The 112,566-nt window shown below is 61.1% G+C and carries 123 protein-coding genes, 1 tRNA gene, 2 pseudogenes and 1 riboswitch (1 of these 127 cut by a window edge); of the genes and pseudogenes, 66 read left to right on the top strand and 60 right to left on the bottom strand.

Features of this window, described 5'->3' with window-relative positions; genetic code table 11:
• The first annotated feature begins 489 nt into the window (after positions 1–489).
• From GN300_RS17420 to GN300_RS17410, 3 genes are all read left to right on the top strand, one after another.
• Entirely contained in the window at positions 490–1,959 is a 1,470-nt protein-coding gene (locus GN300_RS17420; protein ID WP_232330000.1) for a hypothetical protein, read from the top strand.
• Complete coding sequence (locus GN300_RS17415; RefSeq protein WP_081305432.1) at positions 1,953–3,425, top strand: glycosyltransferase; 1,473 nt, start codon at positions 1,953–1,955, stop codon at positions 3,423–3,425. Before GN300_RS17420 ends, GN300_RS17415 begins: the two co-directional genes overlap by 7 nt.
• Positions 3,426–3,686: 261 nt before the next feature.
• Complete coding sequence (locus GN300_RS17410; RefSeq protein ID WP_228232489.1) at positions 3,687–4,013, top strand: helix-turn-helix transcriptional regulator; 327 nt, start codon at positions 3,687–3,689, stop codon at positions 4,011–4,013.
• Here the strand turns inward: GN300_RS17410 and GN300_RS17405 are convergent.
• From GN300_RS17405 to GN300_RS17390, 4 genes are all read right to left on the bottom strand, one after another.
• A complete protein-coding gene (locus GN300_RS17405; RefSeq protein ID WP_007726597.1) occupies positions 4,007–4,930 on the bottom strand; it encodes a UTP--glucose-1-phosphate uridylyltransferase in 924 nt (307 codons plus the stop codon). The two genes, GN300_RS17410 and GN300_RS17405, sit on opposite strands and share 7 nt — an antisense overlap.
• Before the next feature lie 571 nt (positions 4,931–5,501).
• Positions 5,502–6,650, bottom strand: coding sequence for a cellulase family glycosylhydrolase (locus tag GN300_RS17400; protein WP_063314880.1), 1,149 nt, complete (start codon positions 6,648–6,650; stop codon positions 5,502–5,504).
• A 46-nt stretch (positions 6,651–6,696) separates the two neighbouring features.
• Positions 6,697–8,430 (bottom strand): glycosyltransferase family 39 protein, encoded by a 1,734-nt coding sequence (locus tag GN300_RS17395; protein ID WP_003943618.1) that lies wholly within the window; start codon positions 8,428–8,430, stop codon positions 6,697–6,699.
• Entirely contained in the window at positions 8,427–10,388 is a 1,962-nt protein-coding gene (locus GN300_RS17390; RefSeq protein ID WP_063314881.1) for a hypothetical protein, read from the bottom strand. Before GN300_RS17390 ends, GN300_RS17395 begins: the two co-directional genes overlap by 4 nt.
• Before the next feature lie 306 nt (positions 10,389–10,694).
• Here GN300_RS17390 and GN300_RS17385 point away from each other — a divergent pair, with 306 nt between their 5' ends.
• On the top strand, positions 10,695–11,417 hold the full coding sequence (locus tag GN300_RS17385) for a hypothetical protein (protein ID WP_063314882.1): 723 nt from the start codon (positions 10,695–10,697) through the stop codon (positions 11,415–11,417).
• A gap of 33 nt (positions 11,418–11,450) precedes the next feature.
• Here GN300_RS17385 and GN300_RS17380 read toward each other — a convergent pair whose 3' ends face one another.
• From GN300_RS17380 to GN300_RS17340, 9 genes are all read right to left on the bottom strand, one after another.
• Positions 11,451–11,648 (bottom strand): CsbD family protein, encoded by a 198-nt coding sequence (locus GN300_RS17380; RefSeq protein ID WP_007726588.1) that lies wholly within the window; start codon positions 11,646–11,648, stop codon positions 11,451–11,453.
• Positions 11,649–11,747: 99 nt separating this feature from the next.
• Entirely contained in the window at positions 11,748–12,011 is a 264-nt protein-coding gene (locus GN300_RS17375; protein ID WP_047890188.1) for a GlsB/YeaQ/YmgE family stress response membrane protein, read from the bottom strand.
• A gap of 406 nt (positions 12,012–12,417) precedes the next feature.
• Positions 12,418–13,002, bottom strand: a complete 585-nt coding sequence (locus GN300_RS17370; RefSeq protein ID WP_063314883.1) for a hypothetical protein — start codon at positions 13,000–13,002, stop codon at positions 12,418–12,420.
• Entirely contained in the window at positions 12,999–13,568 is a 570-nt protein-coding gene (locus GN300_RS17365; RefSeq protein WP_019747451.1) for a DUF6286 domain-containing protein, read from the bottom strand. Before GN300_RS17365 ends, GN300_RS17370 begins: the two co-directional genes overlap by 4 nt.
• Positions 13,565–13,957 carry an Asp23/Gls24 family envelope stress response protein gene (locus GN300_RS17360; protein ID WP_063314884.1) on the bottom strand — a complete coding sequence of 131 codons (393 nt, stop codon included), beginning with the start codon at positions 13,955–13,957 and terminating at the stop codon, positions 13,565–13,567. Before GN300_RS17360 ends, GN300_RS17365 begins: the two co-directional genes overlap by 4 nt.
• Entirely contained in the window at positions 13,950–14,129 is a 180-nt protein-coding gene (locus GN300_RS17355; RefSeq protein ID WP_003943629.1) for a hypothetical protein, read from the bottom strand. Before GN300_RS17355 ends, GN300_RS17360 begins: the two co-directional genes overlap by 8 nt.
• Before the next feature lie 38 nt (positions 14,130–14,167).
• Positions 14,168–14,356 carry a hypothetical protein gene (locus GN300_RS17350; RefSeq protein WP_007726577.1) on the bottom strand — a complete coding sequence of 63 codons (189 nt, stop codon included), beginning with the start codon at positions 14,354–14,356 and terminating at the stop codon, positions 14,168–14,170.
• A gap of 70 nt (positions 14,357–14,426) precedes the next feature.
• Complete coding sequence (locus tag GN300_RS17345; RefSeq protein ID WP_063314886.1) at positions 14,427–14,711, bottom strand: hypothetical protein; 285 nt, start codon at positions 14,709–14,711, stop codon at positions 14,427–14,429.
• Complete coding sequence (locus tag GN300_RS17340; protein ID WP_003943699.1) at positions 14,708–15,172, bottom strand: Asp23/Gls24 family envelope stress response protein; 465 nt, start codon at positions 15,170–15,172, stop codon at positions 14,708–14,710. The genes GN300_RS17345 and GN300_RS17340 overlap by 4 nt, the downstream gene beginning before the upstream one ends.
• A gap of 186 nt (positions 15,173–15,358) precedes the next feature.
• On the opposite strand from GN300_RS17340, the gene GN300_RS17335 reads away from it, so the two are divergent.
• Together GN300_RS17335 and GN300_RS17330 are read left to right on the top strand one after the other, a co-directional pair.
• On the top strand, positions 15,359–15,937 hold the full coding sequence (locus tag GN300_RS17335; RefSeq protein WP_007726571.1) for an RNA polymerase sigma factor: 579 nt from the start codon (positions 15,359–15,361) through the stop codon (positions 15,935–15,937).
• A complete protein-coding gene (locus GN300_RS17330) occupies positions 15,934–16,425 on the top strand; it encodes a hypothetical protein (RefSeq protein ID WP_233405663.1) in 492 nt (163 codons plus the stop codon). Before GN300_RS17335 ends, GN300_RS17330 begins: the two co-directional genes overlap by 4 nt.
• A 220-nt stretch (positions 16,426–16,645) precedes the next feature.
• Here GN300_RS17330 and GN300_RS17325 read toward each other — a convergent pair whose 3' ends face one another.
• Complete coding sequence (locus GN300_RS17325) at positions 16,646–16,894, bottom strand: hypothetical protein (RefSeq protein WP_054781913.1); 249 nt, start codon at positions 16,892–16,894, stop codon at positions 16,646–16,648.
• A 167-nt stretch (positions 16,895–17,061) separates the two neighbouring features.
• Between GN300_RS17325 and GN300_RS17320 the strand changes: the two genes are divergently transcribed.
• The 4 genes from GN300_RS17320 to GN300_RS17305 all read left to right on the top strand — a co-directional run bounded on the left by GN300_RS17320 (position 17,062) and on the right by GN300_RS17305 (position 19,927).
• On the top strand, positions 17,062–17,250 hold the full coding sequence (locus GN300_RS17320; protein WP_233405662.1) for a PI-type proteinase: 189 nt from the start codon (positions 17,062–17,064) through the stop codon (positions 17,248–17,250).
• A 259-nt stretch (positions 17,251–17,509) separates the two neighbouring features.
• On the top strand, positions 17,510–17,929 hold the full coding sequence (locus tag GN300_RS17315) for an STAS domain-containing protein (protein WP_007726563.1): 420 nt from the start codon (positions 17,510–17,512) through the stop codon (positions 17,927–17,929).
• Positions 17,926–19,413, top strand: coding sequence for a trehalose-6-phosphate synthase (locus tag GN300_RS17310; protein ID WP_063314888.1), 1,488 nt, complete (start codon positions 17,926–17,928; stop codon positions 19,411–19,413). Before GN300_RS17315 ends, GN300_RS17310 begins: the two co-directional genes overlap by 4 nt.
• Positions 19,414–19,549: 136 nt before the next feature.
• Entirely contained in the window at positions 19,550–19,927 is a 378-nt protein-coding gene (locus GN300_RS17305; protein WP_007726560.1) for a hypothetical protein, read from the top strand.
• A gap of 24 nt (positions 19,928–19,951) precedes the next feature.
• Here GN300_RS17305 and GN300_RS17300 read toward each other — a convergent pair whose 3' ends face one another.
• Positions 19,952–20,254: a MerR family transcriptional regulator gene (locus GN300_RS17300; RefSeq protein WP_003943719.1), complete on the bottom strand. Its 303-nt coding sequence runs from the start codon at positions 20,252–20,254 to the stop codon at positions 19,952–19,954.
• A 358-nt stretch (positions 20,255–20,612) separates the two neighbouring features.
• Here GN300_RS17300 and GN300_RS17295 point away from each other — a divergent pair, with 358 nt between their 5' ends.
• The 5 genes from GN300_RS17295 to GN300_RS17280 all read left to right on the top strand — a co-directional run bounded on the left by GN300_RS17295 (position 20,613) and on the right by GN300_RS17280 (position 22,844).
• Positions 20,613–20,771, top strand: coding sequence for a hypothetical protein (locus GN300_RS17295; RefSeq protein ID WP_003943664.1), 159 nt, complete (start codon positions 20,613–20,615; stop codon positions 20,769–20,771).
• An 84-nt stretch (positions 20,772–20,855) separates the two neighbouring features.
• Positions 20,856–21,401 (top strand): Dps family protein, encoded by a 546-nt coding sequence (locus GN300_RS17290; protein WP_003943731.1) that lies wholly within the window; start codon positions 20,856–20,858, stop codon positions 21,399–21,401.
• Between the two features lie 73 nt (positions 21,402–21,474).
• Positions 21,475–21,609, top strand: a complete 135-nt coding sequence (locus GN300_RS29750) for a hypothetical protein (protein WP_256082897.1) — start codon at positions 21,475–21,477, stop codon at positions 21,607–21,609.
• A 60-nt stretch (positions 21,610–21,669) separates the two neighbouring features.
• Entirely contained in the window at positions 21,670–22,341 is a 672-nt protein-coding gene (locus tag GN300_RS17285; protein ID WP_042452311.1) for an ANTAR domain-containing response regulator, read from the top strand.
• 191 nt (positions 22,342–22,532) lie between these two features.
• Positions 22,533–22,844 (top strand): WhiB family transcriptional regulator, encoded by a 312-nt coding sequence (locus tag GN300_RS17280; RefSeq protein ID WP_277921635.1) that lies wholly within the window; start codon positions 22,533–22,535, stop codon positions 22,842–22,844.
• Positions 22,845–22,853: 9 nt separating this feature from the next.
• On the opposite strand, the gene GN300_RS17275 is transcribed toward GN300_RS17280, so the two are convergent.
• Complete coding sequence (locus GN300_RS17275; protein WP_039972685.1) at positions 22,854–23,291, bottom strand: hypothetical protein; 438 nt, start codon at positions 23,289–23,291, stop codon at positions 22,854–22,856.
• A gap of 237 nt (positions 23,292–23,528) precedes the next feature.
• Here GN300_RS17275 and GN300_RS17270 point away from each other — a divergent pair, with 237 nt between their 5' ends.
• Positions 23,529–23,963, top strand: a complete 435-nt coding sequence (locus GN300_RS17270) for an anti-sigma factor (protein WP_003943620.1) — start codon at positions 23,529–23,531, stop codon at positions 23,961–23,963.
• On the top strand, positions 23,960–24,742 hold the full coding sequence (locus GN300_RS17265; protein WP_003943639.1) for a SigB/SigF/SigG family RNA polymerase sigma factor: 783 nt from the start codon (positions 23,960–23,962) through the stop codon (positions 24,740–24,742). The genes GN300_RS17270 and GN300_RS17265 overlap by 4 nt, the downstream gene beginning before the upstream one ends.
• Before the next feature lie 16 nt (positions 24,743–24,758).
• Here GN300_RS17265 and GN300_RS17260 read toward each other — a convergent pair whose 3' ends face one another.
• Entirely contained in the window at positions 24,759–25,007 is a 249-nt protein-coding gene (locus tag GN300_RS17260) for a hypothetical protein (protein ID WP_003943680.1), read from the bottom strand.
• A gap of 330 nt (positions 25,008–25,337) precedes the next feature.
• On the opposite strand from GN300_RS17260, the gene GN300_RS17255 reads away from it, so the two are divergent.
• The 3 genes from GN300_RS17255 (at position 25,338) to GN300_RS17245 (ending at position 27,359) form a co-directional block, all read left to right on the top strand.
• Complete coding sequence (locus GN300_RS17255; RefSeq protein ID WP_007726553.1) at positions 25,338–25,775, top strand: STAS domain-containing protein; 438 nt, start codon at positions 25,338–25,340, stop codon at positions 25,773–25,775.
• 86 nt (positions 25,776–25,861) lie between these two features.
• On the top strand, positions 25,862–26,839 hold the full coding sequence (locus GN300_RS17250) for a YihY/virulence factor BrkB family protein (RefSeq protein ID WP_003943713.1): 978 nt from the start codon (positions 25,862–25,864) through the stop codon (positions 26,837–26,839).
• A gap of 316 nt (positions 26,840–27,155) precedes the next feature.
• A complete protein-coding gene (locus tag GN300_RS17245; protein WP_003943666.1) occupies positions 27,156–27,359 on the top strand; it encodes a cold-shock protein in 204 nt (67 codons plus the stop codon).
• Between the two features lie 130 nt (positions 27,360–27,489).
• Here GN300_RS17245 and GN300_RS17240 read toward each other — a convergent pair whose 3' ends face one another.
• The gene (locus tag GN300_RS17240; protein WP_003943717.1) at positions 27,490–27,729 is read right to left on the bottom strand and encodes a CDGSH iron-sulfur domain-containing protein; all 240 of its coding nucleotides are present in this window, start codon (positions 27,727–27,729) and stop codon (positions 27,490–27,492) included.
• Between GN300_RS17240 and GN300_RS17235 the strand changes: the two genes are divergently transcribed.
• The gene (locus GN300_RS17235; protein WP_063314889.1) at positions 27,730–28,779 is read left to right on the top strand and encodes an iron-containing redox enzyme family protein; all 1,050 of its coding nucleotides are present in this window, start codon (positions 27,730–27,732) and stop codon (positions 28,777–28,779) included.
• Here the strand turns inward: GN300_RS17235 and GN300_RS17230 are convergent.
• Positions 28,736–29,434, bottom strand: coding sequence for a HemK2/MTQ2 family protein methyltransferase (locus tag GN300_RS17230; RefSeq protein WP_037131016.1), 699 nt, complete (start codon positions 29,432–29,434; stop codon positions 28,736–28,738). The genes GN300_RS17235 and GN300_RS17230 overlap by 44 nt on opposite strands.
• Before the next feature lie 109 nt (positions 29,435–29,543).
• On the opposite strand from GN300_RS17230, the gene GN300_RS17225 reads away from it, so the two are divergent.
• From GN300_RS17225 to GN300_RS17205, 5 genes are all read left to right on the top strand, one after another.
• Positions 29,544–30,311: a GAF and ANTAR domain-containing protein gene (locus GN300_RS17225; RefSeq protein WP_063314890.1), complete on the top strand. Its 768-nt coding sequence runs from the start codon at positions 29,544–29,546 to the stop codon at positions 30,309–30,311.
• A gap of 233 nt (positions 30,312–30,544) precedes the next feature.
• The gene (locus tag GN300_RS17220; RefSeq protein ID WP_042452319.1) at positions 30,545–31,249 is read left to right on the top strand and encodes a glycosyltransferase family 2 protein; all 705 of its coding nucleotides are present in this window, start codon (positions 30,545–30,547) and stop codon (positions 31,247–31,249) included.
• Entirely contained in the window at positions 31,246–32,184 is a 939-nt protein-coding gene (locus tag GN300_RS17215; RefSeq protein ID WP_063314891.1) for a hypothetical protein, read from the top strand. The genes GN300_RS17220 and GN300_RS17215 overlap by 4 nt, the downstream gene beginning before the upstream one ends.
• Positions 32,178–32,936 (top strand): PIG-L deacetylase family protein, encoded by a 759-nt coding sequence (locus GN300_RS17210; protein WP_003943643.1) that lies wholly within the window; start codon positions 32,178–32,180, stop codon positions 32,934–32,936. Before GN300_RS17215 ends, GN300_RS17210 begins: the two co-directional genes overlap by 7 nt.
• Positions 32,933–33,547 (top strand): class I SAM-dependent methyltransferase, encoded by a 615-nt coding sequence (locus GN300_RS17205; protein WP_042926398.1) that lies wholly within the window; start codon positions 32,933–32,935, stop codon positions 33,545–33,547. The genes GN300_RS17210 and GN300_RS17205 overlap by 4 nt, the downstream gene beginning before the upstream one ends.
• Before the next feature lie 52 nt (positions 33,548–33,599).
• Here the strand turns inward: GN300_RS17205 and tatA are convergent, their stop codons facing one another.
• The 3 genes from tatA to GN300_RS17190 are packed head-to-tail and all read right to left on the bottom strand — an operon-like array spanning position 33,600 to position 36,067.
• Positions 33,600–33,776 carry a Sec-independent protein translocase subunit TatA gene (gene tatA / locus GN300_RS17200; RefSeq protein ID WP_003943732.1) on the bottom strand — a complete coding sequence of 59 codons (177 nt, stop codon included), beginning with the start codon at positions 33,774–33,776 and terminating at the stop codon, positions 33,600–33,602.
• Entirely contained in the window at positions 33,776–34,447 is a 672-nt protein-coding gene (locus GN300_RS17195; protein ID WP_054780853.1) for a Rid family hydrolase, read from the bottom strand. Before GN300_RS17195 ends, tatA begins: the two co-directional genes overlap by 1 nt.
• 39 nt (positions 34,448–34,486) lie before the next feature.
• Positions 34,487–36,067 carry an FAD-dependent oxidoreductase gene (locus GN300_RS17190; RefSeq protein ID WP_063314892.1) on the bottom strand — a complete coding sequence of 527 codons (1,581 nt, stop codon included), beginning with the start codon at positions 36,065–36,067 and terminating at the stop codon, positions 34,487–34,489.
• 238 nt (positions 36,068–36,305) lie between these two features.
• Between GN300_RS17190 and GN300_RS17185 the strand changes: the two genes are divergently transcribed.
• Entirely contained in the window at positions 36,306–37,817 is a 1,512-nt protein-coding gene (locus GN300_RS17185; protein WP_063314893.1) for an APC family permease, read from the top strand.
• Complete coding sequence (locus GN300_RS17180; protein WP_007726535.1) at positions 37,817–38,569, top strand: IclR family transcriptional regulator; 753 nt, start codon at positions 37,817–37,819, stop codon at positions 38,567–38,569. Before GN300_RS17185 ends, GN300_RS17180 begins: the two co-directional genes overlap by 1 nt.
• Positions 38,570–38,572: 3 nt before the next feature.
• Here GN300_RS17180 and GN300_RS17175 read toward each other — a convergent pair whose 3' ends face one another.
• The 4 genes from GN300_RS17175 to GN300_RS29745 form a co-directional block, all read right to left on the bottom strand.
• On the bottom strand, positions 38,573–40,096 hold the full coding sequence (locus GN300_RS17175; protein ID WP_063314894.1) for a hypothetical protein: 1,524 nt from the start codon (positions 40,094–40,096) through the stop codon (positions 38,573–38,575).
• Between the two features lie 328 nt (positions 40,097–40,424).
• A complete protein-coding gene (locus tag GN300_RS17170) occupies positions 40,425–40,709 on the bottom strand; it encodes a hypothetical protein (RefSeq protein WP_042452329.1) in 285 nt (94 codons plus the stop codon).
• A 25-nt stretch (positions 40,710–40,734) separates the two neighbouring features.
• A complete protein-coding gene (gene dcd / locus GN300_RS17165) occupies positions 40,735–41,304 on the bottom strand; it encodes a dCTP deaminase (RefSeq protein WP_003943702.1) in 570 nt (189 codons plus the stop codon).
• A 9-nt stretch (positions 41,305–41,313) separates the two neighbouring features.
• Positions 41,314–41,436: a hypothetical protein gene (locus tag GN300_RS29745; RefSeq protein ID WP_256261805.1), complete on the bottom strand. Its 123-nt coding sequence runs from the start codon at positions 41,434–41,436 to the stop codon at positions 41,314–41,316.
• Positions 41,437–41,609: 173 nt separating this feature from the next.
• Between GN300_RS29745 and GN300_RS17160 the strand changes: the two genes are divergently transcribed.
• The 4 genes from GN300_RS17160 to GN300_RS17145 all read left to right on the top strand — a co-directional run bounded on the left by GN300_RS17160 (position 41,610) and on the right by GN300_RS17145 (position 46,144).
• Positions 41,610–41,683: transfer RNA gene (locus tag GN300_RS17160), tRNA-Gly, on the top strand.
• 2,435 nt (positions 41,684–44,118) lie between these two features.
• A complete protein-coding gene (locus GN300_RS17155; RefSeq protein ID WP_058038928.1) occupies positions 44,119–44,478 on the top strand; it encodes a GntR family transcriptional regulator in 360 nt (119 codons plus the stop codon).
• Positions 44,478–45,407, top strand: coding sequence for an ATP-binding cassette domain-containing protein (locus tag GN300_RS17150; protein ID WP_063314895.1), 930 nt, complete (start codon positions 44,478–44,480; stop codon positions 45,405–45,407). Before GN300_RS17155 ends, GN300_RS17150 begins: the two co-directional genes overlap by 1 nt.
• Positions 45,404–46,144 (top strand): hypothetical protein, encoded by a 741-nt coding sequence (locus GN300_RS17145; protein ID WP_063314896.1) that lies wholly within the window; start codon positions 45,404–45,406, stop codon positions 46,142–46,144. Before GN300_RS17150 ends, GN300_RS17145 begins: the two co-directional genes overlap by 4 nt.
• Positions 46,145–46,293: 149 nt before the next feature.
• On the opposite strand, the gene GN300_RS17140 is transcribed toward GN300_RS17145, so the two are convergent.
• Together GN300_RS17140 and GN300_RS17135 are read right to left on the bottom strand one after the other, a co-directional pair.
• Positions 46,294–46,785 (bottom strand): FBP domain-containing protein, encoded by a 492-nt coding sequence (locus GN300_RS17140; RefSeq protein WP_063314897.1) that lies wholly within the window; start codon positions 46,783–46,785, stop codon positions 46,294–46,296.
• Between the two features lie 200 nt (positions 46,786–46,985).
• Positions 46,986–47,603, bottom strand: coding sequence for a hypothetical protein (locus GN300_RS17135; RefSeq protein WP_007726510.1), 618 nt, complete (start codon positions 47,601–47,603; stop codon positions 46,986–46,988).
• Between the two features lie 550 nt (positions 47,604–48,153).
• On the opposite strand from GN300_RS17135, the gene GN300_RS17130 reads away from it, so the two are divergent.
• The 5 genes from GN300_RS17130 (at position 48,154) to GN300_RS17110 (ending at position 52,621) form a co-directional block, all read left to right on the top strand.
• Positions 48,154–49,449, top strand: a complete 1,296-nt coding sequence (locus GN300_RS17130; protein WP_197487701.1) for a hypothetical protein — start codon at positions 48,154–48,156, stop codon at positions 49,447–49,449.
• Positions 49,450–49,495: 46 nt separating this feature from the next.
• On the top strand, positions 49,496–50,749 hold the full coding sequence (locus tag GN300_RS17125) for a wax ester/triacylglycerol synthase domain-containing protein (protein ID WP_063314899.1): 1,254 nt from the start codon (positions 49,496–49,498) through the stop codon (positions 50,747–50,749).
• A 137-nt stretch (positions 50,750–50,886) separates the two neighbouring features.
• Positions 50,887–51,771 (top strand): MBL fold metallo-hydrolase, encoded by an 885-nt coding sequence (locus GN300_RS17120; RefSeq protein ID WP_042452347.1) that lies wholly within the window; start codon positions 50,887–50,889, stop codon positions 51,769–51,771.
• 186 nt (positions 51,772–51,957) lie between these two features.
• Positions 51,958–52,419: an Hsp20/alpha crystallin family protein gene (locus tag GN300_RS17115; RefSeq protein ID WP_007726499.1), complete on the top strand. Its 462-nt coding sequence runs from the start codon at positions 51,958–51,960 to the stop codon at positions 52,417–52,419.
• 58 nt (positions 52,420–52,477) lie between these two features.
• A complete protein-coding gene (locus GN300_RS17110; protein WP_165639161.1) occupies positions 52,478–52,621 on the top strand; it encodes a hypothetical protein in 144 nt (47 codons plus the stop codon).
• 356 nt (positions 52,622–52,977) lie between these two features.
• On the opposite strand, the gene GN300_RS17105 is transcribed toward GN300_RS17110, so the two are convergent.
• Positions 52,978–53,694, bottom strand: a complete 717-nt coding sequence (locus tag GN300_RS17105) for a TetR/AcrR family transcriptional regulator C-terminal domain-containing protein (RefSeq protein ID WP_058038923.1) — start codon at positions 53,692–53,694, stop codon at positions 52,978–52,980.
• A gap of 223 nt (positions 53,695–53,917) precedes the next feature.
• On the opposite strand from GN300_RS17105, the gene GN300_RS17100 reads away from it, so the two are divergent.
• The 4 genes from GN300_RS17100 (at position 53,918) to GN300_RS17085 (ending at position 57,488) form a co-directional block, all read left to right on the top strand.
• Positions 53,918–55,249 carry an ice-binding family protein gene (locus GN300_RS17100; protein WP_063314900.1) on the top strand — a complete coding sequence of 444 codons (1,332 nt, stop codon included), beginning with the start codon at positions 53,918–53,920 and terminating at the stop codon, positions 55,247–55,249.
• Entirely contained in the window at positions 55,250–55,903 is a 654-nt protein-coding gene (locus GN300_RS17095; RefSeq protein WP_058038921.1) for a class F sortase, read from the top strand. It abuts the gene before it with no gap.
• A 95-nt stretch (positions 55,904–55,998) separates the two neighbouring features.
• Complete coding sequence (locus GN300_RS17090) at positions 55,999–57,150, top strand: alkane 1-monooxygenase (RefSeq protein WP_063315140.1); 1,152 nt, start codon at positions 55,999–56,001, stop codon at positions 57,148–57,150.
• Positions 57,147–57,488, top strand: a complete 342-nt coding sequence (locus GN300_RS17085) for a hypothetical protein (protein ID WP_063314901.1) — start codon at positions 57,147–57,149, stop codon at positions 57,486–57,488. Before GN300_RS17090 ends, GN300_RS17085 begins: the two co-directional genes overlap by 4 nt.
• 78 nt (positions 57,489–57,566) lie before the next feature.
• Here the strand turns inward: GN300_RS17085 and GN300_RS17080 are convergent, their stop codons facing one another.
• The 4 genes from GN300_RS17080 to GN300_RS17065 form a co-directional block, all read right to left on the bottom strand.
• Complete coding sequence (locus tag GN300_RS17080) at positions 57,567–57,878, bottom strand: hypothetical protein (RefSeq protein WP_232329997.1); 312 nt, start codon at positions 57,876–57,878, stop codon at positions 57,567–57,569.
• A gap of 119 nt (positions 57,879–57,997) precedes the next feature.
• On the bottom strand, positions 57,998–58,828 hold the full coding sequence (locus GN300_RS17075; protein ID WP_233405661.1) for a pentapeptide repeat-containing protein: 831 nt from the start codon (positions 58,826–58,828) through the stop codon (positions 57,998–58,000).
• Between the two features lie 174 nt (positions 58,829–59,002).
• Entirely contained in the window at positions 59,003–59,803 is an 801-nt protein-coding gene (locus GN300_RS17070; protein WP_231917217.1) for a peptidoglycan DD-metalloendopeptidase family protein, read from the bottom strand.
• 689 nt (positions 59,804–60,492) lie between these two features.
• On the bottom strand, positions 60,493–62,208 hold the full coding sequence (locus GN300_RS17065) for a 3-ketosteroid-delta-1-dehydrogenase (protein ID WP_003943733.1): 1,716 nt from the start codon (positions 62,206–62,208) through the stop codon (positions 60,493–60,495).
• Between the two features lie 67 nt (positions 62,209–62,275).
• Between GN300_RS17065 and GN300_RS17060 the strand changes: the two genes are divergently transcribed.
• The 4 genes from GN300_RS17060 (at position 62,276) to GN300_RS17040 (ending at position 65,485) form a co-directional block, all read left to right on the top strand.
• Positions 62,276–62,536, top strand: a complete 261-nt coding sequence (locus tag GN300_RS17060) for a hypothetical protein (protein WP_042452363.1) — start codon at positions 62,276–62,278, stop codon at positions 62,534–62,536.
• Between the two features lie 159 nt (positions 62,537–62,695).
• Positions 62,696–63,244, top strand: a complete 549-nt coding sequence (locus GN300_RS17055; protein WP_003943619.1) for a hypothetical protein — start codon at positions 62,696–62,698, stop codon at positions 63,242–63,244.
• A 469-nt stretch (positions 63,245–63,713) separates the two neighbouring features.
• Positions 63,714–64,136: a hypothetical protein gene (locus tag GN300_RS17045; RefSeq protein ID WP_063315141.1), complete on the top strand. Its 423-nt coding sequence runs from the start codon at positions 63,714–63,716 to the stop codon at positions 64,134–64,136.
• 98 nt (positions 64,137–64,234) lie between these two features.
• Positions 64,235–65,485, top strand: coding sequence for an amidohydrolase (locus GN300_RS17040; RefSeq protein ID WP_063314902.1), 1,251 nt, complete (start codon positions 64,235–64,237; stop codon positions 65,483–65,485).
• A gap of 69 nt (positions 65,486–65,554) precedes the next feature.
• On the opposite strand, the pseudogene GN300_RS17035 reads toward GN300_RS17040, so the two are convergent.
• A pseudogene (locus tag GN300_RS17035) lies at positions 65,555–66,649 on the bottom strand (MFS transporter); the annotation flags it as partial.
• Positions 66,650–66,776: 127 nt separating this feature from the next.
• Between GN300_RS17035 and GN300_RS17030 the strand changes: the two are divergent.
• Both GN300_RS17030 and GN300_RS17025 read left to right on the top strand, forming a co-directional pair.
• Entirely contained in the window at positions 66,777–67,226 is a 450-nt protein-coding gene (locus tag GN300_RS17030) for a helix-turn-helix domain-containing protein (protein ID WP_007726458.1), read from the top strand.
• A 23-nt stretch (positions 67,227–67,249) separates the two neighbouring features.
• Positions 67,250–67,852 carry a hypothetical protein gene (locus GN300_RS17025; protein ID WP_082845672.1) on the top strand — a complete coding sequence of 201 codons (603 nt, stop codon included), beginning with the start codon at positions 67,250–67,252 and terminating at the stop codon, positions 67,850–67,852.
• Positions 67,853–67,959: 107 nt separating this feature from the next.
• Here GN300_RS17025 and GN300_RS17020 read toward each other — a convergent pair whose 3' ends face one another.
• On the bottom strand, positions 67,960–68,181 hold the full coding sequence (locus tag GN300_RS17020; protein WP_075832430.1) for an RGCVC family protein: 222 nt from the start codon (positions 68,179–68,181) through the stop codon (positions 67,960–67,962).
• 238 nt (positions 68,182–68,419) lie between these two features.
• Between GN300_RS17020 and GN300_RS17015 the strand changes: the two genes are divergently transcribed.
• The 3 genes from GN300_RS17015 to GN300_RS17005 all read left to right on the top strand — a co-directional run bounded on the left by GN300_RS17015 (position 68,420) and on the right by GN300_RS17005 (position 71,420).
• A complete protein-coding gene (locus GN300_RS17015; protein ID WP_037129595.1) occupies positions 68,420–68,764 on the top strand; it encodes a nitroreductase/quinone reductase family protein in 345 nt (114 codons plus the stop codon).
• Between the two features lie 234 nt (positions 68,765–68,998).
• Positions 68,999–69,730 carry a response regulator transcription factor gene (locus GN300_RS17010; protein ID WP_039972719.1) on the top strand — a complete coding sequence of 244 codons (732 nt, stop codon included), beginning with the start codon at positions 68,999–69,001 and terminating at the stop codon, positions 69,728–69,730.
• Complete coding sequence (locus tag GN300_RS17005) at positions 69,720–71,420, top strand: GAF domain-containing sensor histidine kinase (RefSeq protein ID WP_063314904.1); 1,701 nt, start codon at positions 69,720–69,722, stop codon at positions 71,418–71,420. Before GN300_RS17010 ends, GN300_RS17005 begins: the two co-directional genes overlap by 11 nt.
• 3 nt (positions 71,421–71,423) lie before the next feature.
• On the opposite strand, the gene GN300_RS17000 is transcribed toward GN300_RS17005, so the two are convergent.
• On the bottom strand, positions 71,424–71,804 hold the full coding sequence (locus GN300_RS17000) for a VOC family protein (RefSeq protein ID WP_007726436.1): 381 nt from the start codon (positions 71,802–71,804) through the stop codon (positions 71,424–71,426).
• A 199-nt stretch (positions 71,805–72,003) separates the two neighbouring features.
• On the opposite strand from GN300_RS17000, the gene ctaD reads away from it, so the two are divergent.
• A complete protein-coding gene (ctaD, locus tag GN300_RS16995) occupies positions 72,004–73,746 on the top strand; it encodes a cytochrome c oxidase subunit I (protein ID WP_007726434.1) in 1,743 nt (580 codons plus the stop codon).
• A gap of 221 nt (positions 73,747–73,967) precedes the next feature.
• Positions 73,968–74,786: a universal stress protein gene (locus GN300_RS16990; protein ID WP_063314905.1), complete on the top strand. Its 819-nt coding sequence runs from the start codon at positions 73,968–73,970 to the stop codon at positions 74,784–74,786.
• A gap of 17 nt (positions 74,787–74,803) precedes the next feature.
• Here GN300_RS16990 and GN300_RS16985 read toward each other — a convergent pair whose 3' ends face one another.
• The 3 genes from GN300_RS16985 to GN300_RS16975 form a co-directional block, all read right to left on the bottom strand.
• Complete coding sequence (locus GN300_RS16985) at positions 74,804–75,277, bottom strand: NUDIX domain-containing protein (protein WP_007726430.1); 474 nt, start codon at positions 75,275–75,277, stop codon at positions 74,804–74,806.
• 79 nt (positions 75,278–75,356) lie between these two features.
• Entirely contained in the window at positions 75,357–77,579 is a 2,223-nt protein-coding gene (gene katG / locus GN300_RS16980) for a catalase/peroxidase HPI (protein ID WP_003941458.1), read from the bottom strand.
• A 36-nt stretch (positions 77,580–77,615) separates the two neighbouring features.
• Positions 77,616–78,059: a Fur family transcriptional regulator gene (locus tag GN300_RS16975; protein ID WP_037129600.1), complete on the bottom strand. Its 444-nt coding sequence runs from the start codon at positions 78,057–78,059 to the stop codon at positions 77,616–77,618.
• Between the two features lie 249 nt (positions 78,060–78,308).
• On the opposite strand from GN300_RS16975, the gene GN300_RS16970 reads away from it, so the two are divergent.
• Positions 78,309–78,617, top strand: a complete 309-nt coding sequence (locus tag GN300_RS16970) for an amphi-Trp domain-containing protein (protein WP_037129603.1) — start codon at positions 78,309–78,311, stop codon at positions 78,615–78,617.
• Between the two features lie 27 nt (positions 78,618–78,644).
• Here GN300_RS16970 and GN300_RS16965 read toward each other — a convergent pair whose 3' ends face one another.
• From GN300_RS16965 to GN300_RS16920, 10 genes are all read right to left on the bottom strand, one after another.
• Positions 78,645–80,942, bottom strand: a complete 2,298-nt coding sequence (locus GN300_RS16965; protein WP_063314906.1) for a serine/threonine-protein kinase — start codon at positions 80,940–80,942, stop codon at positions 78,645–78,647.
• An 86-nt stretch (positions 80,943–81,028) separates the two neighbouring features.
• Complete coding sequence (locus GN300_RS16960) at positions 81,029–82,444, bottom strand: FAD-dependent oxidoreductase (RefSeq protein ID WP_063314907.1); 1,416 nt, start codon at positions 82,442–82,444, stop codon at positions 81,029–81,031.
• A 60-nt stretch (positions 82,445–82,504) separates the two neighbouring features.
• On the bottom strand, positions 82,505–83,284 hold the full coding sequence (nagB, locus tag GN300_RS16955) for a glucosamine-6-phosphate deaminase (protein WP_003941456.1): 780 nt from the start codon (positions 83,282–83,284) through the stop codon (positions 82,505–82,507).
• Positions 83,285–84,202: an N-acetylmuramic acid 6-phosphate etherase gene (murQ, locus tag GN300_RS16950; RefSeq protein WP_039972677.1), complete on the bottom strand. Its 918-nt coding sequence runs from the start codon at positions 84,200–84,202 to the stop codon at positions 83,285–83,287. It lies immediately after the preceding gene.
• Between the two features lie 71 nt (positions 84,203–84,273).
• Positions 84,274–85,149 carry a MurR/RpiR family transcriptional regulator gene (locus GN300_RS16945; RefSeq protein WP_003941452.1) on the bottom strand — a complete coding sequence of 292 codons (876 nt, stop codon included), beginning with the start codon at positions 85,147–85,149 and terminating at the stop codon, positions 84,274–84,276.
• Positions 85,146–86,342: an anhydro-N-acetylmuramic acid kinase gene (locus GN300_RS16940; RefSeq protein ID WP_054780860.1), complete on the bottom strand. Its 1,197-nt coding sequence runs from the start codon at positions 86,340–86,342 to the stop codon at positions 85,146–85,148. Before GN300_RS16940 ends, GN300_RS16945 begins: the two co-directional genes overlap by 4 nt.
• Before the next feature lie 46 nt (positions 86,343–86,388).
• Entirely contained in the window at positions 86,389–87,720 is a 1,332-nt protein-coding gene (locus tag GN300_RS16935) for an MFS transporter (protein ID WP_054780861.1), read from the bottom strand.
• A gap of 104 nt (positions 87,721–87,824) precedes the next feature.
• A complete protein-coding gene (locus tag GN300_RS16930; protein WP_003941447.1) occupies positions 87,825–88,805 on the bottom strand; it encodes a linear amide C-N hydrolase in 981 nt (326 codons plus the stop codon).
• A gap of 17 nt (positions 88,806–88,822) precedes the next feature.
• Positions 88,823–90,730, bottom strand: coding sequence for an alkyl/aryl-sulfatase (locus GN300_RS16925; RefSeq protein ID WP_063314908.1), 1,908 nt, complete (start codon positions 90,728–90,730; stop codon positions 88,823–88,825).
• 109 nt (positions 90,731–90,839) lie between these two features.
• On the bottom strand, positions 90,840–92,243 hold the full coding sequence (locus tag GN300_RS16920) for an MFS transporter (protein ID WP_063314909.1): 1,404 nt from the start codon (positions 92,241–92,243) through the stop codon (positions 90,840–90,842).
• A gap of 112 nt (positions 92,244–92,355) precedes the next feature.
• Between GN300_RS16920 and GN300_RS16915 the strand changes: the two genes are divergently transcribed.
• Positions 92,356–92,937 (top strand): helix-turn-helix domain-containing protein, encoded by a 582-nt coding sequence (locus tag GN300_RS16915; RefSeq protein ID WP_042453490.1) that lies wholly within the window; start codon positions 92,356–92,358, stop codon positions 92,935–92,937.
• Positions 92,938–92,954: 17 nt separating this feature from the next.
• Here GN300_RS16915 and GN300_RS16910 read toward each other — a convergent pair whose 3' ends face one another.
• Positions 92,955–93,734, bottom strand: a complete 780-nt coding sequence (locus tag GN300_RS16910; protein ID WP_063314910.1) for an IclR family transcriptional regulator — start codon at positions 93,732–93,734, stop codon at positions 92,955–92,957.
• Between the two features lie 167 nt (positions 93,735–93,901).
• On the opposite strand from GN300_RS16910, the gene GN300_RS16905 reads away from it, so the two are divergent.
• Genes GN300_RS16905 through GN300_RS16895 form a run of 3 tightly spaced genes read left to right on the top strand, consistent with a single transcriptional unit; the run spans position 93,902 to position 96,524 of the window.
• Positions 93,902–94,669 carry a CoA transferase subunit A gene (locus GN300_RS16905; protein WP_007726398.1) on the top strand — a complete coding sequence of 256 codons (768 nt, stop codon included), beginning with the start codon at positions 93,902–93,904 and terminating at the stop codon, positions 94,667–94,669.
• Positions 94,666–95,328: a 3-oxoacid CoA-transferase subunit B gene (locus GN300_RS16900; protein WP_007726396.1), complete on the top strand. Its 663-nt coding sequence runs from the start codon at positions 94,666–94,668 to the stop codon at positions 95,326–95,328. The genes GN300_RS16905 and GN300_RS16900 overlap by 4 nt, the downstream gene beginning before the upstream one ends.
• Complete coding sequence (locus tag GN300_RS16895; protein ID WP_063314911.1) at positions 95,325–96,524, top strand: acetyl-CoA C-acetyltransferase; 1,200 nt, start codon at positions 95,325–95,327, stop codon at positions 96,522–96,524. Before GN300_RS16900 ends, GN300_RS16895 begins: the two co-directional genes overlap by 4 nt.
• Before the next feature lie 72 nt (positions 96,525–96,596).
• Here the strand turns inward: GN300_RS16895 and GN300_RS16890 are convergent, their stop codons facing one another.
• Complete coding sequence (locus GN300_RS16890) at positions 96,597–96,812, bottom strand: BldC family transcriptional regulator (protein ID WP_003945782.1); 216 nt, start codon at positions 96,810–96,812, stop codon at positions 96,597–96,599.
• Positions 96,813–96,923: 111 nt separating this feature from the next.
• Here GN300_RS16890 and GN300_RS16885 point away from each other — a divergent pair, with 111 nt between their 5' ends.
• Complete coding sequence (locus GN300_RS16885; protein ID WP_007734708.1) at positions 96,924–97,331, top strand: RidA family protein; 408 nt, start codon at positions 96,924–96,926, stop codon at positions 97,329–97,331.
• Positions 97,332–97,353: 22 nt separating this feature from the next.
• Here GN300_RS16885 and GN300_RS16880 read toward each other — a convergent pair whose 3' ends face one another.
• The gene (locus tag GN300_RS16880; protein ID WP_007734706.1) at positions 97,354–97,623 is read right to left on the bottom strand and encodes a DUF4235 domain-containing protein; all 270 of its coding nucleotides are present in this window, start codon (positions 97,621–97,623) and stop codon (positions 97,354–97,356) included.
• Between the two features lie 1,418 nt (positions 97,624–99,041).
• On the opposite strand from GN300_RS16880, the pseudogene GN300_RS30000 reads away from it, so the two are divergent.
• Positions 99,042–99,719, top strand: a pseudogene (locus GN300_RS30000) (RCC1 domain-containing protein); the annotation flags it as partial.
• Between the two features lie 246 nt (positions 99,720–99,965).
• Positions 99,966–101,510: a cutinase family protein gene (locus GN300_RS16875; RefSeq protein WP_233405660.1), complete on the top strand. Its 1,545-nt coding sequence runs from the start codon at positions 99,966–99,968 to the stop codon at positions 101,508–101,510.
• 332 nt (positions 101,511–101,842) lie between these two features.
• On the opposite strand, the gene GN300_RS16870 is transcribed toward GN300_RS16875, so the two are convergent.
• Entirely contained in the window at positions 101,843–102,454 is a 612-nt protein-coding gene (locus GN300_RS16870; RefSeq protein ID WP_197487694.1) for a CPBP family intramembrane glutamic endopeptidase, read from the bottom strand.
• Positions 102,455–102,825: 371 nt separating this feature from the next.
• Complete coding sequence (locus GN300_RS16865; RefSeq protein WP_063314914.1) at positions 102,826–103,359, bottom strand: hypothetical protein; 534 nt, start codon at positions 103,357–103,359, stop codon at positions 102,826–102,828.
• A gap of 59 nt (positions 103,360–103,418) precedes the next feature.
• Here GN300_RS16865 and GN300_RS16860 point away from each other — a divergent pair, with 59 nt between their 5' ends.
• Positions 103,419–103,634: a hypothetical protein gene (locus GN300_RS16860; protein ID WP_003945874.1), complete on the top strand. Its 216-nt coding sequence runs from the start codon at positions 103,419–103,421 to the stop codon at positions 103,632–103,634.
• 7 nt (positions 103,635–103,641) lie between these two features.
• Here GN300_RS16860 and GN300_RS16855 read toward each other — a convergent pair whose 3' ends face one another.
• The 4 genes from GN300_RS16855 to GN300_RS16840 form a co-directional block, all read right to left on the bottom strand.
• On the bottom strand, positions 103,642–104,799 hold the full coding sequence (locus GN300_RS16855; protein WP_042453495.1) for an AI-2E family transporter: 1,158 nt from the start codon (positions 104,797–104,799) through the stop codon (positions 103,642–103,644).
• 64 nt (positions 104,800–104,863) lie between these two features.
• Positions 104,864–105,340, bottom strand: coding sequence for a hypothetical protein (locus GN300_RS16850; protein ID WP_003945539.1), 477 nt, complete (start codon positions 105,338–105,340; stop codon positions 104,864–104,866).
• 135 nt (positions 105,341–105,475) lie between these two features.
• A complete protein-coding gene (locus tag GN300_RS16845) occupies positions 105,476–105,631 on the bottom strand; it encodes a DUF6131 family protein (protein WP_003945564.1) in 156 nt (51 codons plus the stop codon).
• A gap of 164 nt (positions 105,632–105,795) precedes the next feature.
• Positions 105,796–106,197 (bottom strand): nuclear transport factor 2 family protein, encoded by a 402-nt coding sequence (locus GN300_RS16840; protein WP_007734703.1) that lies wholly within the window; start codon positions 106,195–106,197, stop codon positions 105,796–105,798.
• Positions 106,198–106,298: 101 nt separating this feature from the next.
• Between GN300_RS16840 and GN300_RS16835 the strand changes: the two genes are divergently transcribed.
• Entirely contained in the window at positions 106,299–107,654 is a 1,356-nt protein-coding gene (locus GN300_RS16835; RefSeq protein WP_063314915.1) for a DUF1254 domain-containing protein, read from the top strand.
• A 50-nt stretch (positions 107,655–107,704) separates the two neighbouring features.
• On the opposite strand, the gene GN300_RS16830 is transcribed toward GN300_RS16835, so the two are convergent.
• Entirely contained in the window at positions 107,705–108,496 is a 792-nt protein-coding gene (locus GN300_RS16830) for an SDR family NAD(P)-dependent oxidoreductase (protein ID WP_063314916.1), read from the bottom strand.
• Between the two features lie 166 nt (positions 108,497–108,662).
• A complete protein-coding gene (locus GN300_RS16825) occupies positions 108,663–108,821 on the bottom strand; it encodes a hypothetical protein (RefSeq protein WP_156511691.1) in 159 nt (52 codons plus the stop codon).
• Between the two features lie 157 nt (positions 108,822–108,978).
• Here GN300_RS16825 and GN300_RS16820 point away from each other — a divergent pair, with 157 nt between their 5' ends.
• From GN300_RS16820 to GN300_RS16805, 4 genes are all read left to right on the top strand, one after another.
• Positions 108,979–109,836, top strand: coding sequence for a siderophore-interacting protein (locus GN300_RS16820; protein ID WP_003945614.1), 858 nt, complete (start codon positions 108,979–108,981; stop codon positions 109,834–109,836).
• A 41-nt stretch (positions 109,837–109,877) separates the two neighbouring features.
• Positions 109,878–110,059: riboswitch (cobalamin riboswitch) on the top strand.
• Positions 110,060–110,116: 57 nt separating this feature from the next.
• On the top strand, positions 110,117–111,130 hold the full coding sequence (locus GN300_RS16815) for an ABC transporter substrate-binding protein (protein WP_054831556.1): 1,014 nt from the start codon (positions 110,117–110,119) through the stop codon (positions 111,128–111,130).
• Entirely contained in the window at positions 111,131–111,883 is a 753-nt protein-coding gene (locus tag GN300_RS16810) for a trans-aconitate 2-methyltransferase (RefSeq protein ID WP_063314917.1), read from the top strand.
• Positions 111,880–112,566 carry the 5' portion of an iron ABC transporter permease gene (locus GN300_RS16805; RefSeq protein WP_063314918.1) on the top strand. It continues 354 nt past the right edge of the window, so 687 of the gene's 1,041 nt are visible here — the first part of the coding sequence; it begins with the start codon at positions 111,880–111,882; its stop codon lies off the right edge, out of view. The genes GN300_RS16810 and GN300_RS16805 overlap by 4 nt, the downstream gene beginning before the upstream one ends.

Genomic DNA, 112,566 nt, shown 5'->3' with positions numbered 1-112,566 from the left:
CTTAGGTCCCGACGACCGCAATAGCTCACAAAGCGGACATTGCCTCTCACTGCTGACCACAGTTCTTTCGCATGGGTAACTGGACCCGAATCCACGCAACCGAGAACCGTCCCTGCACGCCGGGGACCTATGTCCCCGTAGGTCGAATCCGCCGGACCTGATTGAACTTTCTGCAATTCGCAAGTGAATTGCCCTTCGATATGGAGTAATTCGGCAGACCCGAAATCCCGCCATGCCATCCGGCCAACCCAGACCCGCACTGGGTACCGAAAAAAGGATTTCAAAATTCCCACTATGTGAGATGTGAGCACGTGAAACCTTCCGGCCGGACTGCTCGGAGATTGGCGCTTCGACATGGCGAGGGCGATATGTCTCGATCAAGTAATGTCTGCATATGGCGCCGGACCGATGGCGATGGTCGTCAGTCCCTAGCGGTGCGCAGCCTCGAATCGCACGCAGATGTCGGGTAGCAAGCGAATGGAACTGGAAATGTTGAAGATTCGTGAGATCCGCTCCGAGTCCGGGATCATTCCTCGACTCGCAGTGCGGTGGTTGATGATCGCGCTCGCCACGATCTTTGCATTTTGGCCCACCTGGACCAAGCTTTGGCAGAGCACGGCCAGCGGAACTGCCATCGGCTACGTCTTCGCTCTACCGCTCTTGTGCCTGGTTGCAGCCGTCGGAACAGACTTGAGGCGCGGCCCGGAGCTTCCGATTCACGATCGTGAGACCGACAAGATAGTCGGCTGCATCGGTCTCTTCGTCGCGTTGGGACTTCAAGCGCTCCTGCTACCGCGTTTCGCCGAGACCTACGAACTGATGCATATCGACGTCATCGCAGCCTGGGTATTCGTCTGGAGCGCAGCGGTTCTGATGTTCGGCCTCCGTCCGGTCAATCGGTACTGGGCAATCTGGGTGGTCCCGATCATCTTGGCGCCGCTGCATTACCGCGCCATCGCGACCGAAATGGGCGGGACTCGTTTCGACTACAGCGTCCTCATGGTGCTTGTCGCGTCTGCCGCGACCACGATCGCCGTCAGTAGAACGTGGAGGCGAGGGGCGATCGCCTTCGTCGCCGCAACGGTGCTCGGTGTGGTGATTCTCTACTTCACGATTCAGAAGTATCCCACTGCTCCGCTTTTCGCCGTGCAGTTGTTTCCGGCACTCGGAACCGCAATCGTCGTCGGCGGCGCCTTCTATCTGTACGAACGCCGGGGTAAGTCGCTCAAACCGTTCGACCGACCACTCCGAAAGCCTTCGACAGCCACAAGCAACTGGACCATCCTCGCGGTGTTTGCCGCCGCAGTGCTGATGTTCTTCACGCCGCTGCCATCGACAAGTTTGACCGTCAACGTCGGTCCGCCCCCGGCTACTGCGGATCCTCGACTTGTCGTTCCGCTGGGCTGGCATCAGATTGGAGCATCCGAATACGACTGGCCCCGTCGCTACTTCGGCAGCACCGCCGAACTGAGTCGTCAGACCATTCGGGCCGACACTCCGAATCCCGCTTGGGACTCACAGATGCGGCCTCGCACGGTACAGATTGACGTCGTCCAGGTCCGTCGACCCTCCACGCTCGCCGTGTATCCCAGCAAGACCACCTACGACCTGGAGAACGCGAGAGTCAGCCCGACGGTCACGCTGGAGCTGCCGCACGGGATCGTCGCCGAGATGTACACGATCGTCGACGACGCTCTCCTTCTCACATGGAGCAATCTCAATTTCGTCTGGACGCGGGGCGACGGAGCAGCGCAACGAGTCAGCCTGATCAGCGTCGACAATCACGAACCCGACGCCTACTTCCCCGAACCGAAGCCGTCGATGGCGTCCAACGGTAGCAATACCCTCGCCGTTCTACTGCGTGGTGAAACCTCGACCGAAGACACCGAATCCGAGTACAAGGACCTGGACATGCTCGAAGCACTCGCTCGACTACTCGTGGAGGCTCAGACGTGGTGAACGCAAACCGAAGCCAGTCCAACAGTGTCGTGGTCAGCGGTGACCCGGATACAGCGGAGTACCGCGAGGCCGCCCTGCACGATGCAGTGAACGGTCTACGCGAGCGCCATCCGATCTCATCCGCCTCCGTGGCCTTCTATCCGTGGCAGCGAAATACGTTGTTGGCAGGCTTTGCGCTGGTCGTCGTCAGCCTCGTGTTCTTCCTCGTCCCGACTCTCATCGCGCTGACATTGATCTGCACCATTGGATACATCTGGGCGATGGTCGACCGTCTGATCTTGTTCACGAGGGGTCTCGATGCGTCCTCGATCATGACGATCAGTGACGAAGAGGCACTTGCTCTTTCATACGACGACCTTCCCACCTATACCATTCTGGTCCCCGCATACAACGAGCCTGAAGTCGTCGGCGACCTCATCGCAGCCATGCGAGCGATCGAGTATCCGGCAGACAAGATGCAAGTCCTTCTCCTACTGGAGGAAGACGACGCCGTCACTATCGAAGCTGCACTTGCCGCCGGTGTGGACGAGGTCGTCAGCATTCTGAAGGTGCCCGCGGCCGATCCACGAACCAAACCGAAAGCATGCAACTACGGTCTGCATTTCTCGACGGGCGAGATCGTGACGATCTACGACGCCGAGGATTCCCCCGACCCACTCCAATTACGTCGAGTAGTCGCAACTTTCGCGAAACTTCCCGAGAACACTGCTTGTGTTCAGGCCAAACTTGCATTCCACAACGGAACTCAGAACCTGTTGACCGCGTGGTTCACCGCCGATTACGCGCTGTGGTTCAGCTTCATCCTTCCTGGATTGATGCGGAGCAATTCACCGATTCCTCTCGGCGGCACTTCGAATCACCTACGCCGTAGCGTCCTCGACGAGATCGGGGCGTGGGATCCTTTCAATGTCACGGAGGATGCGGACCTCGGCGTGCGGATTGCAGAGAGCGGATATCGCACCGCGGTCTTGAATTCCACCACGCTCGAAGAAGCCAACAGTGACACGATCAACTGGATCAGACAGCGCTCGCGTTGGTACAAGGGCTATTTGCAGACGTGGCTCGTCCACATGCGCCAACCCGTCAAATTATGGCGAGGATTGGGTCCGATCGGCTTTCTCCGATTCACGATTCTCATGGCCGGCACACCTTTGGTCGCCACTTTGAACATGGTGTTCTGGCTCATCAGTCTGGACTGGATTCTCGGACAACCTGAAGTGATCCACCAGGTCTTCCCCAACTATGTCTATTTCCCCGCGTTGATCTCTCTGGCATTCGGTAATGCCGCTGTTCTCTACATGAACCTCGTGGCGTGCCGAGAAACGCGAAACGCGATGCTCCTCCTCGCCTGTCTGACTGCTCCGTTGTATTGGGTGCTGATGAGCATCGCGGCGATCAAGGGGACCTACCAATTGATTCGCAACCCGTCCTACTGGGAAAAAACCTTCCACGGTCTGAACACGTGACAACGCAACCCTCACGTTCTACACAGGTGTGAGTTATGTCTACTGATCCGCCTCACCCACAATTTCACCCGATTTCGGGTTTCACCGGAAAACGCACAGCTAGATGGTTGCGGTAAACACACAATCCAGTCACAAAACTTAACTACCGGTACGCGAGAACTGCGGTGATTGGTTGCCGAATGATCACAGATCAGCCGTCGAGCGCCTTACGTGTCGAGACGGCGCTGGCTTACCGCGCAGCACTCAGGCACTATGACCGGTATGAGCGGTTTTTCGGAATGGGTGAAGCATCAACTGGAACTTCGCCAAGAAACTGACGTAGCCGATGCTGCGCGTGCGCTGGGAATACGCCCCTCCGAGCTCGGTCGGTGGCTGTCCGCGAAACGCCCTCCCACGCAGGACACGATCAGAACTGCTTGCCGCGTCTTCGACGTCCACGTCCAGGAAATTCTTGTCGCGGCGGGCTACATGACACCTGACGAGTCGGGTCTGGACGACAAGCCGATTTCGCTGTCGTCGCTCAGCACGCAAGATCTCCTCGATGAGCTGGCGAGACGCTCCGCGTCGCATAGCCTTGCAAGTCAGTAGGTCAGCTGCGGATCCGGCTGATCCAATCGTTCCTTGAGCCAGACTCGCAACTCCGGTCCGTACTCGGTGCGACTGAGCGCATGGTCGAGAGATGCTCGCAGAAAGCCTCCCGGGTTACCAAGATCGTGGCGGGTTCCGTGATGGACGACGACGTGAACCGGATGCCCCTCCGCGATCAACAGCGCTATCGCATCCGTCAGTTGTAGTTCGCCACCCTGCCCGGGTGAGATTCGTCTGAGCGCGTCGAACACGGCGCGATCGAGAAGGTATCGTCCGGCCGCGGCGAGAGTGGACGGAGCATCCTCAGGAGCCGGCTTCTCAACCATGCCGATGACGGCAAGTACATCGGGATCGCTGCCCTCCACAGGTGTTTGGACGTCGAATACTCCGTAGGCCCCAACACGATCGGGCGCGACGTCGAACGCGCACAGCACAGAACCACCACGCTCGGCACGTACCTTCGCCATCGCGTCGAGAATGCCGCAGGGGTGGACCAGATCGTCGGGAAGCAGCACCGCGAACGAGTCCTCGTCCGCATCCAGCACCGATTCGACCAGACCGACAGCGTGTCCCAATCCCAGCGGAGACTCTTGCACAACCGGCTCCACCGAGATCAGGCCCGGAGCCCGACGCACACGTTCGAGTAGATGGTGCTTCCCGCTGGCGGCGAGCTTGCCCTCGAGCACCAGGTCCTCGACGAAATGCCCGACGACCGATGCCTTGCCCGGCGCAGTGACGATCACCAGACGTTCCGCGCCTGCTTGCGCCGCTTCGCTGGCGACCAGCTCGATCCCGGGTGTATCGACCACGGGGAGCAACTCTTTCGGAACCGTCTTGGTGGCCGGGAGGAAACGAGTCCCCATTCCGGCAGCCGGAACCACAGCAGTCTTGAAAGGCCGTTCAGCGCACCCAGTCATCGTTCACCTCTCCGCTCACGCGATGTTTCACACACTTACCGTTACGCGCATGCAGCGGTCGTCCCCTCATTTCGACGACCGAAGCTCACACCGCATGTACAGCCTGCGCACAAGGTCTACCGGGCGGCCGATGCCGCCGCAAGTTGACTCGAACTCGGAATTCGTTGCGCGCGAGAGCTACACACCACCCCTCGATGTCACTTCCACGAGGGGCGCGCCGCACTCCGCGCACTACCCGTTACCGCGGCGAACGGTTGTGATCGTATTTCGACGTTGACCACGGCGGGACGTAGCAACTGACCAAAGAGACAGGTACGACACAACTTCCGAACTCAGCGCCTCAACCGGACCGTCCCCAGCCGACCCGGACGTAGGTCCTGGAGGCGTCGCATCGATGGTCCCGTGCGACTTCACCAGCCTTCAAGTTCGGTTATCCACAGGTGAATGCCACTGAATACCATTGAATACGAACGAAATACGATCATCACGCCGCAACACCAGGTTCAGGTTGTTATCAAATCGTGACCATACTCCCACTGGGCGGAACTCCCAGTGGACTACTCGCAGTGTCCTAACTTGCCAGTGAAGCAATTACGTCGAAGAGTGGATCGTCAGGCCCGATATCCATCGTGCATTCGTTCGGCCGTGGATCCGGCACGAATGCCCACAGGAGAGCTCCAGCAGTACCGGCCACCTTCTGCCCCGTCAGCTTCGTCTCGATATTCGTGGCTCTGGTCGCCAGTGATTCACAACTGCCTGCCAATTCGCCTGTCTCGGCGACCAACAACGGCTTCCCGACGTTCGCGGCCTGTTCGATGCGACGCGCCAGTCCGTTCCACTGGTCGCCCGGAAGCGGAACCCCGTCTGCTCCGTAGTCGTGATACTGCAGAACGTCGACGAAGTCGGACTCGCTCACGTACTGGTAGTCGTCACCCGCAGTGCCGCACTGACCGCCCCCGACGTATCCGGCCGTGATCAGGGTGTTCGGATCGATCGCCCGAAGTTCGGCGCCTGCCGTGTCGAAGAACTCCCGCAACACCTGCGCGGAATCAGACGGGCACGTTCTTGTCCACCAATTGCAGGCGGCATCGGTACACAGGCTCGGTTCCGGCTCCCCCACCAATTCCCACGCCGCGACGGAAGGCTCGTTCTTCCAACGGTCGACGGCGGTGTGCATCCAGTCCTGGAAGCTCATGGTGGCTCGACCTGGGATCAGGTTCGCGACCTTCCACTCGTCGGTGTACCAGTCCCTGGATTTGAACAGCCCGTCATCACACCCGCTGTCCTGGGGTGAGAGCACCGGAATCGTGAACTGATTGTGTCGCGCCGCAGCGTCGAACACCGCGTCCATCGGGCCGAAATCCATCTCCCCGGACACCTTGTTCACCGCGAGCGCCTGGAACGCGTTGAAACGCGTGACGGAGTTCGGTGGCAGAGAACCGAAGTAGGCATCGAGATCGACCATGGCGCCACAGCCGAAGTTCACCGACCAATCAGTGGCCAGTTGATAAGCATTCAGCCCGGTAGGCCACCATGGCTGTCCGTCGAGCGTCAGTCCGCTCGACGACGCTCCCACCCGAACCGTCTTGGGCGAATCGGCAACCACCGGCGTCATGAACATTCCTGTCACCACCGCGACGGTTGCAAAGCTGACTACAGCGGCAGCGATACGGCGACGCACTGTGCCAGGCACACGCGGACGCACTTCTTCAGAAGACATCTACAACCATCCACGTCATACGGACAATCCTCCCACACGAATTGCCTCATCGACCCGTTTGCCGTTCACCGGTGACGCGATACAAACGCCAGGCCGAAGGGTCCATGCCGCCGTCGTTGGGAACCTCGAGTACCAGCGCCCCCACACCGCCGGCCCCGGTGTCGTACATCGTCGGATAGCGCCGATTGACCGCGTCCGACACACCGCGACCGGTGTTCGGCACCGACAGGATGTATTCGACGTGATGTTCGGCGGGGTTGTTCAGTACGCGCACGAAATCCGCATCGGAAGGCACGACGAATTGCCGAGGGTTGTTCGACGACGCCACGACGGCATAGCTCTGCACGGTGTCGAGCAGAACCGACCCCTCCGGCAAAGCCAAGTCGTCCAGGTACCTGGCGATGCGACGCTCGGCCGCAAACGTGCGCAGATTCGTCTGCTCCTCCAGGTTCTGCCGACCCGGAATGATCGCACTGGCAATGGAATGCTCGAGCACTGCGATCCGCGCATTGCCCATCGCGACAAACGTGACCAGCGTCGACCCGACCAGCAAGCACAGAGAGATCACAAGGGGCAGAGAGGGTCCCGACTGCTCGGGGTACGTCGATACCGAGCGTGACGCAGCAGCCCCCGGTCGACGCGTGACGACCGGCGCACCGCGAGGTGCGATCAGGACGACCAACACGAAACACAGCGGAATGATCGAAATGTAGAAGCGCAGAAGGGGAAACGTCGATCCCATCACGTAGAGCAAGGTTTGGGCACCGAGGATGGCGCCGAACAACACAAGAGGCACGACCACTTCGGTGTCGCGCCGCCGAAGTGCGTAGATGATTGCAAGGACCGCGAGCACCGGGAGCGCCGGGCCGAGTACGGCCATTTCGGTAATCGAGAACGCAAGACGGGCGATCGGTGAGTCGGTTCCGGCACCAGCCTGCTCCAGGATGGAACTGTTCCCGTAGACCGACGAGAACTGTTGGAACGCTTGACCTGTGATGAGCCAACTGGCAAACGACCACAAGGCGAAGGCAAGGAATCCCGGCATCAGCACTACGGCACCGTCGAGGGCTGCTGCCCAGAGCCGCAAGCCAGGCCCCGCGCCCTCGCCGCGCTCCTCAGCAGTCGGGCGGAAACGAAGCCAACTCACCACGGTCACCAGCACCACCGCGACGAACAGCGGGGCCAATGCGTCGTATCTGGTGAGGTACGCCAGAGCGAAAGCGAGGCCGGCACCGATGAGGTCGTGTACGTCGTCGCTTCGCATCCACCGAATCAACCGACGTGTCGCCCACAGAACGAAGAAGAGGAACGGAGCTTCGCTCATTCCGCTCGCCGCGTACATGACGATCATCGGGTTGACAGCGAACAGCACGGTCAGGACGACGGTGACCCATCGCGCACACCCACGGTCGCGGCTGATCCCACGTACCTGAATCACAGCACCGGCCATGAAGGCCGCGGACATCACGACCGCAGTGATGTTCCACCGCAGCAGATCCGGCCACCAATGACCCATCAGGCCCATCGGAATCTGGACTGCCGCCGTCAACGGGGTGAACACGAACCCGATCGCCGCGAAGTGCGGATCACGGCTGAGCAGCATCGCCGACACCGCGGCGACGCGGCTGAGCGAATCGGTGAAGATGAACCCGATACCCGCGTTCATCCACACGCCCAACGCGGTGTAGATCGCGAAGAGCGCGACGAACATCCGCCATGGCTTGCGGCCCGGTAGATCGTGGACCGCGACGGACAGGGCCGGGCGATCGGTGACGGTCACTGTCCGCGACGCCGAGCCACGAGCACACCACCGACGGCAACAGCAATCAGAACCACGGTCCCGAATCCGATCCAGCCGATCGTGACCGCGCTCAGTCCGGTCTCCTCTTCGGCCGAGGTCGCGGTGCCCAACGGGGCGACGTTGACTCCGACATCGAAGGGCTCACCTCCCCGAGGCGCGACCAGGAGATCGCCGGTCAGTTCTGCGAACCGGTCCTTCCCACCTTCCAACCAGTTGAGCAGACCGTCGGCATCGGCCGCATCACCCTCAGAGGTCAGCGCCACCACTTCGTTGTGCGAACCCGAAACCACCTGCAAGGCACCGTATTGTCCACCGAATTCCAGACCCTGCAAGCGCAGGAGCCCTTGATCTGCTGTGTCCATGGGTAGAGCCACCGGAGTGGGAAGCGTCCCGTCCGCCGCGATCAACAACGCCGGCAGCGAACTGGTCGCCGCGTCGCCGAACGGGAGCACACGCGGTTGCAGCGGCAGATAGCTCAACCGCTGCATCGCGACAACGAGGCGCTGCGCGCGAACGAGATCTGCGAAATCACCGTGACTCAAACCGACATCGAGTGTGGGCAGCATCGACTGCGGTAATGCCTGGAATCCTCCAGGCGTCGGCGGGAATCCGGTAGTGGACGTAATGGTGCTTGCCGGATCGACAGTGAGCGAAGACGGGCTACTGGTGCCGCATTGGAAGTCGCCGGTCACATCCATCGAGACCTCGAAGGTCAGGTCACGACGCAGGAGTTCGTTCGGAACATCGACGCCGATGTCGAAGCGCCCTGTCTCGTTCACCGTCTGCGAAGCAAGCCGTGAGTCCCCCAGCGAAATCGACAGTTCTCCGTTGCGTGAATTCGGCAGCGGTACATAGGAACCGATCATTCGGATCGACACGTCCTTCATCGGACGCCCCAGTTGCGACTGGCTGAACGGGACGTCGACCTCGATGTGATTGAGACCGGAAGCCGTCAACGTTCCGAGCTTCAGCTCACCGACGGTGATGGCGTCCTGGGAAATCTGGGCAACTGTGTTGTCCGGTGACGCGAGCGCCCTGCTCGCCGCCCAGTAACCGTCGAAGTTCGCCGCCAACAGACTGACCTGAGGAACGAGGGTCTTGTCGTCCCCTGAAATTCGCAGCACTGGTGCAGCACTCGGAGCAGCCGCGAGATCGATGCCGGCGTCCCCACTGTTGCCGAGCACTACAGCTCTCTCGAAAAGTCCCGGCTCAGCGGACGGCAGACTCTGGCCGTTCGGCAGTTGCTCCACCACCACGGCGTCAGGCTGACTTCCGTACTTGTTGACAATCGCTGCACTCAGCTGCAGAGCCGCACTCTGCTGTGACCGTGACGAACCATCCGTGACGTAGATGGTTGCCTTCCTCAAAATCGGCGGAAAGAAGGTTGCAACAGTCGTGGGCTGCTGCTCGGCACCGTCGTAGGCGACAAAGGCATCCCGGAGCGCAAGGGGCTGGTATCTCGTTCGGTCGTAGCAGCGGTCGTCGACGGGAACGAGGTGAGCGATCATCGACACGGTCACGCTCCGGTCGACCACTTCGAGACCTTGCAACGGAACCGAAATCGGTAGGCCGGTTCCGGCCTGCCCGGCGTCGAAGTCGACGCGGCTCACCAATCTGCCGTCCGCAGTCACTTCGAGCCAACCCCTACTGAAGTCGGTCGGGGCGGTCAGGATTCCGGTCACGGCTGTTGCGGTGAGTCCGTCCGGCACCGGCACGGTCACCAAGACGGGTGCGTCATCGGAGGAGAACACGATGTCTGTTCCTCGTCCGAGTTCGGTGAAGGAGATCGGAGTTGTGGCTGCGGCGGCCACCGAAGTATCTGCGTCGTCCTCGAAATCCTGGGCGGAGGCGACACTGCCGAGCGGAAGCAACAAAGTGACCGCGACAGCCACCGGCATTGCCAGCGCGCGCGTCAGCCAGGTTCGAGAGTGGCCCATCAGCGTGTCTCCTCGACATTTCTTGTTTCCGCGCAATCACCAAACACAAATCACGAGTAGCAATCTCGCCAGTTCGCGACGGTCGCAGGTCCGATCGCACCGTTACGGACAAACAAACCATAACGACCAATTTATGCGTTTGGCTAATTATCCCGGCGGGCGAGACTTTTGTTACGGCATGTCACATGATTAGCAATCACCACCACCGGGAAGTCGAAAGACGCCACTGAAAAGCCCGTCAATACGCCTGAACGTCCGTCCAGTCCGGGCGCTTCACGGGCGGAGAATTCTCAGATAAAGGAAGCTGTGACGATCAATTCGATCATCCCCGCCGGCAAGAGTGCGATCGGAAAGCTAGTCGGTGCGCCGTTCCACTTCGCATCATCGCTGCGCATGGCCAGGGTTTTTCACCCTCACGGGATCGAACTGAAGGGAACATTGAAGCCGGCCACCCCATGGTGGCCGGTATCGGAGTCGTCGACGATTACCGTCACCGCTCGAATGTCGAAAGCCCTCGGAACACCCGGAGACCTACCCGACGTACTCGGCCTGGCGCTTCGGTTGCACGATGTCGGCGCAGATGAAAACCCGTGGGACATTCTTCTCGCAACATCAGGACTTTCTACCTTCTCGAAAATGTTTCCAGCTCCGGCTTTCTCGTGGAACGGCGCGAGATACAGCACACTGGTTCCTTACTCACGCGCGGGCGGTGCCGCGGCGTGGCTGATCGTGACACCGCGCGGTGTCCATCCGGCCGGCACTTCTTTGTCTGCATTGAAAGCTGCGGTCGATCATTCCCCGCTGCACTTCTCCGTGTACCTCGCGAGAATTCAACTTCAGTTGATACCGATCGGGCATCTCTGTCTCGACGAGGTCGAGGACCACCCGGATTGCCTCCAGCCGTCCTTCGATCCGATTCTGAACAGGCCGGCCCACATGCGCATGCTTCCGGAGTGGCTCGCAGAAACGCGCAAGTTCGCGTATCGCGGTAGCCGCAACGGCCGAGGAGACACACAAAAGCGCGGTTGACCGGACTTGCCGATCAACCGCGCCGAAGCTCACTCAGCTTGTGAACTTGTCCTTGATATCCGAGACCTTGTCACTGACAGTGTCTCCGGCCTTCTTGACCTTCGCCTCGCCCTGATCGGCAACACCCTCGGCAGCCAGATCATCGTTGCCCGTGGCGTTTCCGAACTTTTCCTTCGCTTCGCCGATGAGATCCTCAGCGCGGTGCTTTGCCTTGTCGATGAAGTCAGACATGTATTTCTCCTTCTTGAATTCGGTGTGGATTCGGTCGTGCGTTCGGCCGTGGGATTCGGCCGTGGATTCAGTCGAACTCGAACTGCGTGGACAAATGTGTCAGCGTTTTCCGGTGACTGCCTTGACCAGGAACAGCAAGATGACAGCGCCGAGGAGGCAAGTGAGGAAGCTGAAGATCCAGCCCGCGCCCTCGACATCGACGCCGAAGACTCGAAGCAGGAAACCACCGATCAGGCCGCCGATCACACCGACAACGATGTTGAGGAAGATCCCCTGCTGCGCATCGGTTTTCATGATCTTGCTGCCGATCCAACCCGCTAGTCCACCGATGATGATCCAGGCGATGATTCCGAGTGAGAGCATTGTGACTCCTTGAGGTAAGGGACGGCGCAATGAGAGACTGCCGGTGAAGGGAGAGTTCCGAGCGATCGGCCCGCGCAACTAGACCGTGATCGCGGGTTGTGTTTGCACACAACCGGACTCTCCGCCGCACGACGCGGGGGATCGTGCACTCAGTAGCAGCCACATTGTCTGCTTACCTTTCTATCAGGTGTTCACGACAGAACCAAAATGACTGGCGATTCACCACATACGAGAAACGACACTCACCGACGCGCACATGATCAGCGTCACTACGATCGCGATCGCCATAGAGGTCACGGTCGCAAGGAGCAACGTGACACACAGTGCCACAGCAACATCCATGACTCTGTGCACGATCGGGAGGTCTACCAATACCCGGTCACCGGGAGGCTCAAACCTCGATTGATCAGAGAGTTCTCGGCTCATCGCGTTTCGCGCTTTCCACGGCGATGTGAGTTCTGGTCGCGACGGATGGATCACCGACCACCGCAGCGACTTGATCCCCCGTGTCGGTGACGCGAGAAATCAGCTCGGACAACGTTTCCGATCCGGATACGACGCTACGTCTCAATGTCACTCGCAAATCGATCGTGCGAACTCCACGATCGAGCAACGCTTTTCCTCGGACACGCGACACTTCGTCGAAGTCCTCCAGTGATGCGCTCGCCCCTTCCGCCACCGCACCCAGATCCGCGGTGATGGAATTGTGTGAGTTCGACCCATGGACGGCGATCTCCTTCACCCGACGCAGCGGCACATGCGCGATCAACCACCGCAACGCGAGGAGGACTAGCAGTACTCCCCCAGCTCCGACAGCCCATGGCCACCACGAGTGATCGACAAGATCTTCAGCCCACGGGATCTCGATACGCGCCGGGAAATCCTTGATCACGTCGCGATTCCACAGGATCGCTGCAACTCCCACCGCTATCGCGAGCATCCCCACGACGCATGTCGCCACGCGATCCATCGCCGTCGCCGTCCGAGTCATGACAGCGATCCCGTCTGGATACGAACCTTGATTCGCGGCGATGGTGACAGCGACCCGGCCAAGTCCCCCAGCACCGCACGGATTTCCGATTCAGCGGTGGCGGCTCCATCGGGCGTGACCGAGGCCTTCACTTCCAGCTTGCGCCGGGTCGCGTGTGACGAAGCGGATCGAACCTGGGCCAGTGACTCGACGCGAACAGACGCTATCGCCGCTACATCGGCGGGATCGATCCACGTATTCGCGACTCCGACCAAGGCATTGGCAGTCTTTCGTCGCGGTTTGAGTCCGAGGATGACGAACCACAGGCCGAGAACGACGGCTGCGATCCCCGCCGGCAACATCCAACCCTGGTACGCGAGCCCGTCCACATATGCGGCAGCACTTGGTATCCACTGCGACCCGGTGATCACGCCGGTATCCACCAGCGCGTCGCGGACGCCGACCACGCCGAGCGCAAGTAGCGCCGCGGCGATGAGGAATCCCGTGACGGCCGATCCGGGCGCCGCAAGGGGAACAGGAGCAGCAGCCCTCGAGGCAGTGGGTGGTGCGACCTTGTCGGCGGTCATCGCACTTTCCTTCCCGCGTCACGCGTGGTCGATGCCGGGAGAACGCTCACGATCGCCACGTCCACGCCGTCTACGTCCAGGCCCGTTACAGACTGCAACTGGGTTGTCACGTTCTCTCGCACCGCGGTACCGATGACCGACAAGGATCCGGGCCACTCGATCGCGATGTCCACCTTGGCCCGTACCCGCTTGCCGGATACCAGCACTCGCGCCCTCGGCAATTCGCGCCCGGTCAGTTTGTCCATGCCGGCGGCGTGATGGCGCACCCCCGGGGTTCCGCGCGTCGCCTCGAGAACCAACTTCTGCGCGACTCTGTCTCGAATCGTCAGCGTTCCGCGATCGCCCGGCTCGGCAAGCACAGACGACTCCGGTCGAGCTGTCTCAGCCACGTCCGCGACCCTTCAGCATCACACCGAGATCGAACTCGCCGTCACGCTGACCACCGACGAGGTATCCGATCACACCGAGAACCAGAGCGATGAGGAATCCGGTGAAACCGCCTGCAGCAGCTGCGACTCCGAGAAGTAGTCCTGCCAGTAGGCCGACAGTCGAGGTGGTCATGTGAATCCTCCGTTGTGGATGATGTTCGTTGGTGCGAGTCAGATCTCGGTGTAGGTCTTGGCACCCGGAAACCGAGCGCGCAAACGCGTGTACTGGGTCCGAGCGGGTTTCGCTATCTGCCGCATCGTGCCGCGCAGTGTCCTGCGCACACCCACACCGATCGGGGACGCGAAGTCCCGGTCGACGCGTTCGAGTGCTCGATTGAGCGCGTCGGCAGATCCGCCCACGTCGGGGTGGTAGTTCCTGATCGCCTCTCGGCGTGCGGATCGTCGATCAGGAACTGAACCCCGAGAGTGCTCAGGCATCGCGTCCACGACCGACTACGTCTTCCACTGTCACGTTCACGGGGCCTGTAACGAGTCCTGAAACCGCTTGGCGGATACGTAAAGCCGTGTCTCGAACGGCGGCGTCGGCGAAGATGCACACATGGATGTCTGTCGACGCCTCCGTCACCCGCACGCCGACGACGCGGCGACCGGGGAGGTACGTGCCAACCTCGCCGAACATTCCGGCATGAAGCGAGGCGACCCCAGGTATCCCCGTCACAGCCGCCGCGATGGTGTCGGCGATTTCGGAACTCACTGCACCCGTGCAGTCTTGGGCTCGCCGGTTTCGTCGTCACTGCCCTCGTCGAGGTGAACGTCGTGAACCGTGATGTTCACCTCGGTCACTTCGAGACCCGTCATCCGTTCGAGCGCCGCAATGACGTTGCGGCGAATGCCGGTGGCCAGATCGGCGAGCGATACGCCGTACTCGGCCACGATGTCGATGTCGACCGCTGCCTGCTTTTCGCCGACCTCGACCGATACTCCCTGGGAGTGGTTGACACTCGCGCCGGGGATCCGCTCGCGCAGTGCCCCGACAACCCGCGACGCTCCGCCGCCGACGTCGTACACCCCGCTCACCTCTCGCGTAGCGATGCCGGCAATCTTCGAGACAACGGTGTCGGCGATCGACGTCTTTCCTTGCGAACTCACGAGAGCCGAGTCGTTCGATGATGCAACATCCTTCGTAGATGCTGTCGCAACCTGCGTGCTGACCATTGTCATCTCCTCCTGTTGATCGATCTACCTGTGTAGTCGTCACTCGAAGGCAAAACCGAATGCCCCAGTCAGGTGACGTGCATCACTGACACTTGTTAGTTACTGTCCGTAACATTCAACGCCCCGGCCGGGCGAACAATCTTCGAACGCAGCCGAGTTTTCCGCATTTCCGCGAGAGGAGCGACTGTGGCGTTACCGCACACACAGGGGCTCACCGAAGCACCTGACGGCTTGGACACCGCAACGGTGAACGCTGCGATACTCGGCGACCGAGAAGCATTCGAGTCACTGGTGCACTACTACGGACCTGCACTTCACCGCTATGCGCGTCGAATGCTCGCAGATGAAGGCGACATTCTCGAGGTAGTCCAGGACACCTTCGTGGCCGCGTGGCGCCGACTCGATTCATTTCGTGGCGAATCGTCGATGCGAACATGGCTTTTCGCGATCTGTTCCCGAAAGATCGTGGACAGCTATCGAATCAAGAGAGCGCAACCGATCGACGACAGATTGCTCGATCCTCTCGTGCCGTCTCCCGAGGCCGGCCCGTTCGACACGACCTCGAACTCCGCGTTCCTCGAGGCACTGGAAGAAGCGTTGGGTGAACTGCCTTATCGCCAGCGTGCGGCATGGACGCTGCGAGAGGTGGAGATGCTCACGTTCGTTCAAATCGGCAAGATTCTAAGACTCACCCCGGATGCGGTGCGCGGGCATCACCATCGTGCACGGGCTAACCTGAGTGAACGAATGACGAGGTGGCGATGACTGAATCACGAACCGACGCATTGATGGCGCACGCATCCGACGCCCTGCGGAACGCTCCCGAGCCAGGCTGGGATCGAATCAGCGACAAGGTGATCCGGGCGCTACGGTCGACCTCGGCGTCCGGTTGGCCGCTCGACGCACACGCGTCGGAAGGTCCACGTCTAGGCACGGTGTCGGTGAGCGACCACGTACTCCGCACCCACTTGGCCGCCGAGATACGTTCTCGGCACCACTGCTCGCCGAGCAGCATCGAGTTCTTCGTCGACGGCCACGAAATACGTTCACTACGTATCGAACTGGCAGCGCCATACGGAGTGGATCTGGCCGAACTGTCGGACCGGGTTCGGTTCACCGTCGTGGACGTCGTTCACCTGATCCTCGGCGACACGGACCCACCGGTCTCTGCAGAGAGCATCCACGTCGCCGTAGTCGACATCGTCGATGATCTACCTGCCGAAGGGAACACCAAAAGCCACTCCGAACACTAGGTGTTTGTTCGGCAAGTGTTTGGGAACCCGGCACTCATGACCACTCCCCCACCACCGGATCCGGGCCCCGCCCCCGACCCGGGGCCGCCGACACCACCGGCGCCGACACCACCCGATCCGATGAATCCGCCGCCCGTGCCACCGACTCCGACGCCACCGAACCCGTACCCTCCGGATCCGATCCCGCAGATCTGACGTCGGCTGCCCCGAACTTCGGAGTTCAACCGCCGAGTTCGGCGATCATCTCGCTCAACGATTCTGCGGCGATACGTAGTTCACCTTCGTCGGGGTTGTCGGGTGAGGACGGTAGACGTTCGGCCAACTGCTCGCGAGTGACAAGCGAGATACCCTCGAGACCGAACCCTTCTTCATCGGGGACGTAGATCTCGATCTCGCCCCCGACCGCTACCAATTCCGAATGGGGGCCACTGCCCAGCAGTGCACGCAGGTGGTCGGTCGTCACGGTCATATGGTTCACGTGAAATCTCCTGCTTCGGTGACAGCTGACTTTGCCGGTATGGACTCGACGTGACGTACTGGCTCGACGTGACGCACTACCCCCTACTGAGTACCCCTCGCGGGTGAGCAGGAAACGACAAGTACATGAACAACGACTTCCCGAAGGAAACGCACACCATGAGTGAACAGAATTCCACCGATCGCACGGATCAAACGGAAGAGCCGCAGACCACCGGCACCGACCACGGTCCGGGAACCGGCTCCGACACCGCACCCAAGGACGTTCAGACCGATCCGTCGGGCGAGCGTACGTGGGCCGACGAGGGCGGAGCCTCGAGCACCGGCCCGGCGACTGACACCGACTGATCCCGGAAGGTCTGAACCATCGGGACCAAGGTCCCGTGGGCCGACGCTCACGGGACCTTGAAATCCGTACGGATCTAACGCTTTTCACCTGGGTTTTCGCGATGCGGTAAGGTAGGCACTCAGCACGGTTGAGTACCCAGCCGTTGAAGACGAGCACGGTTCGTGCGTTGCTTCCCGTGCCGTTTCCCGGTTTCGAACGAAACCGTTTCGAACCAGACCGTTCGAACGAACCGTTTCGAGCAATCCGTCAGGAGTTTCGATGAACGAGTTTTCGAGAACTACAGATGAGCGTACGGACAGTCCCCCCACCTTCACGACGACCTGTGCCGAAAACATTCAGTCGCTCGTGGTCAGCGGCGAGATCGACGTCCGGTCCCGAGCTGATTTCGCTGCCTGCGTCGACGACCTGATCGGTGAGCGACACCCGTTCGTACTCGACTGCTCGGACGTCCAGTTCATCTCCGTCGGAGGTCTTTCCATCATCGAGACTCTGTCGGCCAAGGCACGGAGGCTCGGCGTGCCGTGGACGCTCGTCGCAGCGCACCCTGTCAGGCGTCCGCTGTCTCTTCTGAAGATGGACACCGACATCGTGTACACCGACTCGACAGCCGATGCAGTCGCGTACCTGTCCTCGACCTCCGTCCTGGACGAGACCCTGGCGGAGCCGATGTCGGCGTGAGTACCGATCTCGAAAAGCTCTCCGAATTCGTCGTCGTCGCAAACCGACTGCCGGTCGATCTCGAAACCGACGAAGACGGAAGCAAGAACTGGAAGCGAAGTCCGGGTGGGCTCGTCACTGCGCTCGAACCCATCCTCCGACAGCGGGATGGCGCCTGGGTCGGCTGGCCGGGGGTCGCGGACGAGAAGGTCGATCCGATAGTGGTTGACGGCCTTCGTCTGTTTCCCGTCGAGCTGACCTCTCAGGACCTCGCCGAGTACTACGAGGGGTTCTCCAACGACACGTTGTGGCCGCTCTACCACGACGTTCTGGTGGCTCCGACGTTCGAGCGGTCGTGGTGGCACACCTACGTCGCAGTCAACCAGCGGTTCGCCGAGGAAACCGCGCGTTGCGCCGCGGACGGAGCGACTGTCTGGGTGCAGGACTATCAGTTGCAACTTGTGCCGGCGATGCTGCGCGAGCTGCGCCCAGATCTGACGATCGGGTTCTTTCTTCACATCCCGTTCCCTCCGGTCGAGCTCTTCATGCAGCTTCCGTGGCGCAAGGAAATCGTCAGGGGAATGCTGGGCGCCGATCTGATCGGCTTCCACTTACCTGGTGGCGCAAACAATTTCCTGTTCTTGGCCCGCAAACTTCTCGGCCTCAAGACGACGACCGCGGGCGTCGGTGTTCGAAGTGCGCTCGGGCATGTGGATTTCGATTCTCGCGTCGTCAAGGTGGGCGCCTTTCCCATCTCCGTCGATTCTGCCGAACTCGAGCGCCAGTCGAAAAGCGATTCGGTCCTGCGTCGCGCGCGCGAGTTGAAGGAAGAGCTGGGAAATCCCGAGAAAATCTTGCTGGGAGTCGACCGGCTGGACTACACCAAGGGTATCGACCTGCGGCTTCAAGCCTTGAAGGAACTCCTCGACGAGGATCGTCTGGATCCGGAGAAGTACACGATGGTGCAGCTCGCGACGCCCAGTCGTGAACGCGTGCAGCACTATATCGACCTGCGTAGCGTCATCGAAGAGCAGGTGGGCCGCATCAACGGTGACCACAGTCAGATCGGCCGCCCCGTCGTTCACTACCTGTATCAGCCGGTCGACCGTGAAGAACTGATCGCACTGTTCGTCGCTGCCGACGTCATGCTCGTGACGCCGATGCGCGACGGGATGAATCTGGTGGCCAAGGAGTACGCGGCCTGTCGTGGCGACCTCGGAGGTGCTCTCGTTCTCAGCGAGTTCACCGGTGCCGCAATGGAATTACGACAGTCATACCTGGTCAACCCGCACGATTTGGACGGCGTGAAGAATACGATCCTGACCGCGGTTCATCAGGATCCGAAGGAAGGCCGTCGCCGTATGGCTGCGCTGCATCGACAGGTCATGACACACGATGTGCATCAGTGGGCCGAGTCGTTCCTGACTGCGCTTGCCCCACCCGGACCGCTTCCGGACGATCAGTTCGTCACGGAGCGTGAGTCGAACTTTGCGCGCAACAACTGACCCTCACGGGCTTGCGTCAGTGCGCTCGGAGACTCGAGCTAGGATTGGTTTCAGTTCATCGTCAAGCAGCGGCTGCGAACTGATCTCCTCGACATAGCCGTGCAATGCTGCATCGGCCCAGAAAGACAGGCCGACCATGCCCCTCACGATGAAGTACTCCGAAACCTACAACGACGCTCTCATTGCGCTCGCTGCCGCTACTCATCGGCCGGCCAACGTGGTGAACCTGTTCGGCGAGTACGCCATTCGTGTTGACCTCGAATACAACCGGTTCCTTCTGGCGACCAATACCGCGGCTGGACTCTCCGATCGACCCGACAACGGAGAATCATGGCTGGTGCGGTTCTTCCAATCCGAGAACACCGACACTCCGGATCGCCTCCTCGCGGAGGCGTCGCATCAATGGTTGGTCGATGCGTTGGACGCCGCGCTCGAACAGATCGCAGCGGCAGGGAACAAAATCTCCGCCGACGCGGACTTCGGCGACCCTACCCGCACCGAAACTCCATCCTGAACGGCATCGTCTCGAGCAGCACCACTAGTCCCCCTCGGCGGTCAACTGGCTGATTCGAGCCGCTAAGACTGCATTCTCGGCCTCGAGGGACAGAATCAGACGAATACCGACGAGATTGACTCCGTCGTCGATCAGCGCGGTGATTCGTCCGAGCGTATCCAGGTCGGCTTCGCTGTACCGGCGCGTACCGCCATCGGTGCGGGTTGGTGTGAGCAAGCCCCTTCGCTCGTAAAGGCGCAGCGTCTGAGGTCCTACCCCGGACAGTTCAGACATCACTGAGATCCCGTACACGCCGCGCAGCGCCCGGGTCTGGGATTCCGACGTCACTGGAACCTCCTAGTTCGGTGTCGGCTGTCTCAATCGGCGTCACCCGACCTTAGCACCATCACGCAGTGAATCTGACGCCCAGGACATAGATTCAAGCGTGTCCAGGACCACTGACAACAAGAATCGTCGAGCAGAAAAGGCGTGAAATGGCAGATCAAAGCCGATTTCGACAAGATTGCACAATGCGCTTTCCTTCGCCCGCGAATCGAAGTAGCCTTGCCAATTATCTACATCGGCTGATATAGATTTTGTAGCACCTGAAAGCGCCATAACTGGAGCTCGAAGGCGCAGAACACCCAGACGTCGGAGTCGGTGGTTCAGCCGACTCCCTCACGGCACACTCTTCACCGGGAGCAAGATGACGACGATCGACATCCCGCCCACACAGGGCGAGAGCACCACCGGCATCGGAATCACTGTCGCAAGTGCGACTTTGACAACCGAAGAGGTCAAGCGCCGAATCGCGATGATGTACGGCGACCCGGTGACAGAGGAGCCAGTAGCACTCGCGCACTGAACCTGACCGACACGCGATCCGATTGACGATGGCGCGAGACCGCCCCACTGGAGGGCGATCCCCATCAAGACGAGAGGAAAACATATGTCCGAGTTCACCGTACCGGGACTGAGCAGCGCAGACGGTTCGTCCGTCGCCGATATTCTGCAGGAACGCCTCAGCGCCTACAACGATCTTCACCTCACGCTCAAGCACGTTCACTGGAACGTCGTGGGCCCCAACTTCATCGGCGTGCACGAGATGATCGACCCCCAGGTGGAGTTGGTTCGCGGCTACGCCGACGATGTGGCCGAACGTATCGCGGCACTGGGTAACTCGCCCAAGGGCACCGCGGGAGCAATCGAGCGCGATCGAACGTGGGACGACTACTCCGTCGGCCGCGACGACGCTCGTGCGCACCTCGCTGCGCTCGACCTCGTCTACACCGGGATCATCACCGACAGTCGCACCGCAATCGACAGCGTCGGCAAGATCGATCCGATCACCGAGGACATGTTGATCGGCCAGACGGCGCAGTTGGAAAAGTTCCAGTGGTTCGTTCGTGCTCACCTCGAGAACTCGGGTGGCAGCCTCGTACACGAAGGCGCGTCCACCGAGCAGGATGCCGCAAATGAGGCGCGTCAGAACTGATGCACCGTCCGCGGTTTCGGCCGATCGGGGGTCGGCCGAAATCGCACTCCCCACAACAGGAAAGGGCAAGAGCATGTCTGCGGACTCGCGCGGCACGTCGACACAAACACGTCGCGAGTATCAGATGTTCGTGTTGCAGCAGCGTTTGTTGTTCGGATCGATCGTGGCAGGCACCGCCCTTGGAGTTCTCGCGATCACCTACTTCTGAAATATCATCTGAAATATCAGGGGCCGCAACCGTCGAAGACAGGACAGAAACGACACAATCATGAGTTCGAGCACTCTCCGCTCGATCGTTCGTAGCGATCGATTTGCGGCAAGCAGTTCTTCTCTTCTGCTCGTGGACAGCGATTTTCGTATCCAGGGCGCAAACGACGAATACCTTGCCGTATCCGGTCGCAGCCTCGATCAATTGCACCGAGTGGAAGTGTTCGAAGCCTTCCCCGACAATCCCGACGACTCGTTTGCCGATGGAATCTTCTCGTTGACAGCGTCATTCGAGCGCACGATGCGGTCCCGAACTCGGGACGCACTGCCGACTCAGCGTTACGACGTGCGCGACGAGCGCGGGAGCGGGATGTTTGTCACCCGCTATTGGAATACGGTGAATTCCGCCGTCACCGATGATGACGGCAGGGTCATCGGTGTGCTTCATCGTGTATACGAGGTTCAACGACCGCTGGCTCAGCAGTCCAGTTCGGCGTCAGACGTCCTCACCCGCCTTCGCGCGGAAAATGACGAACTGAGAAGAGCTTTGGATTCTCGGCCCTTGATCGAGCAGGCCAAGGGATTACTGATGGCCGAGCGTGAGTGCTCGGCCGACCAAGCCTTCGACTTTCTGGTCCAGATGTCGCAGGAATGGAACGTCAAGGTGCGCGACATCGCCGGTGGTCTTGTCGCCGCAGCAGAACGACGTGCCGTGGATCAAAAGAATTCCTGACGACCGGGATTCAAAAGTTGTACGGCTGGGTAATGACCGACCAGAGGTACCCCCGAAATCTTCCCCCTCGAGGGAGGAGCCTCGAAGGTCCCGCCGGTTCAGGCCGGCGGGACCGAGCTTTGCCTTAACACCCGACCTGGATCCGCGATCCGAGTCGAGTTCGTCACGCAGCGAAGGGAACGTCCATGTTCATGCGCTCCTACACATCTCCCAGGCCCCTTGCCGACGAGTGGGATTGGCAACTGTCCGGCACCTGCCGCGACACCGACCCCGCTCTGTTCTACGACGACACGAACGAGCGCGGCTCCAGGCGAGCGAAGCGCGAGAGTTCGGCGAAGCTGGTGTGCGCCAGATGCCCTGTCGTGCAGAGATGCCTGGTGCACGCCATCCAGACCGGGGAACCCCACGGTATCTGGGGCGGCATGACGGCGACCGAGCGAGAATCGTTGCGCAAAGCTCGAACTGAACCACTGATCAGTGCCGCGACGAGCTCACGAGAGTAGATAGGAACCTCAGGGCCTGGCCTCGTGGTGCCGCAAACCGTGCGTTCGGCGTCGCTCCTTCATCTCGGCTTCGAAGAGGTGCGGCACTCCGCCTGCCAGCTTGTCGCGCACCACTTTCTCGCATTCACGAAAAAACGACCAGTAGTTCTCGTCGAACTCTTCGACCAACTGGAAAGTCCAGCGCCCCTCGACCACGTTCCGGCCCATCAACTCGCCCTCGACCTGATCGGCCAGGTCGTCGTTGCCGCTGGATCGCAGTAGCTCGACGACCTCGTCGAGCATCAGATCGGCATGCCCTATCAGCTGATGGAAGTCGTACAGAGCACCGCGTGCCCGTTCCACCGTTTCAAGGGCGTTCGACAGCACTCCTGCCGCCTTCACCTCGTCATCAGTGACACCTTCCGGTCGTATGTGTACGGGGATCTGTCTGTCCGAATGGGTGTCCATGAAGCGGCTGTACCCGATCGACGCGAAAATGAAAGATGAGGATTCGGTACGTCCGCACCACAGGTGATGTGTCTCACAATTCATCCTCTAGTTCGGGTAAAGAGGGTTAGTTCGCCGGGCGAAGGGTAATCCAAGGCCATGAATACTTCCGGGGTAGAGATGGCTGGCACGCACGGCCGGTACCGGTCCTTGCCTCGGTCCGCCGGAATTACGCCACATCTACCTACAGGAAGCCCCTTGATCCCTCTGTCGAGTCCGACCGAAACCGAACTAACTCACGACTCCATCGCCTCGCTCCGCGTCCGCGCGTCGTACTCTCAACTTCCCACTCTGCGCGGAATCACCCGAACGGTTGCCAACAACACCGGACTCGATGTCGACGGAACAGCCGACCTTGCTCTGGCGATGGACGAAGTCGCGAGCATCCTCATCGGCCACGCGATACCGTCCAGCGACTTGACCTGCCGATTCGACACCGTCGGCCGCACACTTCGGACCGTCGTGTCCGTGATCGCGCACTCCGAGATACCCGACAAGTCGCACAGCTTCGGATGGTTCGTTCTCGAAGCGCTGGTCGATTCCGTCCGCTTGGAACAGTCGGAAATCGACGCGGACGGTCACATCACCCTGACGATGACGCTTGAAAAGGGCTTGCCCCAGGAGCGTGCGTGACCGCTGTCCCACCGGACAAGAAGGACCAGTACGAAACAGCTGTCGAACTGTTCGTCTCGATGGCCTCGCTTCCGCCGAATGATCCCAGCCGAGAAAAAATAACCACCTCGATCATCGAACTGTGCCTACCCCTGGCCACACACGTCGCTCGCCGATACCAGGGGCGTGGCCAGCCTTTCGAGGACTTGGAGCAAGTTGCTCGCGTCGGGCTCATACAGGCCGTGCAGCGATTCGACGTCGACAAAGGATCGGATTTCCTCTCGTTCGCCGTCCCGACCGTCATGGGTGAGGTTCGCAAGCATTTTCGCGATCACGGCTGGTCCGTGCGAGTGCCTCGTAGCCTTCAGGAACGGCACCTTGCCCTCAACCGGGCGCTCACGACTTTGTCCCAGACGCTCGGCCGTGCACCGACAGTCGCGGAACTCGCCAAGGAACTCGACATCGAACCGGACGAGGTCGAACAAGGTTTGACCGCCGGTAATTCGTACCGAACCACACCGCTCGACACCGCTTCCGCCGGCGACGGGAGTGGTCTGACTCTGATAGACACTTTGGGACAGTACGACGAAGCGATCAGTCGGATCGACAATCACGAAACCCTGCGGCCCGCGCTCCTGGCACTACCGGAGCGCGAGCGCACGATCGTCGTTCTCAGATTCTTCGGCCATCTCACCCAATCCCAGATTGCCGAAAAGGTCGGCATCTCTCAGATGCATGTATCCAGAATCCTCACTCAGTCACTGAAGCAGCTACGCACCGAGATGGGTGAAATCTTCTGAAGGTACGTCTCGAGGATCAGATGTATTCCTGTGCAAGACGTTCCAGCTCGTCTCGATCGATGAGGCCGGGCTGGCCGATGTCCAGGGCCTCGAGATACTTGTTGGCGAGGCGGTAATCGTGCCCCCACCGGCCGTGCTCGCCATCCTGCTCGGTGCGCTGCACACTGGAACCGGGCGGAACCTCGTCCCGCAAACCGTTGGTCTCCGCGCCGATCAGTGTGTCGAGCTTGGTCGAGATGGCCGTGAGTGCATCGCGGTCGTTCATCTGATTCCCTTCGTCCGGTGACGCTGATCTTCCACCATACCGAAGCGTCGAGCCAAAAACATTGCACCGCTTAATATTCGACCTCTCACCTGGACCGATTCACGCCCTCGAGCTACACTGAACGGTACCGAGGTTGAGAATACAGCCGGGGTTGAAGCCACTGGCGCTCGGTTCGCATCAAGGCTCTGGATCAGGTGAGTATTTCCTGCGCACATCTGTACTGTTCATTTCCATTGAGCTCTAAAGCTTTCCACGCCTGGACGCATTCACTTTCCGCGCCGCCAGATCGGTCGTCAGCCTTTCGATGAAAGCACACAGACCGGATCTGCCATGAATCTGAATGAACTCGACCACACACCGATCGATTCCATCGATCCCTCAACACAATTGGGGCCGATCGTGGAAACGCATGGTTTCGCGGCCTGGCGGATAGCGCCCTCGACAGTCTTGATCCAGGTCGACGTCGACCTCGACAAACTCTCCGCCCCAGCACTACGAGAACTTCTCAACTCGTACGCTGCGGAGTGGTCTCGCGTCATTCTGGACTTGTCCAACTCACTGTTCGTCGGTGCGGTCTGCCTCGAACTGTTCGCCGAGCTGAACTCCCGTTCGCGAGCCCACGACTTCCAGTGGGCCGCGATCGGGTCACACCCGCTTCGACGCTTGCTTCGCGCGGCGCGGGCAGAAGAGGAATTCCCGGTCACCAACTCTGTCGAGGGAGCAATGCGCGCGCTCGACGAAGCAGAGAAGTCACTCGAAGCCTCCTGACGCGACGGCTGCACCGGCGTCGAGCGCCGGGCGCTCGCAGCGACTAAGGTTCGTCGGGCTGTCCGACGAGCTGAGAGAGACCGAGAATGACAATCGCCAAGCGCCTCGATGCCTTGCAACAGAAGCATCCGGCCCTGGGGTTCCCGATAGCGGTCCTCTACAAGTTCCTCGACGATCAAGGTGTTTATCTAGCCGCGCTGATCGCTTACTACGGCTTCGTCTCGCTCTTTCCTCTTCTTCTGTTGCTCTCGACCATTCTCGGCTTCGTGCTGTCGGGCAACCCTGAGCTTCAGCAACAGATCTTGGACTCCGCGCTGCATCAGTTTCCGGTGATCGGTGACGACCTGGGCAATGCGCAACAGATCGGCGGCGGTGTCACGGGTCTGGTGATCGGAATCGTCGGTGGTCTCTACGGTGGCCTCGGTGTCGCTCTGGCTTGCCAGAACGCGATGAACACGGTGTGGTCGGTACCCCGAAATATGCGACCGGATCCCATCCGCGGGCGTCTCCAAGGGCTACTACTCCTCGGCACGATCGGTCTCGCGATCTTGGGGACCACCGCTGTCTCCAACATCGGCGGTGCGCTTCATCTGGGCGGTTCGTTCAGCTTCCTGCTGACCCTTGCGGTAGTCGTCTTGAATGCGGGCATCTTCATCGTCGCTTTCCGGCTCACCTGCGCCCGCCCGCTCTCGGTAGCCGATGTGGCACCTGGAGCGATCGCCGCTGCTGTTCTCTGGCAAGCACTTCAGTCCTTCGGTGCCCTCTATGTGACCTCTGTGGTGCGGGGTGCCTCCACCACCAATGGCGTCTTTGCCATCGTTCTGGGTTTGTTGGCCTTCTTGTTCCTCGCTGCAGCCTCGATCGTCATGTGCGCGGAAATCAACGTCGTGCGAGTCGACAAACTCCATCCGCGGGCGTTGTTGGCTCCGTTCACCGACAACACCGAACTCATCGAAGGCGATCGGCGCACCTTCGCCGATCAAGCAAAAGCACAACGCGCGGTTCCCCACGAGAACATCCATGTGACGTTCGACGGGCACACCAAACCCGACGATTCGGACTGATCTCGACCCCGATCGAGTTGGGTATTTGGTCCCCTCCTCGGTATCGGGGTGGCATTCTGCGCCGCGAATCCAGATTTAACACAGGTGTTGTCATTTCGCGCTGCATCGAAGGGACGAATACATCACAGCAGGTAAACGCGCATAGTTGAACAATCACCTGCTTCCGACGTGGTCCCGGAACGGGACAAAGCCGTCAAATACTGCAACTCGCCATGCATCTAATTGGAGACAGAAAAAGAAGAGCATGGCAGGATCAGGTGTGAGACCGGACTCTCGATGGGAGGGCTCGGCTCGATGGATCCAGGAGAATTTGGTTATGGCTCAGGGCAGTGTCAAGTGGTTCAACGGTGAAAAGGGCTTCGGATTCATCGAGCAGGAAGGTGGCGGACCGGATGTGTTCGTTCACTACTCGGAGATCCAGGGCAGCGGCTACAAGTCCCTCGACGAGGGCCAGAAGGTCGAGTTCGAGATCGGACAGGGCCAGAAGGGCCCCCAGGCTCAGAATGTTCGCGCCATCTGAGTTCGATCCCAGTCTGACTTCAGACTGAAAAGGCTGGACGCTGCACCGCATGGTGCCGGCATCCAGCCTTTTCTTGGTTTCCGGGTCGTCTCGGTTCACGGGTCGGGCTTGTTCCGAATATTGGCACCGGTTACGTCGCTCGCGCCCGCTTCTTCTTGTGGGAGCTGTCGCAGAACGGCGCGATGCCGGTCCGCCCACATCGACACAATGCAACCGTAGAGCGCTTGTTCTCTATCGGAGTGCCGTCGTCACGGAGCAACTCGAAGTCACCACGCACCAGCAGCGGGCCGTCCGTGCAGGCGGTTATGGTGGTGTTGTTACCGGGAACACTCGGTGTTTCGGCAGATGACGATTCGGGAAACGCGGTCATATGTCCTCTTCAGTTCTCGATTCGGCCACTGGTGTGCCCACTTCCATGCCTGTTCCACAGGCCCGCGGCCCACTGAGCGCCACTCTCGTTTCCATTCTGCGCTCCTCGGCCGATCCGAGGGAGATTACGGCTGCCGCTGACGCGTACGAGGATGCACAGTCCACCGACCTCACCTACGACATTCTTCGTGACGACGACGCTCAGCTGACCCTGACGCTCCTCTACGAGCTTCATTTGCAGGGAATCGAGAACGTCTCGGACAAATGGGAGTGGAATCCGGACCTGCTCGCGGTGCGGTCTCGGCTCGAAGAGCGTTTCGAGTCCGCCATCGCGCAACTCGTGGGGACAGTGGAGTCGTCTGGCGACGTCGTGGCCGACCTCTGGTCGATGACCGCCCCCAGTGCAGGCCCAGGTCTTGCGTCCTTCATGGCGAAAGATGCAACGATCGATCAGTTCTCGGAGGTGCTGATTCACCGTTCGCTCAATCAGCTCCGCGAGGCGGATGTGCACACCCTCGGAATTTCGCGCCTCTCCGGTGCCGTCAAGGCCGCCCTCGTCGAAGTGCAGAGCGACGAGTACGGAGGCGGCCGCGCAGAGCGAATGCATTCGCGTCTTTTTGCCGACACCATGCGGGCTGTGGGTCTTTCGGACCGCTACGGCCACTACATCGATTCTGTTCCCGCGGTAACGTTGGCGTCGTTGAATACTCTCTCGCTCTTCGGTTTTCATCGCCGCCATCTCGGAACGCTGGTCGGGCATCTGTGCGCTGTCGAGACCACGTCTGCGCTGCCGAGCAAACGATACAGCGCAGGACTGCGCCGACTCGGATTCGGTTCGGGCGCGACACTGTTCTACGACGAGCACGTGGAAGCGGATTCCGTTCACGAACAGATCGCCGTTCGGGAACTTGCCGGCGGTCTCGCTTCTTCGCAGCCGCACCGCACTGATGACATCTTGTTCGGCGCCGCAGCGTGCCTGGCGTTCGACGATCTTCTCGGCGATCACCTCACATCGAGTTGGGAGAAGGGCAAGACTTCGTTGCGCGAATGATCACGAGTTGTTCGATTTCCTGACCGGTGGTGATCAACCCTCGTGCCTCGAGCATGGTGCGCCTCTCGCGCATCACGGGCCCGAAGGGAACGTACTTCCGGGCTGAAATCTCTACGGCCATACCGTGTTCTTCGAGTATCGCCTCGGTCTTGTCGACCCCACACAGCACCGATTGCAAGAGAAGCAGTGTGCCGCCCGGGACGAGCACCTCGTGCACGGTGGCTGCGATCCTGTCGATGAGGGCGCGTCCGTCCTTTCCTGCGTCCCAAGCACGTTCGATTCCAGCGGTAGGGAGATCATCTGCAAGAGCAGGGACGTACGGCGGGTTGGAGATCACCAGATCGAAGAGTTCGCCGTGCACCGCCTCGGTGAGGTCGCCACGACGGGAGTCGATCGAGGTTCCGTTGAGGATCCCGTTGAGACGAGCATTGGCACACGCGCGGCGAGATATGTCGACCGCGACGACGTGGCCTGCGCCTGCCGCTGATGCCGCGACAGCGAGGGCGCCGGTCCCCGTGCACAGATCCAGCACCCGACTGCGAGCGGTGAGGCGCTCGAACAGCAGCGCATCCGCCAGTAACGACGTGTCGTGTTGCGGTGGATACACACCAGGTAAACGCAGGATCATCATCGGCTCCTCTTTTTCAGGCGACATCGCACATCGCTGCGTGCGGCTACCCAGGAACCTCGGATTTCATGCAACATCGAAGCAAAGACCGCCTGGAACGGTTACATCGCCGCAATTTGCGGAGTAGACCTGAATCATGACAGGCAATGCGGACACCCCACAGGGAGCCGCGGCGTTTGTTTCCGCAGCAGATTCGCTCGACACCCTCGCCGAAGCGATTGCCGGACTCCGGTCCACTCTGAACACGGACGCGCATCTCGACTCCATGCTCCAACGTCTGGCCGAGACGGCGGTCAAAGCGCTGCCGGATGCCGATGCTGTCAGCGTGACGGTGCTGTCCGCCGATGGCCCACGAACTGCTGCATCTACCGCGGACTACCTTTCCGCGATAGACGATGCCCAGCATTCCGCCGATCGTGGTCCGTGCGTTGACGCCGCGCGCACCATGTCGTCGGTTCGGTCGAAGGTGGGTGATCACGACGACAAATGGCCGGAATTCACCGCCGAGGCCCGGAAACAAGGTGTCCGGTCCTACTTGTCCGTGCCGCTCACCATGGGCGAAGGAAGCACCGAACTTCTCGGCGCGTTCAACGTCTACGGATTCGCCTCGACAGAGTTCAAGCCCTTCGACGAAGAGTTGATGAAATTGTTCACCGCCGGTGCGGGCGCGGCGATCGCAGATTCACGACGCTGGCGTCAGGCACACGAGCACATCGAACAGTTGCACTGCGCCATGGAATCTCGTGCCGAGATCGAACAAGCCAAGGGCGTGCTGATCGCCATCCACGGCATCGACGCCGACGAAGCATTCAGCCGACTCGTTCAGCAATCGCAGCACACCAACGTGAAACTGCACGAGGTGGCCCGGATGCTCGTCGATTCGGTGCGCCACCGCCGGTTCTGAAGATTCTTCGGTGCAAAACCCCGTTTTGCACCCGAAAGCACAGTCGCAAAACCCCGTCTTGTACCCCGCCGGCACATCTCTCAAACGTATCCAGAGATGTTTCACCGAAACAGTTTTCGACCTGCACGGCTGCTGGCGGTCGCGCGGCGGCACCCGTCCGAAATGTGGTTATCTGTTGAGAACCGGGACGAAAGAAGACCCGACCGTACCAGGGTGAGGAAAGGATCGTCACTGTGCCAATCGACCAGGTTCTTGTCGTAGTTCCCGCCCACAACGAAGCCGAAGACCTCCCCAATTGCCTTCGTGCACTCGCAACAGCGGCGTCGGCTTGCGTTGTCCCCGTCCGAGTGGTTGCCGTCCTCGACAACTGTTCGGACGGAACCGCGGGGGTCATCCCCGACGGGGTGGAAGTACTCCGCGTCGAGCATCAGAACGTCGGCCGTTCGCGAGCGACGGGTTTCTCTGCGTTCGGCTCGGATTTGGGGGCCTCAGCGTGGTTCGCCACGACCGATGCCGATTCGGTGGTCGGCCCCACCTGGATTGCGCGCCAATTGGAGTATGCGCGTACTGCGGACGTCGTCGCGGGCACCGTTCGCATCGCGGACTGGGAAGGCCATCCGCACTCCGTTCGCGAACGGTACGAACGTATGTACCACGCACATCCCTATGGTCGACACGGTCACGTCCACGGTGCCAACCTCGGTGTCCGCGCCGATATGTACTGGGACGTCGGAGGATTCTGCGATCTCGAAGAAGACGAGGATGTCGATCTCGTCCGGCGGTTGAGCGAGGCCGGTGCCTGTATCGCGTGGGCAGAGGACATTGCGGTCACCACGTCTGCGCGTCTCGACGGCCGAACTCCGGGCGGCTTTGCCGGACATATCCGTAACCTGGGTGGTACGACCGCCGATAACGAAGAAGCGGAGCTGGCACGATGAAACGACTACACACACTCCTGGACGCAGGTGGACTGTACTTGCCGCTGCCCGGCGGCGGCGCGACGGCCGCACGGTGGACCTCCCTGGCAGAGCTCACACGGGAGAATGTGGTTCTCGGCCGGATGGCTGAGGCTCACACCGATGCCGTCGCGATACTCACCGAACTCGACGGACCGGATCCCGAACCCGGGCAGCTGTGGGGAGTGTGGGCGGCCGAGCCACCCCAACCTGTGGTGAATGCGTCTGAGCACGTGGGGATCTGGACGCTCACCGGTCGCAAGTTGTGGTGTTCCGGCGCCAACACCTGCACGCATGCACTGATCACCGCCTTGGTCGACGGTGTCCCCTCCCTCTTCGCGGTCGAGCTCGGACTACCTGGGGTGCATCCCGTTCCCGATTCGTGGAAGGCCGTCGGTATGGCCGAAAGCGACTCCAGCGCGGTCGACTTCGACATGGTTCCGGCCATACCGGTCGGGACGGCAGGCGACTATCTGAGCCGCCCGGGGTTCTGGCACGGCGCGATCGGCGTGGCTGCATGCTGGTACGGCGGCGCCTGCGGCGTCGCTGATCCGTTGTACGACAAGGCTGCAAGCAGCGAAGACCCCTACGTACTCGCACACCTCGGTGCGGTCGATGCAGCGCTCGCCGCAGCGCGCAACGCGCTCGCAGTCGCGGCGGCCGAGATCGATGCGGATCCCTTCGACGAAAATGCCGAGGCCATGCAGCGGGCACTCCGTGTGCGCGCAATTGTCGAGCGCGCCGCTACCGAGACCCTGGATCGGGTGGGACGCGCTCTCGGCGCCGCACGGCTCTGCATGGACGCCGCGCACGCGGCACGGGTAGCCGATCTCACCGTCTACTTGCGGCAGAGTCACGCCGAGAAGGATCTCGCCGAGCTGGGCCGGATTGCAGCCAAGGGGAAACGGCCGTGGTGAACTCGAAACTGTTCGCGCAGAAACCTGTCGACGACGGCGGTACTCCCGAATCGACATGGCGGGAGTGGGGAAGAAGTTTTCCGGAACTGGATCTCACCGGATGCTCACGATTGATCATCGTCGCTCCCCATCCCGACGACGAAATACTCGGTCTGGGCGGAACCGCTCTTCTGGCAATACTTTCCGGCATCAGTGTTCAGGTCGTATCTGTCACCGACGGCGGAGCTTCGCATCCCGATTCACCGACCGTGACTCAGCCCGAGATGGAACGCCGTCGACGGTCCGAGTCGGATCGGGCAGCGCGTGTCCTCGGAATTCCCACACCGGTTCGATTGAGCATCCCGGACGGAAAGATCGGCGAGAACCGACAGGAGTTGACCGACCGCCTCAGCTCGATTCTCGGTGATTCCTCGGCGGATACCTGGTGCGCCTCCACGTGGCGCGGGGACGGCCACCCGGACCACGAAGCCACCGGAGACGCGGCGGCGAGGGCGTGCGCGGACACTGGATCGCGATTGATCGAGTATCCCATCTGGGCGTGGCATTGGGCCGCGCCGGATCATGCGGCAGTCCCGTGGGAAAGAGCACGAAAGGTGACCTTGCCCTCCGACGTTCAGGCTGCGAAATCTGCTGCCACCAATGAGTTCACTTCACAGATCGCTCCGCTTTCCGATCATCCCGCGGATGCACCCATCCTCCCCCGCCACGCGATGGAACGATTACTGAGGCCGTACGAGACGGTGTTCGTATGAGCGATCGTGAACTCCCCGCGGATTACTTCGCCAAGATGTATGCCGCACAGTCCGACCCATGGGATTTCGAATCCCGCTGGTACGAGCAGCGGAAGTACGCACTCAGTGTCGCTATGCTCCCGAAACCTCGATACCGTCGCGCATTCGAACCGGGGTGCTCGATCGGGGTTCTCACCGAGAAGTTGTCCGAGCGCTGCGACAGCGTTCTCGCCACCGACATCGTCCCGACCGCACTCGAGAGCGCTCGAGCGAGGCTTACCGGACATGACTCCGAATTTCGGCTCTGGGCGTTGGGTGACGACTGGTCCGACGAAACCTTCGACCTCGTCGTCATCAGCGAAGTCGGCTACTACCTGACCTTCGAAAAGCTCATCGAGGCAATGCTGCAGGTCGTCGAGCATCTCGAGCCTGGCGGAACGCTGCTGTGCGCCCATTGGCGTCACGTCGTACCGGAGTACCCGCAAAACGGTGACGCCGTTCATTCGGCTGTGCGCCAGACGCCGGGGTTGGCGCAGTTCGCGTCGTACCAGGACGAGGACGTGCTGATCGATGTCTTCGTGAAGGGTCCGCCGTCACCACCGTCGGTAGCTCGTTCCGAAGGTCTGATCTAGTAGACCTGTGCGCGGTTGAGGAGTGTGGGGACTCCTCAACCGCGCACGGGGGTCAGTCTCGCTGCTCCAACGCGAGGTCCGTATCCGACTGCAGTTCACCGACTTCGGACTTCAGGATCCGCATCGACCTGCCGAGGCCCCGGGCCGCGTCGGGCAGCTTCTTCGAACCGAACAGCACCACGAGCACTACTGCGACGATCGCCCAGTGAGTCGGGCTGAGCGCGCCCATCAGGCGGGTTCCTTGCCGTCGGGGTACACCGCATCGACCTCTACCTCGACGAGCCAACCGGCAACGGGCAGTCCGGCAACCTCGAGGGCGAATCGGGTGGGCCGGGCGCTGTTTCGCTCGATCGGAGCGATCGGCTCGGCCGTGCCCATCGGCACCAACTCGGTGTCACCCGTGTCGAGATTGGTGTTGGCGAAGAACTGCCGGTACGCGCGATTCCATCCTGTGTAGTCGGCCTTGTCCGATCCCGGCGCGTTGTCGAGGAAGACGCGCATCGTCACGACGTCTTCGAGACTCAATCCCTGAGCTTCGAGGTTGTCGCGGATCTTCTTGAGTACATTGATGCCCTGCGCCTCGGTGACGGTGACACCGGTCGGCAGAACACCGCCGGAGAACTGACCGTCGATGTACGACTCCGGCGAACCTTCCGGCGCCGCCTTGTTTCCTGCCGACGGACCGATGCCGCTGGTCTTGTAGATTGCGGTGTCGCCGCCGATCGCGACGCCCTGAGCGATCATCGGGTTTGCCTGCCCCGCTTCGAGAATCGATTTCGAGACGAACGAACTCGATGTGGTCTCGGCGTCCGCCTCGTCAGACGAGCAGGCAGTGGCGAAGCCCAGTAGCGTGGTGGCGGCGAATGCCGCTGCAAGGACCTTGGTGCTGCAAGATTTCATGATTAGACCTCCAGAAAAAGTGATGGGAAACGAAGCACGTCAGGCAGTTTGCGCAACACGCTGATGCAGGTGGGTCACGACGTCCTGCGCGGACGTGAAGGCCCCGTGCTGCCAGGCGATGGCGTTGGAGAGGTGATCGCCGGCGAAGTAGATCCGGTCGACGGGTTCGAGCAGCTTGGTGTACTCGGGAGTTGCCATGCCGCCGTGGGAATCTCCCGCGCCGGCCCATGATGCCCAGGCGGATTCCGAATACTTGGTGCGACGCCAGCTTCCGGAGAAGGACGACGAGATGTCGCGAGTGTATTTGTCGCCGTGGATTTCTGCGCCTTCGGCGATGGCCTTTGCCAGCCGCTGACGGTGGGTGAGCGATTCGAAAGCCTGTTGACGCTTACCCGAGCTGTAGTACGCGACGACGACGCCGCGGTCGGAGTTGTAGTGATCGTAGGGGAACATGATCTGGGAGATGTCGCGGTCGGTGTTGGACGCGCCACCGTAGATGCGGTCCTCGGTCTCCCACCACCGACGCGAGTATTCGATACCGAGCTTGCCCGACGACGACGGCTTGGCTGCATCCAACGCGAGCAGGATGTCGGAGGGCAGATTGTTGTTCAGCCGCTTGATCAAGTGCGGCGGGATCGTGCAGATTGCGTAGTCGGCGGTGATCGACTTGGATTTGCCGTCGACGACGTAGTCGACGGTGACGCCTTCCGGCACGTTCTTCATGCCGCTGACCTCGGCGCCGAACTCGATGTTGTCCATCCCGATCGCGTCCTGGAACTTGTAGTAGATCCGGTCCATGCCGCCGACGGGGGTCATCATCGTCATGGCCTGGTCGTAACCGAACTCGAAGGAGAATGCACGCCCGATGCCGCCCTGGATGACATCGCTCATCCCGAATGGTTCGATCTCGGTTCCGAAGTTGAGGCCGGCGCCCGGCTCCGCGGAGTGCCCTCGACGCGCGGATCCGACGTAGCGGCCGTCGCTGGAGAGATCGCCGAAATCGGTGAGGAAGGACGAGAGTGCTTCTTTGTCTTCCTTGCTCAAGACCTGGTCGAGAGCGCCCTGATTGGTGGCCTTCTGCAGCAGCTCGGACATGTATCCGTAGGTGTCGGCTTTGGCTGCTCGGTAGGTGATCGACTGATTCGCCAGCGGCTTGTTGCCGGTGTAGTTGACGAAGGTGTTCGCGTTCTGGTTTCCGAACATCTGCAGTTCGACGCCCAGTTCGCGGCAGTAGTCGATGGTGTTGTGATTTTGCGGAATACGCGTCGCACCGAGGTTGTAGAAGTGCCCCTCGGAGAACGAACAGGTCTGTGTCTCACCGTTCAGGTCGGTTTCTTCGGTGCCGTTGCGGATCGACCACACCCGACCACCCGGGCGGTTGCGTGCTTCGAGGACGGTGACCTTGTATCCGGCCTTCTGCAGTTCGTAGGCAGAGCACAGCCCGGACGGTCCGCCGCCGAGGATCACGACGGAGTGATTTCCCTTGACCTTTCCGATCAGGTCACCCGCAGCAGGTGCCTGAAATCGCCTCGGCGTCGACGCCACTGCCGGCGCCAGGCCGATGGACGACATAGCACCGAGTGCCAGGCCGGCGCCGCCGGTGATTCCCAGGCTGCGCATGAAAGATCTACGTGTGTATGGCATTCGAGCTCCCCAGTGTGCTCCCGGTGACCCGGGTGGTTGGTGTTGAACACAGACTTCAGGAGCGTTGGGTCCGGAACTTGACGCGCAGGAAACAGTCGGTGGGGACCGAGTGAGAAACGTGCGAGCGTTCGCATCTTGCTCTCTCACCCGAGTGCGATCAGCGGAAGCATGCCCGCAATATCGGCGTTACAGAACCGGACTAGCGTGACGCGACATGTCCGCTCTCACCGAAGCCATCGCGCGGTCCTTCACCACGCGCGAGAAGCAGCCCCCGGCGCGATCACCGCTGCGGGCGTTGGGCCGTCGGCAACTCTCGGGCGCCGAAGTGCTGGCCCAGTCGGTGGCAACCACTGCCCCTGCTGTGTCGATGGTCGTTCTGCCCGTCACCATGCTGACACACGGCCGGTTGTTGAGCGGGATGATCACCATCATCGCGGCCACCGTGCTGGTGACGCTCATAGCCTTCTGCGTTTCGCAGTTCACGCGCCGAATGGCAGCATCGGGTGGGCTGCACAGCTTCGTCTTTCGTGGCCTGGGCACTTGGGCAGCATTGACCACCGGCATCGCCATGCTGGTCAAGTACGTCGGCAGCGCGGTGATGACGCTCTATCACGGCGGACAGGCCGCAATCGCATTGCTCGGCTTCGCGGGTGTGCACGTGGACAAGACTTTTCACGTCATCGCGCTCTATCTGGGGATAGCCTTGCTGATTCTCGGCGCTCTCGTGCGAGGTGTCAGATTTGCCGCGCTCGCGATCCTCGTCGTCGAAAGCTGTTCACTTCTGTTCATCGTCGGGCTCATGATCCTGGGCGGTTCCGGAAGTCAACAAGCACAGATCGTTCCACCCACCTCCGGCCACGGGTTGTTACTCACCGCCCTGGCTGCCGTGTTCGCTCTCGCCGGATTCGAGAGCGCGGCCTTCTTCGGCCCCGAGGCCCGTCGCCCGCTGGTAACCGTCACCCGCACAGTCCTTCTCACTCCGATCATCTGTGGATCGCTCTTCATCTTCGCGGGCTGGGCCGCTTGGTCCGGGCGCAGTGACACCCTCGTCAACGCCTATCTCCACGGAACGGCGACGGGCGTGAGCCCCGGTGTCGTGATCGCGCTCAACGTCGGTCTGGGGTGCTCGTGGCTGGCGTCCTCGATGGCGTCGTCCAATGCTGCGTCACGCCTGGTCTATTCGTTCGGTGTCGAGCGCCTACTCCCCCGCCGGTTCGCCTCGGTTCACAGTGCCTTCCGTACGCCCTACTTCGCATTGACTACCGTGGTCTGCACCGTCCTGCTGGGCGGCGGAACCTTTGCCGTTCTCGGGCGCGGAGAAATCTTCGACGACGTTCGACTGACTGTTCGCGGCGCCGTCATCGTGGCCTATGCACTGACGGCTATCGCATCCGTTGTCTTCCTGACACGGATCGGCGAGCACACTCCCGGCGTTCTCGCGGCCGCGTCGTGTGGCAGTGGTGCCGGAGCGATAGTCCTCGGTTACCTGGTTTATGCCAACACGATCGACCACGCGTACGTTGCACCGATCGCCGTGCTCGTGATCCTGACTTCGGGCACACTCTGGCAGTTCTACCTGCGACGCCGAAGCCCCAAAAGTCTGCTGCACGTCGGAGCTTTCGACAGTCCCGAAACCGAGGACGTACTACCAGGAGCTGGGGTGTTCGCCACCGACGCAGCCGGAAACATCGTGCTGGTGGGCGAGCCGACTGCCGGCGCCCGCTGATGGTGGGCCGACCACGCGACCTCGGTGGGCACGAACCCCGAGCAGTTCAGCGCGCCCTTGCCCTCCTCGAGTCGGCGGCCAGGCTCGGATCGGGAGCCACCGCCAAGGACATTGCCGCCCTGGCCGACATCCCACCTGCCACTGCGTATCGGTTACTCAACATCCTTGTCGCCGACGGTTACCTGGTTCGGATCGCCGACCTCTCCGGCTTCGCACTAGGCCGACGCACCCGTGAATTAGCCGGGGCTGCCGCCGAACCCACACCCATCGACAATTCGGTGCTCCTCGAAGAACTCCGCGAACAGCTACGGTTCGGCGTCTACCTCGCGTCGTTTGCAGAAAACAGAATTCGGCTCGTCGATCGCGATCCCGACCACGAACTCAGTGGTGAACGGACACTGGTCACAGCCGTTCACGCGTCGGCTATCGGGAAGCTGCTCCTCGCCAACCGACCCGAATTGGCCGAGGCCCCATTGCGAAAGGTCACCGCACACACCATCACTGACGGCGACGCGTTGGAACTCGAGCTCTCGCGGATCCGGCGCGGTGAGGCCGCCCGTGAGGTCGACGAGATTCGTGTCGGACGCTCCGCCGTCGCCGTCCCGATCCACGACGCGGAAAGGTGTGTCGTCGGTGCCTTGGCTGCGATAGGTCCGACCGGCAGACTTTCCGTCGACGACGCAGACCTGGTGGCACTGCTGCGGGAGTACGCGGAACGCATCGTTGCACCGACGATGTCGAAGGCAAGCTGAAAGTCAGAGGCCGAACACACGTTTGGCAAAGCCGAGATGCTCGTCGGCCCAGCCGATGACGCCGAGCGTGGAATCGAGATTCTGCGGCGGAGTGCGCACCAAGGTGTCGCGTCGGACGAGTCGGTCGAAATCGATCTGAGCGCGGTCGAACTGGACCCCTGCCGTGACCATGATGTTCGCCAGTTCTTGCGCCATCACCCCGTACGCGACTGTCGTGGGATGAACGCCGTCGAGCGAGAAGAGGCCGCCCGAAGCGCGGCCGCCGCGACCGTCGGCGGAGAGGAACAGCGAGTCCGGCACGGGTTGCAAGTCGGTCAGCGCCTTGGGAAGGGGGTACGGCGTCCACCATGACGGCCGCGCATTGACGTCGGTGACGTAGCGCCGTGAGGCCACGCGCTCGAGCAACCCGGCAATATCGCAGAGGTACCAGTCCTTCCCCACCCGACGGGCATTCGCGACGGCTTGCTCGATTCCGTCGTTGTACATGTCGATTGCGGTATCGACGGCCCACGCCTGCGCACCGGTGATGTGTTGATCGCGCTGTGGGTCGAAGTCTGTGTCGCGCAACCATGGTCGCGCGTAATACGGGAAATAGCGGGATCCGATTTCGATCTTGCCGCCGAGCCCGTGGGCGATCGGTGCGATGGTCACGTGTGGGACGGTGCAGAGGATGACGTGCTGCGCGTTGATCTTCCGGATCGCAGCGAGCACCTCGGCATACTCCGACGCGAAGTGCTCGGGCTGCCACACCGTGTAGTCACGCTTGCTGTCCGGATCGCGGAAGTTGTTGCCGCTCCACTCGACTCGGAGTTCGGTGACGGTGCGGAGCGCGTTGTTGGCTCCGAGGAAGACGATCAGAGTTTCGATGCCTTCCTTGCCCAACTCCGCTGCTGCGTCGAACGCGGTCATGCGCTTCTCGGCGTCGGAGCCTCGCGGCAGAACTCGCAGTGCGGCGCGCTCACCGTTGTTCTCGACGATCTGGCTGATCAAATCGTCGTGCGGTTCGTGCAGGGCTGCCTCACAGCCCTGCGCCGTCTTGGTCAGAGCGTCACGAAGATCCCACCCGTACACCGAGAGGTTGTGGTTGATTGCCGAGAACGTCGGCGCTTCGCTGCCCGGTCCGCGTTCCCAGTAATCCTCTACCTGATCCATGAACGCACGTGCAGCAAAGAGTGCGAGCGGAACCTCCCAGAGGTCGAGCCGTGGGCCGAAGCGCTCCTCGAGGGTGCGGAGCAACAGTTCGATGTTGAGCGGAAGCCCGCCCGGGCCGCCGTAACGGGGAAAGCGGAACTGGTCGAGCCGGCCCAGCTGGTAAGCAATGATCGCCGGATACGACAGATCGGTATTGAAGATCGCCCCGCTCTGGAATCCCTGCGACAGCGAATCGCCGATGACCACCAACCGGTGGGGAGCATCTCCCCCTGGCGGAACTACCGGAATCCCCACTGTGGGATCGAACTGCGGAACCCTTGGTCCGCCGGCGGCCGCGGCCACGACCTCGTCGGGAGTATCGGATGGAAGTTCCATGCCCACTCACCTCCGGAAAAGTCCAGCTGGTCAGCTTATCAGTGGTGGCTTACGCCGATCGGCATTGTCCTGCTCCGATTGCTTCTCGATCGACCTGACAACCTCGTCGGCCCACTGTTGATTTCGCCCGTCGAATTCCGCGCGGTCCCGACGCGCGATACCCCGCCCCACCAGGATGGCAATCGGAATGGAACACACGACCCATACGAGTAGTACGCCTCCGACAATCCACCACATAACCAGTAATTGTGCCCGATTCGACGACTGTTGTGCTCCAGGTCGAAACATCTGTCCGAATCGTGGCGGTCAATCCAGGTGAGCGCGCAGGTCAGAAACGATCTGCGTCGACGGTTTCACGGGCTTTGCGAACCTGATTCCAACCACGAGCGGCGATGCCGAAGGCAACAAGCGACATCAGATCCGAGACCGTCAGACCGTGTTCTCTGTTCAACGACCACAAGACCTGACCTTCCAGCGGTCCATTGAAGAACAGCCACGCCACCCCTGCACAGACGGTCACAACAACACTGGCTTTGGACGGCTTCATCAAACACACGGTGCTGGTCACGAACAACAAGTTCATGAAAACCAGACCGTAGAAAATTCCGATCATGCGACTCCCCCCGAAGTTCGTTCGTTCAGCCGCGGTTGAAGTTCAGGTACGCCTTCGACGGTGTCGGGCCGCGCTGGCCCTGGTATTTGGATCCGGCCTCGGAGCTTCCGTAGGGGAACTCTGCAGCGCTCGAGAGCTTGAGCAGGCAGAGCTGTCCGATCTTCATGCCCGGCCAGAGCGTGATCGGCAGGTTTGCGACATTGGACAGCTCCAGTGTGATGTGGCCGCTGAAACCCGGGTCGATGAAGCCGGCGGTGGAGTGCGTCAAAAGGCCCAGGCGCCCGAGGCTCGACTTACCTTCGAGACGGCCGGCGAGGTCGTTCGGCAGTGAGCACACTTCGAGAGTCGAACCGAGAACGAACTCGCCGGGATGCAGTACAAACGGCTCGCCCTCTGCCGGTTCGACCAGGCTGGTCAGCTCGTCCTGGCGCAGTGCCGGGTCGATGTGCGTGTACCGCGTATTGTTGAACACCCGAAACAGACCGTCCAGTCGGACGTCGACGCTCGACGGTTGCACCATGGAGTCGTCGAAAGGGTCGATACCCAGACGTCCAACGGAGATTTCGGCACGGATGTCACGATCGGAGAGCAGCACAGGTAGAGGTTACCGGTTCTGCGGGCAGTGCCGACCCATCGCCGGGGCGATCACACTGTGGTTACCGAACACGATGCGCGGGTTCTGGACTCCCACGGCAGAGCCCAGCCCCACCTGTCTCAAGTTCTCCATGCCGAAAGGCTTTCCCGCGCAGAACTTGTGGGCAAATCATTTACCGATGGCTCCGACTTCCACACGCCTGTGTTGATCAATGACGGCCGGGGACACCGCTGCTTGAAAGCTCGTCTGATAATGTTCGGAAAGCACGTTGATCGGCGGTGAAAACACGTCCGGTCGGCTGCGACGCCGATGTAGTTCAATGGTAGAACATCAGCTTCCCAAGCTGAATACGCGGGTTCGATTCCCGTCATCGGCTCCACAGATTCTCCGCAGTTCAGAGCCCTTTTGGGGCAGTCGAACTTCGCTTGTTTGGGACCCAATCCTGTGACAGGTACACGGCAGGTACACAACCCCCTCCATTCAGTGATCAGTCAATGTGAATCCAACGAAAATGGGGGTGCTAGAGGACCGCGTCTCGGAATTCTGCAGTTCATCGATGCAGTCCGACTGGTCGTCCCCCGGCCTGAATCGGTGTCCATTGCGCGCACTGTCAGGAGAGTGCAGTCGACCTCGAAGCCGATGGTTGCCGGTACCTCGGTTCGTTTGCCGTCCATCAGTGATTCGAGCGCGACTACCAACCGATGGGGTTGGAAACTGTCTCCGCTCGGACTCCGCCCGCTTATCAGTTGAAGTTTTTGAAACCGATCTGCCGTAGCGCACCCGGACACCGGGGACCACAACTCACGCAAGAATGCAGATCTTCTCACAATCACAACTGTGAAAATACCCAAGTCCGTCAAAAATCACCTTCGAAAAGCATCAAGTACGTATTCTTCCTAAGTATCGGACAGCCCTAACCGTAAGTCCCAATGCACGACCATCGCTCTGCACGGATCCGGAGAGCCGGATAAAGCTCGAAGAAATACCCCAGTTTCGAGGACTGTCACATTAGCGTCGTGCTACCTTCCCGACGATCTTTAGAAACCGGCAGATTGGCCCCAATTCGATAGAAGGCCGTAAGTGTCCAGAGTCGAAACCTTATTCCCCGCAAGCATCGCAGCGCCTTCCCTGGTTATGACGTTCGGAGCTACGGCTTCTCACGCAACTCCCAAACCGGGCAACTTTGGCGCAGGTGCTTCTGGTGGACCTTGGTTGGTGGACTACAACTCCTCGAATCGCCTCGGATATATCAGGACAGTCACCTCATTCGGTCCAGGCTCGCCCGCTTACATTGCAGGTCCCAATTTCGATAGCAGGACATCTGCCCTGTATGCAGTAGCGAATCTTGCCGGGCCCTAGACGGAGCGAGGAGGTGAATTCAAATGGATAACGTCCTCTTTGCTATCGTCAACGTGATCGTGGCGATGGCGAACGGTTCCACGATCCCCTTCTCACTAGAAGGCGCAGGGCCACTAACCGCTCCCGACTTGTAGAGAAGATCGGCCGACCGCATGTGGATGACATTTTCAGCTCTGCCTGAAACCTGCATATCAGAAGATGCGTGGATCGTGCGGTGGTCACAAATAGTCGGTCGAGGTCGCCCCGAATAGGATCAGCAACCGAATGTCACAGCGCCGACTGGTTTGATCACGCGAGTGCGCACCGTGAGCAGAATTCACACAGAGGTCGATTAATGTGCATCTGCTGAATCAGCCTTCTCAGCTCCGTTTGATCGAATACGTCTGCTGGCTCGAGTGCCCTTGCCACGGTGAGGCAAGCTACCGATCTCGGACGCGGGCGGGCGCTGTCTCTTGATGTTGATGTTGACCACGATGGACCTGCACCTAGTTGGCACTGACCAATTTAGGTCGTCGAACAGGTAGCCGGTGGAAGCGCTTCGGTCTTCGGCCCGATCACGAGCGGCCGCTATGTGGTGAGAATCGGTCGGTCTCCTCTTGAAATGTAGTCGGCGAATCGCTCAATTCCTGCTTGTGAGAAGCTTCCTCGACCTGCGCGTCTAAGTGCGGCTTCGACGAATGGGAGCGGTTTCCTGCGGTACGTGCGGTAAATGCTGTCTAGTACTGGTTGCAGTGCCCGGCGTGCGAGGTCTGCTGTTTCCGGGTCTGAACCCCCGAATTTCACTGTCACATTCGGCATAGATACCCCTGCTGGTCGAGTGTCCGATTCCCTGGCCGGAAGCGTACGTATCGGGATTGCGAATCAGTACAGAAACACCAAAACAGGGCGCTAAGTCCCTACTTGCGGTGGATACGACTCCGTCTTTGGGTTGACGAAAAACAGCCCGACCGCGGCGTGCGGTCCGGCTTCTGTTCTACGACTGCGGGTTACGACCGGAAGCCGAGGCTGGTGGTTTCGCCTGCTTCACGGGTGGGTGGCGAACTGCCGATGCTGACGGGTGTTTGCGTCAACACATAGCGAACTCTCCATCGACAACGTCCATGCAGAATGACCCCCGCGACATAGTTGCCGCCTTCGACGAGGTGGCCGAATTCATTGAGGCGATATCTACCGGCCACCCGAAGGTGCCCCGTCCCGTGGTCGACCACCTAGATCGGCGGTTCCATGGTTCCGAAGAAGCTCAATGCCTGTGCGCAACGCCCCGGGATCTGGAAGTCGTAGCCGGTCTGCATCCAAGCTGTTCCATCAGCCTCTGCGATGAATGTCCCGATAGGCAGCGCTCGGAGACCCAAGTCATCGGTGCCAGATTCCGCGATCTCATTGCCAACATGCCCCACGACGTTCTATGGTTCATTACATGAGTAATGAACCAGTGAACATCGGGCATCGATCATCGTGATCGACGACGGACGACCACTGTTCCAACAGATCGCCGAACAGATCGAGAGTTCGATCATCGACGGCTCCCTGCCGGAAGACGGGCAGGTGCCGTCGACCAACGAACTGGCGGCGTTCCACCGGATCAATCCGGCCACTGCAGCCAAGGGCCTCAATCAACTCGTGGGCGAGGGGATTCTCTACAAGAAACGCGGAATCGGAATGTTTGTCACTGTCGGCGCCCGTGATGCACTCAGGTTCAGACGCCGAGAAGCGTTCGCACGCCAGTACATCGAGCCGCTGGTCGCGGAGGCCGACCGCCTCCAGATTTCCCTCGAAGAACTCAAATCCATGCTGGACGACAGGAAGGCGGACTGATGAACGCAAGCACGACAACGACCGAGCCCCACGTCAGGCGTTTCGACGAAACTGAACTCGTCGCCTCGATGCGCTCCGTGGACAGAAAGTACGGGGACGTCGACGCGCTCGCGGACGTCTCGTTCGAGATCAGCCGCAACAAGATCTACGGCCTGCTCGGTCGCAACGGCGCAGGCAAGACGACGATCATGCAGATACTGACCGGGCAGGACCTGCACACCAGCGGCGACGTCGAAGTTTTCGGGGCTGCCCCGTTCGAAAGTGCCGACGTACTGGCGAACGTGTGCTTCGTCAAGGAAAGCCAGACGTACCCCGAAGACCTCAAGGTCAAGCACGTACTCGTCGCCGCCGGCCATCTACTCCCGAATTGGGACCACGCGTTCGCCGAGACACTGCTCGACGACTTCCAACTTCCCCTGTGCCGCAAGGTGAAGAAGCTCTCGCGCGGCATGCGGTCAGCGTTGGGAGTGATCATCGGACTTGCCTCCCGTGCACCGCTCACGCTATTCGACGAGCCGTATCTCGGCCTCGATGCCGTTGCACGCCAACTGTTCTACGATCGACTGCTTGCCGACTACGCCGAACATCCTCGCACTGTAGTGCTTTCGACTCACCTGATCGACGAGGTAGCCAATCTGCTCGAGCACGTGATTGTCGTAGACAGCGGCCGGATTGTCGTCGACGAGGACGCACTGCGAGGTCGCGCCGTGCTGGTATCCGGTCCCATTGATGCGGTGGATGCCGTTGCTGCGTCCGGCAGGGTCCTGCGCCGGGAGACACTGGGCGCCCACAGCCGAATCATGTTGCAGGCCGATGTGACAGAGACCGAGCGAAACCGACTGCGGGAGGCTGGAGTCCAAGTGGAACCGGCATCTTTGCAGGAACTTGTCATCGCGACTTCGACGCAGCGCAAGGAGATCACCGTATGAGTATCGCAACGACAGAGCCACGGACGGTCCCGAAGACGCCCGCTCGGTCCAGGATCGGTGCCGTCCTACAACTGCATACGGTCGCGTGGCCGTTGCTGATCGCCTGGCCGGTGGGCATCCTTTTGATCTCTTTCCTCATCAGCTTCACTATCTACGCGATCGTCGGAAACGAGCAAGGTGAGGGATTCACCGGCAGTGTGTTCTCCGTTTACGGTTTCGTGCTGGCGTTCTACCTCCAGTCGATGACCCAGACGTTCCCGTTCGCGCTCGGGCTGAGCGTGACTCGCCGCGAGTTCTTCACTGCCACCGCGATAATGGCGTTGGCACAGTCCGCAATCTTCGCAATCGCGCTGCAACTGCTGTCAGTGGTGGAGTCCGCCACCAACGGCTGGGGTGTGCACATGCGCATGTTCGGCATCGCACGCTACTTCACCGACAACACCGCCGTACAGTTGCTCGCACTGTTCGCGACGCTGCTGCTGACCAGTTCGATCGCAATGCTGGCAGGTGCTATCTACCAGCGGTGGAGGATCACCGGTCTACTCGCCTCCCTCACCGGGCTTTTCGGCTTCCTCGGCTTGTCAGCGATCGCGATCACCTGGGCTGGGTGGTGGCCGGCGATCGGTTCGTGGTTTGTCGATACTCCCCGAGTTGTACCGATGGCACTACTCCCTCTGGCCCTTGCCATCGCGTGCATCGCCGGAGCCTGGGCGACGTTGCGTCGAGCAACGCCGTGACCGCGCAATCATGTGCGACGACACATGTCGCGTCGTCTCGAAGTGCTCGTCGGATCAAGCCCGTCTAGACAGCTCGTCCCCCTCCCTGAGTCAGGAAAGGGGGACGAACGTCGCAACAGGGTGCTATCTCGTCCCCGATTTGGTCCGCTCTACTGCCGAGCCACCCGCTCGACAAAACTCGAAGCCCGCAGCACCAGTTCATCTTTCCGGTTCTGGCGCGCAGCGGCGGCATCGTAGCCGGCATACGGGAGCGGGGGGTCGTTACGAACATTGGACGAGCACTGGAAGTCTCGGCAGATCAGTGTTCCGACCGTGCTGCCACGTCGACCGGCGGGCCCGGCCAACTTGGCGCCGTAGAAGACGACCTCGTTGGGGAGTCGCGTGTCGCGGCACCAGGAGCACTGGGCGCGCGATCGCGGAGTGGCCTCGGCTTGAACGAGCAAGACTCCGATGGTCTCCCCGTCGAGTGTCGGGACGATCGCGTAGGCGCGTCGGCCCATTTTCGGATCTCGCCAGCCCAGGTAGTCGAGAGCGTCGAAGTCGATGGTGCCGAAGCCGCCCGGCAGGGTGAGATCGGACTTCTCCTTACGACTCGCGTTGACGAGGCTGGAACGAATAGATGTATCGGTCAAAATGATCATGGGTGTATACCAATCGTGGCTCGGTGAAGGTGGGTACAGCTCATGGCCCGATCAGCACCAAGTGCTGTCGGGTCCGAAATGCGCTATCTGTCGCCGGCGAAGACGACGCCGACAACCCCCTCACGCCCATGGGGCGTCACCGTGTACGTATCCACACCGCGATGGTAGCTACAGGCCTGCGTTACAGGCCACTCGATTTATCAGTCACGCCATACCGCCGTGAACTCGTACCAAGGTCCGCCGAGGTGAGTTGCGGAGAAATCATCGAACCCCGATGGTGGGCCGCTGGGCGAGTACACCCACCCACTCGAGGTGATGAACATGCTGTCGTTGTCGATGAAGTAGACCTCATCCGGCCGCACGACATGGGCACTACTGATATCGAACTGGCCGATCTCGAGCTCTTCCACGGTCGATTCAGGCTGCTCCAAAAGACCAATCGCGATGGTCTCGAACTCTCCGCTCTTGTCGAGGAAAGTTGCCGGCGGCATCAACAACACCAGAGCTACTGCAGCGATGACGGCGATCGGGGAGGACAGAATCCACCACGACCACCGCCGGTCCTGGCCAAGGGCATAGAGGGTGCGGATCGCCCACACCAGACCGACCACGATCAAGATGAGCAGAGCCGCGGCGCTGACGAGGAAGGGATCCAACCATCTGTACTCCCCGAACGGCGAAGGCCACCAACCGTAATGCCGGCAGACCAACGCAATGAGCGGAACAACGGTGAATGCCAAAAGAATCGGCCCCGGTGGCTTGGACGACTCCGGAGGGTCAGCTACCAACCATTCACCCAGCGACTTCGGCCTTCTCATCACCCCACCGTATCTGCAGGTCATGGCAAACTCAGCTACACGGCGAATACCTTTGCAGTACACGCACTCTCGTTCCACTCACAACAACCAACGCAGCGATCGGCACTCTCGCCGCAACCGACACAGATGGACAAACCTCACAATTCGCAGATTCAACGTGCCGATCATGCGACAATCGGACGGTGAACGAGACCGCGAGTGGAGTTTCGCACCCGCACCGACCGCGACTGCTGAGCGTCGGCGTCCTACTCTCCGCCGCCCTCCTGTGGTCCACCCCCTCGCCGCTGCCGCGCCCACCGAACCTGGGCCGGCCAGTTGCATATCATTCGGAACCGCCCAACTGCCACCAGGTGCGCCCTCCGGTGGAGGTCGAGTCGGGTTGGCAAACCTACCGACATTCACCGGTTCAACCGCCCCCAGCTCGGTCCAGATCCGCACGCCAACTACGCAATTCAATCGTTTCTGGGACTTCGCGCTAGTCGACCACGACTTACTCGCTCGGCCGCGAGAGACAGGCGCATCAACGGCTCAACCGTGGCGTTTCGTGCCGATGCCCGAGTGCCTGCGTGGACGACTGGTCGGGATATCACTGGACGACGACGAACTCGTCGCGGTCGACGACAACGGCTGGATCTACACGATGGACAACGCATCCCAGGATCCGCTGGTGTGGAATTGGACCTCGGCATGGGGCGCACCGCTGTGGAGCGGTCCCGGCCGACAACTCCCCGGAGACCACCCGAACGGGTGGGCACTGAGCGTCTCGTCGCCTTGGGACAACCAAACTTTCACCGACGTCGCAGGACGGATTCACTTCGTCGGACTCGCCAAGATGACGATGATCCCCACGTTGACCGGGGACGGCAGCCGGATAACCTACGCGGACCCGTGGCTGCCCAACGACGACAGCTACGAGATCGGCGGCCCGCTCGGCGGGCGATTCCAGGCGGACTCGCTGTCGGCGGCCGGATCAACCACTTTCGTGATGAACAAGTACGGCGACATATACACCCGCACATTTGATTTCGATTCTTCGGGATCGGACTCGATCTTCTTCCGCTACAGCTGGGAAGATCAGTCGGACAAGCCGTCGGCACCCAACCTCGTGGCCGAAACACTCGACCGCAGCACCGCCGCGATCCGACTTCCGGCCCCAGACTGGGTGCACCAGCCCAAAATTCCCGGTGAAGTCACATCCGCGATCAGTGTGCACTCACTCGGTCCCGGCCCGAACCGGCGGGAGTTGCGTGTCGAGGGTCTCCGCGGCGCCGAATCCGGCTTCTGGCACAAGGATCTCGTCGGCGGCGACTGGGAGTTCACACCGACCGGCGCGTCCCTCCTCGGCACACTGATCGAAAACGCGCCGACAGACCGGTCGACGGATACCCTGTCCCCCGCTGCCCCCTGGCACTTGTCCACGACCTTGCCCGCCCGCGACGGTGCCATCGACGGTCAGACTCTGATCGACATCGGGTTTCCGTACTCTGTGGTGGATCCGCGCATGCTCGACGCGATCGGCCAGCACGCACAACCGTCCGGATACCGACTGGACGTGGACCATTTCGACCCGGTCGCCACCACGCGGACCGCGACCGTGACTGCACCGGATGGCACGGTTCTTCCGGTCGTCCTGCACACCGCCGACGGACTACGGATGACTCCCCGCGCATCCGGCCTCGATGCCGATCCGCGCCACGTCGTCGGGGCAATCGAGATCCCGTCGGACGCGTACGCGGATCGGGCATCGAACCCCGCTCTGGACGCGTTCGTGCAGGACTGGATGCACGGAAACCCCATTGCCGCGATCACGCTCAGCGCCACCGACCACGACTTGGTGATCCGCTAGCCGAAAACAGCGCCGTCCACCATGTCGCCTCGATTAGGCTCAGCAGATGGTCGACACCACACCCGACGTGCCGATATCACCCGTCGACGCTGCGAGCTTCCAGCTCGGTGTGCACGTCCAGCCCTACCTGGTCACTATTGCCGGACTGCTCGCTCCTGGTGGCTTCGTCGATCGAGACGGCCGACCTGATCTAGTGCGACTTCACCGCACTCTCGCCGCTCACATCGCGCAGGAGCCGTTACTGCGGCAGCGACCGATCATGCGGAACGGGTCATGGTGGTGGACGGAAAACGACATCGACTTCGACCTCCATCTCTCGCTTGACGAACGCGGGCCTACAGAACCCGACTTCGAATCCGTCTGTGGTCGACTCGTGATGCAACCCCTCGACACCACCCGACCGTTGTGGCACATCGCCTTCGTTCCTGCAGCTCGACCGGGTCTGTGCGGCATTGTGATCCGAGTGCATCACGCGGTTCTCGACGGCGCCAGAGCCAGCGACCTTTTCGAGCGCTTGTTCGCCTCACCTGATTCGAAAAGTACCGACCCGGGCGCTCCCGTGCCGAACATCCCTCCGAAGGCCGCCGGTTCCCTCGACCTCCTCCGATTTCGAATCGGTACTTTCCTGCACCGGCCAATCCGATCACGGGTGTTGCTGGGCGCCATTGGTCCCACGAGATCGATCTCGTCCGTCAACGTCCGCACCTCTCTGATCGAGCATGCCGCGCAGCAAGCGGGAGGCACTTTGAACGATGCCTATCTCGTTGCGGTGGGCGGCGGACTGCGATTCATCCTCCAAGAATGCGGCGAGCCCATCCCCAAGTCGATTGCGGTATCGGTACCCGTCGCAGTCACAGCGATCGGTAGCGCACGCAATGCCGTCGGGTTCATGATCATCGACCTTCCACTTCGTGAAACCGACCCACAACGCACAGTCGCGATCGTCGCGAAGCAAACCGCTGCGGCCAAACCTTCCGCACGCGCTGCGGGAACAACCTTTCGGTCACCGCGTATCGCCGGCGTTTTCGACAAGCTCGCAAAGCGGCAGCACATGATCGGTGCAGTCGCGTCCAACGTCCATGGACCGCGCGGCCCGCTCACGCTCGACGGGGCAGCGCTAGTCGAACTCTGGCCTCTGGGCCCGTTGGCGGGCAATGTCCGCGTCGGCTTCACCGCAGCGTCCTACAACGACACATTCTGGATCGGAATCCAGGCCGATGCCGAGCATCTCCCACCTGCAACCAAGATCGCCCGAGCCGTCGAACGGACTCTCGACGAAATAGCCGGCACTGCACACTGACTGGATCTACTGCCACTATCCGATGCACCTCGCCGCTTGGGCAACGGATACTGTCGAGACGTCTCGACAACATCTCCACTGATTCGAGCCTGCAAGCCGGTGTCGTCACGACACGATCGTCACGAGGAAGGCGAAAGATGTTCACACCTGCAGAATTCGGCAAGGTCTCGGTACTGGTTCCTGAGAACGGTGGTGCCGTCCCCTACGGGAACACCGTGGTAGTGCACGGATCTGAAAGCACGCTCGTCATCGACCCTTCGCTCTCCCTCGACCGCGACCCCGTCGGCGCAGACCTCGTATTCGTCAGCCACGGGCACGAGGACCACATCGCCGGACTACGCCATTTCGACACCCCGGCCTATGCGCACCATCTCGATGCACCCGCAGTCGCATCCCTCGACACGATGCTCACCAATTACGGCCTTCCTCCGAACGAACGAGTCGAGGTCCAGCAGTCGATCGCTACGCAATACGGCATACCCCCGACCCACGAGAACGTGTCGGGGATCGCGGGCGGCCACGTCTTCGACCTCGGCGACCGCACTGCGACAGTCATTCATTTGCCAGGGCACACCCGCGGACACTGCGGGGTCCTCGTTGAACCCGACGGCTTCTTCTACGTCGCCGACATCGACCTCACCTCCTTCGGCCCGATGTACGGCGACCTGGGTAGCAGCGTCAACGACTTCCTCGACTCCATCGACCACGTCGCAACGATCGACGCACGCTGGTACGGAACATTCCATCAGAAGGGCGTGGTCGAGGGCAGCGACGAGTTCCGTCGCCGGTTGTCCGCATACCGCGACAAATTACTGAGCCGCGAAGACCGTCTCATCCAATTCCTCGGCGAACCAAAACTATTGGAAGACATAGTCGCTCATCGACTCGTCTACCGCCCCCACGTATCGGCACCGTACGTCGACGCCGTCGAACGACGGACAGCTCAGCTACACCTCGAACGACTCATCGCATCCGGTGCCGTCACAGTCGACGAAGACAAGGTGTTTCGCCGGACCCTCTGACATCCCTGGCGAACTGATCGCGCCATTTCGGATACTTCCGAAAATCGGACCGAAGTTCACCGAAAAAATCTGGCACTCGAGGTTGCAGAGTGCCAGTTTGGCTGGTTATCATGTTCTCGCACAGTAAGTTCGGTCGCCGTCGAGGTGACGGTGACCTTTCTTAGACGATACGGGAGGTGTGTTGCTGTGCTTCGTTTCGATCCTTTCACCGACATCGACGCGATCACCAAGTCCCTGCTTGCCACCGGAACCGGCAGCAGCCGAAGTCCACGCTTCATGCCGATGGACCTCTACAAGATCGATGACCACTACGTCCTTCACGCCGATCTTCCCGGCGTCGACCCAGGATCAGTGGACGTACAGGTAGACGGCTCGACCCTCACCCTGACCGCGCACCGCAGCGCCATTTCCGAAGAGGGAGTGACGTGGCTGGCCGGTGAGCGTTTCACAGGAACATACAGAAGGCAGCTGTCCATCAGTGAGGACATCGATTCCGAACGGATCGTCGCCTCATACGACAACGGCGTGTTGACCGTGACCTTGCCGATCGCAGAGAAGGCGAAACCGCGGCGGATCGAAATCTCGTCGGGACCGCCGTCCCGCACCGCAAACTCCGAGGTGAAAACCCAAGGACAGATCGAAGCCTGACCTGAACGGCTTGGCACGAAATCGACTGTACGAGAACCTTTCATCCAGGAGGTCCACTATGCCCGCGCCAATCATGGCCCCCGCCGCAGCTCTGGCTGAACCGGTCGTCTGGAACGAAGACCCGCAGCGGCAAGGCTGGTGGAAGCGCATCCTCGCGGCCACCCCGCCCGAGAACCCCACCAACGAAGAATTTCAACCCTGACAAAACCAGACCGTGTTCGCCGAATACGGTCACCCACAAATGAATTGATGCCTTCCGTCCGTCCACCGAGGCGGACGGACGGCATTTACAGGCGCTCTACACACGTTCAGCTCGATGAAGCATTCCGGCCGAACCGAAGAGCCATCACCTGCAGCAGGTCAGGAACCGCCCGAAATGGGCGAAGCAGGACGAAACACTCACACAACAAGGACGAAGCTCGCCGCCACCTGCCAACCGTGACTCGTACGGTTGAAATGTAGACGTCAGTGACTGCGCTGACGCTTACCGACCTCGTCGGTCCCCTGAATTGTGTGGCCGTCGAGGTCGTCTCATGTCTATACCCAAACTGAAAGTGGTCAGCCCTCAACCCTCGTCGGAGGAGATGCCGTCGCCAGACCCTCCAGAAGGATTGCCAGACCGCGCTCGAGTTCGTCCTGCCCGTCGTAGTGAGCCATGATCGTAGCCATCGACCGCAGTCTCGGAAACTCGGCAAGCGCAAGCCGATGCAGACCGAGCCGCAAGAGATCGTCCGTCTCCTCGGGATTTTCGACTATTTCCTGAAGCTCGTTGAGAATGTGCCCGTTGAGGAAGCCGAACACTGCTCGGTAGATGTGTAATGCGTCTTCAGGAGTGAAACCGGCCCGTATCAGCAGTTCGAGAATCGCTTCGACGTAGCGCAACGTCCCGGGAGGACGCAATCCGAGCGGGGTGGACAGCGGCCGAGTGACCAGCAAAGGAACCACGTTGGGGTGCGTGAGCGCGAGGCGGCGATACCCGTACGCAACTGCGTGCAGCTGCCCCCTCCAGTCGCGATCGGACGGGTCGACGACCAGTTGTTCGAGCACGGTCTCGACGACCCCGTCCAGCAGGGCCGCCTTGTTGGCCGCGTACCTGTAGAGAGTCATCGGATTTCTGTCGAGCGCTTTGCCCAGTCGGCGCATGGAGAGGCCGTCGGCACCTTCCTCGTTGATGATCGCCAACGCCGTCGAGAGTACGAGCGCCCTGGTGAGGGGCTCCTCGCGGTCCGCGGCGGGAATCAAACCCTTAGTGCGATCTGGCGAGTGTCCGGTCATCCACAAAACATACATCGTATGCCTACGCGTTGACAGAACAGTACGGCTGGTTTACTGTTCGGATACGCCCTATGCATACAACGTATACACACAACGTATACCCGGAATGTCCGGATTTACGTGGGCGCTCATCGATACGTTCCGGCGCCGGAGTCGGCGCGGACGTACGGACTCACTTTCGTCGCATGAGTCCCTTCTTCAAAGGATCGAAGATGAACAGAACATGACAGCACCCACCGCAACACGACGCTCGCGGTTCTTTCAATTCTCGGGTATTGCAACGATTTCCGTTTTCTCCGTCGGCATTCTCGTCTTGCCGGCCGGCACTGCCGGCGCGGAAGCGACTGCTGTCGGACTCGGCACCGCTGAGCCCTTTGCAGTCCTTGCCGGAGCAGGAATCACCAACACCGGACCGACAACCCTCGGCGGCGATATCGGCACGTATCCGACTCCAACCATCACCGGTGTATCGGGCCTGACGATTACCGGCACCAATCATGGTGGCGACGCGGTATCGCAGGGAGCGAAACCCGACGTGTTGACTGCCTACAACACTCTTGCCGGTCAGGGACCCACACAACCGACGGGAGACGACTTGACCGGTCGGACACTGGTTTCGGGTGTCTACAACTCCGGTTCGTCGATCGCACTGTCGGGAACCGTCACCCTCGACGCGCAAGGTGACCCCGATGCAGTCTTCGTCTTCCAAGCGGGATCAACGCTGATCACATCGTCGTCCAGCACCGTTGCACTGATCAACGGAACGCAGGCGTGCAATGTTTTCTGGCAGGTTGGAAGTTCCGCCACCCTGGGCACCAACTCCGTCTTCCGAGGAAACCTGTTGGCGCTGACAGACATTACTGCCACAACCGAGGCAACCGTCGAGGGTCGACTATTGGCGATCAATGGCGCGGTCACTCTGGATACGAACACCGTTACGATCCCGACCTGTGCGCCTCCTGTCACGACCACGACTCCGACCACTACGACGACTACGGTCCCGCCTGACACCGCGACAACTACCACCACGACGGTCGTCCCGCCGGAGGTGACTACAACCACGACGGTCGTCCCGCCGGAGGTGACTACAACCACGACGGTCGTCCCGCCGGAGGTGACTACAACCACGACTGGTACACCGGTGGAAGCGACGACCACCACACCAGGGCCGAACGGCACGACTACAACCACTGTGGACGTACCGCCGATCATCACGACCAGCCGAAACATTCCGTCCATACCCGAGATTCCCGGTCTCCCACCACTGCCGGGAATACCTCCCACCGTTCCCGGGACGGTAACCGTCCCGTCTCGGGTGCCGACGACGTCAGCTTCTCGAACGGGTACCCCGACCACTCAACCGGTAGGCCCGGAATCCCCGAATGTTCGAGCCCCTCAGGTGCAGCAGGTACCACGAGGGTCGGTCGACACCGGTGACGGAAGCACACAATCCCAACGCGGAGGACAGTCCAGTGGAGGGTGGATCGCCCTGCTCGTCGGCTTCTTCAGCGTCGTGGCTATGTCGGCCCTCGTCATCCGTCGGACAAGTCGATAGATGAAAGACGAAAACTCCGTGATGGCTCCGCGAACTCGCCGAGCCATCACGGCTCTCGCCCTTACTGTTTCAGTACTCGTAACGGTGGTCGGATGCGCCGGCGGACAATCCGACAGCGGAAATTCACAACCACACTCGTCGCCTCGACAAGACACCACATCCGCGCCGCGCGCCACTGACTCTGCACTGCCCGAAAGGGCGCCGGTAACTGCTGACCACCGCCCCGCGCGCCTCGAAATCCCGTCCATCGGCGTCGACACCGACATCATCGATCTCGGACTCGATACCGATGGAGCACTCGAGGTCCCACCGGATGGGAAGGACGCAGGGTGGTACACCGGCGCTCCCGCCCCCGGTGAGGTCGGACCGGCAATCATCGCCGGCCACGTCGACTGGCAAGGCACCGACGGGGTCTTCTTCGATCTGCGGAATCTCGAAACAGGAGCCGACATCATCGTCACCCGCGAAGACGGAAGTCGCGCAGTGTTCACCGCTACCAGTGTCGAACACTTCCCCAAAGAGGACTTTCCCACCGACGTCGTATACGGCGACATCGACCACCCCGGACTCCGGATCATCACGTGCGGTGGATCCTTCGACGAAACCGCACGCAGTTACAACGACAACATCATCGCATTTGCCGACCTGGCCTAACCGCCTGAGACGCCGCAGCACACCACTTCGAAAGTCCGCACGAACCGTTGGAGAACAATGACCGTATTCCACTTTCCCGTGCTCGAGAAGTTTCGATGACAGACACCGACGACATTCGAGCGAGCGCCGAAGCAGGTGTCGACGCTCCTGCATGGCGGGATCGGAAGCGTTACTGGTGGCCGTTGGGATTGCTGATCCCGCTGAGTCCCTTCCTGTCCTGGCTGCTGGTCGAATATTTGCACCTCGGCCTGTTCTGGGCGACCGGTGCCTGGATCCTGATTCTCGTCATCCCGATCGTCGACGTCGCAGTCGGCGCAGATGGCCGCAGCCCACCCGACAACGTGATCGCGGCATTGCAGGACGACCGCTACTACCGATGGTGTACCTACCTGTTCGTGCCACTTCAATACGCTGGCCTCGTCTTCGCCGCATGGTGTTGGGCGCACGCCCCGATGGCAACCGGAGAGAAGATCGCACTGGCGATGACCGTCGGCGTCGTTGCGGGCGTCGGTATCAATGCCGCACACGAACTAGGCCACAAGAGCAGCCGCCTCGAGCGGCGGTTGGCGAAAATTGTGCTCGCTCAATCGTTCTACGGGCACTTCTACATCGAGCACAATCACGGTCACCACGTCAACGTTGCGACGCCGCGCGATCCCGCCAGTGCTCGTTTCGGGGAATCGTTCTGGATATTCTTGCCCCGCAGCATATTCGGAGGTCTGAAATCGGGCTGGCGGATCGAATCAGCACGCCTGCGCCGGCAGGGTTCACCCGCACTGTCACCTCGAAACAACATCGTGCAGGCATGGTCGCTGAGCGCCGCACTGTTCGGGACGTTGATCACCTTATTCGGGTGGCAGATACTGCCCTGGCTGCTCCTGCAAGCCTTGGCCGGGATCACGTTCCTCGAGGCCGCAAACTACCTCGAACACTACGGATTGCTCCGTGCGCGAAGACAAGACGGCAGCTTTGTCAAAGCCCGGCCCGAAGACAGTTGGAACAGTGATCATCTCTTGTCCAATTTGTTCCTGTACCAATTACAACGACACAGTGACCATCACGCGAATCCGCGTCTGCGCTACCAATCTCTGCGCAGCGCTCCAACCGCTCCGCAACTCCCTGCCGGATACGCGGTGATGATCGTCTGCGCTGCCGTACCACCACTGTGGCGGCGGATGATGGATCACCGTGTCCTCGGCTACTACAACGGCAACGTCGAGCTCATTCACACCAAGGCGACGATATGAATGACAATGCCCGAGACGACGACCACAGCGACGGGCACTACACGGCCACCGGGCCGACCAAACACGCCAGAGCTGCGTACCAGCCGGCGCGCACCCGGCTCAGACGAGCCGCACCGAGCCTGGACGTCGTCGCTGCCGCGGAGTACCTGTTGACCCAGCCCGACGCATACCTCTATCGCCGCCGATACCTCGACCTGATCACTCAAACCCCCGGGCCCGACGGAACATCGATCACCGACTACGCCGCAGCTGAACGCTACCTACTTGTCACCGCTACCGCGCACCGCAGAACTCACAGTGAGGTTCGTCCATCGCCGGCACCCGGCGATTTTCTGTGAAGTGGTCACCGCAGTGTTTGATGCCAGAGAGTGACAACAGCCTGACGAATGCGGGAGCGCAGCATTTGTCATTTGCCATCACAGCTTTGATTCGCGCTCGCCAATGTCATCGAGGATCAAGAACTCGATCTTCGCTCGCTCCCCGTCCGCATCGAAGTCGTTGTCGCGGTCTGAGACACGCGTGATCAGTTCCGTCAGTGCCGCATGGATCGTCGTGTACAGAAATGCACGCGGGTCGGGCACCCCCATCACGTCGTCAGTGTTCATCTGTACCTGCGCCGTAGCGGTACGCCTGCCCAGAAACACACGCGGAAGCCGGGTCCCGGTCGGATCGGTCACCACGGAGATGTCGCCACCAACCACAACAAACAGATCGAAGTCGTACTGCATCGCGATGCCCCTCAGCCGGTGTCTGAGCCGAGTCAACTCCTCGATGAAGTCAAGCGGCACCGACGGTCCACCGAATACTGTCCTGAACGTGACCCCGCGAGTCATCGATCTGCCCCCCTTTACGAATCATCCATTTCAGGATCGAGGGCCATACCCTCTGTATCCCCCACGCCAAGTGCTCGGGCATATCGACCGGCATACCGCTCCAGTGCGACTGCTGAATCGGCCTCACCTTCCCATTGATCCGGAATCGCGGTGCCGTCACACGTTGTTCGCGACACTTGCGCCTCGGAGAACTCGACAGCGGTCCGGGTGAAGGAACACCGCACAAAACTCGTGGCCGCCGAGAATCGTGCGCCGCCGAAAGTACACTCCACGAATGAGGTATCGGCGAACTGCGCACCAGTCAGGTCTGTGTCGTCGAATGCGCATCGTTCGAACACAGTATTGGGCACGGAGCGGAGCCCGCGTGCTTTGGCTCCAGTGAAATCGCAATCGACGACCCTCGGTCCGAGCGCCACACGCGAGAGCGTCGCACCCCGGAAACTGCACCGTTCGAATCGGCGATTGAAACGGGGCTGTCCGGTCAGTGCCACGAAATCGAAACGGCAGTCGAATAATTCGGATTCGAAGACGGAGATCGGACCCCGAGCGAAACTCAGATCAATCCGTTCCAACGTGAGATACCGGATGTCCAATCCAGCGCTACCCGCTGTCAGGCCACGCACATCGATCAGCCCGTCATCGGTCTCCGCCCATGGGGAGACGAGAGTGTGGGGCGGCTTGACGATCCGCGACTGATCGAGCAGCTGCGCCCGTAAATTATCGACGCCCTCATCTGACCAACGTCGACGTAGGGAGGTGATCGCGGACCGGTTCACGGGCTCAATAGTATCGGCAAGATCCCCAGCGATTGGCTGCGGCTGTCCGAGAAGCGAACCACCACGCATCAGTACTTCGGTAGGAATCACTTCTCGGAGCGCGCAAAACAGCCGGACCGTGAAATACACGGCCCGGCTGCAGCGCTCACGCACACCAAGTGGAACTCGGAGTCAACTGGGTACTGAAACCGGTCGTGTACGAGCCGTTGACTCATCCCCGGATCAGTATCGAATTATCAACTCTCACAAGTTGATCACGTCGCCCACAAGGATCTGATCGGGATTGACGATCTGCGGATTCATGTCCCACACCTGCTGCCAGGTGAGACCTCGTTCTGTCGCGAGGTCGAACAATGTATCACCGGCTGCAACGACTACCTCTGAGCCGGGCGCTGGAGTCTCCGACTCCGGAATGCTTTCTACCGGTACAGATTCGGATGCCTCAGAGTAGACAACGGGAGCAGGCGCCGGTTCCGGTGCAAATTCGGGTGCTACGTCCTGTGCCGGCGCGGGCGCGGGAACAATACTCGACCCGGTATCGCACGCCCCGATCGAACTCAGGAAGGACATGGGATCGACGGCGCCTCCACTGTGAATGCGGAGATGCAGATGTGGGCCGGTGGAGCTACCGGTGTTACCCGTTGCCCCGATCTCGTCGCCTACCTCGACGTGTTGCCCCACACCGACCCATGTTTCGGAGAGGTGGCCCATCTGAATCTGCTCGCCACTGTCCGCTTCCAACTGGATGTACGTTCCATATCCACCCGGATCATTGGGTCCGGCAACAGAAATCGTGCCCGATGTGGGCGCGTGGAGCGCGGTGCCGACGTTGACAGCGAAGTCGACTCCGTCATGTCCCGCGTGGTAACCCTGCGAAAGTGATCCGCTTACCGGCCACTCCCAATTGCAACTCGCCGACCAGCCCTGCGCACCGGCGGTACCTGCATTGGCTACTGCTCCGGCCCCCACAAGGGCGCCCAGTCCCGCAGTTACGGCGATGAATCGTTTTGTGCTGGAAGGCTTGTGTTTTCTGTGCTTACTCATGTTTTCCTTGACTGATGTGCTCGGAGCAGGTGCAGGCTCTACCCGCAGACAGCACTCAATACGTGCTGAGCTACTTGGTGTATCGCACCAAGACTCCGTTGGAGTGAAATGTTCGGATCGCGCCATGGAGAGAGGCACGGTGACCGCTCTCGAACGCGAGCGCGCGCATAGACCCGCAGGTCTGTATCTCCTGGTGACAGCACAGGAGATACGGGTTCTACATCGAGGCAGTGCCTGAATCGATCGTTGATCGAGGACTACGAATGCCGGAACAAACCGAAGGCTTCTCATTCGAAGATCGACAGGGTGGGTGTCTACCCGGATGGTCGGAAAGGGGGTGGAACATGGAGATCCTTGCGTTGCGGATGAGGAATCACCTCATACGCTGTCGCTTCACGACGCTCCACACCACGGTTGAATTACCTGGGTACATACCTGTTTTTGCGCATTCGACCCGACCGGTCGATATCAGGCGCGCCTGCGGTAGATGGCATCTGGTCGCACAATCGCCAGTGCCCCATGTCACTTCTGGAGACGATACCGCGTCTTGGTCACCCGGCGCGTCAGCGTTACCGAGATGGGACATACAGGTGGCATTGCTCCTACAAGCCGAACGGGAGACCAGTGCACGTTCCCGGCATCGGAAACGCGTGCTGATCTCCCGTTCGGCGATCTGTTGCCTAGTGGATCTACTGCTGAGTCGAAGCTACTTTCTCGGCTGCGTGGTGGGCGGCAATGTATCCGTAAACCAGCCCCTGGCCGATCGTCGCACCGGCGCCCGGGTAGGTGTGACCGAATGCGTTGGCCGCAGTATTGCCGATCGCGTACAGGCCGTCGATCACGCTGCCGTCCTCACGAAGTACGCGTGCATGCTCGTCCGCCTGCACACCGCCGCAGGTGCCGAGGTCGCTGAGCGTCATCTTCACCGCGTAGAGGGCACTCGTGTCGAGCTTCCTCAAGTTCGGGTTCGGGGACACTGTCGGGTCGCCGTAGTACCGATCGTATGCACTTCCGCCGCGACCAAATTCCGCATCGCTACCGGCAGCAGCGGCCTCGTTGAACTTCTCGAAGGACTCGGCAAAAGCCTCCTCGGGAAGACCGACCTTGCGGGCAAGCTCGACCGGACTGCTCGCCTTGTGCGCGATGCCGGAGTCGAAGAATGCCTGCGGAAGCGGCTGACGGGGGAAGATACCGCCTGCGAACACGTAGCTGTTGCGGTACTCCTGGTCGAAAACAAACCACATCGACTCGGCCGGATCTCCGGCCTTTTCCCGTTCGAGCACGCGCTGGCCGAACGACATGTAGTCCGTCGCCTCGTTCACGAATCGACGACCGGTCTGGTCGACGATGAACGAGCCTGGCAGCGCACGCTCTGCGAGCATCACCATCGGCGGGCGGCCCTTGATGCTTGCCACCGCGGGGAACCACCACGACTGATCCATCGATCCGATACCTGCGCCGAGCTCTTGTGCTGCCTCGATCGCTTCGCCGGTGTTGCCCTCTGCGCCCAGGCTCTCGTGCTCACCGAGGCTCTCCGACTGGTACTTGTGGCGCCACTCCATGTTGTGGTCGAACCCGCCGGCTGCCAGAACGACACCACGCCGAGCGGTCACCGTCACTTCACGTCCGTCTTGCACCACAACTGCACCCGTTACGCGGCCATCTTCGGTGATGAGCCGAACCAACGACGTTTCCGTCCACACCGGGATACCGGCCTGGACCACACCTGCGAACAGGCCGGCGGCGAGCGCCTGACCGCCTGCGATGTATTCACGCTTGAGTACGTACTTGCCGTAAACGCCCTGCGCCAGGCGGCGGATGATGCGAGGGAAAGCCTTGCTCGGCTTCTTCACCATCAGGTTCATCCACTTGTAGTCCGCACCTGTCACCGGCATCGGCAGTCCGGCTTCCATCAAACCGGGCCGCAGGCGACCGCGTTCCGCGCCGAGTACCGACGCGTCGAACGGCAGGCACTCGCAGGTACGTCCGGCGGCGCTACCTCCCGGCAGTTCGGGGTGGTAATCGGAGTATTCCTTGGCCCAGAAGAACTTCATGGGCGTCGTGCGGTAAAGCATGTCGACGGTGGCCGCACCGTTGTCGACGAATGCCTCCCCACGTTGGGCAGGGGCAGTATCACCGACCACCGACCGCACGTATGTCTTCGCGCGCTCAACGGTGTCGCCCGCACCGGCTTTCGCCAAGATCGGGTTGGCAGGCATCCAGAACGCTCCACCGGACCGCGCCGTCGAACCGCCAACGTACTGCGTCTTCTCCACGATCAGCGTGGACAAGCCGAGCTCGTTCGCGGTGAGGGCGGCAGCCATGCCGGTACCGGACCCGATCACCAGTAGATCGACAACGATGTCCTTGGCTTGTGTCGCGGGGGGTGCCTGATTCTTCGCCATTGAACAAATCCCTTCACGTGGTTATCGACGTAGAACGCTAAGGCAGTCGCGGCGCAGAAGGTTCCGGATGCCCAGTCAGCGGGACATTGCGAGTGGATTGGCGAAGAACGGCTCCTGCCACGGTTCGGGCGTTGTGCCCGCCCCAGCAGAATCGCGGCTTGCCTTCTTCGATGTCTACGCTGCTCACGTGAGGACAAATCCCAGCTTCGGCATCGTCGACGAAACGCTCGGCACCCTTGCACGCGGCATGCTTCCCCGCCTACGCCACGTCTTCGAGCAGCACCAGGCTCTTCACCGTCTGGCCGTCGAAGCGATTGTCAACGTCTGACAGACTCGTGCGGTTTGCATTTCATGGACGGGTACTGGCCGGCGGTTCGTTTCAACGGCGACGATGGCGTGATCGAGGTGACTGTCGAATCCTGACCGCGATCCTCGTCTCGGGCTGTCGGCTGATGTTCCTCGGCACTGATGAAGAATAATCATCTACATGAAATGGAACACCCCTACAGAGACCGGCTGGTTCGTCAACCTCGCCGAAGGTGGTTCGGCCGTATCGATATTCGATCCGTCGGGGAACGTTCAAGGCGAACTGATTCCCGCATCCGACGACGGATCGGAGAGCGTTGCCGGCGGGCGGAAGAGGAAATCGTCAACAGCCGAGCAGGATCGATCCAGGCTCACATTCCGTAAAGGCCGACCTGCATCACTTCGATTGTCCGACGGAACGATCGGGACCCTGATCGACCAGAAGCCCAAGGCCATGCGCCGCAAGAACAAGCTGTGCGAAGTCGATATCGCGGGCAGAACATACCTCTTCGTTCATTCATCGGGCCGAAAGGCAACAGCCCGGCGTGACGGAATCGCATTGGCACACATGGAACGTGGCCGATGGTCCGGTAGAAGCACCGTCGCCAGAAGAACCCTCACGGCAACGGACGCCCTTGACGAATGTGTCCTGACACTGTTTCAGAAGGTAGTGACACCTGGACGTACCGGCGCCTTCGATCAGGTACTGACCGACCTCAGCAACATATGACGTACGCCATATTCGGTGGATCTCAACCGCACTCGAGATACTGACTTTCAACTCTCGGGTCCACGGACATGCCTTGGACACAATGAGTTTCACATCTCGGAGCGGAAGGCTGAAACCAGATCATGGTAGTGTCGACGCTTTGAACACGCTCGCCCAGCGATTGTCGCCAGGTGCGATGATCACAGATCCAGATCTACTCCAGTCCTATCGGCAGGACTGGAGTTTCGATCCCGCAGCCGGAACACCGGTTGCCGTAGTACGTGCTTCGACGACGGCAGAGGCGGTTCGACGGACGGCATCTGAGGCCGCCACATGTAGCGAATAGCGACGAGTACCTGAATTCTCCTGTGCAACCGGATATGGTGAGGCTGTCGTCTTCAATGCGGCGATGCAAGAAGGGAAGCTACGACCAAAACGTTACGTCGGGGAAGACAAGCAAATCACCTGGACATGGCTGGAGGCCTCCGTGATGAATCTCGTTCGCCGACTGAGCGTCTGCACATCCGTCGTGATCGCTTCTACTCTGACGTCGGTAGCGCTCGCATCCGCCGCGGTGACCATTCCATTCCAGGTCAACCCTGCGCCGTACGGCAACCCGAACGGCAGCTTCGACGCGCCGGCCGTCCGCTGCGTAGCTGTCGTCGGCGAACTACCTGGCACGGTGACGATCACCGGAGGCAAGGAAGGCAGGTGGGGATGCCTGCTCTCGTCCGAAGTGCGCTGGCTGAACCTTTCGACCGGGGCCTCCGGCTCCGCTCGGCTCTCGGACGGCCTCAACGGAGTCCCAGCAGAGGCGATCGTGCAGACCGGGACCGGTCAAGTCGCTGTTGCCGTGCTGTCCGTGGCCGGATCCATCATCACCCCAGGTGTCACATCGTTCTACGTGCCGTAGCACCAGAACTCCGCATCACCGGCACCGTGGGACCTAAGGTCCTGTTTACCGACCCGTCATCCCGGTTAGCCTGAAAAGACGCTACCGAGAGGACACTCATGACCTCGTCAGTGCACGAAACGATCGCCGTGGATCTGGATTTGATCGACCTGTACAAGGACCTCCACAGCCATCCGGAACTGGGGTTTCAGGAGCAACGAACATCCAGTCTGGTGGAAAGACATTTAACAGCACTTGGATTCGACACCACCACCGATGTCGGGACTACCGGAGTCGTCGGAGTCCTGAAGAACGGAGTGGGCCCCACAGCGCTGCTGCGTGCGGATATGGACGCCCTCCCGGTTCGGGAAGAAACCGGATTGGACTACGCCAGTACCGTGACAACGACCGACGATCAGGGAAAGACCGTCTCGGTCAGCCACGCGTGCGGCCATGACCTGCATACGACCTGCTTACTCGGTGCGGCCCGGATCCTCTCTCACGATACGACGACCTGGTCTGGCACTCTTGTCCTCGTCTTCCAACCGGCTGAGGAACTTGGCGCGGGTGCGCAAGCCATGGTCGACGACGGACTGTTCGAGCGATTCCCGAGGCCCGACATCGTTCTCGGACAACATGTATCGCCGCTACCGGCAGGCACGATCGCCGGGCACGCCGGCCCCTCGTATGCGGGATCGGACTCACTTCGTGTGAGACTGGTCGGAAAGGGCGCCCACGGATCTATGCCGGAGAACTCGGTCGATCCCGTGGTCATGGCAGCCGAAACCGTGTTGCGTTTGCAAACTGTCATCTCACGCGAGGTCCCGAGTACTGCCACAGCTGTCCTCACCGTCGGCTCCATCCATGCTGGAGATGCCGCCAACGTCATTCCCGGCGAAGCAGAACTGCAACTCAACATCCGCAGCTACGACGCAGGTGTGCGTCAGCGCATCCTGGACAGCGTCGACCGCATCGTCCGGGGCGAAGCGGCCACCGCCGGTGCACCCACCTCACCGACCATCACCGAGACGGAGCACTTTCCGATCGTCGTCAATGATCCGGCAGCGCTGGACAAGACACTCGATGCGTTTGCCGAATGGTTGGGGACGAACAAGATTCTCGATCCCGGAGCGGCAGCAGGTAGTGAAGATGTCGGCATTCTCGCGACCAGTGCCGGTGCGCCACTGTCGTACTGGCTGTTGGGCGGTACCGACCCTTCACTGTTCACGACAGGTGACATGACTGATCCGGCTTTGCGAACCGTGCCGTCGAACCACTCTCCGCACTACGCTCCCGTGATCGAGCCGACCCTGACCATCGGTGTGAACGCCTTGGTCGTCGCGGCCAGGACGTGGCTCCGAACTCCCTAGAGTGTTGCGGGTCCGCAATCGATCGATCGTCCATGCGATCAAGGCTGCAAACGCGTAGGCGCCGCCGAGAATACTTGCAGCGCCCCACCCTGCCGCGTCGAAAACCATAGTGGTGGAAACCGCCCCAGCCGCGCTGCCCAACGAATAGAACACCATGTAACTACCGATGATCTGCCCCGACGATTCCGGTGTGTTCGCGACGATCAGATTCTGGCTCGTGACATGAACAGCCTGTACGGCGAAGTCCAACGCAACAACACCGACTACGAGTAACACCAGCGAGTGCGTCGCCTGCGCGTTGAATACCCACGACAGCAAGAGAACGACCAAAGACGCCCCGGTGACGCGTTGCGCTTTGCCTTGATCGGCCCACCGACCGGCACCGACCGCGCCCAATGCTCCAACCAATCCTGCGATTCCGAAGAGCCCGATCTGTGTGGTCGACAACCGCCATGGTTCCTCACTCAACGGCAGGGCCATTCCGCTCCACAAAGCACCAAAGGACGCGAAAAGGAACAAGGCGATCAGGGCCCGGGTGCGAAACAGTCGGTTCGTAAGCGTCAACGTCACGACAGACCCCATTGCACGCACGTACGAACGCCTATCGTGTTGCAAACGAGGATCTTTCGGCAGCATCGTCAGCGCGACGGCCGCGACCAGTACCGAAATGAAAGTGGATCCCGCGTAGACCGCCCGCCAGCCTGCCAGATCCGCAACTGCGCCGGCGACAGTCCGAGCGAGGATGATGCCGACGACAACGCCGCTGGTGATGACACCGATGTTTGCGCCCCGCTCGTCCGGGTCACTGATTGCCGCAGCATAGGCAACTATGACTTGAACAACTACCGAGAACGTGCCTGCAACCGCCATCCCGATCAACAGCTGCAGATTCGTGGTGGCCAGAGCAACAAGCATCGTTCCCGTTGCAGCAGCGACGATCTGGATTGCGATCAATTTCTTTCGATTCACGAGATCGCTCAATGGCACCAACACGATCAACCCCACCACATAACCGAGTTGGGCGAGTGCGACTACGAAACCGAGGCCGGCCGGAGGAATGGAAAGATCCGAGCCTATTTGCCCGAGGAGCGGCTGTGCGTAGTAGATGTTGGCTACCGAGACCCCGCAGAGCACTGCGAGCAACAGGCGAAGTCCGCGAGACATTTTCAACTTGCCCCGCGCGTTCTCGACAGCATGACGTGCAGTCACTTCCACCTCAACTTGGTTGCGTTTTGATACCATTTGGAGGTTACGTCAATACAGTTTCAAAACGCAACCAATGAGGAACTCGATGCCGGATCGCGCACAATGGACGGACCCGCACTGCCCGACGGCCCGAGCGGCCGACATCATCGGCGACAGATGGTCGCTGCTGATCGTACGTGACGCCTTCGACGGGTCATCGAGATTCAGTCAGTTTCAACGAAACCTGGGCATCGCAAAGAACATTCTCACGGACAGGCTCAAAGTCCTTGTCGAGCAGGGAATCTTCGAAGTCCAACCGAACGCGCAAGGTACCCGCAACGAGTACATCCTGACCGAACGCGGTATGGATCTGTTCATCGTGATCATTAGCCTGCGACAGTGGGGAGAGCGCCACGCCTTCGATGACGGTGAGCCACACTCGATCTTGATCGACGACACCACGGGCGATCCGGTTCCCAGGCTTCGACTGATCAACACACGGAATATCGACCTGGACCCTACAAGTACACATGTGGAGAAGGTCGAGGAAGGTTGACCCGCAACTCGCCAGATTGACAGATGGGCGCACATGATTCGAAGTGCGCGCATACTCCGACTATGACTGTCGATCTCGAGTTCTCCTGGCCGCAGTTTCTCTGGATTGCATTCATCTTCGTCGGCGTGCCCGCAACTATCGGCGCGAGCATCATCTGGACAATCTGGCGTTCGGAACGAACTGGCCTGGAGCACTCCACGACCGCCCTCGGCGGCGGGCACACGGGATCGGGCTCACTCGGACTGTGGAGCACCGGCCTGTTGGCCTTTGCACTGGGCTTTCTGTCTTGCATGGGCTGGCTCAGCTGGTCAGCCGACTACAAAGGCGGATTCCGCGGCCCCGGCCTGCCTGCCCCGACACAGTTCCCCACCTGGCAGGTCGTCGCCTGTGGACTGACAGTGATTCTGGCGTGTTTCGGTTCCGCCCATTGCTCGCGATGGATGAAGGCCGGCGGTATGACGGCCGCTGCCGGCACTGCTGCGGGATTCACCACCGCATTCAGCATCGACGCCAGTACTGATGTCACCGGACAGGCAGGCGTGGGCGTCGCACTGTCCACGATCGGATGGGGCCTCACCCTTACCGCACTGATGCTTCTGCGCGGCAAGTGGTCGCAACGAGGGTGAATCTGTCACTCAGTGCGGTTCACCCGCGGCGCGTTCAGTGGCGCGGGCAGTGTCGTCGAGGTGACAGTCGAATCTTGGCGTATGAATTGACGTGATGCCCAGGCGGATCAGTATCGCGAGTAGTGCTGAATTTCCTCACGATCGGCAGCGCAGATGCACTTTCGATCGAGACCGCGGTCGGCAGTCACTGCGCAGAAGCGAACCCCGAGCGGATCATGGGATTCCATACTGTGCTGACACGCCGGGCAGATCGACGGTGTTTTCTGATCCTCGTCAGTCGACTCGGATTGCCCTCGTGCATTCGACACATCGGACGGGTTCGACGCCATACAGGCGCTCCAGTTCTCGGCCGTTCGACCACAGACCGGGTTGGCGTCGAGGACGACATGGCTTGACCGCGCATATTCGAATGACCCTCGACGTACCCCACGCTACTCGCTTCGGCACACCGGTTTGTACCAATTTCTGCCCACGCGACATTCCCGGTCGAGCAGGATAGAACTACTGCACGCACCATTTCCGTGCAGGATTCGAATTCGTGCAGCATTCGTCGTGAAAGGGCTTCTCGTGAACACTTTCCAACGTGTATCCGCCGCCGTGAACGTAGTGGTCCAACCACTGATCGGCGCTCCGATCGTAGGCAAACTACTGGGCCGTTCCATGACCGTCATCACCTACGTCGGACGCAAGTCCGGTCGCACCTTCAGCGCGCCCGTGTCCTACAAACGAAAAGGCGACCATGTGACGATCGGCGTTGCCATGCCAGACAAGAAGAGTTGGTGGCGCAATTTCTACCCGGAACAAGGTCCGATCGTTCTCCAACTGGACGGTATCGATCGCCCCGGCGAGGCACTCGCACACCGAAAAGGCAAGGGTGTCTACGTCTCCGTCGAACTCGCTCCCGTCGACTGAGCGGATCGAACAGCCACCGGTGCAATCACATTCAGCTCACACCCACCGCCTCACGAGATCTGGGTGATTCAGATCTCGTGACGGTCGGGACCTTTGACTCTGTGCAATCGAGACTCGGTCTCGCACCCTTCGACGCGGGTTTTTTGTCGACCATCGGTCGGACAACCCGATCCTGTCGGGACATTACCGTCCGGTAACATCGACGGCAGGCGTGAGCTGGAAGAGGTGACCACCGTGACGATCGGCATCTATCTGGTCGACGACCACGAGATCGTCCGTCGTGGATTGGCAGACCTGTTGAACCAGGTATCGGGATTCAACGTTGTTGGCGAGGCGTCGTGTGTTCGCGAAGCCTCGGCCGGAATACCCGAATGCCGACCCGACGTGGTTGTCATGGACGTCAGACTTCCCGACGGTAACGGTGTGGAACTGTGCCGAGAACTGGCGTCGACCTACCCGAGCGCCGCCACTTTGATGCTCACGTCGTACTCCGACGACGACGCACTGCTCGACGCCCTGATCGCCGGCGCACGAGGATTCGTCCTCAAGAACATCCGCGGCCACGACCTGGTGTCGGCGATCCGCACGGTTGCTACCGGCAAGTCGCTGTTGAACACCCAGGCGGTGATCGGTTTGGTCCGGCGCATCCGGTCCGAACAGGAGTCGGGTACTGCGGCAGCCCTGTTGACCGATCAGGAGCTCTTGATCTTCGAGTTGATCGGCAAGGGACTGAGCAATCGAGAGATCAGCTCGCACGCAGAACTCTCGGAGAAAACAGTCAAGAACTACGTCTCACGCATCCTCGAGAAACTGGGTCTCGAACGTCGAACGCAGGCCGCAGTTCTGGCGACAAAGCTTCGTGCGGGCACTTCGCACCCGGATCCTTCCGGCCAGGCGACCACTCACCTGCTGACGCCATCCGGCTCGCCCTTCTCCGCCACCACGGGCACGCACCATGCCAGGTAGCCGCGACGCGCTCATGCTCAGCCTTTTCGGCGACATCGCCGGAAGCGCAGAGCTGACTGCTCTCAACCCGACTGCAATTCCCAAACTGCTCAGTGCCGTGTTGACCGTCGGGTCCACACTCCAGCTCGACGAAACCCTGCAACAGATAGTCGACGTCGCGCGACATCTCCTCGAAGCGGACTACGGCGCGCTCGGCGTGAAATCCCCCGACGGACGCTTGTCCCGATTCATCCACTCCGGTATGACTCAGGGGCAGGTTGCCAAGATCGGGCATCTTCCCGAAGGTCACGGCCTGCTGGGCCTGGTCGTTCGAGAACCGTGCCCGGTTCGAACCGACCGAATCTCCTCGCATCCGTCCTCGGCAGGGTTTCCGACCAATCATCCGCCGATGGACACGTTTCTCGGTGTTCCGATCTTCGTCAGGGGCGAGGTGTTCGGCAGCATCTACCTCGCGGACAGCTCGGAACGGACTGCATTCGACGACCGCGACGAGGCTGTACTCCAGATTCTGGCAAATGCTGCGAGCATCGCCATCGACAATGCGCGTCTGTTCGAGGAATCCCGGACGCGAGAAGCCTGGCTCAAGGCCGTCGCCGCCGTCAATGCACGTCTGCTCAGCGGCGGATCCCGCGACGAGACGCTATCGGAACTGGTTCGGACGACGCGGCACCTCACGGATGGAAATCTTGTGTGCGTCGTTCGCTACGACCTCGGCAGAGAGCCGGTAGTCCACGTCGCCGATGCTGCTGATTCCCAGCCTGCCCCCGCGACCGGATCAGCCGTCGATCTGTCCGGGACCGTGATCGACGACGCTGCGCGGAGCCGGCGGCCGATCTCTGCACCACATGGCAGTTCCGTTCCGGCACTGAACGTTTCCGGCGACGAATCAGTGGTCGCACTCCCCCTCTCCGGAACCTCGTTCGGCGGCGGTGTTCTCTTCGCGTCACGCCGCAGCAACCGCCCGTGGGGAGTGGACGAGATCGAGCAACTGACGGCGATGGCAGACATCGCTTCTGTCACTGTCGAATTCGCAGAACAGCAACGGAAAGAAAGACTGGTCGACGTCCTCGAAGATCGCGACCGAATCGCGCGGGATCTCCATGACCACGTCATCCAACAGTTGTTCGCCACCGGGTTGAGTTTGCAGGGGGTGCTGCAACGTCCAGGCGACGAGGACACCGTTCGAACCGTATTGGACACCTCTGTCGATCAACTCGATCGAACAGTCCGTGAAATCCGCACCGCAGTCTTCGACCTCCATACGAGCGAGATGTCTACTCCCACAAGCCTGCGGCGGCGACTACTCGATGCCGTCAACGGTCTGTCCGGCCACTCGTCGATCACTCCCAGCGTCACTTTCGAGGGAACCATCGACAGTTCCGTCCCGTCTCGACTTGCCCCGCACGCCGAAGCCGTTGTGCGCGAGGGCTTGAGCAACGCTCTGCGGCATGCACATGCCGATGCCATCGACGTCACCATCCGGGCCACCGAGGAGCTTGTCATCAGCATCGTCGACGACGGTGTGGGAATCGACCAGGCAACCAGAATCCACGGTCTCGACAACCTGGCGACCCGCGCTCGTCAGTGCGGAGGCTCGAGCAACATCACCAGCGAGAACGGTGTCACCGAACTGGTGTGGCGTGTTCCGCTGAGCCCCAGGCGAAGTCCGTTGCCGATCCAGCATCGTTGAGCGTCAGAGCGGATCCAGTTGGGCCTTGAGCAGGCAGAACTCGTTACCTTCCGGATCGGCCAGGACATGCCATTGTTCGTGCCCTGTCTGGCCGATGTCGGCCGGCCGCGCACCAAGACTCAACAGGCGTTCCAGTTCGGCCTCCTGATCGCGATCGGTGGCGTTGACGTCGATATGCAGGCGGGGCTTACCCTTCTCCGGTTCGTCTCTGCGACTGAGGATGATCGTCGGCTGCGGACCGCCGAACCCTTCGCGTGGGCCGATCTCCAACGAACCGTCGTCCATTCGATCGAGCACGACGAAGTCCAGGACCTCGCACCAGAACCGGCCCAGCACCTCGGGTTCCCGGCAACCGAGCACCAGTTCACTGATACGACATGCCATGACCATCTCGCTTTCTTTCGGCTCGTGAAGACAACTCTCTCGACCGTACCGGACCACGTGATCTACGCCATGCCTCTGTTCCGATCCTAGGGACCTTTTCCCCTCGTCCGAGTTCCCGGTCGCCACGATCATTGCGTTATGTTCCACAGTCCCAGGCATTCTCGGTCTTTCGTCACGTCGATGTGCGTAGGCGGCCGTCGTGGTTGATCTCGCACCCCGGCCGGTCGGTGAGGTCGATTCCCCCGCCGATGCAATTCCCCGAACCGCTCCGAAGGGTTCGAAACTGGTCGAGATCCTCAGGACCACCGATCACAAGATGATCGGTCTGATGTACATCGTGACATCGTTTGCCTTCTTCTTGATCGGCGGACTGATGGCACTACTCATGCGCATGGAATTGACCGTTCCGGGAATGCAATTCCTGTCCAACGAGCAGTACAACCAGTTGTTCACCATGCACGGCACGATCATGCTCCTGCTGTACGCGACCCCGGTGTTCTTCGGATTCGCCAACTACCTCATGCCACTGCAGATCGGGTCGCCGGACGTGTGTTTCCCGCGACTCAACGCCTTCAGCTACTGGCTCTATCTCTTCGGCGGCCTGATCGCGTCCGCCGGATTCGTAACACCTGGTGGTGCGGCAGATTTCGGCTGGACCGCCTACGTACCGCTCACCAGCGAACTCCACTCCCCCGGCATGGGCGCCGACCTGTGGATCATCGGTCTCGCTCTCGGTGGGGTCGGCACCATCCTCGGCGCAGTCAACATCGTTTCGACGATCGTCTGCCTGCGCGCCCCGGGTATGACGATGTTCCGCATGCCGATCTTCACGTGGAATGCGCTGGTCGCCAGCATGCTGATCCTCCTCGTTTTTCCGCTGCTCGCTGCTGCCTTGATCGGACTGTGGGTGGACCGGCACCTGGGAGCGCACCTGTTCGACCCCGCCACCGGTGGAGTCATGTTGTGGCAGCACCTGTTCTGGTTCTTCGGCCATCCCGAGGTCTACATTCTGGCGCTGCCGTTCTTCGGCATAGTCTCGGAGATCTTCCCCGTCTTCAGCCGCAAGCCGATCTTCGGATACACCGGATTGGTCTATGCAACATTGGGAATTGCTGCACTGTCGATCGCTGTGTGGGCTCACCACATGTACGCAACCGGCGCCGTTCTCCTCCCCTACTTCTCGTTCATGACCTTCCTGATCGCAGTTCCCACCGGAGTCAAGTTCTTCAACTGGATCGGCACCATGTGGAAGGGGCAGTTGACTTTCGAATCGCCCATGCTGTTCTCCGTCGGCTTCCTGGTCACATTCCTGTTCGGCGGACTCTCCGGCGTCATCCTTGCCAGCCCGCCCTTGGACTTTCATGTCACCGACTCGTACTTTGTTGTCGCGCATTTCCATTACGTCCTCTTCGGAACAATCGCGTTCGCGACATACGCCGGAATCTACTTCTGGTTCCCGAAAATGACCGGCCGGATGTTGGACGAGAAGCTCGCCAAGATCCATTTCTGGTTGACCCTGATCGGCTTTCACGCAACATTTCTCGTCCAGCATTGGCTCGGCGCCCAGGGCATGCCTCGGCGGTACGCGGACTACCTGCCATCGGACAATTTCACTCTTCTCAACACGATCTCGACCATCGGCGCGTTTGTGCTCGGAGCCTCGACGATTCCGTTCATCTGGAACGTTTTCAAGAGCTACCGGTACGGCCGAATTGTGACTGTCGACGATCCTTGGGGCTTCGGAAACTCGCTCGAATGGGCGACGTCCTGCCCACCACCGCGACACAACTTCACCGAACTTCCCCGAATCCGCAGTGAGCGGCCGGCATTCGAACTGCACTACCCCCACATGGTCGAAAGAATGCGCGACGAGGCGCATGTCGGACTGCTTGGTCACAAGTCGGTTTCCGACGTGAGAACTGAGGTGAAACAACATGAATGACGGCACGAAGTACCGAGCCTGGGCAGAAAGGCAGCAACACGAATGCCGAGCGAAACCCGGCCATCTCCTCGCCCCGTTGCTCGTGCTCATGTTCGCTGTCACGACGCTCGTGTGGTTGCCCCTGACGACTGCCGCGTGCTCGATAGTCGTCGCAGGATTGCTGTTCGGCACTGTCCTGCAAGCTAGTTCGCATTCAACAGACACAGCTCGAGGAGTTCACGATGAAGCCCGAACTATCGACTGATCTCATCACCTCGGAGTGGTCCGCGGACGGAGCGGTGGTCGTGTGCATCGACGGATCCCCGCTGCGCCCCGGCGAGATCACGTGGGCGGCTGAGTTCGCACATCGCCACGGTCTCTGGATGCGAATCGTTTTCGTAACTCCGAGCGCCGATCTGAACACCTCGGCATCGCCGACCGGCCTGTTCATGGAGGCCATTCAGATCGCCGAGTCGGTGTCGCCAGATCTTCGGATCCGGACCGATCTGATCTCCGGGGAGAACACCGCAATTCTCACCGCGCTGACAGCTGAGGCCGCCTTGATCGTCGCAACACAGGACGATCCCGCCGCACCTGGACCGACATGTTCGTTCGCAAGAGTCGGAACACCGCGTGAAAGCAGCGCTGCGGCAGCCTTGCCGGTTGTCGTCGGTTTGGACGGAAGCGCCTACAGCGAAAGCGCTCTGGCCATCGCATTCAAGGAAGCAGAGGCAGCGAACACCGAACTGGTCGTCGTGCACGCAGCGCCGCCAGAGGCCGAGCTGCGTCGAGACTTCGCATCCGGGCACTCGCCCCAGCACTCGACGCCGCTGACGTGGCAACTGTCGGGTTGGGCCACGCTCTACCCTGGCGTCGCGATCCGTCAGATCGAGTTCGACGGCCCCTCGGTTGCCATTCTTGAACAACTCTCCACCGAGGCACGGCTTCTCGTCGTGGGCCGGCGCGGACGAGGTTCGTTCGACGACACCGCTCTCGGCACCACGAGCAGTGCGATGATTCGAAAAGCACACTGCCCGGTCATCGTTGCCAGCGAAGCCTGAATCAGATCCTCACCCGGTCAGAAGCCGTAACTGTGGATGGGTGCGAGCTGACCGGAGTGATGGGCTTCGATTACGAAACGCTCGTGGTCGACCAACTTCTCCGGAAGTTCGTCAACCGGCCACCACCGCAGATCTGCAGATTTCAACGGCTCCATCCGGCGTGGTTCACCCGACCACGTGCGGCATTCGTAGAAGAAGTCCACTCGATGATCCACCGGTTCGCTCCCGTCCGCGTGGCGGCGATGCAACACGGTCAGCGGCTTCAGTTCCGAGGAAAGCAACTCGACACCAAGTTCTTCCGCAGCCTCCCGAACGGCAGCGTCGATCGCCGACTCCCCCAGTTCGACGTGGCCCGCAGCAGCGTGAGCCCAGTATCCGTCCATGAATCCCGTGCCCTCGCGCAATTGCAGCAGCACCTCGCGCCGTTGTACCGGGTCGCTTCGACAGAACAGCACGTACACCGCTGGTACCAGCGCAAATTGATCGGCCACACGACCACGCTATCGTGCGCGTGAAATGACGGCGCCCCGCGAGAACAAGCTCGCGGGGCGTCGTCGACGATCTGCTGGATCAGTTCACGTCGAACCGGTCGAGGTCCATCACCTTGGTCCAGGCTGCGGCGAAGTCCTCGGCGAACTTCTGCTTGGCGTCTGCACTGGCGTACACCTCGGCGAGTGCACGCAGTTGCGAATTCGATCCGAAAACGAGATCGACCGCAGTTGCCGTGTACTTCGGATCGCCCGTCACGCGATCAACACCGTCGTAGACGTTTTCGTCCGTCTTCGACGGCTTCCACTCGGTACCCATGTCGAGAAGGTTGACGAAGAAATCGTTGGTCAACGTCTCGGGACGATCGGTGAACACGCCGTGACGGGTATTGCCGAAGTTCGCGTTCAGCGCGCGAAGTCCGCCGACCAGCACTGTCACCTCGGGCGGGGTCAGCGACAGCATGTACGCGCGGTCGACCAACAGAATCTCTGCCGGAATCTTCTCGCCTCCCTTGAGGTAGTTCCGGAATCCGTCGGCCCGGGGTTCGAGTACCTCGAACGAGTCGACGTCTGTCTGCTCCTGCGTTGCGTCCGTACGTCCCGGAGTGAACGAGACCGTGATGTCCTGTCCGGCGTTCTTCGCAGCCTGTTCGACGGCCGCTGTACCACCCAGAACGATCAGGTCGGCGAGAGAAACCTTTGCTCCACCAGCCTGGTTGAAGTCCTGCTGAACCCGCTCGAGAGTCTGAAGCACCGCGGAGAGAGCTGCGGGCTCGTTGACTTCCCAATTCTTCTGCGGCTCCAGTCGGATTCGCGCACCGTTGGCGCCGCCGCGCATGTCCGTGCTGCGGAAGCTCGCGGCAGACGCCCACGCCGTCGATACCAACTGCGAAATGGACAGCCCGGAGTCGAGAAGTCGACTCTTGAGGATCGCGATGTCTGCGTCCCCGATCAGTTGATCATCGGCCGAGGGAACCGGGTCCTGCCACAGCTGCGGCTCGGGAACCCAAGGTCCCAGGTAGCGCGTGACCGGTCCCATGTCACGGTGAAGGAGCTTGTACCAAGCCTTGGCGAACTCTTCGGCGAATTCTTCCGGATGATCGAGCCAGCGCCGGGTGATCTTCTCGTATGTCGGATCCAGGCGTAGGGACAGGTCGGTCGTCAGCATCGTCGGGGTGCGTCCGGCCGACGAATCGAACGGATCCGGGATGGTGCCCGCCCCCGCGCCGTCCTTCGGAATCCACTGCCACGCACCCGCCGGACTCTTGGTCAGCTCCCAGTCGTAGCCGTACAGAATCTCCAAGAAGGTGTTGTCCCACTTCGTCGGAGTGGGAGTCCACACGACTTCGAGACCACTGGTGATCGCGTCCTTACCCACACCCGTGCCGAAGGCACTCTTCCAGCCCAGTCCCTGCTGCTCGATGGGAGCACCTTCCGGTTCCGGTCCGACGAGGTCGGCCGGTCCGGCTCCGTGCGTCTTGCCGAAGGTGTGACCGCCGGCGATCAGCGCAGCTGTCTCCACGTCGTTCATCGCCATGCGGGCAAACGTTTCTCGGATGTCGCGGGCGGCCGCTACCGGATCCGGTTGCCCGTTGGGTCCTTCGGGATTGACGTAGATCAGGCCCATCTGCACGGCTCCGAGCGGTCCGGACAGCTCACGGTCTCCGCTGTAACGCTCGTCGCCGAGCCAGGTGTCCTCGGGACCCCAGTAGATCTCCTCGGGCTCCCAGATGTCTTCTCGGCCGAATCCGAAGCCGAAGGTCTTGAACCCCATCGACTCCAGGGCGCAGTTGCCCGCAAACACCAGCAGGTCGGCCCAGGAAACCTGCTTTCCGTACTTCTGCTTCACGGGCCAGAGCAGGCGCCGCGCCTTGTCGAGGCTGGCGTTGTCCGGCCAACTGTTGAGCGGGGCGAAACGCTGAGCACCTTGGCCGCCACCGCCGCGGCCGTCTGCAATGCGATAGGTGCCGGCAGCATGCCAGCTCATACGCACGAAGAGTCCGCCGTAGTGCCCGTAGTCGGCCGGCCACCAATCCTGCGACGCCGTCATCAACGCGATGACGTCGCGCTTTAGCGCCTCGACATCGAGCTTGGCGAATTCCTGGGCGTAATCGAAGTCGGCACCCATCGGATTCGACTTCGACGAATGTGAATGCAAGACAGAGAGATCCGGCTGATTCGGCCACCAGTCGCTGTTTGTTCTCGGACGATTCCCGGTAGGCGTCGGAGACGGGATTGCGGGGTTTTCACTTTCGCTGGTGCTCTCGGTGTTTCCGTCGTGAGCAACCGGGCAACTATCGGACACGGTAATCCCTCCATGAGCGAGTAGAACGGACTTCGATCACGTTTGTGATCGCAAACTCTGAGTTGTCGAGCAGTCGGGACACAGGCCCCAGTAAATGACCTCGGCTTCGTCGAGAACGAAACCGTTGTGCGCCGACGGCGTCAAACACGGTGCCTCTCCGACTGCGCAGTCGACATCTGCAACGACCCCACAGGACCGGCAGACGACGTGATGATGGTTGTCGCCGACGCGTGACTCGTACAGCGCCACCGATCCGGACGGTTGGATCCGCCTGATCAGCCCGGCGTCGGTGAGAGCGTGCAACACGTCGTAGACCGCCTGCCGCGACACCCCCGGCAGAACAGCCCGCACAGCATCGAAGACAGTCTCGGTGGCTGCGTGTGGGCGTGCATGCACAACCTCGAGCACCGTGACTCTGGGACGAGTCACGCGAAGCTCAGCGTTACGCAGTTGGGCTGCATAATCCGGCGTCGAAGGCACCTTTCCACTATTGCGCAATCTTCTGGACTGAACCCAGACTTTCGCGAAAATCATCGCGGACAGGGCCCTCCCGACCGATTCGTCCGTGCTGGAAGTGAGCCGGATTCCTCGCTGTTTCTCACGCCCCCAACAGCGCCTTCAGGTTTGTTGCGCGTCGACGCGTCCCGCTGTGTGGTTCCACAAACTCCGACAATCTCCCCTTCGTCCAACTACCGTGAAAGGGAGAATCCGCCGAGGTCAGGAGTGCTCGTGCCCAAACTGGAGATCAAGAGGAAGTCAGAACTCTCACGGCAGGAAGTCGCCGACCGACTCATCGCCCTCGGCCAAGCCCTCGCCAGTGGATCGGAAGTGGAGCTGGGGTCGGGTGGGGACTCGATCGAAATCAGTGTTCCGGAACAGGTTCGGTGGGAACTCGAGATCGAAGTCGACGGCAACGAAGTCGAGATAGAAATCGAGATTCACTGGCGCGACGACCCTCAGGAAGAATCGGAAGAGAAGTCTCCGCCTCGCACCAAAGCAGTTCGTCGCAGCCGACCACGCAAGAGCACTTCCACATAGGCCGACTCGAATACGGTTGTTCGGCACTTACGGAGACGCCGACACCTCGAGAGACACGACGCGCAGCAGTGCTCGGAGGTCACTTTCGATCCGTCGAAACAGTTGATACACAACGATGAATCCGGCGATCCCGCCCAAACACAGCGCACGGACTGTTGCGTTGAGTTCCTCACCGGCACCCGAACCGACAAAACTGAGCCCCGCGATTCCCACCAGTGGAACCGACGCCGCGACTGCGAGGTAACGCGTGCTGCTCCGACCCAACGAGCGAATATCGCGTCCGTCATCGCTTCGTAACTCGCCGTGTGACAACAAGATCGGATACAGACATCGAACCGAGTAGTACGTCAGGATGAAGAACGGATACGCGACTGCGACGGCGCCGCACACCGCCAGCGACGACATCAGGTGCACGTAGGCTCGCTGCGGAATTCCGCCGGCGGCAATCTGCAATGCGACCGGATATGCGATACCGGCCAGAACCCACAGACCGAATGCGATCACCACCGCGCGATGTCCGACATTCAGCGTCGCGGTACGCGCTTTGTTCAAGACCTCCGCGCTGTACGTCTGACCGTTGCGCAGTCCGTCAGGCACGGTGAGTGCAAGCCGACACCAATACAGGATCGCTGCGGCACCGAGAGAGAACGCAGCCACCCCGATGACCAGATGAACCTGCTCGAGATGCTGCTGAGCCTGCGGCGAGAGACCCGAGATGATCAGCATCTTGTTGTAATAGTAGTTGTAGCCCGCCGCAAGAAGATTCGGAATTCCGATCGCGGCAAGCACTATCGGCAGCGCCCACTTCCACAACGTCGAACGTGGACTCCCTTCCGGTGGGTCCACCAGATTGCGAGCAGACCGGTCCAGACACAGTGCGAACTGACGAGCCAACTTTCGGCCGCCAGACCACCTTCCGTCTCTCTCCGGCGAGAGAGACTTGACCAGAACTCGGCGCAGCGCCGGCGGACAGTCGTCCGGTAGCCGTGCCTCGGCTGCGGGATCCACCCCGCGCCGGCGGGCCTCGAGCGCCTTCTTGGGCGACGGTGGGCTCTCCCCCGTACCGTCGTCCGTGAAAGGCCTACTCCCGGTGAGGAGTTCCCACAACATCACGCCCAGTGCATAGATGTCGCTACGGGTGTCGAGTGTGCCAGGCGCCCCCACCGCACAGGCCTCCAATTGCTCCGGAGACATGTAGGCAAGCGAGCCTCCGACAAAACATGCAGCGTCCTCGGTCGAGACCTCCTCGCTCGAGCTGACGTTGAAGTCGGCGAGCTTGGGGATGCCTTCGACGCTGAGCAGGACATTCGCCGGCTTGATGTCCCGATGTAATACGCCGTGCTCACGCGCATACTCGAGGGCATCGGCCAGTCGCATCCCCATCCAGGCCACGGTCTCCGGCCACGACATCGCAGCGATCTCGCTCCGCAGGCTCGTCTCGCTGGGCTTCATCTCTCCCTTCTTCGCCAGGGTCTTGTCGATGGCGTCGAGAAGTAGTTGTCCGGACCGCTGGGCCTGCGGTGTCACGCGGACAAGTTTGACCACGTCGAGCAGGGTCCCACCCGGCACGTATTCCATGAACAGGACTCGCAGTGCGCGTTCCTCGAGCAGCCGTTGATCGAAGACCCGGACGATGTTGGGATGGTCGAGCTGGGCGAGAGTCTGTGGCTCGACTCCAATGTTGCGCGAGATTTTCAACGCAACCCACCGCTGCATCGAGAGTTGCCGAGCGAGGAACACTCGGGCGAATGCGCCGTGCCCGAGTTCCAACACCAGTTCGAAATCGTCCAGGTGCTGCCCGATTTCGAACTCGTCGAAACCCGAGAGTCCCAACATCATCACGTCTTCGCGACCGGCCATCGAATCACGGTCGAACATCTGCTCGAAACTCTCTGCCTGCAAGGGAAACTCGCTGAGGTACTCGGCTGCTGCGACGTCCTCCCCACCCTGCTTCCGCAGCCGGAACTCCTCGTACAGGAGCTCGGCCGGTAATGGTTCTTCGAGTAATTCGGGATACTCGGCACAGTAATCCGTGAGCCGTTTCGGGCAATCATTTTTCAGCCAGCGGTACTCCATGTCGATTCCGACCAGTTCGATCAGCGCCGCCCGACGAATCTTGGCTGGATCAGGCAGATAGTCGCTCAGGTCGGACGGGGTTCGTCCCTCCTCCCAATCCGCCACAAGGCGGCCGAGGCCGTCTGCACCGTTCTGGCCGTCACGCATCACCGGCAGCGTTGAGGGGCGCAACTCGGTGACGGTGCCCCGTTCGGTCAGGGGCCCGCTCGCGATTGTCGCGTCACTGGCCTGCGCACCACGTTCATTCATGACACTTCTGTTCCGCACCTCGATCACAATGAATCGGAGTGACTCACTTCAGCGTAACCCCGGTGGTACTCCAGACCCCAGCGAATCTATTCGGCGTGAACTGCCGACTCCGTGCCGATGCGAACGAGTTCGTCGCGCTCTTTGATTTTGATCCGATCACGCCCATGCTTCACACCGAGGGCACGTTCGGCGGCATCGATGCGAAGCCATCCGTCCCAATCGACGGGCACCACTCTGCCGGCCCTGAGGACCTCCGCGATCCGGCCGTGGACGGCTCGACGCTCGTATGCCGAATCCAACTGTCGCAGCAAGGTTTCGACGGTTTGGCGTGCATCAGGCCGAGCCGCACCGATCAGCCCGGCGGCACCTCGCTTCATCCAGCCCGTCACGAACAAACCTGCGATCGGCGAGCCGCTCTCGTCGACCGCTGCGCCGCCCTGGTGCGCAACATTGCCGCGTCCGTGATCGAAAGGCACCCCGGCAAGTGGCGTCCCGAGAAATCCGATTGCCCGGTACACAGCTTGAACCGGATAGTCGGTACAGATACCCGAAGCGGTGACGTGACCGTATCCGTCCGGGACTGTCCGCTCGACGCGGAGTGCCTCGACTTTCCCGTTGCCGAGAATCTCCACGGGCTGTCGGTAGAAGTGCAGGTGAACTCGACGCTGGGCAGTTCGGTCGGCAGGCGCAGTGTCCGCGAAACCACGGAGTGTCTCGACTGCCAGTCGGGTGTGCACCAACTGTTTGGTCATCCGCTCGACATGCCGGTCCGGTACGACATCGACAGAATCGACGACAACATCTACGCCGGGTAGTTCACCGAGAGCGCGCAACTCGTTCGGGGAGAAGCGAGCGTCGGCTGGTCCGCGCCGGACAAAGATGTGTACTTCGCGAACTCGACTGCCGGCGATCCCTTCCCGAACTTGGTCGGAGACGTCCGTGGCCTGCAGCGATTGCGCCTCGGCGAGGAGCATACGGGTGACGTCGAGTGCGACGTTGCCACCTCCGATCACTGCGACCGATTCCGCGTTCAGCGGCCACTGCGGCGAGCTGTCCGGGTGATCGTTGTACCAACCGACAAACTCGGCGCCACCGAAAGAACCTGGAAGCTCGACGCCGAGAATGTCGAGAGGTGCATCCCGCGGCGCACCGGTTGCAATGATCACGGCATCGTAGGACGAACGTAGGTCATCGACGGAAAGGTCCTTTCCGATCTCCACGTTGCAGAACAGCCGGAACTCACTGGCGACCAGCGTGGTGTGCAGAGAATGGGCGAACTTTTCGGACTCGGGGTGCCCTGGTGCGAGACCGTAGCGCACCAGTCCGTACGGCGTCGGTAGACGCTCGAACACGTCTGTCTTGGTGCCGGGCGCAAGTTCGGCGAGAGCGCCGGCGGCGTGGATTCCCGCCGGCCCCGCTCCGACGATCGCGACACTGAGCGGTGGTGAGAAGAATCGGGGCGCCGCAGGCGGGGATACCGCTGGACCTCTGGCGTTGATCATCCCCCGAGGCTAGGACCTCAACTGCGCTGGAGATCAAGTCCGCTTTCAGCAGCCCGCTTTTCAGTAACCTTGCTCTGCAGGCTTGTGCTCGGTTGTGTAGCGGTAGAAGTCCGCTAGTTGGAGTTCGCCGGCAGCTGCCTCGTCGACTATGACGGTCACGTGTGGATGCAGCTGCAGCACCGACGCCGGGCAGAATGCCGAGACCGGACCTTCGACCGCGGCCCGGACGGCGGGCGCTTTGCGGGCGCCGTCCGCGATCAGGACGAGATGCCTTGCATCACTGATGGTTCCGAGCCCTTGCGTGATCACATGATGCGGTACGTCGGCTGGGTCTGCGAAGAACCGTGCATTGTCGGCGCGGGTCCTCTCGGTCAAGGTCTTCACTCGGGTGCGCGATGCAAGCGAGGAGGAGGGCTCGTTGAAACCGATGTGTCCGTTCAGGCCGATGCCGAGGATCTGCACGTCGATGGGACCGTTTTCGGCGATGGCAGCGTCGTAACGCCGGGCAGCGTCACTGGGATCCGCGGCCCCGCCGTCGGGGCTGAACACTCGCGCATTGTCGATGTCGAGGTGATCCACGAGTTCCGTGCGGATGGTGTGCGCGTAGGACTGCGGCTGATCGGACGTGAGACCTACATACTCGTCGAGAAGATACGCGCTCATCGCCGCGAACGACACTCCCGATTCTCGATGCCTCTTGATCAGCTCTCGATACGTGTGCAGCGGTGACGATCCGGTCGCGAGGCCGAGCGTCCGCGCTCCGTTTTCGATTGCGCCGCAAACGATATCGGCAGCGATTCGCCCGCCGTCCTCCGGACTGGGAACTATGACGATTTCCATTCAGACTTCCTCACTGCTCTTGCCGGCTCCGACGATGGCCTCACGTACCGAACCCGAAGCGCGGTCCAACAGTTCGGTTGCTTCGGCGAAGTCGCATTCGGCCAACAACATGACGACCGCTGCCTTCACATGACCATCGGCATTGTCGATGGTCTCCGCAGCGATCTCGGTATCGACTCCGGTGGCTGCCGCGACGATCCGGTTCGCACGATCGACAAGCTTGGCATTGGTCGGCCGAAGATCGACCATCAGATTGTGGAATGCCTTCCCGGAGCGAACCATACTCGCCGTGGAGAGCATGTTGCACACCATCTTCTGCGCAGTTCCGGCCTTGAGCCTCGTCGATCCGGTGAGGATTTCGGGGCCGGTCTCCACTTCGATGGCCACGCCGGCGTGAGAACTCATTGCCGCGTTCCGGTTGCACGAGACTGCCACTGTTGCAGCGCCGAGTTCGCGGGCGTGATCGAGTCCCCCGATGACGTAGGGGGTACGACCGCTGGCAGCCAGACCCACCACGACGTCGTTGGCGTTCAACGAGATTGCGTCGAGATCGACCCCAGCCGCTCGCGGATCGTCCTCTGCCCCCTCGACGGCGTTCAGAAACGCTCCAGGGCCACCGGCGATGATGCCGATCACCTCGCCCGGATCGGTCCCGAACGTCGGAGGGCATTCCACCGCGTCGAGAACTCCCAGACGCCCACTTGTCCCCGCTCCCAGGTAGATCAGTCGACCACCTTGTGCTCGGGCCGCGACGATCAAGTCGACTGCGGCTTCGATGGCGGGTAGTACCGCTGCCACCGCGCCGGCCACGATTGCGTCCTGTTGATTCATCACCGTCAGCAGACCCGACACCGACATGACATCGAGATCGCGGGTCAGAGGGTTGGGTCTCTCGGTGGAGAGCATTTCCAATTGCATTGTGGCGAGTCCTCCTCGATCGATATTCATTACGACGACTCCTCGTCAGTACTCACAGCGACGACTCCTCGTCAGTGCCGCTTCGAAGCAATGGCATCATGGCTTCGTTGCAGAGCAGAGAGTGCGCTGGGCAGCGAGTGCGCCACCATCGCAAAAATTGTGTCGACTACCAACAGCTGACCGGTGCGGCTTGCCATCGCAGCCGATCGGAAACCGAATTCTCTACCGGCAGTGAGCAGAACGTGATGTGACTGCACGGCGAGCGTCGATCGTGCCCCTCCGGTGATCGCAGCCGTCGACGCCCCGGTTCGACGGGCAAGGGCAAGTGGTTCCACGACATCCGAAGTCTCACCCGAATGTGAGATCCCCACTGCGATGTCGTCCGGTCCGAGCAAGCTGGCGCTGACCATGGCCGCGTCTCGGTCGAGATGAACCCGGCAGTTGACGTCGATGCGAGAGAGCTTCAACGTGAGGTCTTGCGCGACGATGCCAGAGGCGCCGATGCCGTAGACCTCGACGCGGCGGGCGGATCGAATCCGGGACACAACTTCTTCGAGCGCAGCAGGATCTGTCAATTGCGCCGTGCCCTTGAGTTGTTCGGATTCGAACTCGGCGAGCTTGGCCATCACCTCACCGGCCGAGTCGGCAGCAACGATGTCCACACCGAGCGGGATCGTGTTCTCTGTACCGGACCCGCTGATCGCCGCCAGCGCGAGACGAAGCTGTGGATAACCCTCGAAACCGAGTCGTTTGGCTGTGCGGACCACTGTCGCCGTGCTTGTCGACGCTCGTTCGGCGAGGTCGTTGACCGTCAGGGTGGAGGCCAGACTGGGGTCGGCTTCGATGATTTCGGCGATCCGCAGCTCGGCAGGCGAGAGGCTGCTCAGTGATGCACGAATACGAGCAAGCAGGTCGACGGACGCCGGAGCACTCCGGTCCAAAGTCATAACGCCTCGATTCGCATCGTTTTCGGAGCTGACGGCACCGATGTGATTCTAGGCAGCCCACGGCTTCCTGGCGTCAGAGATCCGAGCACACTGGCGTGACGCGCACCGGTGCACGAAGCGATGCTGCCGGGCAATCCGTGTGCGGTGAGATAGCCGAGAACCGCGAAAGCCAATGCTTCCTTGATATCGGAGGTGACGCCGAGCTCGTCCGAAGAGACAAGCGCGATGTCGCCCAGTTCGTCACGAAGCATCGCCATCAACGTCGGGTTCTTGGTGCCACCGCCTGACACCACCACTTCGGTAGCCGCCAGCGCTTTGACGGAATCGGCGACGGTCCGGGCGGTCAGTGCAGTCAGTGTCGCGACGATGTCGGCCAGAGACAAGGATTCGTAGCCCCGCAGTGCGGCGAGTAGGTAGTCCCGATGGAACAATTCCTTGCCTGTGCTCTTGGGAGCGGGCTGCGCGTAATACGGTTCGCTCAGTAGTTGTGCGAGCAGATCGACGTTCGGTGTGCCGGCTGCGCCCAGAGCACCTCCGAGATCGAACCACTGCTCCCCGGCAGTGAATTCGCCTACCGCAGCGTCGATCAACGCATTTGCGGGGCCGGTGTCGAAGGCAATCGGTACTGCGGCACCATCTGCCGTCGATGTCGGGGCGCCTCCCGGAGCAGTGACGTTCGCGATGCCACCGAGATTGAGCGCGACGGAACCCGAAGTTCTTCCGTTGAGCCACAATACGTCGAACGCACTGACCAGTGGTGCACCCTGACCACCCGTCGCCACGTCGCGAGAGCGCAGGTCCGACACGACCGTGCATCCGGTCTTCTCGGCTATCCAGGCCGGCTGCCCGAGCTGAAGAGTGCCCTTTACTTGCGCTCCTTCGACCCAGTGGAACATCGTCTGACCATGTGAGGAGATCAATTCCGCACTGCCACCGCACAGTTCCTCGTTCGCCCGCGCAGCCACGGCCGCAAATGCCTGTCCGATCTCGGTGTCGAGTTGGCAGATCTGACCGACAGTGGTGGACGCCGGCGGTACCGCAGCCGCCACCGCAGCCCGCAACTCACCGGAATACGGTTCGCTGACCATGCCCAGTGGGGTGAGCACAAGAGTGTCCCCGTCGATCCGGATGTCTGCTGCGGCAGCATCGATAGCGTCGTACGAAGTACCGGACATCAGACCGATGACTCTCATGAAATATCCCTTACTCGCATCGTTTCGGCATTCGGAAGAACTGCGGTCAGTCGACGAGTGCCCGCTTGTGGGCATTCCCTCGCAAGGTACTCAAGGCGATCGCGCTGACGGCGCACGTTGCCATCACGAAGTAGGCCGGAATATCGAGATTGGACGTTTCCTTGATCAACCACGTGATGATCAGACCGGCGCAGCCCGAAAAGACCGCGTTGGACAGGGAGTATGCGAGTCCCAATCCGGTGTACCGGACCGAGGTGGGGAACATCTCGGAGAGCATGGCGGGTCCTGGTCCGGCAACAAGTCCCACTGCGGCGCCGGCGGCAAACACTGCAAATCCCTTGGCTGTCAGAGACGTCTGCTCATTCTGCAGGACGTTGAGCAGCGGCAGAGCCAAGACCAGAATTATCACGGTGCCGGTGAGCATGACCGCGCGTCGTCCGATGCGATCGCTGAGTCCACCCGCGATCGGAATGGTCACCGCGAAGCCCGCATTGGCGAGCACGGAAGCAACAAGTGCCTGATGGAAAGTCGCGTTGAGTGAACTCTGAAGATAAGTCGGCATCACGACGAGGAACGTGTAACCAGCAGCAGACCACCCCATCAACCGCCCGATTCCGAGCAGAATCGCCTTGGCTGTCTCTCCGACAGTCGGCTGCACTACAGGCGCCGCTTCATCAGCTGTCGGTTCGGACTGGACTGATCGAGCACGCTCGAACGACGGCGTTTCTTCGAGGCGGAGCCTGAGCCACAGAGCAACCAGACCCATCGGAAGTGCAAGGAGGAACGGAATGCGCCAGCCCCAGTCACCGAGCTGTGACGGGTCGAGGACAGTGGCGAGGAGTGCTGCGATCCCCGCACCGGCGAGCAGTCCGAGTGCGACGGTGAACGACTGCCACGAGCCGTACAGCCCACGTCGTCCGGGCGGAGCGAACTCGGTCATCACCGACACTGCACCGCCGAACTCACCACCGGCCGACAATCCCTGCAGAATTCGAAGGACCGTCAAGAGCAGCGGTGCCAGAATTCCGACGCTCTCGTAGGTGGGCAGCACACCGATCAGGGTCGTCGCACCCGACATCAGCAGAAGAACGATCACCAAGGTGGGGCGTCGGCCGATGCGGTCACCGAGTCGACCGAACAGCGCGGCCCCCACTGGGCGGAAGAAGAAGGCCAGCGCAAACGACGCGTAGGTCTTGATCAGGCTTTCGAGGTCGCCGGAGCCGTCGGCGCTGAAGAAGTTCGACGCGATGATCGTCGCGAAGAACCCGTACACACCGAACTCGTACCACTCGATGAAATTTCCGACGGAGCCGGCGACGAGCGCCCTGCGCCGTTTGAGCTGCGCACCATCGTTCCGTGTCTGCACTGTGATGCCCATGCCGTCCTCCGTTGACGAAACCCGAATATGCAACAAAGTTTCATCTGAACAGAGTAGAAATGTCAAGAAGTTTCACGATTGGATTTTTACTACGCCCCGAAGCCTTATGCTCCCGCGAACGTGAATGCCTCCGCCCGTTCGAACTGGTCAGTGGAGTCACCGGAATAGACGGTGCTCTCGTTCGGTCCGAGTCCGAGCTTTCGGACGGGTGTCCCTTCCGCGAGATCCATCGACGCCACGTCCACCCAGAAGATATTGGGCGTCATCGCCGACTCGAAGAAATAGAGCGTGCGTTTGTGATCGACGACGGTGCGCCAACGGGTCGATGAAATGTTGGGCTCATCGGGAGTCGAAATCCCCAGGGGCACCGACACATTCCGAATAACACTGAAGGTGGATGCCAACGCCGCCCGCGGATCGTCCGTCTGCGGTATCGCATCGACATAGAACGACGCCCGAGCGAATCTGTCAGCGGCACGGTTGGTTCCGGGCAGCATGACGGTTCCGTTGATCTGCTTCCAGTACTCGTTGACGGCGAGTTGCTGATCGAAGATCGGCGAATTGGTCATCACCTGGTACTCACGGCTGTGATGAATCGTCGGGCGTCCACCGACGTACTCGATGATCGCGCTGTCTCCCCCGGCGTCCGAGAGCGACATGTGCAGCGTTGCGAGGCGGTCTTCGCCGGGAACGGCAGCGGTCACTACCGTGAACGGTTCCGACGCGAGTACTTCGACCGCTTCCTGAACTGTCGCAAAGCGATCCAGGACGTATTGCGCCCACGCCGCGATCGACAATCCCGGGGTCGAACCGTCATACGTCGGGTACTCGGACTCGACCAACCACAAGAGATTGGCAGACAGTCCAGCCTCGTTGACCCCGTCGGTCGTGCACATGTCGTAGGCCGTCGCGACAACACTTCCGTATTTCGACGTCCACTGTATCGAGTTCGGACCTGCGCAGCCCCCTCTGGTCATGCCGCGCGGGAAAGCCCAGAGGTTTGTTCCGAGGTCGACCTTCCAATCCATCGATCGAGCAGTGATCACAGTGTCGTTGGGCCCCAAGTAGACCAAGCGTGTACACATCGAAAACTATCCCTTCGTTACGGCGTGACGATATTGAAACTGGGATCGAAGGTATCGAGCAACCCTCCCAGCGTCTCGAGCGCTGATTCGTCTCCGTCGAGCGAAATCTTCCCGGCCTTGGCCAGTTCGGCGGCCGCGCCCGGTTGCAGAAGCGCTCCCACGAGTGCCGCTTTCGGGCCCGAGACCGTCAGTTGTGTGTTCGGTGACGCACCCTTACGTGCATTGAGGACACCGCGCTTGACCCACGCAGTCCATGCCTCGTCGCCGCGATCGGTGAACACGAAATCGATCCGCAGTTCCGCGTCGGTGGCCTTGTCGCCGATGAGATGTATTGCAACGAAGTCGAAGAGGATGTCGATGGGCATCGCGAGGACACTGTCCTGACTTGCCGTGACGTACGGGGCAGGCTGGGCGCCCTCGCGTAGTTCCAATGCGGCCGAGAGATAGATCCCACGCCACTGCGGCCCCTCGGCTTGATAACCCATCTGCTCGTAGACGTCGGCTTGCAGATTCCTCGCTTCGGTGTTCTCCGGTTGCGCGAACACCAACTTGTGCAGGATCTCTGCCGCCCATCGGTAGTCCGCGGCGTCGAATGCGCGCTTACCCTCGTCCAGGATCTTCTGCGCGCCAAGGAGATCGACGAACCTCTTCGCCGATTCGACCGGCGGATGCGGATGAAGCGACACCGGATCGCCGTCCCACATTCCCAGTTCCTTGGTGTACACGGCGCGAACGTCGTGGTGCAAAGTGCCGTGATATCCGCGGTTGTACCACTTGCGCCCGAGTTCGTCCGGTAGTTCGATCACCTCGGCAGCTTCGAGCGGCGTGTACCCCTTGTTCGCGAGACGGAGTGCCTGGTCGTGAATGTACTTGTAAGTGTCCCTTTGCGATTCGATGAACGGCACCAGGTTCTCGTTACCCCACACCGGCCACGTGTGCGGTCCGTAGTGAACAGTCGCGTCGTCTCCCCACCGCTCGAGAGTCTCGTCCAGATACCGCGCGAAGTTCCGAGCGTCGCGAGTGCGCGCACCTCTTAAGGTCTGGATGTTGTGGAGCGAATGATTGGCATTCTCCGCACAGGTCAGCGCGGCGAGTTCGGGGATCCAGATGTGCATTTCCTCCGGGGCCTCGGTATCCGGCGCGTAGAGGAACTCGAATTCCAGACCGGCTATCTCACGCTTCGTTCCGGTCTCCGTGATGCTGTCAGTGGGGGAAATATACGAGACAAGTGGACCTTTCGTGCTGATCGTGCCGATGCCGCAGGTAACCATCCCTTTGGCATCGAGATCGAGCAATCCACCGAAGGCGTAGAAGGACCGTCTCGCCATGGCATTTCCGGCGACGACGTTTTCCCCGATCGCGAACTTGTCGAACGACGCGATCGTGCCCGGTGCGATGATCGGAACTCGCCCGGACGTCACGTCGTCCAGATCGACGATCCCTTTGACTCCGCCGTAGTGGTCGATGTGGGTGTGCGTGTAGATGATCGCCGAAACTGGCTTGTCGCTGACGTGCTCACGAATCATCTTCATACCCTGGCGCGCCGATTCGACCCCCGCCATACAGTCGATGACGATCAGTCCCTCGCCACCTTCGACAACCGTCAAATTTGCCAGGTCGTTGTTCCGTACCTGGTAAAGGCGATCCGTCACCTGATACAGACCACCTCGGCGCATCAGTTGTCCTTGACGCCACAGGCTCGGATTGACTGTCTCCGGCGCGGCAACATCGTCACCGAGGTATGCCATCGCATCAGGATCGAAGACCGTATGCCCGTCATCGGCGACAACCTTGCCCGGCAACGGAGCGATCAACCCTCGATCCGCGTCGGCAAAATCCTGCCGGTCGTCCATGGCATACCGTGCGACTGCCTCGCGATTCGCCGTGACTGTGGCCGGTGTTGCGTCCTTCGGTGTCTGGCACATGGCACTCCCCGCTCGGATACGACGATCTGATACCCCATCATCTGTATCGGTTGGGCACGCGCTTGGAATCACCCGCGCAGGGTGAAGCTCCCACGAACACGCGAGGTGATCAGCCGGGGAGTTCCTCGGAATTCCGAGATGCGAGTGCAATCACCAGGACCGCGATCCCACATCCGGCAACCAGGATCCATCCCGACCTCGATGCCTGCGCGACATCCACCGATGCACTGCCGCCGATGATGCCACCGGCCAGCGCAACACCGAGAGCAGCACCGAATTGGCGTGCACTGGAGGTTATTCCACCAGCAAGCCCCGCCTGCGATCTCGGCAACCCGTTGACGGCGGTGTTGGTGATCGGGGCATTCGAGAACCCGAATCCGATACCGAGGAACAGGTAAGCGGCCAAGAGCATCGGAATCGCCGTGTTGTTGTCGAGCGAGACCAGGCACAGTCCACCGAGCGTCGTGAAACTACCGGCGATCAGCAGCGGTCGCCGCGGGCCGAAGCGTCCGACGAGTATTCCGGACAACGGCGCGCAGACCGTTGCCGCAACAGCCATCGGGAGGGTGATCGCGCCGGCCAGGGCCGGACTCATACCGCGGGAGTGCTGCAAGTAGAACGTGCCGAGCAGTAGCGTCGCGTTCAACGCCACGAACACCACGACAGCGCCGACCACAGCCGACGAGAACGGTCTGCGGCGGAAGAGCACCAGATCCATCAGTGGCTCGCGCTTGCGTGATTCGACGCGGATGAATGCGGCCAACGCTGCAGCAACAACGACATACCCTGCCGTCGCCGCGGCAGAGAACCATCCGATTCGCGGACCCTCGATCAGAAGGGCAACCGCCCCGCCGACAAGAATCACCAGTAGCAACTGACCGGGAAGATCGAGTCGTCGCGACTGCTGCGCTCGGGACTCCGGAACAAACACAGCAGTCAAGACGAGCACGGCCAAGATCACCGGCACGTTGATCCAGAAAACCGATCGCCAGCCGAAACTTTCGATGAGCACGCCGCCGACGATCGGCCCTGCCGCCATACTCAGGCCGAAGACCGCGGCCCACACCCCGATTGCCTTGGCCCGCTCCTTCGGGTCGGTCATCACGTTGACGACGATCGCCAAGGCAACCGGACTGAGCATCGACCCGCCGACGCCTTGGACGATCCGCGCCGCGATCAACATCTCGACGGACGGAGCGAGTGCGCAGGCAATCGACGCCACCCCGAAAACGACAAGCCCGATCTGAAAGACTCGTCTCCTGCCGAATCGATCGGCCACCGCTCCGGACGAGATCAGCAAGCTGGCCAGGACGAGTGTGTACGCGTTGACGACCCATTCCAGACCACGGGTTCCGACGCGAAATCCCTCACCGATCGTCGGCAGGGCTACGTTGACGATGGTCGTGTCCAACCCGACGACGAACAGGCTCGTGCAGCAGATCGACAGGATGCCCCATCGCCGCCCTGCATCGAGTCCGATCACTTGCGGTTCGATCCCGCTCGAAGGTTTCATGGTCGGACTCCATCTCTCGAAGTGCTCTGCCGTACTCGACTGTCGAAAGGATCGTTGCTCTCCAGCGTCCGAAGCCGGTAGAAATTTTGCGGAAACTGCAAAGATGGACAGCATGGATGCTGAATTCGAGCAGTTGATCACCGATATCGGACCGAGACTGCGCACGCTCCGACGCGATCGCGGATTGACCCTCGAGGGCCTGTCCGAAGCCACCGGCATCTCCGTCAGCGCACTCTCACGCCTCGAATCGGGTAAGCGTCGTCCCACCCTCGATCTGCTGTTGCCGCTTGCCCGAGCGCACCGGGTCGCGCTGGACCAACTCGTCGGCGCCCCCGCTACGGGCGATCCTCGGGTCCATCTCACCCCGAGCCGACGCAAGAACGGCAGTGCCGTCGTTCCGTTGACGCGCTATCCCGGCCGAGTGCAGGTCTTCAAGCAGGTGATCGGGCCGCGTCCACCGAAGCTCGTCACCCACGCCGGCTACGAATGGCTCTACGTCCTCGCCGGGGATCTGCGTCTCATCCTGGGGGCGAACGAGGTTGTCCTGCACCCCGGGGAAGTCGCGGAGTTCGACACTGCCGAGCCCCATTGGTTCGGGCCTGCCGATGAACAGGTGGTGGAGATCTTGCACCTGTTCGGCCCGCAAGGCGAGAAGGCACACGTGCGCACGAAGGTAAAGAACGCTCCTGCCTAAAGCGTGTTTATCGAAAGCTAGTTCACTGCATGTGTTTTCAGTCGGTTCGACAACGTATGAGCATACTCGAGGAGTAGCGTTCCCAACTCGGCATGACGCGCGGGCCGGAAGCGTGTTTCCACTCCGGTCAGGCTCAGCGCCCAGGCCGGGCGACCGTTGCGATCGAACACCGCGGCACCCATCCCCCAGCTTCCCTCGACGATGAGGGCTGGATTGACCGCGTACCCGGTGACACGCGTCGACTCGATTCGCTCACGGAGTGATGCCTCACTGTGGATCTCACCCCATTCCGATTCCAGATTCACTCGGGCGAAATAGTCGTCGACGTCCCGCGTCGGTAGATGGCTCAAGATGGCAAGCCCCGCCGACGCGACCCCCAACGGGAATCGCTTCCCCTCGTGCAGCACGTGAGATCGCAGTGGAAAACTGCCTTCCTGACTCAGGATGCAGACGGTCTCGTCACCTCGGCGTGCCGACAGGAAGGCGCTCTCCCCCGTGACCCGGGCAAGTTCGTCGACGACGTCGCGAGCCCGGTCGGTGATGTCGTACCGATTTCCGGCCGCCGCCCCCAGGAGGTACAACTCCGGGCCGAGAGACCACCGACCGGTTCGTGCGTCACGGTCGACCAGTCCTTCGGCAGCCAGGGACGTGAGCAGTCGGTGCGCAGTGGGCCGAGCGAGGCCGGTGACCTTGCCCAATTCCGTGGTGGAAGTGCCCGTTGGTTCGGACGCGCCGAGGGCTCGCAGAAGTGCAGCCACCCGCGCGACCATGGCCGGCGATTGCCCGTGAGTTGGCATGCAGCCATCCTAACGTCCATTCAATGAACGAAATTCCTTCAGACGATCAGTAGTCGATCAGTTCTCGGTTGATGTTCGAGATTCCTTGAACCTGTGAACTGGAGATAGTTCACTGGATATCGAAGTGAGTGAGTGTCTACTCAATGAACGCTTGGCAGGGAGAGAACATGACAGCAAAGGTGTACGAGTCCGCAGCGGAGGCGGTCGCCGACATCGTCGACGGCGCAACGCTGGCCGTCGGCGGATTCGGCTTGTGCGGCATCCCCGACGTGTTGATCGACGCGATCGCAGCTACGAGTGCAACCGACCTCGAGGTGTTCTCCAACAACTGCGGTGTCGACGATCACGGTCTCGGAATCTTGCTGAGCGCCGGCCGTATCCGACGGGTGACCGCGTCGTACGTCGGTGAGAACAAGGAGTTCGCCCGGCAGTACCTGGCCGGCGAACTCGAAGTGGAACTGACGCCGCAGGGCACGCTCGCCGAGCGTCTGCGCGCCGGCGGAACCGGAATCCCCGCATTCTTCACACCGGCCGGAGTGGGTAGCCCCATCTCCGACGGCGGAATGCCATGGCGCTACGACGCCGACGGCTCGATCGCTATTGCATCGCCTCCGAAGGAGACTCGCGTCTTCGGAACCAAGCGTTACGTGATGGAAGAGGCGATCAACGCCGACTACGCACTCGTGCACGCCGTTCTCGGTGACACCGACGGCAACCTCGTGTTCGACAAGACCGCGATGAACTTCAACCCTCTCGCTGCCATGGCCGGTCGCATCACCATCGCGCAGGTGGAACGCCTCGTCGAACCCGGTGAAATCGATCCGGCGTCAGTGCATCTACCTGGGGTCTTCGTCCAGCGCGTAGTCCACACCGGACCTCAGAACAAGCGAATCGAAAAGCGAACCGTCAGCGCTTCGGAAGGAACCACACGATGACCGCACCAGTGACAGTGACGGGTTGGACGCGCCAGCAGATGGCAGCGCGGGCGGCCGCAGAGATGATCGACGGCGAGTACGTCAACCTCGGAATCGGCCTTCCCACACTGATTCCCGGATACCTGGGCTCGGACGTTCGTGTGGTCCTGCACTCGGAGAACGGAATTCTCGGCACCGGACCGTATCCCACCGAGGACAACGTCGATCCTGACCTCATCAACGCCGGCAAAGAGACCGTGACCGTCAACCCCGGTGCAGCATATTTTGATTCGGCCCTCTCGTTCGGGATGATCCGCGGCGGCCACATCGACACCGCAGTCCTCGGCGGTATGCAGGTGTCGAAGACGGGTGACCTCGCAAACTGGATGGTCCCCGGCAAGATGGTCAAGGGCATGGGCGGCGCAATGGACCTGGTCCACGGTGCCCGGCGTGTCATCGTCGTCATGGAGCACAACGACCGCGACGGCAACCCCAAGATCGTCGACGCGTGCACCCTGCCGCTCACCGGCCAGGGCGTGGTGAATCGGATCATCACCAACCTCGCCGTCATCGACGTGAGCGAAGAAGGTCCACTCGTCCTGCGTGAACTCGCCCCCGATGTCAGCGTCGAAGACGTAGTCGCCGCAACCGGCACCGAACTGAAAGTTGAACTGGCATGACCGACACGACCACTGTGATTGTTGCGGGAGCTCGTACCCCGATGGGTCGACTCCTCGGATCGTTGAAAGACCTCTCCGGGTCCGACCTCGGCGGCATCGCCATCAAAGGCGCCCTCGACAAGTCCGGAGTCGCACCCGAACAGGTCGACTACGTCATCATGGGACAGGTCCTCACCGCCGGCGCCGGCCAGATGCCCGCCCGCCAAGCCGCCGTCGCCGCCGGCATCCCCATGAACGTCCCCGCCCTGAGCATCAACAAAGTGTGCCTCTCCGGCATCGACGCCATCGCCCTCGCCGACCAACTCATCCGCGCCGGCGAATTCGACATCGTCGTCGCCGGCGGGCAGGAATCGATGTCCCGCGCACCCCACATGCTCGAAAAAAGCCGCGAAGGCTTCAAATACGGCGACGTCACCCTCCGCGACCACATGGCCTACGACGGCCTCCACGACATCTTCACCGACCAGGCCATGGGCCTGCTCACCGAACAAGTCAACCAACAAGAAACCGCCCACATCACCCGCGCCGAGCAGGACGCCTTCGCCGCCGCCTCACACCAGAACGCGGCCCGCGCCTGGAAAGACGGCCTCTTCGACAACGAAGTCGTCCCCGTCTCCATCCCCCAACGCAAGGGCGAGCCCATCGTCTTCGCCCAGGACGAAGGCATCCGCGCCGACACCACCACCGAATCCCTCGGCAAACTGCGTCCCGCGTTCAGCAAGGACGGCACCATCACCGCCGGCTCCGCCTCCCCGATCTCCGACGGCGCCGCCGCCGTGATCGTGATGAGCAAAACCAAAGCCGAAGAACTCGGCCTGACCTGGATCGCGGAAATCGGCGCCCACGGCGTCGTCGCCGGACCCGACTCCACCCTCCAGTCCCAACCCGCCCGGGCCATCGCCAAAGCCTGCGCGAAGGAAGGCATCGACCCCACCGACCTCGACCTCGTCGAAATCAACGAAGCATTCGCCGCCGTCGGGATCGCCTCCACCCGCGAACTCGGCCTCGACCCCGCCAAGGTCAACGTCAACGGCGGCGCCATCGCCGTCGGCCACCCCCTCGGCATGTCCGGCGCCCGCATCGCCCTGCACCTCGCCCTCGAACTGCAACGCCGCGGCGGCGGCATCGGCGCAGCCGCACTCTGCGGCGGCGGCGGACAAGGCGACGCACTCATCGTCCGCGTCCCCAAGGCGTAATTACTTCCTGCTCACCAGACAGGTCGCCGAGCCCTCATCATGCTCGGCGACCTGTCTGTTTCGTGCCGGAGGTTATTGGTGATCGAGCGTCGTCGAGCGGTTACGCAGCAACGTCTCGATCTCCGATCGCCGGTACCTCCGATGCCCGCCAAGCGTTCTCAGAGTGCCGACTTTGCCCTCCCTCGCCCATCTGGACACCGTGGTCCTGTCGACGTGGAACAGTGCTGCAACCTGTTTGGTCGTCAGCCACTCGTCGACAGGTGCTGTGTGCTCTTCTTCTCGGCTCATTGGCAGTCATTCGTAGCTGCCGACTGAAGGGATGGGTCCGACGATGAATTGGCAACCCCTGGCGTGCTGTGAAAGACTCGCTGCAAAACTTTACTATTCCTTGGGGAAATAATGTCGAAGTCGGTAACTCTGATCCGTTCCACGTCACTCTCTTCGGTGGCTGAATATGCCTATGCAGCAACGGCTCCCGCCGATGCACGGCTGATCTTCCTGGCCGGATCCTGCCCGTTGAACGAGGACGGCTCCACTGCCGCCATCGGTGACTACGCAGGACAGGCAGCCAAGGCCGTCGACAACCTGAGAACAGCTCTCTCGGACGCGGGCGCGTCCATCACCGACGTGATCAACACCCGCGTCCTGGTGGCGTCGAGCAATCAAGCCGACCTGGTTGCGGCGTGGGAGGTAGTCCGCGACGCGTTCGGCGATCACGACGCCCCGAGCACTCTGATGGGTGTGACCGTTCTCGGTTACGACGATCAACTGGTCGAGATCGAGGCAATCGCGGCCGTCGTCGACTGAACTCGAACCGAACCGGGCGTCCCTACCGAGGATCTTCATGAGCAAGGGCCTGGTAGCCCTTTGCCCCCGCACGATCCACTGCGGCTCGCACAACAGCGAAGATGGCTCCCTGCAGGGCTGCGGCGATCAGGACTTCCTTGCTCGACCTGCTCAAGTCTTTGGGCTCGGGCGCATTCTTGTCGTCACCGATGCGCTTCCACACCTGCTGGAAGACAGCGCCGGCCAAGATGCCGCCCAGGACGCTGGTCGCCAGTGAGAGTGGCTTGTACATCGCTTTCGATACTGCGCTCATTGCGCGGATCCTCCGTGGTTCGATACGTACCGCCTGAGCGGCTGACCGACTCTCATTACCCCGCAGGCGAGTTGTCGAAACATTGCACCGACTGTCATCCAGCTGACGGCAGCGCAGCTACCACCCGTGCGGCCTCGCCCGAAGGCCACTCGTGACCACCGCCCCTCAAGACCCTCGTATCGGTCTTGGCAGGCGCTGGGACGTGCAAATGAGCCGTCCACACAGCCGCCAGTCGTTCCCGTTGCGTCGACAGGCTGCCGGATCCGCGCGCACGAACCCGATCAACGTCTCTCGGTCTGCCGGTAACGGGGTAACACCGACACCGATGCACCAATCCGCGAATAACGACCACCGCGCTCGATGACGTGCAGCCCGCCCATCCGTTCGAGTTCGCCGTGATCGTGCACGACATACGGTGTCCGCCGCGGTCCCTCCGCGATACGTGTGCAGCGTGTCTTGCTTGGAGCCCTTAACCTGTCCTTCGCCGCGGACCAACGACTCCCTTATCCAAATGCCCCGTTCACCGGCGGATGGAGAGACAACTATGGGGTAGGGACCGGCCGTCGCACTGTTCGACAGTGCTGCACACCGGAATCCCTCGCCTGAGCGAGTCTCCCAACAGCAACGCCGAGCCGAGGAGCACACGATGAACGCCGCTGACGACATCACCGACAACAACATGTCCTCGACCGCGTTGCACACAACGCAGAGGGCAAGGGAGCCATGCTCGTTGCGTTCGCCGACGACTCCACACTTCCGGTCCCCGTGTCCTCGTTGAGGGTATCCTCGAGGTGTCGAACCCTGAAGGTCGCCGCGGACCTTCGACGGTGCTGTCGCGGCCGATTGGATCGCCGGCGCGGGCGCTGATTGGCACGTCGCTGTGGCCCCTACTGCCGCGAGATCGCGGCCTGAACCCTCACCTCTGAGTGGCTGCAGGTGCCGCCGGAACGACAGCCCACCCCCGGCGATGTTCCGGGTGCGGCTTTTTGTTTGCAGTCACCATCGCGCCGATTCAGCCAAATCAGAGAAGTTCGCGTGCCTGCAATTGCTAACCGGCCACCTCAGCGCCTTCGCCAGCAGATTTCTAGCGAACGAGAACTCCGAGGCAATCCATTGCGGCGACACTGGATCTACTCCGCTCTCGCGTGTTTGTCACAGCGTCCGCCCTAGATGACTTCCACGGCCTTTGACATCTCGACGATTGGGCCCGGCGATGAGCCTAGTACTTGCTAACCGGCTGTTCTGCGGGTCTTACAGGCGGTCTCGGAAAGCTCATCTGCCCATAAATGTCATCTGAACAACCGATACCAAATTCCGCAATCCACAGATACCGTCCCATCCGGGTGTGTCGTCAGCAGTTCCTTGTTTCGTGAGCACCTGACCACGTGACCAACACTTCCAGCGAGGGACATACTTTGATGCGTGCCAGGTTGCTTGAATCCATCCGAAGTCGGAGCCTTCTACTGATAGTCGTCGCGGTTCTCGTCGCGTTCGGATTAACAACAATTCCAGATGCAAGTCGTGCGATCGCTGATCCCGCACCAACTGAACCACTTAGACAAGCCAAAGTGGTCGTTGCCGGCCACTCTCACTCATGCGCGTTGATGGTGGGCGGTACCGTCAAATGCTGGGGAAGCAACGATAAGGGGCAGGTAGGCGACGGAACCCGCATAACCCCGCGATCGACCCCGGTGGACGTGGTGGGGATTTCCGGCGCCACCGCACTCACTGCAGGAGGGAATCAGACGTGTGCCGTAGTGACAGGTGGATCTGTCAAATGCTGGGGAGACAACACCTACGGGGTAAACGACCCTAGCGACGGAGTGGGAATACCCACGCCCGTGAGCGTGGTCGGGGTTTCCGGCGCCACTGCAGTGTCTGCCGGCTGGCAACACGTGTGTGCGGTGGTGGTACGCGGCTCTGTCAAATGCTGGGGAAACAACAACAGTGCGCAGCTAGGAGACGGCGCTCTGCACACCGGAGGACCAATACCAGTGGACGTGGTGGGGATTTCCGGCGCCACCGCCGTGTCTGGTGGCAATTACCACACCTGTGCTCTGGTGGCAGGGGGCGCCGTCAAGTGCTGGGGACGTAACAACGAAGGACAACTAGGAGACGGGAATCCTGGGGGGATAGGAATTCTTCACCCCACACCAGTGGATGTGGCGGGGATTTCCGGGGCCACCGCACTCGCGGCCGGAGGGGTTAAAACGTGCGCGGTGGTGGTAGGTGGCACCGTCAAGTGCTGGGGACTCTACGTCGAAGGGCGCCTATCAGACGGCATCGACGACATTCGACCGAAACCGGTGATTGTGGGAATCTCCACTGCCACAGCAGTGTCGGTGAGTGAATACAACGGGTGTGCGGTGGTGGCGGGCGGAGCCGTCAAATGCTGGGGGGATAACGGCAGCGGGCAACTAGGAGCCGGCACCGACGTTCCTCATCAACCCGCACCGGTGAGCGTGGTTGGAATCGCCGGTGTTGAGGCAGTGTCGACAGGCTCCCAACACTCGTGCGTGGTGGTGGCGGGTGGCGAAATCAAATGCTGGGGAAGCAACCAGTACAGGCAGTTGGGAGACGGAACCGACATCAACCGATCCACGCCGACAACAGTCCTCTTCGGTTCATGCAAACCGATCAACTATCTCGGTGTCCGGGGATCCAGCGAAGCACCACAAGGAGTGACTCCGTCATCGTCTACCTACCCAGTCGGTACTACCAACAACGGCATGGGCGAACCTATCGCTGCCCAGTACAGCGCATTGCGATCGATTCTGCAAAGACTGGGCAAAGCCAACGACCTACGCGGCGTCGGCATCGTCTACCCAGCAATACCTGTCCCAGACTACGCTGCCAACGACCTTGCATACCTGGAATCTCTATGGGCAGGCGCCGAAAGCCTGCGCAATGAACTCGCGACGATCAATGAGAACTGCAACGGGAAATCCACCAAAATTGTCTTGGCTGGATACTCGCAGGGCGCGGACGTAATCAATACCGCCGCAGCAGCTGTCCAACGGGAGCGCAACACCACCGACTTCAAAAATGTTGTCTCAATCGTCTACTACGGCAATCCCAGCCGGATCGGCGGACAACTTCACGAACTGAGCGACACCAAAGGGCTCGGGATACGCCGGATCGCGGGAGCCGCCGTCGACCCTGAAACCGACAGCTGGATCAACAATGGGAACAACAAATCGAGATTCACCTCGATCTGCGCCAGCCTCGACCTTGTGTGCGACGCCTCCGACAACCTGCTTCTAGGCACCACGTTGGTCGTGGTCGGGGGAGGTGGGGTTCTCAGTCCTCTTGGGGCAGCTAACGCAGCCGAAATCGGGTACAACCAGCACACCACATATCAAACGACATCAATGAACTGCACGGTCCGCGGTATAGGCGTTCTCCGCTTGACCACAACGACATGCGGAGCCACAGAGATCGTCCGGAAACTGGGATACGTGGTCCCGCGCGGCACCTTCGACGCCTTCGGCGGATGGGAATGGCTGGAACTCAAGCCGGGCAGCCAGGCGACGGGCGTTTTGACCGGAGTCGCGGGTATGGCGTACAACCTGACCATCGAATCGGACCCAGTCGAGATCGGTACCGTCGTCGCTGACAGCAACGGGCTAGCAGCATTCGAGTTCACCGTCCCCGCATCGCTCGTAGATGGCGATCATCACCTCATCGCCACCAATAGCGATGGCCAACGCTTCATCGTGCCGATTCGTATCTCGGCGACCGCCCCCGATGAGTCCGGTGACGTCATCGTGATCAGCGAAATTGATCTCACTTCACCAACGCCGACTGATCCGGAGCCGCCGATTACGACAGGCCCACCGTCGCCTGGAAGCTCAGGATCCTCTGGGAGCAGCGTGTTCGGCTCCTAACGGAATAAAACACGCCGTCGGAGCCTCACCGCGGAGTGGCACGTTAGGGCTGCGGCCTTTCTGGATTGGCCCCGCCGCACATAGCCGACCGTCGCGTGCAATGGGTGCGCCCGCTGTTTCCCGCCGGTGGCGTAAGTGCTGCCCGGTCAGCCGGCCGCGCCCCTTTTTACCGACGAAACGGGGCGGTGTCCCGCATAGCTGTTCGGGACACCGCCCCATTCCCGCGATAGCGAGAGCTGTGCGACAGTCGAAGTGGCGACAGGGGAGGTTCGGAATCGTTGACGGATCCATAGTTGGAACCGTAGCGGTGCCCTCTGTCCTCATCGGCATCGTCAGTGGAGCCAGTTCGCGATCCCCCACGCATCGAGGTTCCACACCAGATGCCCGATAATCGACGGCCACAGCGATCGTGTCGCCAGCGCCAGCGGGTAGAACAATGCACCAAAGGTGCACCCGAGGAGCACATTCCAGGCGCCTTGATTGCCGTGGTGGTAGCCGAATGCGACGGTGGAGAGCAGACCGCCGCCAACGATCGAGACGACCGTCAGCGCGTGTCTACTGATCCGGCTCTCGACACTGTCACGGAGTTGCCAAAGCAGCAGTCCGGGGCCACGGAACAGGACCTCTTCCCAGATCACACCAGATGCGATCGACACAATCACCAGACCTGTGGGGAGGCCGCTGTACCAGTTGATGCGGTCGGTGGAAACGATCGCCGGTGTGATCGATGTGGCAGAACGCAACAGAGGATCCAGGACCCGTAACCAGACGAAGACGAGGACGACGGGAGCAACAATGCCCAGCAGCAACGGCTCGACGGGACGGTGGGCGGTCCAGATGGACCGCGGGAAGCTGAATCCAGACGAGAGCAACACAGTACGCATCGATGTACGACGGTCGGCCTTTTCAAAGTAGTTGACCAGCAACATGATTCCTGGAACCATGATGGCTCCGTACGTTGCACCAGCTATGACTTTCGGTAGGGCGATCGGTTGCGTAAGGCCTTCAAAGACTAAGTACGCAGCGACGACGACCACGAGCATCGTGAAGGCCGCGTAGGCCGCGACTCGGACCGGACCGAGGCGGAAGGGAATCGCAGGTGCCGATGCTGGCGTTCGTGTCATACCGACATTCGACCAGCACTCCTCGTGATTGCGGAAGCAACACGCCAGCACCGAAACGGGTGGAGTGCTCAGTGGACGCGGAGTCGAATTAGGCCCCGATCGAGCTATCGAGGCCTACTGAGCCAGGTCAGATCGAACACAAACTGAACATGTGCAATGCGGACCGAGCAACCGCGTGAGGATCGTTGAGGTCAACGGGCCACTCCCCCCACCCTCTGCTCCTCATTTCGGGAGCAGTCGGTCAAATAAAACACGACAAAGCCGCCTTCTCTGGTGGTGACCCCGGCAACTCGGGCCCGCAAGTGATCGGCGTTCCTCACAAGGAGTCCGTTCACGAGCAGCGACATTTCATCCTGGTCGATCCTCATTTGTTTGTCGTAGTCCGAATCCGACCGCACCGAGGCATTCGCAATGTTGACTATTTCAGTCCGATTCGCTTCGCTGAACGGAAAGTGAACCGCGTCGGAGTCGTAGAGCAGCGACTGCAAGGTTGCAGTGCCGTCGACTACCACCGGATTCGACGTACGAAGGACGTGTTCGGGTGGGCCGACCACGGTCAGCAGCGTTTCGGGCCGGAGATACACAGTCACCAGTGACTCTTCTGCCTCGTCCAGTAGGTCAAGTTCGGTGGACCGCCTGTCGATCGCCTTAATCGCCTTCACGGTCAACGTGGTGCCACCGTCGGCGGTGAGGCACGAAGACGACTGTCGCACGTTGTGTTCCACGGGTTTGCCACTTCTCGAGCCGGGTAGGATCGTCTTAGCGAAAGAAGGTTGTGTAAGTCATGGAAAACTACAGAATCGAACTACCGGACGGTACAACGGTGATGGAAGATTTCGTCTCGGATCGCGCCGCAATCGCATACGCGGTCGATCTGAATCACGGTTGTAGCGAGAAAGTCTCGGTATTCCGTATCACCGCCGAGGGAGAAACCATCCCGACTCGGATGTGTCCCAAGCCGAATCCTGGTTCTCGGCGTCGCGCGCGAAGCGTCCGATAGAAGCCGGTCAAGAAGCGTCGAGGCGCGGAAAGAGCGTCTCCCTTGCAAGCAGCAGCAAGGCCGCAGCGACCGGAATCGCCAGCAACGCACCGACAATACCGAGCAACGCTCCACCCAACAGAACCGCGACAACGGTCACCAGTGCCGGGACCGCCACCGTCTTCCCGATGATCTTCGGAACGAGCAGGTAGTCCTCGAGCAGACGTAACGCAATGAAGAACGCAACTGTCGCCAATGCCGTTGGGACAGAGACTGTCAGGGAGACCAGGGCGACGACAACCCCTGCGATCGTGGAACCGACTATCGGGATCAGATCGAGCAGAGCGACCAGCAGCGCCAGGATCAACGGATACGGCACGTCGAAGATCAACAACCACGCGAAGGTGCACACTGCGGTGATCACGGAGATCAGAACATTGCCGAGGACGTACCCACCCACACCTGCCAGTATCTGATCACCGATGGCGATTGCTCGTGGCCGCCGCGAATGTGGCACCAGCCGATACAGATTCGTGCGGATTCGTGGGTAGTCGATCAAGAAGTACGTCGTCAGTACAGCAACGATTCCAGCGTCGGCGACTGCGCTGAACACCGCCCGCCCCGCTCCGAGCAAACCCGTCGCGAGCGCAGACCCCGAACCGTCCAGTTGGGTGGTGAGGTGCTCCTCGAGGTGATACTTCTCGTCGAGGTCGCTGACGATCGGATACCGGTCACGAATGTGTGTCAGAAGTTCGGGAGCGTGTGATGCGAACTGACGTCCCTGCTCGACCAGCGGGGTGATCGCAGCAACCAGAAACAGCGCCAACATCACTGCAATTCCGAGGAGTACCACAGTGACTGCGATCCAGCGTCGGAAATGTCTCCGCTCCAGCCAGACGATCATCGGTTCGATGCCCACCGCGAGAAACAGCGCGACCACGATCAGGATCAGCATGCCTCGCGCCGCCAGGAGCACTTCGATCACCGCGTACGTCACGGCAACACCGGCCGCCGCGCTCAGACCGATGAAGAACGGTGAACGACGATCGAATCTCGGCCCCGGTTCGCCCAGCGGCCGGACGGGAGTCGCCAATGCTGCGGCTTCACGTTCGGCTTCCGCCATCGGATCTGCCGCTTTGACTTCACTGTCGGAGTCCGGTGAGGTGTCCGCGGAACTGGGATCCATTCAAGCCACCTCACGATCCGCGCGACTTCCCGGCACGGGAGTGAGTACCCGTGCCGTGGCCGGATCAACCTCGAGGCTTCTCCGCTCCGCTTCGGGTCAGCGCGAGACCGGTTCCTACCACTCCGATGATCGACACAGCGATGGCGATGCTGGGCCAACCGTCGCTCTGCCAGTAGACGTCGTCGAGAGTGATCAGTAACGCAGCCTCGTCGACGATGAGCCCGAGTGCGATGCCCAACGCGATGCCCATCCATGTTCTTGCGCGAGGGCTTCGGTCTACGAGTCCGAAGATCGCCACCCCGGCCAACAGCAGAATTCCCCATAAATAGTGATGCAGATGAGTGCCACCGGCGCTGATGTCGCCGACGTCTCTGGTGTCGATCTGGATCAACCACGTCACCAGACGTGCTCCGCCGAACGTCAACGTGAAGGCCACCCACGCCAACACCAAACCGCGGCGCGATTCGTCAACCTGATTCCATCTGCGAGGGAATCTGAATCGCTCGGCAGATTTCTCTTCGTCATGGTCTCGAGAAAGCATCCTTCATGTTTACCCGATGCCGCTCAGATCGATAATTTGGGGTAGAGAGACCGAAAACCAGTTGGAGCACAAAAAGCGGTACCCGATCTCCGAAGAGATCGGGTACCGCCTTCTCAGCTACTCGCGCAGTATTGATCAATACCAGACTTTTCGTCCGCCCACTGCGCGCCCGGTAGCACCGAGGATGGACAAAACTGCACCTACGACGACCAAGATGATGCCGACGGTGGTCAGAATGCTCAACCCCGTGAAAAAGCCGATCAACGCCAGAATAATGCCGAGAACAATCATGTGAGAACCTCATCCGGTATGCGTATCAAAATGATCTACTCAACTGACGCTACTACAGAAACTTCACAATCGATAAATCCGATAAATACATTCATAAATGCGAAACTCGTATTACTACCCAATAGTGTCACCGTTAAAACATCAGCCTTTCTCTTATCTCTACGTCACAGTTCCACGTCCTCGATCTTCGCCTCGACCGCCGGCGTGATGTGGCTCAACACGCAGCACCAACGACCGTCTCGCCGCGCGAACACGTCGGTGGTCCACTCGTCGGCGTCGTATTGTCTGCCGCCGTAGTGCGCGGTATTGACGATCCGCGTAGTGAACAGTGCGACGTCACCGAAGAAACGCACGCGAGCGCTCCCGACGCGGTCCATCGCCGAATGAGTCAAGTCGCCCGAGGCCACGAAGCCCAGGAACTCCGCTTTGGTCGACACTCCGGATTCCGAGACGATCACCCAGTCGTCTGCCATGAAATCGCCGATCCGTTCGGCGTCGTTCGAGCACATCGCGACGTTCCACTCGTCTGCGACAGCGACCAATGCCGCACTCTCCTGATCCGACATGTCTTCTCCCTCTACCGTCGTCACCCTCGGCGGGTGATGCCTCGACGGCAGGGTTCCCGCAGGGTGGACTTCGAACCGACGTGCACGACGAGAGGGCAGAGATGACAGACACCAGTCGCACCGAGCTTGCAGCTCAGGCGTATATCTACGGATTTCCCCTCGTTTTCAATCTCGACCAGGTCCATCGGTATGTTCACAACGGTGTCGGAGCGAACCCCGCCGCACCTTTCAACACCTTCAGCCACGCCCGCACACTGGCCGGGCCGGCAGACACTTTCGTCACGATCAACAACGACACCCTGTATTCCATGGCGCAGATCGATCTCTCTGTCGGCCCCGTTGCGCTGCACGTCCCCGATACCGATGGCCGTTACTACGTCCTCCAGTTCGTGGACGCCTGGACAAACAATTTCGCTTACGTCGGGCATCGGGCCACCGGCACGAAGAGCGGAGACTTCCTTCTCGTCCCACCCACCTGGACGGGAACCCCGGCGGACCAGACCACGGTGATCAGATTTCCCACGAACATTGCGTCGATCGTGGGCCGGTGGGCATGCGGTGGCGACGACGACCTCCCTGCGGTGCACGCCTTGCAGGACGCCACCACACTGACCGTCGTCGACTCCACCGGAAACTCGGCGGGTCTCCCAGTGCCCGAACCCGGGGTAAGCCAGGACCTCCTGTTCCTCGAGAAACTCCGCATCTGGTCACAGGCGTTTCCGCCGGCCCCACGCGATCGAGAACTCCAGGATTCCTTCTCCCCGATCGGAATCGACGAGCCCGGGGCCTCTCCCTATAGCTCACACTCTGCCGCTTCACTCTCTGCCGACGAGGCAGCCGCGTTGGCTGACGGATTGACGATCGGTGAGAAGAACCTGCTCGAGGCCCTCACGAAAGGCTCCAGCCCCGAAGTCAACGGATGGAAGCTCACATTCCACGCCTTCGACTACAACCTCGACTACTTCGAGGTCGGCACAATCGACGATCCACAATTCAAGATCGCCGATCCCAAGTTGCGCATCGTCGAACGCGCCGCGGCTGCCAAGGGCGGGCTGTGGGGCAACCACCCTTACGAAGCGGCGTACATCATGACCTACGTCGACGATCAGGGCGAGCAGTTGAACGGAAACCAGACCTACACAATAAGACTCGACCCCACTCCGCCGGTGAGCGCCTTCTGGTCGCTGACGATGTACTCGGTGCCGGACTTCTTCCTCGTGGCGAACCCCGTCGACCGATACTCGATCGGCGACCGCACTCCAGGAATCGTCCACGACGCCGACGGTGCGTTGACGATCACGATCAGCCACGAGGAGCCGAAAGATCCCACGGCGAAGGCAAACTGGCTGCCCGCACCGCGCGGGGATTTCCGACCGGTACTGAGAATGTACGAACCTTCGCCCGCCGTGCTCGATCAGTCCTACGTCGTCCCCGCCATCACTCGCTCGCAAGAATGACGGCTCGCGTCTGACGGCCTGCCTGTGCGGGCCGTCAGACGGACGCAGAATCAGGCGTGCGTGCCGCCGTCGATCCGGATCTCCGTGCCCGTGATGAAGGCACCATCGTCGGATGCCAACATCGCGATAACTCCCGCAACACTTTCCGGCCCGGCCATGGGGGCACCACCGGACTCCAGATCAGTGCTCAGAATCGGTGACAACTTGCCGAAGAGCGACCAGTCGGTGTCTTCCGGCAAGTACGACGCCGTAGTATCGGTGATCCCGCTCTTCACACTGCCCGGAGCCACCGCGACGGCACGCAGACCCTGCTTGCCGTATTCGAGAGCCAGTGCGTGAGTGAAGGACTGGATTCCTCCCTTACTTGCGGCATACGCGGCCATGTACGGGTGCGCGAAGGCAGCGGAGGTGGAACTGAAATTCACCACGACTGCGTTGCCGGTGGCAAGGAGAGCCGGCAGTGCCTGGCGCGTGACGAGGAAAGTGCCCGTCAAATTCACGGAGAGCACCTGATTCCACAGGTCCAGCGAGGTCTCGTGGGTGTGCCCACCACGCAGTATCCCGGCGGCGTTGACCAGTACGTCCAATCCCCCGAGAGACGAAATCGCCTGACCCACAACCTTGATGACGGAACCCTCGTCACCGATATCGACGACGACGGTGTCGAGGCGATCCTCCGTCGAAGCATGTTCTGCCGATTTCCGGGTGTTCGCCAAACCCTGCTCGGAGATGTCTGCAGCGACCACGCGGCCACCTTCGGCGAGCAACCGCAGCGCGGTGGCCTGCCCGATTCCAGATCCTGCGCCGGTGACGAGAATACGACGACCTTCGAAACGATTCATTGCTGTGTACCTTTCACGAAAACGAGTTGGCTGGTAGTCCAGGCTCGGTGGCGCCGACACTCACAACTCACCCGCGAGAAACTTCAGGTACGGGAAATGCGCAGCACTGCAACAGGTGTGGCACTGCGAAATCTCGGCGAGGCAATGCTCGCCGAAGTGGCGAATGTCAGACGGATCCGGCCGGTGCGGCCAAGGCTCTTTCGATCCAGACAAGACCGGACGGGCGGCGGTCGATCGCCTTACGCCCACGTCGGAAAGTCGCTACGCCGAATCGGGCCGTGCGCAGTGCACGGCCGGAAGCGAGAGAACAGAGGCGTATGGACATCACAGGCACGGTAGCAGCGCCGGCACCACTCGCTCAACCGCGTCGTTTCGAGACCCGAATCATTCAGGTAATCAGATGTCACTTCTGGACAACTCGCTCGACTTAGGCAGCACTAACCTGGTGGCATCCCGAAAAACCCGATCCAGGAGCACAGTCGATGACACATGCAGACGCCTCGCGCACAACAACTCCCCCGACGACCGTCCTACGGACCGCTGACCACAATCGCGGACTCAACGACGTTCTCGCGATCGTCGAAGCGATGGAGCGACCGAGCGATCACCTGCTGCGGATCACGGCTCGTTTGACGGAGTCGACCGACGATCCGACCTGGTCACGCCCGAATGTAACCGTACGCATGAATCTCGGGCCGGCCTTCGACGACGCTTCGCGCGTGTACACGGTGCGTTCCTACGATTCAGCGAGCGGATCGATCGTCGTCGATGTGGTCCTGCACGGACAGACCAGTCCGATGATGAGGTGGGCAGCAGCGTTGGCCGTCGGTGACACCTTCGGCCTCACCGGTCCGCGGCCACACTTCTTGATCCCTGATGTTCCTGGTCGACGTATCGCACTTTTTCTGGACGGCACCGCAATACCCGCATTGCACTCGATCATCGAGCAGTTACCTACCGACGTCGTCGGAATCGGCTGGGTCACAACAGATGACGAGGTCGCCTTCGCCGAACTGCCCGCCCTCCCCGGCCTGGAGCTTCACCGCGTGAGCGCAGATCCGGCCGAGCCCGACGGCCCACTGGCGGTACGAGCACGCGAGCTCGCCAATCCCGCGAGCTACGTCGTGTGGGGCGCCGGTGAACGCAACGAGATGCGCGCAATCCGGAAGCACTTTCGATCGACCGTCGGACTCGACAAAAACGACGTCGCGATATTCGGATATTGGAAGGAGGGCGTCAGCAACACCGAAATCGACCTCCGTCGACGCGAGAACTACGAGCGCATCCTCGCCGACGGCGGAACCCTCACCGACATCGACGACCTGGCCATCGAGATCTGATTGCCTCACACCAGCCGACCTGACCGGCGGTGCACTGCGGTGATAAGTTCCTCTGTGCCAGCGGACCTCCACACAGGGGGTCAGGGAATCCGGTGTGAATCCGGAACTGACGCGCAGCGGTGAGGGTGACCGCCCGGGCTTACGCCACTGGATGACAATCTGGGAAGGCGCTCGGGTGGAGCGATCTCGAGTCCGAATACCGGCTGGCAGCAGGGGTCAACAGGCGCCTGTTCACACGGTAACGGGCTCCGCGAACGAGCCCCTGCGAGAACGAGATTCCATGCGTCTGTCCAGACTTCGCCTACCCGCCGCCGCCGTCGCTGCCCTGTTGAGCGCGTCGTTGGTTGCCTGCTCCTCCGACGACAGTGCTGCCCGACAATCCAACTCTTCCGAACAATCGCGCGTGACAGTCCAGAACTGTGGCCGAGACGTCACGGTGGAGCGACCGATCGAACGGGCAATCGCGGTAAATCAACCTGCAGCAGAGATGCTGTTCGCGCTGGGAGTGCAGGACCGGATGGCCGGGTACGCCATGAGCGATGACGATGTCCTCCCCGAACTGCGCGAGGCGCGTGGTCAGGTCCAGGCGTTCGACACCGAGTTCCCGTCATTCGAAAGTGTCCTCGAACGCGAACCGGACATGGTCTACACGACGTTCAACTACACGTTCACCTCGGAGGGCATCGCCGACCGGATCAAGTTCACCGACCTCGGTGTCGCGACATATCAGTCACCCAGCGAGTGCACCGGTCAGGATGCCGAGCAGAGCAAGGCCCTCACGCTCGACGACTTGTACGACGAAATCAACGACGTGGCAACACTGTTCGATGTCAAGAACAAAGGTGTCGAGCTCACCGAGAGTTTGAAGGACCGCGCGGCCACCGCCACGGCGGCATTGGGAGCTGAGAACGTGACGCTGGCGTGGTGGTACGCAGCCACGAAGACTCCGTACTTCGCCGGGTGCTGCGGTGCACCGGGAATCATGACCGACGCGGTGGGTGCGAAGAACGCCTTCGACGACAACAAGCAGTACTGGCCCGAAATCGGTTGGGAGAGTGTCCTCGATCGAGACCCGACCGTGCTGGTGCTCGCAGATCTCGACCGCGGTGGAGACGGCGACAGTGCCGCAGACAAGATCGCGTTCCTCGAATCGGACCCGGTCGCCAGCAAGCTCACCGCAGTGAAGAACAAGCGTTACATCATCCTCGAAGGAACGACGATGGATCCCTCGATCCGCAATGTCGGTGGCATCGAACAGCTCTCCGACGGGCTGCGCCAGTTGGGTGTGGTCTAGATGTCCGCGCAGATCAGTGAACTGGTGCGTCGGTGGGACGACCAGCAGGCGGCATACATCGCCGACCGTGAGAAGCGCTTCGACGTGATTCTCGACGTCCTCGAATTGCAGCACGCGCACGCCCCGTTCACGGTTGTCGACCTGGCCTGCGGGCCGGGTTCACTGAGCGCCCGGATTCTCGAAAAGTTCGAGCATGCGAGCGTTGTGGGGATCGATTACGACCCGATGCTGCTGGCGCTCGCCCGCCAGTCGTCGACGCGTTTCGGTGACCGACTGCAGCTGATCGACGCAGACCTGGCGGGAGCCGATTGGCCGAATTCGGTGGCTGCGCCGGTTCAGGCGATAGTGTCGACAACCGCGCTGCACTGGTTGCAACCGCAGCAGCTCGTCGAGGTGTATCGGCAGTGCCGCGAACTGCTGAGCCCTGCCGGCGTTCTGCTCAATGGTGATCACTTTCGTTTCGACGGCCGCTTCCCTGTCATCGGGCGATGGGCGAACGCTCACGACGAGCAGACGCAACGCTCCGCCTTTGCTGCGGGCGCTCCCGAGTGGGACAGCTGGTGGGACGAGCTGCGGGCCACTCACGGCATCGGGGCACTGACCGACGAGCGTGAGCGTAGATTCGCCGGACGTGACGCCACCGCGCCCACAGCCGTCGACTTCCAGTTGGCGGCGCTCGCGCAAGCAGGTTTTCGGGAGTCGGGGACGGTCTGGCAACTGTTCGACGACTACGTGGTCTACGGCGTGAGATGACGACAAGAGTTCGGCTGCGTGACAACCCGACGACCGTCACCCTGCTGTGGGTGATCGGTGTTGTCACGCTGGCCGGATCAGCCGCCGTTGCCATCACGTTGGGGCCGGCCGGTCTGTCGGTCGGTGAGGTGGCTTCGATTGTCGTCGGCCATCTCGGCGGTACCGCGGCGGACGTCACCCCTATCCGTGACGGCATCGTGTGGGACCTCCGTCTGCCGCGTACCCTGCTCGCCGCGCTCTGCGGTGCCGGTCTCGGGTTGTGCGGTGCGATCATGCAGTCGCTGCTTCGCAATCCGCTGGCCGATCCGTTTGTCCTCGGTATCTCGTCCGGCGCCTCGACCGGTGCCGTACTGATCGTGATCCTCGGAGTCGGGTCGGGAGTGATCGGCCTGTCGAGCGGCGCCTTCATCGGCGCGGTGATCTCCTTCGCCCTTGTGTTGCTGCTCGCCCATGCGGCCGGCGGCACGCCGGATCGGGTGATCCTGGCCGGTGTCGCCGCGACCCAACTGTTCTCCGCGCTCACCTCGTTCATCGTCATCACCTCGGCCGATCCCGAGCAGACCCGCGGCGTGATGTTCTGGCTCCTGGGCTCACTCGGCGGCGCCGACTGGCTCGACGTCGCACTCTGCGCTGCGGTGGTCGCAGTCGGCCTCGCGGTCTGTCTGACTCACTCCCGCGCACTC

Source organism: Rhodococcus sp. Ni2 (assembly GCF_021352185.1).
Taxonomy (GTDB): domain Bacteria; phylum Actinomycetota; class Actinomycetes; order Mycobacteriales; family Mycobacteriaceae; genus Rhodococcus_F; species Rhodococcus_F qingshengii.
Note: the sequence above shows the minus strand (reverse complement) of the source record. Positions and strands in the feature narration are given on the sequence as shown.

Coding starts and splice junctions, on each gene's coding strand:
- GN300_RS16925 (WP_063314908.1), bottom strand. CDS start 90,730: ATGTGCCAGACACCGAAGGACGCAACACCGGCCACAGTCACGGCGAAT.
- GN300_RS17225 (WP_063314890.1), top strand. CDS start 29,544: ATGACAGGCAATGCGGACACCCCACAGGGAGCCGCGGCGTTTGTTTCC.
- GN300_RS17315 (WP_007726563.1), top strand. CDS start 17,510: ATGAACGAGTTTTCGAGAACTACAGATGAGCGTACGGACAGTCCCCCC.
- GN300_RS16930 (WP_003941447.1), bottom strand. CDS start 88,805: ATGTGTACACGCTTGGTCTACTTGGGGCCCAACGACACTGTGATCACT.
- GN300_RS17090 (WP_063315140.1), top strand. CDS start 55,999: ATGACAGACACCGACGACATTCGAGCGAGCGCCGAAGCAGGTGTCGAC.
- GN300_RS17055 (WP_003943619.1), top strand. CDS start 62,696: ATGAAATGGAACACCCCTACAGAGACCGGCTGGTTCGTCAACCTCGCC.
- GN300_RS17095 (WP_058038921.1), top strand. CDS start 55,250: ATGAAAGACGAAAACTCCGTGATGGCTCCGCGAACTCGCCGAGCCATC.
- GN300_RS17215 (WP_063314891.1), top strand. CDS start 31,246: ATGAAACGACTACACACACTCCTGGACGCAGGTGGACTGTACTTGCCG.
- GN300_RS16845 (WP_003945564.1), bottom strand. CDS start 105,631: ATGATTGTTCTCGGCATTATTCTGGCGTTGATCGGCTTTTTCACGGGG.
- GN300_RS17030 (WP_007726458.1), top strand. CDS start 66,777: ATGCCGGATCGCGCACAATGGACGGACCCGCACTGCCCGACGGCCCGA.
- GN300_RS17205 (WP_042926398.1), top strand. CDS start 32,933: ATGAGCGATCGTGAACTCCCCGCGGATTACTTCGCCAAGATGTATGCC.
- GN300_RS16810 (WP_063314917.1), top strand. CDS start 111,131: ATGTCCGCGCAGATCAGTGAACTGGTGCGTCGGTGGGACGACCAGCAG.
- GN300_RS16835 (WP_063314915.1), top strand. CDS start 106,299: ATGACAGACACCAGTCGCACCGAGCTTGCAGCTCAGGCGTATATCTAC.
- GN300_RS17040 (WP_063314902.1), top strand. CDS start 64,235: ATGACCTCGTCAGTGCACGAAACGATCGCCGTGGATCTGGATTTGATC.
- GN300_RS17325 (WP_054781913.1), bottom strand. CDS start 16,894: ATGACCGTGACGACCGACCACCTGCGTGCACTGCTGGGCAGTGGCCCC.
- GN300_RS17320 (WP_233405662.1), top strand. CDS start 17,062: ATGAGTGAACAGAATTCCACCGATCGCACGGATCAAACGGAAGAGCCG.
- GN300_RS16900 (WP_007726396.1), top strand. CDS start 94,666: ATGACCGCACCAGTGACAGTGACGGGTTGGACGCGCCAGCAGATGGCA.
- GN300_RS16850 (WP_003945539.1), bottom strand. CDS start 105,340: ATGCTTTCTCGAGACCATGACGAAGAGAAATCTGCCGAGCGATTCAGA.
- GN300_RS16945 (WP_003941452.1), bottom strand. CDS start 85,149: ATGACTTTGGACCGGAGTGCTCCGGCGTCCGTCGACCTGCTTGCTCGT.
- GN300_RS17085 (WP_063314901.1), top strand. CDS start 57,147: ATGAATGACAATGCCCGAGACGACGACCACAGCGACGGGCACTACACG.
- GN300_RS16910 (WP_063314910.1), bottom strand. CDS start 93,734: ATGCCAACTCACGGGCAATCGCCGGCCATGGTCGCGCGGGTGGCTGCA.
- GN300_RS16885 (WP_007734708.1), top strand. CDS start 96,924: ATGTCGAAGTCGGTAACTCTGATCCGTTCCACGTCACTCTCTTCGGTG.
- GN300_RS17275 (WP_039972685.1), bottom strand. CDS start 23,291: ATGGACACCCATTCGGACAGACAGATCCCCGTACACATACGACCGGAA.
- GN300_RS17100 (WP_063314900.1), top strand. CDS start 53,918: ATGACAGCACCCACCGCAACACGACGCTCGCGGTTCTTTCAATTCTCG.
- GN300_RS17170 (WP_042452329.1), bottom strand. CDS start 40,709: ATGATCGGAATTTTCTACGGTCTGGTTTTCATGAACTTGTTGTTCGTG.
- GN300_RS16820 (WP_003945614.1), top strand. CDS start 108,979: ATGACACATGCAGACGCCTCGCGCACAACAACTCCCCCGACGACCGTC.
- GN300_RS17195 (WP_054780853.1), bottom strand. CDS start 34,447: ATGAAATCTTGCAGCACCAAGGTCCTTGCAGCGGCATTCGCCGCCACC.
- GN300_RS29750 (WP_256082897.1), top strand. CDS start 21,475: ATGTCTGCGGACTCGCGCGGCACGTCGACACAAACACGTCGCGAGTAT.
- GN300_RS17390 (WP_063314881.1), bottom strand. CDS start 10,388: ATGGGCCACTCTCGAACCTGGCTGACGCGCGCGCTGGCAATGCCGGTG.
- GN300_RS16940 (WP_054780860.1), bottom strand. CDS start 86,342: ATGAGAGTCATCGGTCTGATGTCCGGTACTTCGTACGACGCTATCGAT.
- GN300_RS16905 (WP_007726398.1), top strand. CDS start 93,902: ATGACAGCAAAGGTGTACGAGTCCGCAGCGGAGGCGGTCGCCGACATC.
- GN300_RS17405 (WP_007726597.1), bottom strand. CDS start 4,930: ATGACTGGGTGCGCTGAACGGCCTTTCAAGACTGCTGTGGTTCCGGCT.
- GN300_RS17060 (WP_042452363.1), top strand. CDS start 62,276: ATGCCCAGTCAGCGGGACATTGCGAGTGGATTGGCGAAGAACGGCTCC.
- GN300_RS17120 (WP_042452347.1), top strand. CDS start 50,887: ATGTTCACACCTGCAGAATTCGGCAAGGTCTCGGTACTGGTTCCTGAG.
- GN300_RS17075 (WP_233405661.1), bottom strand. CDS start 58,828: ATGCGTGGTGGTTCGCTTCTCGGACAGCCGCAGCCAATCGCTGGGGAT.
- GN300_RS17065 (WP_003943733.1), bottom strand. CDS start 62,208: ATGGCGAAGAATCAGGCACCCCCCGCGACACAAGCCAAGGACATCGTT.
- GN300_RS16855 (WP_042453495.1), bottom strand. CDS start 104,799: ATGGATCCCAGTTCCGCGGACACCTCACCGGACTCCGACAGTGAAGTC.
- GN300_RS17105 (WP_058038923.1), bottom strand. CDS start 53,694: ATGACCGGACACTCGCCAGATCGCACTAAGGGTTTGATTCCCGCCGCG.
- GN300_RS17260 (WP_003943680.1), bottom strand. CDS start 25,007: ATGAACGACCGCGATGCACTCACGGCCATCTCGACCAAGCTCGACACA.
- GN300_RS16935 (WP_054780861.1), bottom strand. CDS start 87,720: ATGGGCATCACAGTGCAGACACGGAACGATGGTGCGCAGCTCAAACGG.
- GN300_RS17000 (WP_007726436.1), bottom strand. CDS start 71,804: ATGGCATGTCGTATCAGTGAACTGGTGCTCGGTTGCCGGGAACCCGAG.
- GN300_RS17230 (WP_037131016.1), bottom strand. CDS start 29,434: ATGTCGCCTGAAAAAGAGGAGCCGATGATGATCCTGCGTTTACCTGGT.
- GN300_RS17410 (WP_228232489.1), top strand. CDS start 3,687: ATGAGCGGTTTTTCGGAATGGGTGAAGCATCAACTGGAACTTCGCCAA.
- GN300_RS16815 (WP_054831556.1), top strand. CDS start 110,117: ATGCGTCTGTCCAGACTTCGCCTACCCGCCGCCGCCGTCGCTGCCCTG.
- GN300_RS17295 (WP_003943664.1), top strand. CDS start 20,613: ATGACGACGATCGACATCCCGCCCACACAGGGCGAGAGCACCACCGGC.
- GN300_RS17365 (WP_019747451.1), bottom strand. CDS start 13,568: ATGACCGCCGACAAGGTCGCACCACCCACTGCCTCGAGGGCTGCTGCT.
- GN300_RS17305 (WP_007726560.1), top strand. CDS start 19,550: ATGCCCCTCACGATGAAGTACTCCGAAACCTACAACGACGCTCTCATT.
- GN300_RS16915 (WP_042453490.1), top strand. CDS start 92,356: ATGGATGCTGAATTCGAGCAGTTGATCACCGATATCGGACCGAGACTG.
- GN300_RS17355 (WP_003943629.1), bottom strand. CDS start 14,129: ATGACCACCTCGACTGTCGGCCTACTGGCAGGACTACTTCTCGGAGTC.
- GN300_RS17250 (WP_003943713.1), top strand. CDS start 25,862: ATGACAATCGCCAAGCGCCTCGATGCCTTGCAACAGAAGCATCCGGCC.
- GN300_RS17290 (WP_003943731.1), top strand. CDS start 20,856: ATGTCCGAGTTCACCGTACCGGGACTGAGCAGCGCAGACGGTTCGTCC.
- GN300_RS17025 (WP_082845672.1), top strand. CDS start 67,250: ATGGGCGCACATGATTCGAAGTGCGCGCATACTCCGACTATGACTGTC.
- tatA (WP_003943732.1), bottom strand. CDS start 33,776: ATGGGCGCGCTCAGCCCGACTCACTGGGCGATCGTCGCAGTAGTGCTC.
- GN300_RS16960 (WP_063314907.1), bottom strand. CDS start 82,444: ATGATCAACGCCAGAGGTCCAGCGGTATCCCCGCCTGCGGCGCCCCGA.
- GN300_RS16965 (WP_063314906.1), bottom strand. CDS start 80,942: ATGAATGAACGTGGTGCGCAGGCCAGTGACGCGACAATCGCGAGCGGG.
- GN300_RS17185 (WP_063314893.1), top strand. CDS start 36,306: ATGTCCGCTCTCACCGAAGCCATCGCGCGGTCCTTCACCACGCGCGAG.
- GN300_RS17005 (WP_063314904.1), top strand. CDS start 69,720: ATGCCAGGTAGCCGCGACGCGCTCATGCTCAGCCTTTTCGGCGACATC.
- GN300_RS16920 (WP_063314909.1), bottom strand. CDS start 92,243: ATGAAACCTTCGAGCGGGATCGAACCGCAAGTGATCGGACTCGATGCA.
- GN300_RS17080 (WP_232329997.1), bottom strand. CDS start 57,878: ATGCAGTACGACTTCGATCTGTTTGTTGTGGTTGGTGGCGACATCTCC.
- GN300_RS17240 (WP_003943717.1), bottom strand. CDS start 27,729: ATGACCGCGTTTCCCGAATCGTCATCTGCCGAAACACCGAGTGTTCCC.
- GN300_RS16825 (WP_156511691.1), bottom strand. CDS start 108,821: ATGTCCATACGCCTCTGTTCTCTCGCTTCCGGCCGTGCACTGCGCACG.
- GN300_RS16840 (WP_007734703.1), bottom strand. CDS start 106,197: ATGTCGGATCAGGAGAGTGCGGCATTGGTCGCTGTCGCAGACGAGTGG.
- GN300_RS17340 (WP_003943699.1), bottom strand. CDS start 15,172: ATGGTCAGCACGCAGGTTGCGACAGCATCTACGAAGGATGTTGCATCA.
- GN300_RS29745 (WP_256261805.1), bottom strand. CDS start 41,436: ATGGAGAACTTGAGACAGGTGGGGCTGGGCTCTGCCGTGGGAGTCCAG.
- GN300_RS17190 (WP_063314892.1), bottom strand. CDS start 36,067: ATGCGCAGCCTGGGAATCACCGGCGGCGCCGGCCTGGCACTCGGTGCT.
- GN300_RS16860 (WP_003945874.1), top strand. CDS start 103,419: ATGGAAAACTACAGAATCGAACTACCGGACGGTACAACGGTGATGGAA.
- GN300_RS17150 (WP_063314895.1), top strand. CDS start 44,478: ATGAACGCAAGCACGACAACGACCGAGCCCCACGTCAGGCGTTTCGAC.
- GN300_RS17370 (WP_063314883.1), bottom strand. CDS start 13,002: ATGACTCGGACGGCGACGGCGATGGATCGCGTGGCGACATGCGTCGTG.
- GN300_RS17070 (WP_231917217.1), bottom strand. CDS start 59,803: ATGAGTAAGCACAGAAAACACAAGCCTTCCAGCACAAAACGATTCATC.
- GN300_RS17145 (WP_063314896.1), top strand. CDS start 45,404: ATGAGTATCGCAACGACAGAGCCACGGACGGTCCCGAAGACGCCCGCT.
- GN300_RS17255 (WP_007726553.1), top strand. CDS start 25,338: ATGAATCTGAATGAACTCGACCACACACCGATCGATTCCATCGATCCC.
- GN300_RS16830 (WP_063314916.1), bottom strand. CDS start 108,496: ATGAATCGTTTCGAAGGTCGTCGTATTCTCGTCACCGGCGCAGGATCT.
- GN300_RS17180 (WP_007726535.1), top strand. CDS start 37,817: ATGGTGGGCCGACCACGCGACCTCGGTGGGCACGAACCCCGAGCAGTT.
- GN300_RS17020 (WP_075832430.1), bottom strand. CDS start 68,181: ATGGCGTCGAACCCGTCCGATGTGTCGAATGCACGAGGGCAATCCGAG.
- GN300_RS17125 (WP_063314899.1), top strand. CDS start 49,496: ATGGTCGACACCACACCCGACGTGCCGATATCACCCGTCGACGCTGCG.
- GN300_RS17135 (WP_007726510.1), bottom strand. CDS start 47,603: ATGAGAAGGCCGAAGTCGCTGGGTGAATGGTTGGTAGCTGACCCTCCG.
- GN300_RS17280 (WP_277921635.1), top strand. CDS start 22,533: ATGCGCTCCTACACATCTCCCAGGCCCCTTGCCGACGAGTGGGATTGG.
- GN300_RS17375 (WP_047890188.1), bottom strand. CDS start 12,011: ATGCTCTCACTCGGAATCATCGCCTGGATCATCATCGGTGGACTAGCG.
- murQ (WP_039972677.1), bottom strand. CDS start 84,202: ATGCAATTGGAAATGCTCTCCACCGAGAGACCCAACCCTCTGACCCGC.
- GN300_RS16880 (WP_007734706.1), bottom strand. CDS start 97,623: ATGAGCGCAGTATCGAAAGCGATGTACAAGCCACTCTCACTGGCGACC.
- GN300_RS17045 (WP_063315141.1), top strand. CDS start 63,714: ATGAATCTCGTTCGCCGACTGAGCGTCTGCACATCCGTCGTGATCGCT.
- GN300_RS16990 (WP_063314905.1), top strand. CDS start 73,968: ATGAAGCCCGAACTATCGACTGATCTCATCACCTCGGAGTGGTCCGCG.
- GN300_RS17110 (WP_165639161.1), top strand. CDS start 52,478: ATGCCCGCGCCAATCATGGCCCCCGCCGCAGCTCTGGCTGAACCGGTC.
- nagB (WP_003941456.1), bottom strand. CDS start 83,284: ATGGAAATCGTCATAGTTCCCAGTCCGGAGGACGGCGGGCGAATCGCT.
- GN300_RS17175 (WP_063314894.1), bottom strand. CDS start 40,096: ATGGAACTTCCATCCGATACTCCCGACGAGGTCGTGGCCGCGGCCGCC.
- GN300_RS17140 (WP_063314897.1), bottom strand. CDS start 46,785: ATGATCATTTTGACCGATACATCTATTCGTTCCAGCCTCGTCAACGCG.
- GN300_RS17130 (WP_197487701.1), top strand. CDS start 48,154: ATGCCCGAGTGCCTGCGTGGACGACTGGTCGGGATATCACTGGACGAC.
- GN300_RS16890 (WP_003945782.1), bottom strand. CDS start 96,812: ATGAGCCGAGAAGAAGAGCACACAGCACCTGTCGACGAGTGGCTGACG.
- GN300_RS17285 (WP_042452311.1), top strand. CDS start 21,670: ATGAGTTCGAGCACTCTCCGCTCGATCGTTCGTAGCGATCGATTTGCG.
- GN300_RS17420 (WP_232330000.1), top strand. CDS start 490: ATGTTGAAGATTCGTGAGATCCGCTCCGAGTCCGGGATCATTCCTCGA.
- GN300_RS17245 (WP_003943666.1), top strand. CDS start 27,156: ATGGCTCAGGGCAGTGTCAAGTGGTTCAACGGTGAAAAGGGCTTCGGA.
- GN300_RS16895 (WP_063314911.1), top strand. CDS start 95,325: ATGACCGACACGACCACTGTGATTGTTGCGGGAGCTCGTACCCCGATG.
- GN300_RS16870 (WP_197487694.1), bottom strand. CDS start 102,454: ATGGTTCCAGGAATCATGTTGCTGGTCAACTACTTTGAAAAGGCCGAC.
- GN300_RS17400 (WP_063314880.1), bottom strand. CDS start 6,650: ATGTCTTCTGAAGAAGTGCGTCCGCGTGTGCCTGGCACAGTGCGTCGC.
- GN300_RS17330 (WP_233405663.1), top strand. CDS start 15,934: ATGACTGAATCACGAACCGACGCATTGATGGCGCACGCATCCGACGCC.
- GN300_RS17235 (WP_063314889.1), top strand. CDS start 27,730: ATGTCCTCTTCAGTTCTCGATTCGGCCACTGGTGTGCCCACTTCCATG.
- GN300_RS17380 (WP_007726588.1), bottom strand. CDS start 11,648: ATGTCTGACTTCATCGACAAGGCAAAGCACCGCGCTGAGGATCTCATC.